Here is a 100,842-nt window from a genome sequence, read left to right as displayed (position 1 = left end):
AGTATTTTGCGCTTATTATTAGAATGATTGTTGCTGTGATAACAACTTGCTGGGGGACGAGTTGTTATCATGGTCAAACATCCTTGCCAAAACGGTTTTGATCGTTAGCTCTGCTAATGGTTGCAGAAGCGCCGTCAATGGCGAAAGCTAAAAACCTGGATAAAAATGACGTTATTGGATAATAGAGTCTGGGGATCCAATAACGCCTTAACTGTAATATTAGCCAATATCCTTAATGGCTAACGGTGAAACAATAAAGCGGCAAGGATGCAAGTATTTTGCGCTTATTATTAGAATGATTGTTGCTGTGATAACAACTTGCTGGGGGACGAGTTGTTATCATGGTCAAACATCCTTGCCAAAACGGTTTTGATCGTTAGCTCTGCTAATGGTTGCACAAGCGCCGTCAATGGCGAAAGCTAAAAACCTGGATAAAAATGACGTTATTGGATAATAGAGTCTGGGGACCCAATAACGCCTTAACTGTAATGTTAGCCAATGTCCTTAACGGCTAACGGTGAAACAATAAAGCGGCAAGGATGCAAGTATTTTGCGCTTATTATTAGAATGATTGTTGCTGTGTTAACAACTTGCTGGGGGACGAGTTGTTAGCATGGTCAAACATCCTTGCCAAAACGGTTAACTGAATTTCAATTATTGTTTAATATCGTTCCAACACTTTCTTAAACATGGATCCTTAGCTTGCTATAGCATGTAGTTGCTGATTTAACTGGGCAATCTTTTGTTGCAAATAGGCTATTTCTGATACGATTGCGCCCTTACTTTCTGTCTGGCGAACTTGGTTACTTCTGACCCACTGGTATACGGTTTTTGCCGATACACCATATTGTTTTGCTACGTCAGATAATAATCTTTGATTATTTTTGACTTCATTAATCACTTCTTTTTGTAAGTCCACTGGGTACTGTCTCGCATTTGACATATTCATGAAATAATCTCCTGCCAATTTACTTATGTTTACTAGAGCGAGTTTCCACTTCATCCCACTGGCTACAACCGAGATGTGCTAAGAAAAAAATGTTCTGGCGGCATTGTGAAATGATATTATTTACCATGACATTTATTGACTTAATGCTACGACTTCCGGTTATTTTATTCATTGCTATCTCCTACATCTACCAAGGACTACTTGTAAAATCACACTATCACTTAGTGGGTATGTGTTCTTATATGGAAAGCTTGTGCCAACTTTGATAAATATTTTTATCTGTTATTTATCAGTATCTTATTTAAACCCTTTAACCTAGGTACTTTTTACCGACAGATTAGTTTGGTGCAATTGCACTAACTTGGTGAATAAGTTCTGCAGATGAATCGCTATCAAACTTATCGCTAGGTCGCAGTTTAGATGACAAATATGGCAGAAAAAGGTGACCTCAATGACAAAATAAAGATGGCGTTATATTGAATTTAATATTTACATGGATGATTTGAACATGATCAGAAGGGGGGAGGTGAGTGCTGAGTTAACAGACTGACAATCTGTGGCTAGCGTGACCATTTGAGAGTCCGCCGCCCATAAAAGAGTCCTAAAGTAGACTGTTTTATAGACGGCATATTATTTAACCCAACTCGGGTTAAGAGATAAGAGCAATACTCTAGTGCATTAAATACAGCGTCGCTAAGCCTAAAAATGCAAATAGACCAACCACATCAGTGACTGTGGTTAATACCATGCCTCCAGCAAGAGCTGGGTCGATATTGAGCTTTTTGAGCATGATTGGAATAGTGGCACCAGCAAAGCCGGCAACTGTCATGTTAATTAGCATAGCACTGCCAATTAATCCGCCTAACGCAATGTCGTCTTTCCACAGCCACACAGCAAAAAAGACCAACACAGACCACATAATGCCGTTTAATAATCCAATGCCGAGTTCTTTGCCTATTAACCAACGTGAATTACTTTGGCCAATATGACCAAGTGCAATACCGCGGATCACCAGCGCTAAGGTTTGATTACCGGCAACGCCGCCCATGCTCGGCACAATGGTCATTAAAATTGCGATGGTAGCAAATTGCTCTAAGGTGCCTTCAAACATATTACTGACAGATGATGCTAGTAATGCGGCAAATAGATTGATGGTTAGCCATAGAGAGCGTCTTAGAGTACTTTTAAGCACTGGGCCGAAGGTATCTTCATCATCATCCATGCCTGCCATCCCCATCATGGAATGCTCGGCATCTTCACGGATCACATCGATAACGTCATCAATGGTTATTCGTCCAAGTAATTTTGCTTGGCTGTCTACTACAGGGGCAGATATCCAATCGAGTCGTTCAAATTTTTGCGCAACATCTTTATCAGACATCTCAACCGGAATACTTTCTAGTTCGGTGTCCATAATGCTGCGAACTGTGACGCTCGGATCGCATGTGAGTAAGTCGACTAATCTGACGCCACCTAAAACATGGTCATGGCGATCGACAACATATAATGTATCAGTGGTATCTGGTAAATTACCGCGTTGACGTAAATAGCGTAACACTACTTCGATATTAACATCGGGTCTTAGGGTAACCGTATCTGTGTTCATTATGCTGCCGGCAGTATCGTCCGGGTAGCGCAGTGCTTGTTCTACTCTATCTCTGTCCTGGCTTCGCATTGACTTGAGTACTTTCTTATAAACCGCATCGGGCAAGCTGCGAAGAATATAAGCAAGATCATCGGTGTCCATTCCTATTGTGGCCTGGGCGAGTTTCTCTGGTGTCATGCTGCTGATGAGCGAATCTTTCAGTTCTTCACCTAATTCATCCAGGATCTCACCCGCATATTGTTGATCAATTAATTGCCATAAGACTTGTCGATTTTTTGGTGGTGATGATTCGAGAATGAGGGCGACATCGTTGGGTGACATTGCATGTAACATATTGCGAGCATGAACAAACAATCCACTGTCTAACGCTTGAGCGAGTTGATTGAGTCGTTGTTCTGTTATTTCATTATCTAGGTACTCTTTACCCATATATCAACTTCCTATTTGTCATACAAATATGATTCTGTATGTAATGATTTTGGGCAGTTTCAGTTTCTCTGTTTGGCATATTGATGCAAGAATTGTTATCTGCGGGCAAGAAATGAAATGCAGCAATAAAATCGTTGAGTGACTTGCGCCGAACGAAAGTCTGAACTGCTGATGTTGCTTTACACAAAAATTAACGTCCGATTACATCGGTGTTTGGTCAAGCGAGAACCGTGATTGAAATTGGCTACAACGCTAATCTCTCTTAAGAGAATGAATACTTAATCAGCTGGGGATCCGCCGCGCGTTTCAATATAAAGGCTAATATTATCGAGGAACTGATCGTTAACCTTCGAACAGCAATATCGTGGCAGTTTGGTTAGTATGACGACTTCATTTAAAGATGGAAATAAATAAGTGATGATGGCTTAACGATCAGTAATTAGTGAAAGTATCACTAAACAATTTAGCAAGACTCATCAAATTTAGCATTAATCAGATCACATACGGCATTTAATGCCACTTCAGCATCTGGGCCTTGGGCTGTTACAGTGATCATTTTACCTATGCCACTTTCAAGCATTAATAACCCAAGTACACTAGCTGCACTGGCGTTTTTATCACCTTGAGTTAACGTGATACTGGCATCAAAATCACCCGCTAAAACAGCAAGTTTTGTTGCAGCTCGAGCATGTAACCCCAATTTATTTGAAATGGTTACTTGGCGTTCAAGTTTGATCATTGGCGCGATCCTATGCTCAGTTAGCTGTCAGTATCAGTTAAATTTAATTCTCTGTGGCGAGCATTAACTGTATGTTTACTGCCATGTCTAAACCTTTTTGCTAATTGATCAGCTATATATACCGAGCGATGCTGGCCACCGGTGCAACCAATGGCGATAGTCAGATAGCTGCGATTATTACGTTCTAAATGCGGCATCCAGGTTTCAAATAAGTTTTCAATTTGCCAGATAAACTTATTCACTAGAGGTTGCCGACCTAAAAACTCTTGTACCGGTTCGTCTAAACCTGTGAGTGGTCGTAGTGCTATTTCCCAGTGCGGATTAGGTAAAAAGCGCACATCAAACATAAAGTCAGCTTCTGTTGGCATACCGTGTTTAAAGCCAAAAGACTCAAAGTTAATCACTAACTCTTTATCGACACTACCTAACAAGATTTGCCTGACTTGGTCGCTTAATTCGTAAATATTCAGGGCAGAGGTGTCAATATAATGATCAACAATTTTTGCGATAGGCTCAAGTAAACGGCCTTCTAATATGATCGCTTCTTGCAGTGAAATATGATTTTTAGATAACGGGTGTAATCGACGCGTTTCGCTATAGCGTTTGAGTAGCACTTTATCATTAGAATTCAAAAAGAAGCTAATAATTTCAGTGTCATGTTCAAGTAAGGCAAGTTGATCTTGAAGGACTTTACCTTGCTCGGCAATGTTGCGTACATCAACACTAATTGCCACTAGATCATTATTACCTTTGAGCTGAGCCAGTAATATGCCAATCAGTGGTAAAGGCAAATTATCAACACAATAATACCCTAGATCTTCTAATACTCTTAGAGCAACAGATTTTCCTGAGCCTGAACGTCCCGATACTATGACAAGTTTCATGCAGTAATAACCCGATAAAGTTCTGTTGAGTCGTGAGTTTTACGAAGCTGTTTCAATATTTGCTTATCGCTTAATTTTTGAGCCACGCTTGATAGCGTGCTTAAATGCTGTTGGCACTGATCTGCAGGTACTAACAAAGCAAATAAAATATCCACGGGCTGTTTATCGATTGCATCAAAGGCAATGGCTTCTTCACATTTAATAAATATTGCGATCGGATGTTCTATGGTCGTTAATCTACCATGAGGTATCGCAATGCCATTTCCTATACCTGTGCTACCCATTTTCTCTCTCGCTAATAGGCTTTCAAAAACCTCTTGCGAAGATAGGGGTGGGTACTGGGCAGCGACTAAATTGCTGATGAGTTCCAGTACTTTTTTCTTACTGCCCGGTGTGGCACAGGTAGTGCATTCCGGCTGCAGAATGGTACAAAGTTCCATCGTTAGTGTTTTGTATACTTCTCTTTGTGTTTAATTACCTGACGGTCGAGTTTATCGATCAGGGCGTCTATTGCAGCATACATATCAGTGCTTTCTGACATGGCAAAAATCTCTGCACCATTAAGGTTGATTTTAGCTTCTGCTTTTTGTTGTAATTTTTCTACATTGAGCACAACGTGTACATTATTGATCTGATCGAAGTGTCGTTCAAGCTTTGAAAATTTACCTTGAACGTATTCACGTAAAGATTCGGTAATGTCGATATTTCTACCTGTCATATTGATAAGCATAAAAATCCTCCGTTGCCTTGTAGGTTATAAACTCTTACGTTGGTTTGAGGGCGGAATGAGCATCGCTTCGCGGTATTTTGCAATCGTACGACGCGCAACGTTGATCCCCTGATCTGCCAGCAGTTGGGCCATTTTGCTGTCACTTAATGGCTTTTGCTGGTTTTCTGCTGCAACCAGTTTTTTGATAAAAGCACGAATAGCGGTAGATGAGCATTCTCCGCCATCGTCGGTGCTGACATGGCTAGAGAAAAAGTACTTTAATTCAAATAGCCCACGTGGTGTGTGCATATATTTTTGAGTGGTAACCCGTGAAATAGTTGATTCATGCATTTCTACTGCTTCAGCAATATCATTGAGCACCATAGGTTTCATGGCTTCTTCACCATATTCAAAGAAACCTTGCTGAAATTGCACAATACAATTGGCGACTTTCAATAAGGTCTCATTGCGGCTTTCGATACTCTTGATGAACCATTTAGCTTCTTGTAAATGACCGCGAATAAATTGGCTATCGGCAGAGTTTTTACTGCTTCTAGCCATGGCTGCATATTGTTGATTAACGCCAATTTTAGGCATATTGTCTGGGTTTAACTCTACAACCCAACGGCCATTCTTCTTTAGTACGGTTACATCAGGAATAACATATTCGTCATCAATAGCGGTGACTAACAAGCCCGGGCGAGGGTTAAGTGACTGGATTAAGGTGATTGCGTCACGCAACTCGTTTTCTTTGAGCTTGGTTTTGCGCATCAATAATCTAAAATCGCGCCCAGCAATTAAATCTAAATAGTCTTTAATGAGCAGACGGGCATTGTCTATATGTGGGGTTGTGTCGGCATATTGGGCTAATTGAATGAATAAACATTCGCTTAAATCTCGTGCGGCAACACCAACGGGATCAAAGTGTTGAATACGTTTTAATACCGCTTCAACTTCATCTAGTTCAACACTTTCATCACCCATGGCTTCGAGAATATCTTCAGTGCTTTGGGTTAAATAGCCGCGTTCATCAATGGCATCAATAATCGCGGTAGCAATCGCTCGATCAGTGTCAGAAAATGGCGTGAGATTTTTTTGCCACTCTAAATGTTCATATAAGCCTTCAGTCGTTTCACCTTGGAATGGCATATCATCATCGCGCATGCTAGCGCTGCCTGAACCTGACATTGGAGAGGCGGTGTACACTTCATCCCATGTGGTATCCATAGCTAAATCGTCCATGGTTTCTTTGGTCATGGATTCTGCTGTGTCGACTGTTGAGGTGTCTTTTTCTATATTGACCACGCTGTTGTCACTAAAGTCGGTGTCCGATTGGTCGCGACTTTCTTTTACTGAGTCTTTTGCTTGAGAAAACTCATCTTCTATTTCAAGCAATGGGTTTGAGTCCAATGCTTGTTGGATTTCTTGCTGTAGCTCCAATGACGATAATTGCAGTAAGCGGATCGCTTGCTGTAATTGAGGGGTCATGGTTAAGTGTTGACCCATTTTGAGTTGGAGTGACGCTTTCATTTACCGCTTATCCCTAGATGATTTCCATAAAAATGACAATCTCGAAAACTGTAATCGATTGTCACATACATCAATGACATTTAACGCTATTTAGATATCGTTCAATGAAATGAGTTAGATAGACTAAAAGGCCAGTAAAGTAACTATAGCTTGAATTGTTCACCTAAGTACACAGCCCGAACTTGTTGATTACTCAATATCTCATCAGGTGTGCCTTCGGCAATTAAATTGCCCTGGCTGACAATATAAGCGCGCTCACAGACGTCTAAGGTTTCACGTACGTTATGATCGGTAATTAATACCCCTAAGCCGCGGTTTTTAAGCTGTTGAATGATTTTTTTTATGTCGATGACAGAAATAGGGTCAACCCCCGCAAAAGGCTCATCGAGCAAAATAAATTTAGGATTAGCGGCCAGCGCGCGCGCTATCTCTACTCGACGACGTTCCCCACCAGACAACGACATGCCTTGGCTGTCGCGAATATGGGTGATATGGAATTCTTCTAATAAATGCTCTACTTGCTCAATCCGTTGGTCGGTAGTGAGTTCTTTGCGAGTCTGCAATACGGCCATAATATTGTCGTATACGGTCAGTTTGCGAAAAATACTGGCTTCTTGCGGCAAGTAACCAATCCCTTTGCGAGCTCTAAGATGCATTGGGTCGGCGGTTAAGTCGTCATCATCAATTAAGATCCGACCTTTATCGCTTTGCACTAAGCCGACAACCATATAAAACGTGGTTGTTTTACCTGCACCATTGGGGCCTAAAAGACCAACAATTTGGCCTGTTTTAACGGTTAAACTCACATCTTTAACAACCTGACGAGTTTTATAGCTTTTAGCTAAATTTTCAGCCGTTAGGGTTATTTGGGTCATGGTTTGATCTGCTTTTTAACAGGAATTTCAGGGAGCTTTTGCTTTGGTGCAGTCTCGTCTTGGAAATTCTCAGGTTGAATAATAGTAATAACGCGATCTTTCCCTGTACCAGTACTTTCAGCAATCAGCTCTTGAGCGTTAATGTTGTACTTAATACGGTTACCGGTTACTTGGCTACCAGATTGATCCAGTTTGGCATTACCTGTCAATGTCAGTGTAGTGGTAGCAAGATCATAGCTTATTTCGTTGGCACTGGCGGTGCCAATTTGACCGTCGTCTAACTCTTGTGAAAACGTTGCAGGGTTGCCTATAGCGATGAGTTTTTTACTGGTGCTGTTTTCGGGAGTAAACGCCCGTAACTCATCAGCATTAATGTTAATAGTGCCTTGGGTAACGGTAACAGGACCATTAAAAACAATTTGATTATTTTTAATGTCAGCAGACTGGCTTACTGAGGCAATTTTCAACTCTTGTTGAAGATCACCTTGTTTCGCTATGGTAGGTAAACTCAGCAGGCAAAATATGCTGCCAAATAACATAACATTGGCGTGAGTGTTGAGGCGATTAATGTGGCTCATATGTTCCTTCTACCTGGCTGAGTAGCGATAATTTTTGCGAATTCAAGTCGGCATGTAGACCTAAACCTTGAATAATAAACCCTTTACCTTTGATGTACACCATCTCTTGTGAGGTGCCGATCATAGTGGTTAAATCCACCGAAACAGCTTGGGTACTGAGTGACTGCAGGGGTTCTTCTATATTAATGGCATCAATAATAACATTATTTTCTAATATGACTTGGCTGGTATTTTTATTCAATTGGCCTCTATCTGCGCTTAATTGCCATTGCGCTTGGCCGTTTTCAGGGTAAATGAGGTAAACAGGTTTAGTAAAGTGAGTAATGTCACTTGAGGCGTAATGCTCCATGTGTTCGGCACTGACTCGACTAGCAATTAAACCGAGTTTATTAAATTCTGTGGTGCGTAGGTTATCCGCTACAAAGTCGGGACGTTCAATACCACGAACTTTCACAGCATCCATTTCACTGCGTTTTATTTGCGCTTGCCAGTAGAGGAAAAAAGCAAGTCCAAAAAAAGCCACAATACCTAGAGTGATTCTATTCATATACTCATACCATGAGCACTGGCAAATTTATCTTGGCTTAAAAGCAGTAAATCAGTGAGTTCTCGTAACGCGCCATGGCCACCATTAAGAGAGGTGGTCATATGGCAATGTTGCTTAACAAATGGGTGCCCGTCACCGACACACACGGCAAGACCAACTGCTTTCATAACTGGGAGATCTACCATATCATCGCCAATATAAGCGACTTCGTCTGCGCTGACATTATACAGTGATAGGAGTTGTTCAAATGGCTCAAACTTGTTATCAATACCTTGATAAATATGTTTAATACCTAATGCGGTCATGCGAGTTTCGACAATCTTTGATTTGCGGCCAGTAATGACAGCAACGTGCATTCCGCTTGTCAGGATAGATCGAACACCATAACCATCGCGAGTATGAAACGCTTTGAGTTCTTCGCCAGCGTTGCTGAGATAAATTCGACCATCTGAAAATACCCCATCGACATCACAGATTAACAGTTTGATTTTTTGAGCGCGTTGCCAAATATCATTGCTGATAGGGCCGTAAAATCCTTGGTGGCTGGTGGTTGATTCTGACATGATTAAATGACTCCCGCTTTAACCATATCGAGCATGTTTAATGCTCCGATCGGTTGATGTTTTTCATTGACTACAATCAGTCCGTTAATACTTTTCTCATCCATAATTTGCAGTGCTTGTGCCGCTAGAATGCCGCTAGGGCAGGTGACACAGTTCTGGGTCATTACCTGAGCTATCGGAGTGGTGCGAAGGTTGACTTCGGCGTCGATAACTCGGCGCAAATCGCCATCAGTAAAAATACCAACCAGTGTTGTTTCGCTGTCGACAACAGCTGTCATACCAAGGCCTTTTTTGGATATTTCATACAGCGTTTCAGTAATACAAATATCATTATGCACTATGGGTAAATCATCGCCTTTATGCATAACATCATCGACTTTTAATAATAATTTTCGCCCCAGAGATCCACCAGGGTGTGACAAAGCAAAATCATCTCGAGTAAAACCTTTGGCTTGCAATAAGGCAATGGCTAATGCATCACCCATTGCTAAAGTTGCTGTGGTACTCGAGGTTGGTGCCAACCCTAACGGGCATGCTTCTTCTTGTACTTCAATGCACAAATGGATTTTAGATAAACGCGCCATATTAGAGTCTGGTTTACCTGTTACTGCGATAACCGGTACGCCCATTCGCTGTATTACTGGCATTAATGTCAGTATTTCACTCGATTCACCTGAATTAGAAATGGCAAGCACAATATCGTTTTTAGCCAATGCGCCTAAATCACCATGACTTGCTTCACCTGGATGAACAAAAAATGCCGGTGTACCAGTGCTGGCAAAGGTCGCGGATATTTTATTACCAATATGCCCCGATTTCCCCATGCCCATAACAATCACTTTGCCTTTGCACTGCAAGATGAGCTCACATGCTTGACCAAACTCAACTGAGTCTACATATTGATATAAATTATCTAGGGCAGCCTTTTCAATATCAATGACTTTACGGCCCCACTGACGAAATTGAGTTTGATTTACCATACGGTTCTCTCTTTTAGCTGAATACTTTACCTTCATGCCCCAATCTAGTGAGATTGAAATACAATCACTTGGTACGCAATAAAGGTGATTAATAATAGTGTGCCATGCCAACGAGTCAGTTGTTGCTTAGCGCCACTGGATAATACTAAAACGGCTAATGCTGCACTGGTGCCTAATACCATGTAGAAGTCTCTGCCGCTGGCCGATGTATCGATTTCCCCGGGGGAAATTAACCCTGGCAATGCCAACACAGCAAGAATATTAAATAAGTTCGATCCAACGATATTACCAATGACAAGATCGTGTTCTTTTTTTAACACGCCAGCAATGCAGGCTGCTAATTCTGGTAGGCTTGTCCCTACAGCAATAATGGTTAAACCGATGACAAGATCGGACAAACCATAAAACTTTGCAATACCCACGGCACCATCGACCATCCAACCAGCTGATAGCGGGAGTAATATAATACCGACTGTAAGCCAAATGATAGCATGAAAGGTTGGTACATCTTTAGGGATCTCAGAGTCCATTTCAGTATCTAAGCTGTCGGTGGTTTTATCATGAGTTGCTTGCCAAATAAAATATCCCATTAACCCTAAAAGGGTTACAAGCAGCATGATACCTTCTACTCGTGTTAATACATTATCATGCAAGGTAAAGCCTGCAAATACAGTAGCTGCGAGCATAATAGGTATTTCACGTTTTAAGGTTTGTGAGCCTACGCTAATCGCACCCAGTAATGCGGTTAATCCTAAAATTAAGGTAATGTTAGCTATGTTAGAACCTAGGACGTTACCAATCGCGGTGTCACGCATGCCATCCATTGAGGCTGTGGCAGCAACAAACATTTCAGGAGCAGAACTCCCCATCGCAACAATAGTGAGTCCAATTAACATGGGAGGTAAGCCTAAATTACGCGCAAATGCGGCAGCGCCATAAACAAATCTATCCGCACTCCAGACTAAAACTGCAAGGCCGACGACTAACATTAGGATATTAACTAGCATGTGATTCCGATAGTGGTAATTAATTGACGAGCATTTTCGCTGGATTTGTATCAAATTGAAAGCATTGCCCAGTAATTGTACTGACAATCATATGTGCTTATATGGATATAGTTGTCGCTTAATCGACAATTACAGTACAATTTGCGCTTAAACTTAATGCAAGGAAGGCTGTTATCTCCTCAACGCCAATGTCTGATATGAGTAAATCGAATAATAAACCTTTGGTCGAAGTTAACCATTTGGCCTTTAGTCATGGTTCGCGCGTTATCTATGAAGATATTTCTTTGTCGATCCCCAAAGGTAAAGTAACAGCAATCATGGGGCCTAGTGGTATTGGTAAAACGACCCTATTAAAATTAATTGGTGGGCAGCTAATTCCCGATAGCGGGCAAGTATTGTTCGATGGTCATGATATACATCAGCTTAAGCGTAAGGATCTTTTTCAACTGCGAAAGCGCATGAGCATGCTATTTCAAAGTGGTGCATTATTTACCGATCTTAACGTATTCGATAATGTGGCCTTTGCCTTGAGAGAACATTCTGGACTTCCAGAAGATGTTATCCGTTCAATTGTATTGATGAAGCTGCAAGCTGTCGGTCTTCGCGGCGCAGCATATATGATGCCAAACGAGTTATCTGGTGGCATGCAGCGAAGAGCCGCATTAGCTCGGGCGATTGCACTTGAACCTGAAATGGTGATGTATGATGAGCCATTTGCAGGACAAGACCCCATTTCCATGGGTATGTTAGTTAAACTTATTCGTGAGTTGTCGGACTCATTAAAACTCACTTCGGTGGTTGTGTCTCACGATGTTGATGAAGTATTGGGTATAGCAGATTATGTTTATGTGATTGCAGACAAAAAAGTCATTGCTCATGGTACACCAGAGCAATTACGTCAATCTGATAATCCACAACTAGTTCAGTTTATTCAAGGCGCGCCAGATGGCCCAGTGCCATTCCATTATCCTGCAGAGGATTATCAAGAGGAGCTACTTCGTGGGCGCAACTGATTATATTGCCGATATCGGCAAATATGCACTGCAAATAGTGTTGGGCTATGGCCGAGCGGGCATTATGTTATGGCGCGCGATTGTACGTGTGCCTAATTTTAAAAAAGGCATGCCACTTCTGGTTAGACAAGTTTATGTGCTTGGTGTCCGTTCCATGGTGATCATTTTAGTGTCTGGCTTGTTCATTGGCATGGTATTAGCGCTACAGGGATACAATATTCTTGTTGGGTTTGGTACTGAGGAAAGTTTAGGGCCTATGGTGGCACTAAGCTTATTACGTGAACTCGGGCCAGTGGTTGCCGCGTTATTATTTGCTGGCCGAGCAGGTTCTGCTTTAACGGCTGAAATTGGCTTAATGAAATCGACTGAGCAGTTGTCGAGTCTAGAAATGATGGCGATAGATCCGTTAAGACAAATCATTGCACCGCGTTTTTGGGCAGGCGTCATCAGCATGCCATTGCTCGCGTTAATGTTTAGTTTAGTCGGTATTTTTGGTGGCCATTTAGTCGGGGTAGAATGGAAAGGCATTGATAGTGGTGCATTTTGGTCTATTCTTCAAGCATCGGTTGAATGGCGACAAGACATAGTTAATTGTTTGATTAAAAGTACTATTTTTGGTGTGGTGGTGACATGGATTGCCTTGTACAGAGGTTATGAAGTCCAACCTAATCCAGAAGGTATCAGCCGTGCGACAACTTCAACGGTTGTGCAGGCAAGCTTAGCTGTTCTAGCGCTGGACTTTTTGCTTACGGCAATCATGTTTGGAAATTAAGATTTTTTCATTGTTTAGATTAATTTAAGTGGTTTAATAGTATGTTGACACGGAAAATAGAGTTATTGGTAGGCGTGTTTTTATTGTCAGGTTTGTTGGCTTTTTGCATCTTAGTATTCAATGTTGCTAATGTTCAAGTCAAGTCCAATGATCAGACTTATAACTTGGTCGCTGAATTTAATAATATTGGCGGCTTAAAAGTACGTTCGCCAGTAAAAGTGGGTGGTGTGGTGGTTGGTCGTGTAACCAATATTACTCTCGATACCCATAAGTTGGTGCCAATAGTGACATTAACAATGGATAAGCGCTTTGATCAATTTCCGGAAACAAGCAGCTTAGCTATTTTGACTTCAGGACTCCTTGGCGAGCAATTTATTGGTTTAACGCCTGGGTTTATGGACGATGATATTTCGATGCTTGCCGATGGCGATAAAGTACATGACACACGTGGTGCATTGATTTTAGAAGATTTAATTGGTCAGCTTTTATATAGCATGTCATCTAAAGATAAATAGGATCCCAATTATGAAAACATTTTTTAATCATGTTATGGCGCTATGCCTAATAGGCAGTGCGGTTATCAGCCAAGGTGCAATGGCTGCTAATGATGAGGTCAATACCCGTGATCCTTATGAGATGATCAAACAAGTCGCCAATATGACTTTTGATCGCTTTAAAGCAGATAAAGCTTTAATTAATGATGATTTAAGTCATTTAAAAGTTATTGTTCGTGAAGAGCTTATGCCTTACGTCGATTATAAATATGCTGCTTATAAAGTGATGGGGCAGTATTTAAGTGATACGACCGTCGATCAACGTAATCGTTTTGTGGATGCCTTTGAAGGTTATTTAGTGGCAACCTATGCACAAGCATTAACCGAATATACTGATCAAAAAGTGGCTTTTGACCCGCCGAGTGATTTCAGCAATGAAAAAATAGTAGAAGTGAATGTTCAAATCCTTGAGCAAGGTCGTCCACCGATTAAAATTCAATTTAAAGCGCGTCGTTTAAAAGACGATACGTGGAAAGCGTTCGATTTAGTGGCAGAAGGTGTGAGTTTATTGGCTTCTAAACAGTCTGAAATCTCTAATTTAATCCGCCAGCAAGGTATTGAAGCGGTGATTACCATGCTGAATGATAAAACCCAACAGACTATTGATCGCCAACCAGCAAAAGAAGCTGCAGCTGCGTGATTACCTTTAATCAACAAGATCAACGTTGCATCGTCAGCGGTCGCTTAACCCAAGATGAAGTAAAACAATTGTGGCCAAAACGCCATGAATTGTTTACTGCATCAACTCAAGTGGTAGACTTATCAGCATTAGAATACGTCGACAGTGCGGGTGTTGCACTGTTATTAGCGTTAATCAAACTACATGCGACAAGTAGCCAAGAAACAAGTGTGATACATCAGTTGGTTAATCCAAGTGAACAGCTCAAAAAAATGATTGAGCTTTATGATTTAGATGCTTTTTTCAGCCAAAAATAGAAACGAATAGTAAAGGTAATTGATTCCATGGAATGCAATGTTATAGAACAAATTTTAACCGAGGCGTTATCGCTCACTGAAGCGCACGTTACCTCTGATGGCAGTCACTACAAAGTCGTCGCAGTAGGTGAGTGTTTTGATGGTATGAGCCGGGTAAAACAACAACAAGCAATTTACAGTCCTTTAGCTGAGCAGATTGCCAGTGGTGAATTGCATGCGTTAACAATTAAAACTTTTACGCCGACTCAGTGGAAGCGTGAAAAACTTTTCAATATGTAACAACAGAGATTCACAGTGGATAAATTAACTATTAAAGCCAGCAAGCCTTTAGCTGGTGAAGTCGTGATCTCTGGTGCAAAAAATGCGGCACTCCCCATTTTAATGGCTGGCGTATTAGCCGAAACAGATTTTATTGTCTCAAATGTTCCCAACTTACGCGACGTGATCACCAGTTGTGAATTATTACGTTGTTTAGGTGCCGAAGTTGAAGACCTCGGCGGTAGCCGCATTCGTATTTCTACCTCTAACTTAAATGAATATTGCGCGCCTTATGATTTAGTCAAAACAATGCGTGCATCGATTCTTATTTTAGGCCCACTGCTTGCCCGTTATGGTACTGCAGATGTTTCTTTACCTGGCGGTTGTGCCATTGGTGCTCGTCCGGTGAACCTGCATTTACATGGCTTAGAGTTAATGGGTGCCAAAATTGAAGTCAAGGAAGGCTACATTAAAGCGCGTGTTGATGGCCGTTTAAAAGGCGCTCATATCTTTATGGATATGGTCAGTGTCGGTGCAACAGAAAATTTACTGATGGCTGCAGCATTAGCTGATGGCACGACAGTCATTGAAAATGCGGCCCGTGAACCTGAAGTGACTGACTTAGCTCATTGCTTAATTGCCATGGGAGCAAAAATCACTGGTGTTGGTTCTGCCACGTTAACGATTGAAGGTGTGGAACGTCTATCGGGTTGTGAATACCGCGTCATGCCAGATCGTATCGAAACCGGTTCATTCTTGGTTGCCGCAGCCGTCACTCGCGGTAAGATTCGTTGTGTATCAGCCGATCCTAAAACCTTAGAAGCGGTATTATCTAAGCTTGAAGATGCAGGTGCTGAGATCACAACTGGCGAAGATTGGATTGAGCTTGACATGAACGGCCAACGTCCAAAGTCTGTTAATATTAAAACCGCACCTTATCCTGCGTTTCCAACCGATATGCAAGCGCAATTTTGTGTGTTGAATGCACTTGCTCAAGGCACAGGTCGTGTTACTGAGACTATCTTTGAGAATCGCTTCATGCACGTTCCTGAATTAAGCCGCATGGGCGCAGACATAGAGCAAGAAGGTAATACTTGTATCATCCATGGTACTGAGCGTTTAAACGGTGCCCAAGTGATGGCGACAGATTTACGCGCCTCTGCTAGCTTAGTGATTGCAGGCTTAATGGCTGATGGCTTAACTACAGTCGATCGTATATATCACCTTGACCGTGGTTACGAGCATATTGAAGCCAAGTTTCAAGGTTTAGGTGCTGAAGTTGTTCGCGTGAAGAACTCTTAGGTTTAACCGCTCTCAGCAGAAAATACCTCATAAAAAAGCCATTCAAATGAATGGCTTTTTTATAACGTTGATTTAATTAGTAATAGGTATTACTCAGGCGCTGTGGCTTTTTCTGCAATAATGACTGGCAGTATTTGACGCTTACCCTCACGTATAATGGTCATGTTGACTTTAGTTCCTGGAGGGGTCTCTGCAATTCTGTCCATCAACATTTCAACTCCCGGGACATCTTCATCATTATATTGGGTAATGACATCTCTTGGTGTTAAGCGCGCACGAGCTGCTGGTCCGTCAGGATCGATACCCGTCACTAACACACCTTTTAAATCGGGTAGGTTGAGTATCTGTGCCATTACCGGATTAAGTGGTTCACCTGAAATACCTAAAGCACCACGGATAACTCGGCCATGTTTAATCAATTTATCCATAATGCTGTGGGCTAACTTAATGGGGATAGCAAAACTAATCCCATTGCCGCCACTATCATTACCCACTTGGAATGCCGCGGTATTGATACCGATTAATTCGCCGCCGGTATCGATTAATGCTCCGCCTGAGTTACCAGCATTAATGGCTGCGTCTGTTTGCAAAAAGTCGAGGTAACCAGAACTTAAGCCATTACGTCCTGTTGCACTAATAATACCCTGAGTAATTGTTTGGCCAATATTGTATGGATTACCAATGGCTAGCACCACATCGCCTACTTGGGCTAGTTTATCGAGATTAATCGGTACTATAGGTAAATTATCGCCTTCAATTTTAAGTACTGCTAAATCTGTCTCTTGATCAGAACCAACTACTTCAGCAGTAAATTTACGCCCATCTTGTAGCGCAATAACAATCTCATCGGCTTTTTTTATCACATGATAATTTGTGAGCACATAGCCTTCTTTACTCATTATCACGCCAGAGCCAAGGCCTTGAAGTGAGCTTGAATTGAGCGGATTACGTTGATCAATGCTAAGACTATAAATATTGGCTACTGCAGGTGCGGCTCGACGAACGGCTTTAGCGAAAGATAATTCTGAGCCACTATTGCTGACATTTGTGAGGCTATTGTTGAATGAGGAATTTTGCATTAACGCTGTTATGGCTAAAAAAACAGCAGCCATAATTAGACCAAATACCACAGCTTTAGTTATATAGATGCAAGTGTCTTTTAGGTTCATGGCTTGAATAATTGTTAAAAAAAATGGCTGTTATATTAACATAGCTCAAATAAATAAGCACCGACCAAAAGTTGGCCGATGCTTCATTCTTGAACGGGTATCACAGACTATAACCTGATGATTCTTATAGCTGTGATGAGGTAAATTAAGTGCCAACTATGTTAGCGTCAACTGTATTAGCGTAAAACAAGATAGAGTAAGTTATTGTCACGTAATATCTTCAGTGCCACAGAGTTTTTATTGTCTTTTAGCATTTCTTTTAATGCTTTAAGGCTGGTCACTTTACTGCGATTAAGCCCCACAATTAAGTCACCTTTGACTAAGCCACTCATTGCTGCAGGTGAACCTTGAGCAATATCAGTGATCTCAATACCTTTTTTACTGTCCTCAAGTGTCGCGCCTTGTAACATAGGATGTACGCTACCGGCTTCAGCCTCAACTTTGTCTGCTTCACCTAGTGTTGCTTTAATCTTCTTCGTATCGCCATCACGAATAATTCCGAATTCAACCTCGGCACCAGCACCCATAGTGGCTACTTTTGCGCGTAATTCCTGGAAGGTTTTAATACTCCGCCCATTGAGGCTGACAATAATATCACCCGCTTTTAATCCTGCTTTATCAGCAGCACTTTTTGGCATCACTTCATTAACGAAACCGCCGTGCTGGGTATCTAAACCAAACGCTTTGGCAAGTTCATTATCAAGATCGCGACCTGATACCCCTAATACGCCGCGTCGTACTTCACCATGCTCAATAATCTGTTCAACAAGGTTGTTAACCATATTGGCTGGGATAGCGAAACCAATACCAACGTTACCGCCATTTGGGGCGACAATCGCAGTATTAATACCGATGAGTTCACCTTTTAAGTTAACTAATGCACCGCCAGAGTTACCACTATTTATCGCGGCATCAGTTTGGATAAAGTTTTCTAGCATTTCAATGCCTAAACCACTGCGGCCGAGTGCGCTGACTATTCCTGACGTTACAGTTTGTCCAAGCCCAAATGGGTTACCGATGGCAACTGCAAAATCACCAACGCGGATGTCGTCAGAATCAGTTTGCTTAATCGCGACTAAGTTTTTCGCTTCAATTTGCAGCAGGGCAATATCAGACTCTTTATCTGCGCCAATGAGTTTAGCAGTGACTTCGCGACCATCATGTAAACCGACTTTAATATCGTCTGCACCGTTAATAACGTGGTTATTAGTAATGATATAGCCTTTATCAGCATCGATAATGACCCCTGAACCTAACCCTCTAAAAGGACGTTCTTGAACTTGTTCTTGTGGAGCGTTAGGACCAAAGAAGTAGCGAAATACATCAGGGACGCGTTGTTTTGATACTTGAGTACCAGATACTGCTACTGATACCACCGCAGGTGTAGTGCGTTCTAGCATTGGCGCTAAACTAGGAATAGCTTGGCCGTCAACCGCTTGTGGAATGGCAGCGAGCGATAGTGTTGGTGCTATGGCTAACGATGCCGTTAATAACGCAGCAGAAAGTAAACTTAATTTGGTTTTCATCTATGGATAGCTCCTGTATGCATTCAAGCTTTATGACATTAAAATATGTGGTTTGATGACATAAAATATGTGGCTTGAGGGCATTATTTTAAAGTTAAATATCGTTAATCATTTATATTAGTGCTGTTGCGAGCCCGTTTTGAAATGGTGAGCTAATCAGTTCGTTTGCAATAACAAGTAAGTAAAAAATAAGTCAGTTGACGATAATCAATCAGAGTAGTGCTCATCTGGTTAGTTGCATTTTTATTAACAAAGGTTAATTTGATCCTTTGAAGCCATTACTCGTATTTGTTGTTTAATGTTATTATTCGCAGCAATTATTTGATGTAAGAGAGTCGTAATCGTGTCGCAGTTAACCCCTTGGCAGCATTATCAGCAAGACCTTACCCGAGAAGATTTTTCACATGATGCCGCACAAGAAAAAGCGGTAAAATCATTACAACGCGTTTACGATGAATTAATGGTCGCGGCTAAGCCGATATCTGGTATTAATAAATTGTTTGCTGCCGTTGGGGTTAAATCAACACCAGCAGCGGTAAAAGGCTTGTATTTATGGGGCGGCGTTGGTCGCGGTAAAACCTATTTAATGGATACTTTTTTTGACTCATTGCCTATTGAGCAAAAACTACGAGCTCATTTTCATCGGTTTATGCATCAAATCCATCATGACTTAGGCGAGTTAAAAGGTGTACAAGATCCGCTATTGTCTATAGCCAAGAAGATGGCGTCGCAATATAAAATTATTTGTTTTGATGAGTTTTTTGTCTCAGATATTACCGATGCCATGTTGTTGGGGACTCTATTTCAAGCATTGTTCAAAGAAGGGGTCGCACTCGTTGCTACCTCAAACATCATTCCTGATGAATTATATAAAAACGGTTTACAGCGAGCGCGTTTTTTACCTGCGATTGCGTTGATTAATCAACAATGTGAAATTCTCAATGTCGATTCAGGTATCGATTACCGTCTTCGCACCTTAGAGCAGGCTGAGATTTATCATCATCCACTCGATGAACAAGCAGACATCAATTTGTTGCATTACTTTGATCAACTCGCGACCGAATCAGAAAGACTTACTGCACCGATAGAAATTGATGGCCGTGCCATTCGCATTCGTCAACAGTCACAAGGTGTACTGTTAATTAATTTTCGTGATCTCTGCGATGGCCCTCGTTCACAGCGAGATTACATGGAAATGGCATGCCTTTATCATACTGTGTTATTGAGTGGATTAGAGCAAATGGGTTCACAGCAAACTGGTGATGATATTGCCAGACGCTTTTTAGCCATGGTTGATGAGTTTTACGAGCGAAATGTGAAATTGATTATTTCTGCGCAAGTGGAATTAGAGCAGATTTATACCGATGGCCAGTTAACGTTTGAGTTCAGACGTTGTCGCTCAAGACTGATTGAAATGCAATCGAGAGAGTATCTGGCGCTGGAACATTTACCATAGGCTAGCAGTGAGATTTTTAAAAAAAGCAGGCGGTTAATTATTCAGCCGAAATAGAGCAGTTTATTTAAAATATTATCAGAAATCAGGTGATCTTTGCTGTGGCTTTGCGTATAATCTGCGACCTGCCCGCGTTAATCCGCCAATTTGGGCGGAAGTTGTAAGCCAATATTCATGTTCGAAGGGGCAAGAATCGGTAATTTTGTGTTGATTGCAACCTGCAGTCGGCATGTGAGACAGAAAATTAACTTTGGGTTTTTGTAATAATGAAGACTTTTACTGCTACACCAGAAACTGTAACTCGTGACTGGTTTGTTGTTGACGCTGAAGGCAAAACTTTAGGCCGTATCGCAACTGAAATCGCAACTCGCTTACGTGGCAAGCATAAGCCAGAATACACTCCACACGTTGACACCGGTGATTACATCATCGTTATCAATGCTGAAAAAGTGACTGTAACTGGTAATAAAGCAGCCGGTAAGATCTACTACTCTCATTCAGGCTTCATTGGTGGCATTAAGCAAATCAGCTTTGAGAAGCTTCAAGCTCATAAGCCTGAAATGATCATCGAGAAAGCAGTTAAGGGTATGTTACCAAAAGGTCCTTTGGGCCGTGCCATGTTCCGTAAACTTAAAGTTTATGCTGGCACAGAACATAACCACGCTGCACAACAACCACAAGTTCTTGATATCTAAACGGGAGGAGTAAGCAAATGTCTGCAACTCAGTACTACGGCACTGGCCGTCGCAAAACATCTACAGCTCGCGTTTTCGCTAAAGCAGGTAGTGGCAATATCGTTGTAAACCAACGTCCTTTGGATGTTTATTTTGGTCGTGAAACTGCTCGTATGGTTGTTCGTCAACCATTAGAATTAGTTGAAATGACTGATAAATTAGACATCTATGTAACAGTTAAGGGCGGTGGTACTACTGGCCAAGCTGGTGCAATTCGTCACGGTATTACCCGTGCACTATTGCAACTAGACGAAGCTTTACGTCCTACTCTACGTACCGCTGGTTTTGTTACCCGTGATGCTCGTAAAGTTGAACGTAAGAAAGTTGGTCTACGTAAAGCACGTCGTAAGCCACAATTCTCTAAGCGTTAATTCGTTTTTTGGATTCAAAAAACCCAGCTTATGCTGGGTTTTTTATTGCCTAAATTTTATCACTTTACACTGCAGCAATTTTATTCATCAGCAGCTATCAAGCGCTCTTTTGTCCTGCGAGTTCAGCTCTTAATACACTGGATATTAACCTAGCCTGGAATAAGTCACTTCTCCTTACCCGTAAAACAAGTCGCAAGTTTGATATGACATAGGCCGAAAGTGGTTATTTTACCTTACTTAGTTTCATCTCTTATACCAGCGCTTATTTCCCGTTCAGGTTAACTTTTTTGGCATTAGGTATTAGGCATGAGGTTTACAAGCTTGTGACTTATAAGGTCGAAATGCATTGAATAAAGATGTACTACTAATAGTGCTCACTAGATTGAACGTTTTGATTTAAGACAGCAGGGGACTTGGCGTATTAAGGTAATGTATTTATAAGGCAGATTAAACGCAGTTGCCAATCATGCTTAACGTCTTCTTAGGCTAATCAAGCAGATATTGAATATAATAAGGCTCAATAAAAGAGAGGCTAAAACATGAATATACCGTTATTAATGAGTGCATTTGGGTTAGTTTTAATCCTTGAAGGGCTAGGTCCATTACTTTTTCCTAACAAGTGGCAAAAATATTTATTAGAGCTTTCGACACAAAAGCAAAATGTTCTCAGACGCTTAGGTGGCTGCTTAGTAACAACAGGAGCCGTTTTATTGATCATTTTTCAATAAAATACTTGCCTATAACCCCCTAAAACCTGTTAAAATTCTATTTTATACCACAAGACGTTGCAGCTAATAATGGGCAAAAATGTAGTCGTACTCGGCACTCAATGGGGTGACGAAGGCAAAGGTAAGATTGTCGACCTTTTAACAGAACAGGCAAAATACGTAGTTCGTTACCAAGGCGGCCATAATGCTGGTCACACTTTGGTAATTGATGGTGAAAAAACCGTTCTTCATCTTATTCCGTCTGGGATTTTACGTGATAACGTAAAATGCATTATCGGTAATGGTGTGGTTGTTGCTCCTGATGCGTTGATGAAAGAAATCAACATGCTCAAAGGACGTGGCGTACCTGTAGAAGAGCGTTTATTAATTTCTGAAGCATGTCCGCTTATCCTTCCGTTCCATTGTGCATTGGATATTGCTCGCGAGAAAGCGCGCGGTAATCAAGCCATTGGTACAACTGGACGTGGTATTGGTCCTGCATATGAAGACAAAGTTTCTCGTCGCGGTTTACGCATCGGTGATTTGTTTAATGCAGAACTTTTCGCAACTAAGTTAAAAGAAGTGATGAAATATCATAACTTCATGCTAACTGAGTATTACAAAGTTGAAGCTGTTGATTATCAGCAAACACTTGATGATGCATTAGCGATTGCTGATTATCTGAAAAGTATGTGTACTGATGTCAGTGAAATGCTTGATGCTGCGCGTAAAGCGGGTGAGCCGATTCTATTTGAAGGCGCTCAAGGCACATTATTGGATATCGACCACGGTACTTATCCATTCGTGACGTCATCAAACACAACAGCTGGCGGTGTAGCGACAGGTTCAGGTTTTGGTCCTCGTCATTTAGACTATGTTTTAGGCATCATGAAAGCTTACACGACTCGCGTCGGTGCTGGTCCATTCCCAACAGAATTAGCCAACGAAATTGGCGATTATATTGGTGAGAAAGGCCAAGAGTTTGGTGCAACGACTGGTCGTAAACGTCGTCCAGGTTGGTTGGATGCAGTGGCCATGCGCCGTGCGGTTCAAATCAATAGCGTTAGTGGTTTTTGTTTAACTAAATTAGACGTTTTAGACGGTCTAAAAGAAGTTAAAATCTGTGTTGGCTATCAATATCCTGATGGAACAGTTTCTAAGGTAACTCCTTTGGCTGCAGAAGGTTATGATTTAGTTACGCCAATATACGAAACTATGCCTGGTTGGAGTGAAAACACTTTTGGTGCTACATCAATCGAGCAGTTGCCTACCGCGGCAATGAACTATATCAAACGTCTTGAAGAGTTATTAGAGACGCCTATTGATATTATCTCTACTGGGCCGGACAGAAATGAAACCATGATTTTGGTTAGTCCGTTCAAGTAAACTAAAGAGGCCGCGATAAGCGGCCTTTTTAATGAGCCTAATTAATGCTTGTAACAGTTTCTACTCAAGAAATACGCTATACTGCCGATGGATAAACCATGAAAGTGTCAGCGAGAATCCTTATGTTGCGTATCTGTTTATTGTTATTGAGTGTCGTTTCCATCAATGTATTTGCGGTGACAGAAGCCGTCGATATCTATAGCGATCAACAATTGATTTCGCTCATCCGCTCAAATCAATATTTACAACGCGTCAAAGCAGACGACTGTCAGTTGGTTCAAGATATTGAAGCCCGTGCTGAAGTATTACAGCAACCCATGTATCAGTTTTTATGGGGTGAAATGCTTAATAACGGTGTGTGTGTCAAGGCTCATCCTTCTCGCGGTATGGCATTGCTGCAAACTTCTGCCGAGCAAGGCAGTGCTGAAGCGATGGTAAAATTGGCAGATTATTATTATCGCGGTAAACTAGTGGTTAAAGATCCCAATCGTGCAGTGCAATATGTGTTGCCTGCGGCAGCTAATGGGGATTTAACCGCAAGAATGACATTAGTTCGTTTGTTTGGTGAAGGCTATGGAAGTCCTGCCGATTATGAACTTGGCTATCATTGGTTATATAACAGTATATTTGATGACGATGCTCAACAGAAAAAAGCTTCGTCTTTATTACAGATGCTCGCTGCAAAAATGCCTGCCAGTATAGTGGCCAGGGCACAGCAGCCACAGCTGTACACACGTTAAAGGCTCCACAATATGGAGCGAATTATTTGGAAATTGAATGATCAACGATCCTCATTTTGAGAGAGAACAAGACAAGTACGACAATCCTATTCCTAGCCGTGAGTATATTTTAGAATACTTGCGTGCCCAAAAGTCTCCTGTTACCCGCGATAAAATAGCTGAAGCATTATCCATTACCGATGAAGTGCCATTAGAAGCACTTCGTCGTCGTTTACGTGCGATGGAACGTGATGGCCAGTTAGTCTTTACTCGCGGGCAAAGCTATGGCTTACCTGAGCGTATGGATTTATTGTCTGGTACCGTTTTAGGCCACCGCGATGGATTTGGCTTCTTTAAGCCTGATGAAGGCGGTGATGATTTATTTATCAGTAATCGCGATATGCTGATGTATTTCCATGGCGATAAAGTGCTAGCACAAAAAGCGGGTACTGATCGTCGTGGTCGTCGTGAAGCTCGAATTGTGCGCTTAGTTCATGAGCGAACCGCTGCCTTAGTTGGCCGTTACCACGTCGACGCCGGTATGGGCTTTGTGATTGCAGATGACAGACGCATCACCCAAGAAATATTAATCGCCAGCGAAGATACCCTAGGCGCCCGCGCCGGTGATGTGGTGGTGGTTGAGTTAACCCGTCGCCCTGGTCGTTTTGTTAAAGCGGCAGCGAAAGTGACCGAAGTCTTGGGTAAGACCATGGCACCGGGTATGGAAATTGAAATTGCCTTACGTAATTATGATTTACCCCACACTTGGTCAGCGATTATTGAGAAAAAACTCAAACGTATTCCTGACGAAGTCACCGAAGAAGATAAATTAGGTCGCGTCGATTTACGCCATTTACCCTTGGTCACTATTGATGGCGAAGATGCCCGTGATTTTGATGATGCGGTATATGCTGAAGCAAAACCAAGTGGCGGCTGGCGTTTATGGGTGGCGATAGCTGATGTGAGCCATTATGTACGTACTGATTCAGCATTAGATACTGAAGCGCGCGCACGTGGTAATTCGGTGTATTTCCCGTCGCAAGTTATTCCTATGCTGCCTGAAAAAATATCTAATGGCTTGTGTTCATTAAAGCCAAAAGTCGACCGTTTATGTATGGTTGCTGAGATGACAATTTCTGCAGCGGGTAAGTTATCGGGCACCAAGTTTTATCCAGCAGTAATGCATTCTCATGCTCGTTTTACCTATACCCAAGTTGCTGACATGCTAGAAGGTGGCCCAATAGCTTCTGAGCATGAAGCGCTATTCCCACATTTATTATGTTTGCAGTCGTTATATCTCATCTTAGATGAGCGTCGTGCTGAACGTGGTGCTATTGCATTTGAAACCTTAGAAACGCAGTTCATCTTTAATGAGCAGCGTAAAATTGACAAGATCGTCCCACGAGGCCGTAACCAAGCGCATAAAATCATTGAAGAATGTATGATTTTAGCTAACGTGGCTTCGGCAAAGTTTGTCAAAAAACACAAAGGTGAGGTGCTGTATCGTGTGCATGAAGCGCCGTCAGAACAAAAACTGGCTAACTTTAAAGAGTTTCTTGCTGAGCGCGGCTTAAGCATGGACGGTGGCTTAGAGCCAACCCCGACTGACTATCAAAATCTGATGTTAAAAATTGCTGACCGTCCTGACTTTGAGTTAATTCAGGTGATGTTATTGCGCTCAATGCGCCAAGCAGTTTACAGCCCAGATAACGAAGGTCATTTTGGTTTAGCATTAGAAGCGTATTCGCATTTCACTTCGCCAATTCGTCGTTACCCTGATTTGATTTTACATCGAGTGATTAAGTATTTACTCGCAAAAGAGCAGGGCGATGTCACCGACAAGTGGACTCAAGATGGCGGTTATCTTTATCAGCTTGAAGAGTTAGATCTATTAGGTGAAGAATGTTCAACCACCGAGCGCCGCGCAGATGAAGCCACTCGCGATGTCAGTGATTGGTTAAAATGTGAATACATGCAAGATCACGTCGGTGATACCTTTGATGCCGTCATTGCTTCAGTCACTAGCTTTGGTCTGTTTGTTAGATTAAACGAATTATTTATTGATGGCTTAGTACACATATCAAGCCTTGCCAGCGACTACTACCAATTCGATCCAATGCGTCAACGACTGGTTGGTGAAAACACTCGCCAAGTGTATCAAGTGGGTGATGCTGTTACTGTTAAGGTTGCTGCGGTTAATCTTGATGATCGTCAAATTGACTTGTTGATGGTGGGTGACAATAGTAAAGGCGCAGGCAAATCGGCACGTAAAGGCAGCAAGCCTTCAACGGCTCGTGAACGAGTGAATGTTGAAGGGGCTAAAGCCGCACGTAAAGGTAAGTCGACAGATAAACCTAAGTCAGACAAATCTAAGTCTGATAAGCCTAAGGCCAGTAAACGTCGCTCAAGCAATAAAGCGTCATCGCCTGCGAGCAAGCCACTGGCGGCAAAGAAGTCCACCGCGGCAGAGCAAAAAGCTGATACCACAAAACCGAATTCTAGCGTTAAGAAAACCCCTGCCAAGCGCAGCAAGAGAAAGTAATTAAATGAAAAAACAAGATACCATTTTTGGCATTCATGCCGTTGAAGCATTATTAAATCATAGCCCTGAACGTGTGATTGAACTTTGGCTGTTACAAGGCCGTGATGACGAACGCTTAACGCCATTGATTAATATCGCATCAACTTTTGGTACTACATTGCAACGTGCTGCACGTAAAGTGTTAGACGACAAAGCGGGTAGCTCACAACACCAAGGTATTGTCGCGCGTGTAAAAGCGGTAAAACCTTTGACAGAAACTGATTTAGACGCATTACTTGATAAAACAGAAGTGCCTTTTTTACTCATTTTAGACGGTGTAACCGACCCACATAATCTTGGTGCTTGCTTACGTAATGCTGATGCCGCTGGGGTACATGCGGTTATTGTACCTAAAGATAATTCAGTTGGATTAACCTCAACCGTCAGCAAAGTGGCTTGTGGCGCAGCAGAAACGGTACCGTTATTCCAAGTGACCAATCTTGCTCGTACCATGCGCCATCTTCAAGACAAAGGTGTTTGGATTGTCGGCACAGCAGGCGAAGCAGATGGTAATGTATATCAAGCGGACCTTAAAGGGCCTCTAGCGATTGCTATGGGTGCTGAAGATAAAGGTTTGCGTCGTTTGTCACGCGAAGGCTGCGATTCGTTGGTTTCAATCCCAATGGCTGGCAGTGTGTCGAGCCTTAACGTGTCCGTTGCCACTGGGGTATGCTTATTTGAAGCCGTCAGGCAGCGTTTAGGTTAATTATTGCCTGCAGTAGAACGACATAAAAAAAACGGCGATATTTATCGCCGTTTTTTATTATCTCGAGTTCAGCTTGTGTTAGGTTATTGATGGGTGTCAGTCTTTAGCTTTTACAATCAAAGCCAGAATAAACATTAGCGTCTGCCAATTTCGTTATCGACATCCTCGTCATCTAACTCCTCTGGTATCAAGGTTTCTTCGCTCACACTGGCATAAGAGGTATTATATTCAGCTTGCTCATCAGCATCATCAAACTCATCATTGGTTGATTCCGGTTGGACATCGAATGCATCTTCAGCGGGATTGATCATTTGTTCGTTGACCATTTCAATGTCAACACGTGGATCAAATGATGCTGCTAATGGCGAGCTGACTAAGTCGCCCCCGGCCATCATGTAATCTCCAGTACTTGTTTGCTCAGCTTTTTGACGCACATTAATCCACAGTAGCCTTGCCAGTAAGGTGAATGAGCACATCGCCATAAATCCATATAGCATTTGATCACCTAATGCTTGCATTAAGCCAGAAGCGACTAAAGGACCAATACTTGCGCCAATACCAAAGGTGACTAAGATTGTGGCAGATAGCCCTACCCGCTCATGTTGTTCAACGCGCGAATTGGCTAATGCAGTTGCTAATGGATACAAGGTAAACGCTAAAATACCAAATAAGCTGGTTAATATTAACGAAGACACTGCGTGGAATGGGATTATCGTAATGATCAACACTATGACGCCTAATAAAGCGCAGTTAATTCGAATTAATAAGCTACGAGAGATGACATCGGATAATTTACCCATTGGCCATTGGGCTAGCAATCCTGCAAAAATGGTACACGACATATAGAGCGCAACGTGCTCAGGATCAATACCTTTAGCCGTGGCATAAGAGGGAGCCAAACCATAAAAACAGCCGACTATCATGCTTCCTAAGGCTATGGTTGTCAGAGCTTGGGGTGCTCTTTTCCAATAGAGTCCCATTTGTAATGGGGCTGGTGTTAACGGTTCGGGGTGAATTCTGCGCGTGATCGAAATCGGTACGATACATAAGGCAAAACAGATGGCAATCAACAGCAGTGGCTCTAAGCCTAAATCGGGATATAAACTAATGGCTCCTTGCCCAGCCATTAGCGCTAGATAAGATACGATCATGTAGCTCGCAAAAACAGTACCACGTTGGTTGTTTTCTGCCTGCTCGTTGAGCCAGCTTTCTAACACCATATATTGGCACATCATTCCCATACCCACTGCGAGGCGCAATACTAGCCAAATGGCTAAATTATCGATGAGGGCATGACCCAATGCAGAGGCAGTCACTATGCCCGCACAGGCAACAAAAGCACGAATATGACCGACTTGCGCAATCAGTTTATGGCCAACTTTAGAGCCGCAGACTAGGCCAATATAGTAAGCTGACATCATGCCACCAATCCATATTTGTGGCACCTGCATTGTGGTAAGGCTTAGGCCTAAGTATGTGGTCAGTAGACCTGCAGCAAGCACCATCAAAAAGGTGGTGCTATATAATGAGGCAAAACTGCGTAGCGGGCTGTCCATAACTTGGCCTTTATTTTTTCAGTAAGGCCTCGTTTGCCTCATTGATTAATGGTCTTGTTTCGCTTCATTTAAGGTCAATAATTATTGAAACGTATACAACAAGTTGAATGTGGTGATGGTGTCAGTATTTTTACTGTCATCAGGAACCACTTCAGTGTACTTGATGTTCATACCTATTTTAAATGCCCAATCTTGAATAAAGGTGTTTTTATAACTCATATCAAGGGTTAAGGTATTATTAGTCTGACCTGTTTCAGCTGTCACATCAGCATTAAAGCTAGTGTACTCTTGCAGTTTAACTGTGTATTTGGCCGCCGAACGTAAAATAATATCGCGGTTTGCATCAGGATCGGGTTCTGCAACACTGCCTTGTGGTTGGTCGTAACGATAACCCGGACCAGCTTCAAGGCTCAGTTTTGTTCTATTGTTCTTAATTAAATCAAAACCATAACCTGTTGAAATAGTAGATATTCGAGTGTACGAACCAAATTGATCCCAAGTAAATTCACCACGGCCAAATATATAACCGCGCTCTAGCTTGTAGTTAGACTGTAAGTATAATTCGTAACGCTCAGCAGTAGACTCATTACCATCAGCCGCATAATAGGCCTTTAATGTTGCTTCTTGCTTAGTGTTCTTCGAATCATAAGTTAAATAAGTTCGACCGTTGAAGTTTTTAGTTTCGTTGTTACCGCTATTTAATTGCAAGCCTGCTTCTACCTCAGCATTAAAACTGCTGGGTGGTTCCTGATAATCAGGTGGAACTAAGGCCCATGCCGGAGCAGACAATAAAAAGAGGCAGCATGTTGTTACTATGTTTTTCATGGTCATCATTAAAGTGTTTTATTCTTGATGGCGTAAACGCGGTATTTCGGACTGCGGCCATCATACCTGTAATCAAGATTGCTGAAAAGAGTGAGTTAGTGCTTGAGTTTATCGTACACTTTATGTATCATCGCGCGCTCAAATCAGTCACTTTAATTCGTTCCTTGCCTCCACATTGGTCTGACTGAGCCAGAAAAGAGGCTACTTAACCGTAAGGAGCAATAAATGCGTCATTATGAAATCGTATTTATGGTTCACCCAGATCAAAGTGAACAAGTCCCAGGTATGATTGAGCGTTACACCGGTGTTATCACCGCTGCTAATGGTACAATCCACCGTTTAGAAGATTGGGGCCGTCGTCAATTGGCTTACCCGATCCAAGACCTACATAAAGCTCACTATGTTCTTTTGAACGTAGAAGCATCTGCAGAGTCTATCGAAGAACTAGAAACAGCTTTCCGTTTCAACGACGCTGTTCTGCGTAACATGGTAATGCGCACTAAAGTGGCCGTTACTGAAGCTTCTCCTATGGCAAAAGCAAGAGACGAACGTGATTCACGTCGTTCACCTTCTGATGACCGTAATGCAGAAGAAAGCGCTGAAGAAAACGCTGAATAATTTTTTTGAATAATCACTTAGTGTTGTCTGGCACGATAACTCGTACAAGACGATTAGATAGCCCAAGCGGGATTGCCCATGTGGTGATAACGGTAGAGCATAAATCACAGCGGCAAGAAGTAGAAATGTTGAGAAACGTCTACTGTTTGATCCAAGTGATATTAAGTGGTCCGCGCTTTAATAGCGTAGCAAATAAATTACAAGCAGGTGTGCAAGTTGATGTTGAAGGGTTTCTTTCACTACAACAAGGGCGAAATGGACAAAACCGTTTAGTCTTGCATGCTGAAAATGTCGAATTGAAAACTTAGGAGACTGTCAAAATGGCACGTTATTTCCGTCGTCGCAAGTTCTGCCGCTTCACCGCTGAAGGTGTTGTGGAGATTGATTATAAAGATATCGTTACTTTAAAGAACTACATCACTGAAAGCGGCAAGATTGTTCCTAGCCGTATCACTGGTACCAGTGCTAGATATCAACGCCAACTAGCTCGCGCTATCAAGCGTGCTCGTTATCTTTCTCTACTGCCATATACTGATTTACATCAGTAATATTGCAGTATTAATTCCTAATAGAATATAGAGGATTTGATAATGAATGTTATTTTGCTAGATAAAGTTGCAAACTTAGGTAGCCTAGGCGACCAAGTTTCTGTTAAAGCTGGTTATGCTCGTAACTTCCTTTTACCTTATGGTAAAGCAGTTGTAGCAAACGCAGCAAACACTGAAGTATTTGAAACTCGTCGTGCTGAATTAGAAGCTAAAGTAGCTGCTGAATTAGCTGCTGCGACAGTTCGTGCTGAAAAATTAACTGCATTAGAAGTTGTTGTTATTGCTTCTAAAGCAGGTGATGAAGGTAAATTATTCGGCTCAATTGGCAACCGTGATATCGCTGATGCAGTTACTGCAGCTGGCGTAGCACTTGCTAAATCTGAAGTTCGTTTACCTTTAGGTGCTTTACGCACTACTGGTAGCTTCGAAGTTGAAGTTCAAGTACACACTGAAGTTAAAGCTGTTGTTAAGATTTCTATCGTTGCAGAAGCTTAATTACGTTTTAGCGCCATAAAAAACACCGCCTCCGGGCGGTGTTTTTTTATGTGTATCATTTAATACTCATCCACTTCCAACAACACTTCCATGCACTATCTGGTTATATCGCGGTCGTTTAAATGTGTTATCTAATGAATGTTAACCAAGTAAACATTGCTATAAGGTTCACTTGGTTATGGTTTATTTAAGCTCAATCAACCACAGTCGGTTTCTTTTCTGGTATGTCAGTGACAGCTTTAGTTACTGATCCAGTTGCGAGATCAGCTTCTGCTTGTGTTTCATTAGTTGCTTCGTTGATGACTTCAGCTTCTACTTCACTTGCTGCTGGAGGTTTATTGGCGGCTTTATTTGCGACCCCTGCAGCGGCTTCAGTTGTCGCTTGGTTAGGTAACTCAGCTTTATCTTCAATATCTACAGTAGGGACCAATTTAGGTGCTGATTCACTCGAGAGTTCAGATTCTGCTTGTGCTTCATTAGTTGCTTCGTTGATGACTTCAGCTTCTACTTCACTTGCTGCTTGAGGTTTATTGGCGGCTTTATTTGCGACCCCAGCAGCGGCTTCAGTTGTCGCTTGGTTAGGTAACTCAGCTTTATCTTCAATATCTACTGTAGGGACCAATTTAGGTACTGATTCACCCGAGAGTTCAGATTCAATCGCGAGTTCTGTTGCAGCCTCTGCTTCATCAGTTGCTTCATTGAAGGCTTCAGTTGCTGCTTGAGGTTCATTGGCGGCTTCATTTACAACCTCTGCAACGACTTCAGTTGGCGCTTGGTTAGATAACTCAAGTTGATCTTCAGTATCTTCTGTAGAGACTAATTTAGGTGCAGATTCACTCGCGAGTTCAGATTCAATCGCGACTTCAGTTGTCGCTTGGTTGGATAATTCAACTCTATCTTCAGTATCTACATCTTCAGTAACAGCATCTCCAATATCTTCTGTAGGGACTAATTCAGGTGCTGATTCATCACTGAGATCAGTTGTTGCTTGTGCTTCTGTCGCGGCTTCAATTGCTTGGTCAGAGAACTCAGCTTTATCTTCAGTATCTGCTGTGGTGGTTAATTCAGGTACTGACTCAGTGATTGTTTCATTATCTAAATTGGTATTCGCTTCGATAGTGGCCTCAGTTGCTGTATCTGCTGGTATCTCGGTTTCTCCTGCAGTATTAGTCACTAAGGTTAATTCTTTTATCAAGTTATCAGCGTGATCGACTTTATCCATCATCCACAAAATATAACGAATATCGACATGCACGGCGCGAGTGATCGTGGGGTTAAAGAACCAGTCTTTAGTGATCGCTTCATAAGTTGAGTCGAAGTTAAGCCCAACTAATTCACCTTTACCATTAAATACCGGTGAGCCAGAGTTGCCGCCAGTGGTGTCGGCGCTGGATAAAAAATTAACCGGTACAGAGTTAAAATCAGCAGGCTTATCTAAACAAGACATAAACTGACAACTGCTTTGCTGTCTATAGACTGAAGTGACACGATGTTTGCCTAAGTCGTCAGCTTTAATTGCATCTAACAGCTTAGTCGGGGCATTGTAGGGAGCTTCACCGGTGTTTTTAGCCAGAATGCCTGCTAAACGAGTAAATGGCTGCTTGTATAACGCATCTTTAGATTGGTAACCATCAACCATGCCATAAGTTATGCGTAAGGTACGGTTAGCATCAGGATATACAGGCCAGTTATTTGATTTGTAATAGTCAATAATCGCTTTCATGTATTCCGGACGAACAGATGAAAGCTTACCGTAAAGTAATTTTTCGCTCTTTTCCATGGCCATATTGGTATCGTAAATAGCCACAGCTAATCGAATAAATGGGTCTCCGCTAACTTCAAACTCCTCTGCTGTTTTACTCATCCATGCAAGGCGTTTAGCCTGATCAGTGAGCTCAGTGAGTGCATATAAGCCTTCAACCTTTGACTCTAGCTCTTCAAAATCATCTGAAATGCTTAAGGCATTATCAAACACTTCGTTTTTAAGTGGTTGGCTGATATAGGCTTGTAAGTCTTGTAACCACAAGATTTTATCAACCACCGGATCAAAGCTACTATCGATACGTTTAAGTGCCGCTTTAAACATTTTCATATCACGAAGCTGAAACCCAGATTCACGTTGATCATTGGGTTTCTTTCTTTCTTGAGCTAAACGGTAAAGCTTGCTCGCGGCTTGTAGCATTTCGCTAGATTGGGCATTTTTAAAGAAATAAGTGGTTTGCATTTGTTGATGTTGTTCGGCGAGTAACGCTTCAAGGTTATTGATTAACTCTTGATTAGCGCCAGGATCTTTTTTAAGCCAAGCGAGAAAGTCATTTTCACGTTGCTGCTTAATGCCGACAATATCAGTTGCGCTGAAACCATCTAATAAGCCATTGAGTTTCTTCATCCGGTTAGCCATAGAGGCGATTGTACCGGCATATTTAAGCGCGATATCGTTATCGACATCACCCATTAAAGTGATGGTGTCAATTTGTAATTGGTAGCGTTTTGCGTAAGTTGGGTATATCCAATCACTGGCAAATTGTAGTTCACTGGTTAAATTGTAACGGCTGGTAGAACCTGGAAAACCGGCAACAAAGATACCATCGCCAGCTTTTACTCCATCGGCATTAATTTTTAAATAGCTTTTAGGCCGGTATGGCACGTTATTTTTATTAAACGTTGCTGGCTTGCCGTCTTTACCCACATAGGCGCGTAAAAAAGTAAAATCGCCAGAATGACGAGGGTATTCATAGTTGTCGATGTCGCCGCCAAATCCGCCAACACTCTTGGGTGGTGCATACACCAAACGCACGTCTCGAATAATTAACTGTTTTGTCAGATAATATTCTAATCCATGATGAAAGCTGTTAACCGAACATCGATAGTTGTCATCTGCTTCACAGAGTTTAATTAAGGCTTTACTGTTAGTTTCTATGCCTTCAAAGCGAGCCATAGGTTCGGTGCTTAAGTTAGCCATTACTTCATCGGTCACATTGGTGACCGCTTGGGTAATGTATAAACGTTCATTTGGCCCTGCGGAAGGTTCCTCTGCTTGGGTGTTTGCTAAAAAGCCATTTGCGAGGTAATTATGTTCTTTTTTACTGTTATATTGTATGCCGCGATAAGCACAATGATGGTTTGTGACAACTAGGCCTTGGGGGGATACAAAACTGGCGGTACAATAGCCCAAACTGACGACTGCATTCATTGGGTACTGCCCTAAGTCGGCCAGTTGTGATGCGGGAATATCAATACCACGTTGCTGAAGTTTGTCTGCAATGGATGGCATTTGATATGGCTGCCATTGGCCTTCATCGGCCAAAGCTAGGCCAGATGTCAGCACCAGTGCTGCAACGAGTATGATACGCATGTTATTTTTCCTTAAATGATTATTTGCGTTTGACGAAGTTGTTATTTGAATTCGTAATGACAGCGAAATAAGCTACACCACGGTGTTATACCATATTTTATAAAGTCGTTGTAAATTGGGAGTGTTAATGTCACAGCAAGGTGCTTTTAAAGCAAGAAACAGGCAGAGAGATGTAGAAGTTAATGCCTTAAAATTGCCTCCTCACTCTATTGAAGCTGAACAATCCGTCTTAGGTGGGTTGATGCTAGATGCTGAAGCGTGGGATCGTGTTTCTGAAGCGGTTGTGCCAGAAGATTTTTATTCTCGTTCTCATCGAATGATTTTTACGGCAATGCAACGTTTAATGGAATCTGGCCAACCGCTGGATTTGATTACCGTATCTGAACAACTCGAAATTGAAGATCAATTAGATGATGCCGGCGGCTTTGCTTACTTAGGCGAAATTGCCAAAAATACTCCCAGTGCCGGTAATATTTTATCTTATGCGGATATTGTGCGCGAACGTGCCGTGGTGCGTGACATGATTGCTGTAGCCCATGAAATTGCTGATGCAGGTTACAATCCTGAAGGGCGTGATTCTGGTGCATTATTAGATTTAGCCGAAACTAAAGTCTTTAAAATTGCTGAAATGCGAACCAATGCCAATGAAGGCCCTGAAAACATTAAAAGTATTCTTGAAAAAACCGTCGATAGGATTGAACAGCTTTATAACAATCCTCATAACGGGGTAACCGGCGTTTCAAGTGGTTTTAATGACTTAGATAAAATGACCGCCGGGTTTCAGTCTGGCGACCTAATTATTGTTGCCGCACGTCCTTCGATGGGTAAAACCACCTTCGCGATGAACTTGTGCGAACAAGCCGCCATGAATGAAGATAAGCCAGTGCTTATTTTTAGTCTCGAGATGCCATCAGAACAGATCATGATGCGTATGCTGGCCTCACTCGGCCGGGTTGATCAAACCAAAATTCGTACTGGTCAATTAGATGATGAAGATTGGGCTCGCGTGTCATCAACCATGGGAATTATGCTTGAGCAAGGTAAAATGTACATCGATGATGGCTCAGGGTTAACCCCGACAGAAGTTCGCAGTCGTGCCAGACGGATTGCGCGTGAGCATGGCGGCTTATCAATGATCATGATCGATTACCTGCAGTTAATGCAGGTGCCAGCGTTAAAAGATAATCGTACTTTAGAAATTTCAGAAATCTCTCGTTCATTAAAAGCTTTAGCCAAAGAGTTAGAAGTGCCTGTTATTGCTTTATCACAGCTTAACCGCTCGCTAGAGCAACGTGCCGATAAGCGCCCAATTAACTCTGACTTGCGTGAATCGGGTGCGATTGAGCAAGATGCCGATTTGATCATGTTTATCTATCGTGACGAAGTGTATAACGACAGCTCAGAAGATAAAGGCACCGCTGAAATCATTATTGGTAAACAGCGTAACGGGCCGATTGGGCGAATTCGACTGGTATTCCAAGGTCAGTTCTCTCGTTTTGATAATTATGCTGGGCCGCAATTCGAAGAAGATTAATCATTGATTAGATTATATTTGTGTTTTTAGTATCGTTATTTATGATACGAGTTTATCTCTGTTAGTGAGGGGTTCTTTATGGCACTAAACCTCCTAACAGGCAGCAAGCCGCGCCATGTTATTTATTGTTAATTAAGGCAATCTATTGAAACCTTTTCCCCGTGCAGAAATCAGTCGTTACGCATTACAAAGTAACCTAGCACAACTGCGTCTTATTGCACCAGATAGCAAAATTATGGCTGTGGTTAAAGCCAATGGTTACGGTCATGGTCTGCTAAACGTTGCAGAAAGTGTTGGCATATTAAATTTTATAGAAAGTGCAGGTAAATATTACGGCGGCGCCGATGGCTTTGGTTTAGCAAGGCTGGAAGAAGCATTGGAGCTTAGAGACGGTGGCGTAAAAGGTAAGCTTCTATTATTAGAAGGTTTTTTCCGCCAGTCTGACTTGCCGTTGTTGGTCACCCATAATATCGACACTGTCGTGCATCATGAATCACAACTGCAAATGCTTGAAACCATTAAGCTCGATAATCCGGTCACCGTATGGATAAAAATCGATACTGGTATGCATCGTATCGGCTTTAGTTTAGAGCAGTTTTCCGGCATATATCAGCGTTTAATGGCTTGCCCACAAGTGGCTAAACCGATCCATTTGATGACCCATTTTGCCTGTGCAGACGAACCTGATAATCAGCTGACTCAAAAGCAGATGGATGCCTTTGAACAACTGACAAGTCACTTAGATGGCGATCGTACTTTAGCCAATTCAGCCGGAACATTATTTTGGCCATTAAGCCAAGCAGATTGGATAAGACCAGGCATCGCACTTTATGGCATATCTCCAGTTGTTGGCGACAAAGGGATTAACCATCAACTGATTCCGGCTATGGAACTGGTGTCTAATTTAATTGCTGTTCGTGAGCATAAAGCCGGTGATAGCGTGGGCTACGGTGCCGTGTGGACCGCGAAACAAGATACCCGCTTAGGTGTAGTGGCTATGGGTTACGGTGATGGATATCCGCGTAATGCGCCAGAAGGTACACCGGTGTGGATTAATGGCCGCAGGGTGCCAATTGTTGGCCGAGTATCGATGGATATGCTAACGGTAGATCTGGGCGCAGATGCGCAAGATAAAGTCGGTGACAGCGTGCAGCTTTGGGGTAAAACCCTCGCGGTAGAAGAAGTTGCTGAGCATATTGGCACTATTGCTTATGAGTTAGTGACTAAATTAACCCCACGGGTAGTGGTTGAGTTACTTGACTAGCAACGTAACCATGCTGCGCTTTGCCCAATACGCTGTTGCGTCTTGGGCATTTTAGTTTATGCGGCACCATTTTAGCTGAAATATCATTCGTCTTTACAAGCTTATACATCTTCAAAACAAATTTCGATAAACACATTGCCGTGCTTATGACTAAAGGGCATCATAATTTTTTTGCCGCGGGCTTTGTGGGAAATAGTATGATTTTTGCCAGAGACGACGGCCGGAGTGGCCATATCAAAATCATATCCTTTTTCACTTAATAAATTTTTAGCTCCACCCGTCACCATATTGGTTATTTCACCGACTAAATCGGTTATGTCCTCATTAATGGATTCTGGTTTTTCCCCTAGCATATTGTTCATTATTTCAAGAATTAATGATTGTTCGAAGGTAATCGACAGTGAGCCGCGGGTTTTAGGACTTATCATGCCCATTAAGCCTGATACGTCACCTTTTGCAATATCATGATTTTTCAACTGTGGCTTACCAGGCGTTAACTCAATAGTTGCCATTGTTGAGATAACATTGATTAAAGAAACAAGGAATGGGTTAATGAATTCAACGTTCATAGGCTAAGCGATCCTTCTAGATTCAAAAATTGGCGATAGGTCATAGGCAGAGAATAGACAGAACATCACGTTACACGACCCTATCATGATAAACCATCATAGTTACTGATTTTTATAAATGCTTACTATATCAGCAAAATGGAATGCAGCTTCAAGCTTAGAACACAAAAATGAAATTGAAAGAGACGTCAGTTGCAAAAACAAATATTAAGTTGAAATTGAGAGGTTTACACATTGATAATGTATTTACATTACTGATTTCTTAATCCTATCTTGCTGATAATTTAATCGTTTTGTATCAGTAATATGGTCAATCTAGGATGAGGTAAATCAATAGCTTAAGCGGGTTAACTTATCGCTCGAGCCGTTCAATTAGCTTAATAAGGAGAAATAGAGATTGATGAAAGTTGACGCTTTTTTGGTTAATTCCTTTACTGCCAATGGAAGCGGAGGAAACCCAGCAGGCGTAGTATTGCAGGCAGATAATTTGTCTAACGAACAAAAGTTAGCAATAGCACAGGTTGTTGGTTATTCAGAAACTGCTTTTGTATCTCAAGATGATGAAGTCGACTTTGGCTTGTCTTTTTTTACCATATCGGGTGAAGTTGACTTCTGTGGGCACGCTACCTTAGCTGCATTCTCAATAATGTATAAAAAAGGAGTCATCACCGCAGGGCGATATGTCCAAAGGACTAAAGTCGGTTTACTTGCTGTGACTATAGCGTCTAATGGTCAAATAGTGATGGAGCAAAAGCTACCTGAATATCTTGGGGTGTATGGATACGAGGCTATATCAGAGTTAATTGGCATTGACGTGAAAACGTTAGCGTCAACACAATTACCAATCGAGGTTATTTCAACAGGCCTGCCTGATATTATGGTTCCAGTGCCATTTGGGTATCTAGATAAAATCCAAGTCAATGAACATTTACTCAGTGAATTCTGTAAAAAACATGATTTAGTTGGCCTACATGCTTTTGAATTGTGCGAGGAAAAAAGCGGCCTGACAGCGAGTTGTCGTAACTTTGCGCCTTTGTTTGGCATACCAGAGGAATCAGCTACAGGGAGTGCTAGCGGAGCATTAGCATGCTACCTAAGTAAATACCTTAGTAGTGAACATATGACTGACTTTACTTTCGAGCAAGGTAGGGCAATGAACTGTGTTTCAATCATTACAGCTTCAGTTGAGTCAAATGAATTAGCGACTCTCAAGGTGTTGGTCGGTGGTTTTGCTCAAGAGATTGGACAGCAGCAAATCTTCGTTTAACAAATAAGGATAGGCCGCGCGAAGTGGCGTTCTTATCTCAAGTGTGAAACCCGCCCAAACACTTGAGAGGTACTCTTTATTAAATTAATCACAGATAAAGAGTTTGATCTGTTTGGTGTGGTGTTAAACGGCCAGAGGTTATCAGAACGTCCGTTACATAAGCCGTTAGCACTCAAGGCGATGCAAAATATTTATACTACTCTGGACTATTTCAGCACTTTTCCCTGTCATATATGCAGTCGTGATGGCGCCTTCTTTAAGTAAACAGATAGCATTTATGAGATCCGGTGAAGCATTGTTTAGTTTGTTTTGAATAAGTTGGCGTACTTGTTCTTTGTGGTAACAGCAATAGCGAGAAATATCGCTTTCTGGGTTACTAAATTCTGCTGACGTATTGATGAAAAAGCATCCTCTAAAACCACCTAGTTCAGCTTCATTTCCACTAAACCAACTGTGTAACGATTGGAATAGAACATCGATTAACTCATGGTCGCTTGTTGTTTGTCTTAGCTTACGCTCTAGCCAGTTCATGAAGATTTGATGCCTTTGGTTTAACGCAGCCATGATCAAATCGTCTTTGCCGTTAAAGTGATTGTATAGAGTTTTTTTAGCTACTCCTGATACCTTAATGACTTCGTTAATTCCAATAGAGTTAATACCTTGTCGGTAAAAAAGATCTAGCGCTGTGTTTAACAGTAGCTCACGTTTCTTGCTCATCATGATTTCCATAAAACTAGTTGTCCTTATATTGACAAAAGTAGAACGACTTGTCTACAATTGCCGGTAGACAAGTCGTTCTACTTTTTGGGTGTTTATATGAATCGTTATTTGTTAGCTGTAATTGCTGGGATCGGGGCGTCATTTACCATTGGTTTATTGTCATTAATTGAAGCTAACATGGATAATGCTGTATTAATTATGGCTCCATTTGGAGCTACTGCAGTGCTTGTGTTTGGTGTGCCAAGTAGTCCATTGGCTCAGCCAAAAAATGTTATTTTTGGACATTTGGTTACGGCATTTATCGGAGTGTTTTTCTACCAATACATAGGCGTAACTCCGGTTACAGTCGCAATAGCGACGGGGTTAGGTGTTACCAGTATGTTGGTTTGCAAAACAACCCACCCACCTGCTGGAGCAAATCCAATTCTAATTATGCTTTCAGGGCAAGGATGGTTGTTTTTGGTTACCCCTGTATTAGTCGGTTCTGTTGTCATAGTTTTAATGGGTAAAGGGCTTCAAAAGCTTCAGGATTACCACTTTAAACCAGAATGCTAATTGATCTTTCCCTAAATCCGTAGACACTTGTTTCTCGATGACGGGTTAATGATATAATTAGCCATTATTTAGGGCTGCCTAGTTGTATTTGCTTAATTTATAACTTTCTTACTGGCTCCTTGTGCATAACCGATTAACTAAATGCAGCTAAAAACGTGCATCAATACCGCAAATTATGAGTGTAAAAAATTCAGTGAATACAACGCCAAAGCTAGTCATACCAAAAGATACGCTTGATCGCACCTTTTCCATAGCGCCGATGCTGGATTGGACTGATCGCCACTATCGCTACTTTGCCCGCTTAATGTCGAGCAAGGCGTTGCTGTATACCGAGATGATCACCACGGGTGCCATATTACAAGGTAAGGGCGATTATTTAGCTTATAACGAGCAAGAGCATCCAGTGGCATTACAGTTGGGTGGCTCTAACGCGGTGGATTTGGCAGCGTGTGCTAAGTTAGCTGCTGAGCGCGGTTATGATGAAGTAAACCTCAATGTAGGCTGTCCATCTGATAGAGTGCAAAATGGTCGCTTTGGTGCGTGTTTAATGGCCGAGCCTGAGTTAGTTGCGCAATGTGTTGATGCCATGAAGCAAGTCACCGATATTCCGATCACGGTAAAAACCCGTATTGGAATTGACGAGCAAGACAGTTATCAGTTTTTAACTGATTTTATTGAAATTGTCAGCGCACGAGGCTGTAGTGCATTTACGATTCATGCGCGTAAAGCCTGGTTACAAGGGTTAAGCCCGAAAGAAAACCGTGAAATTCCGCCGTTAGATTATGAACGGGTTTATCAGTTAAAGCGTGATTATCCACACTTGAACATTAGCATTAACGGTGGCATTAAAACCCTTGAAGAATCTAAGCTGCATTTAGCCCAGCTAGATGGAGTGATGGTGGGGCGTGAAGCTTATCAAAATCCTTATATATTGGCGCAAGTGGATCAGCAGTTGTGTGGACTCGATACACCAGTGATTACTCGTCAGCAAGTGATTGAGCAAATGTTGCCGTATATTGAGGCTCATTTAGCCCAGGGCGGTCGTTTAAACCATATTACCCGTCACATGATTGGTTTATTCCAAGGGTTACCGGGTTCCCGTGGCTGGCGTCGTCATTTAAGTGAGAATGCCCATAAACCTAATGCTGATATTGGGGTTGTGTTAACCGCTGCTGAGTTTGTTGATGCAGAAGCCCTTAGCAGTGACCAAGCTATTTGATATCGCTTTGGTTATTTCACTAGAATATGTGGTGAAATAAACGCCCAAACGTACATGTTGAAAACTGCTATTATCAGAGAAAAAGCGCCTATTGTTAGGCGCTTTTTCGTTTGTTCCTTTAAGTTACATCGTGGCAATAAACCCTTCACTTAAGGTGATGGTTATTAGTGCTATTTTGAGGATGACTCTCAACAATTCTCTCACCCTTAAGCGGCCATTACTTATTAATTAATGGATTGTTGCCACAGTAACCCTCGCAGATATCTGAACATTTATTGCCACACGTTATGGCGTGTATCACGGCGAATAAATATCGGTGGTCATTTTTACTAACTATCTGGTGAATTTTACTATCTGTTGGTTTTTTGCTCACGGATTTAGTTCAGTTGATTAAATAATAATTAATTTATTTGTTTTTAAAATTATATGCTTATGACAATTTTTAAAAGTTGGCACGGCGTTTGTAATACCTATTGTGTAATCAACTAAGCGGGTGTTTAGTTGCAACAAACCAACACAAGAAAGGATGCCATTATGTTTACTTTAACCAACGTGATTCGCCGTAGTGTTCAATTATCAATTGCTGCAGCATTACTTGTCACTGCCAGTGCTTCGGCACAAGCTGATGAAATTTCAATTTCTAACACGGTTGCAGTGCTAGAGCAAAATATGACTCAAGTGAGCCAGGAGATGATTTCAAATGTGAAGCAAGAGTTAATGCTGTCGTTACAAACCCAAATTGCTGAACAAGTTTATGAAATTAATTCGGCATTAGAGTTTGCTAGTTTTGAACAGCCAAAAGTTAGTGCCACTGTTGCTGCTGAGAATAAGTAATGGATTGGCTGATAAATATAGGCTTGGTGCTGCCATTAATGTCGTTATTGTTATTGCCAGTTATCAGTTTTGCACTGTGTGCGACGTTAGTCAGCTGGCTGTTGTGGCCAAGCATTAATGACCAAGCTTAACCGATAAGTCATGACTTACAACAATAAACTTTGTTCAATACGTGAGGATAATATGAACCGTTTAATCAATAGATTACGAGATGAAACCCGAATTGTGTGTGGGGTCTCGTCTAAGTTAGCGAAACAATATGGCTGGTCATTACTTTGGACCCGAGTCGTAACGATAGGATTAGTATTAACAAACCCAAGTATTAGTTTGTTAGCGTACTTTGTGATTGCAGTGGTAATGAGTCAAAAAACATCTCGATTTTAAGGCTTACCCAGTGTTGGGTAAGCGGGGATAGTAGCTTCCCCGCAGAGAGATTATAGTGTCAATGGATTTATTTTTTTAAGAAAGCTTGGAAGCGCTGTTTTGCTTCATCGCTTTGTAGACGCTCTGCAAACTCAACTAATTCTAATTTCATCTGGGCTTTCACTTCAGCCTGGTTATGACGTAAAAGCCGTTTTGATGCTTGCATAGATAAGGGTGGCAGTGCAGCCAATTTTTTTGCCTGGGCTAAACTGAAGCTAATCAGCTCGTCTTGGGCCACCACGCGGTTAATAATATTTAAATCCGCCGCAGTTTGTGCATCGAAGGCTTCGCCAAGTAAAATGAGTTCGGCTGCTTTTTGTTGGCCAACAATTAATGGTAATAATATGCTCGAAGCGGCTTCTGGTACCAAGGCTAAATTAACAAAAGGCATTTGAAATTTAGCATTATTATCGGCGTACACTAAGTCACAATGCAGCAGCAAAGTTGTACCAATTCCCACCGCCGCCCCCGTTACCGCAGCGACCACAGGTTTTTTAAGATCTAATAAACAAAACAAGAATTTAACGGTTGGATGATTATCATCTAAGGCGCCACTTTGGAGGAAATCTACGATATCATTACCAGAGGTAAAACAGTTTTCTGTACCATGAAACATAAAGGCACGAATATCATTGTCTGCTTCACCTTGGATCAGGTATTCTGTAAATTGCTGATACATTTCTAGATTAAAGGCATTGCGCTTTTCTGGACGATTAAAACTGATGATACGTACGCCTTGATCATCTCTTACCTGAATATGATTCATTCGTAGTTTCCTTTAATGAACGCGAGTGGAATTGCATGGAGTTTAAGACATTGAAAGCAATATTCAAACATCTGTTTAACTTTTTAGTGTTATCATCAATATCATTCGCAGCCACAGCTAACGTAATGTTAGTTGATGGGTATGTTAGAGCCATGCCTGCGAGTGTGCCTAACACCGCTGCTTATTTTACCTTAGAAAATCACAACAATAGCGATGTTAAGCTTGTTGGCGTGAAGACAAGTGCGGCAAAAGTGGCACAGTTACACACAATTCTAAAAGAAGATGGCATGATTAAAATGCGCCAAGTTGAAGGGTTTACCATACCGTCTCACGGGGCGTTAACCTTGCAACCTACTGGTGACCATGTGATGTTGTTGTCGTTAATTGCGCCTTTGGCCGTAAATGATAATGTGGCTTTAGAATTAATTTTTGAAGATGGTCAGCAACTTATGATTGAGCTTCCCGTGCTTAAACAAGCCGCGACTCAACATGATGAGACTGTTGAACATCATCACCATCATTAAGGAGTTATATTGATGCAAGTAACAAGGAATAAGATTTTAGCCGTTGTTGGTGTGATTGGTTTAGTACTTTATTTTGTCAGTGTATGGTGGAGTATTGAACCGGATCCGATTAAACCGGCATCGCAGCAAACAGATAGTGGCAAGTTAATTGTGGGCTATGCTACAACAACGTCATTAATTGCCACCATGGAAACCTTGCTGGATAAACCAGGTGGTTGGCTGTCTAATGATATTATGCCTCCGTCGGTAATGATGGATAATATGCCTGCATTTGAATTTGGTGCATTAGAGCAAGTGCGCGATTTAGCGCTTATAATGCGTAAAGAGTTTAGTCGCTCACAGTCGCAGTCTTCTGCAGATAGTGATTTATTAGCGGCACACTCGAAATTAAACATCGATAACACCAGTTGGTTAGTGCCTAGTGCCGAAGGTGAATATCGTGATGCAATCAAATTGCTGAAACTTTATCGTGCTAAAATCAGCGATGCAGATAACAATAATGCCCAGTTTTATGCCCGTGCAGACAACTTGAATGAATGGCTTAAAGAAGTTCAGAAACGCTTAGGCAGCATGTCACAAAATTTATCTGCCAGTGTGGGTCAAGAGCGATTGAATACTGATTTAGCAGGTGATATCTCTGCTCGTCAATCGACTCCTGGTTTAACAAGTAATGAAGTTAAAACCAGTTGGTGGAAAATTGATGACGTATTTTATGAAAGTCGTGGTTCAGCTTGGGCATTATTGAACTTTATGCGCGCCATTGAAGTGGATTTTGCCGACGTGTTAGAAAAGAAAAATGCTGAGGTCAGTTTACGTCAAATTATTCGTGAACTTGAAGCAACTCAGCAAACAGTTTGGAGCCCTTTGGTTCTTAATGGAAATGGTTTTGGTTTAGTGGCTAATCACTCGTTGGTGATGGCTAATTATATTTCGCGTGCAAATGCCGCGGTAATTGATTTAACTAACTTACTCTCACAAGGATAATGATGAAAAAGACTCTTCTTGCCACAGCAGTAGTGGGCCTATTAAGTGTGTCATCGGCGCATGCGGCAACTGTATTGGGTTTTAAAGTAGGCGCTGATTACTGGCAGGCTGACACCACAAACACATTTAATGATGATAGTGGTGTTGCTCACAGCTTTAATGATGATTCATCACAAGGTAGCGTGTGGATTGCCGTTGAGCATCCATTACCGTTTGTGCCTAATGTTAAAATTCGTGAAAATCGTCTTGAGTCGAGCGCTGGTATTGCCAATGCCGATTTTAACTTTAACGGTCACAATTTTACTGGTGCAACATCGGTGACTAATGACTTAAGTAATACTGACTTTGTGTTGTATTACGAAATTCTTGATAACGATTTAGTATCTGTTGACTTAGGCGCTGCCTATAAATTAATGAATGGTTCATTACGCATTAGTGATGCTGGCCACCCTGAAGAAGTCAATATCGACAGTGGTATTGTAATGGGATACGCCAGTGCACAAGTCGGTATGATTGGCTTAGGCTTATTTGGCTTTGCTGATGTGATGTTAGGTTTAGATGAATCTAATGTGTATGACTACGGCGCTGGTTTAGGATGGCAGTTTGACGGTTTAGCTGTTGATACTTCTGTTCGTGTTGGTTACCGCGAGTTTAATTTTGATGTGAATAACTTCTCTGGTGTGTCACAAAATACCCAGTTTAGTGGCGCATTTGCTGGTGTAGAATTAGTTTTTTAATTCGGCATAGCGTTAAACCGTGCTAAGGAATTAGCATAAAATTGATTAACAATATTATGCCAATAAAAAAACCGCCAATAGGCGGTTTTTTTATGTGCGGTTAATGGCTACTGAGCAATCAGTCCGCTGTTAATCGAGATAACATCATCTTCGTTTAACGTACCAGCAGCCTGTTTAAGGGCTAGTATTGAGTTAATGTAGCCATAACGTGCTTGAGATAGTTGGCGCTTTGAATCATATAAGTCACGTGTACGGTTCAGTACATCAACAATTGTACGTGTACCCACTTCAAAACCCGCTTGAGTCGCTTTCAGTGCACTTTCAGACGAAATCACAGATTGCTCATACGCTTTAATTGAACTGATAGACGCGGTAACGTTGTTAAAGTTATTACGCACGTTTTTAGTCACGCTGCGATGAGTTTGTTCTAGTTTCTCGCTAGCTTCAACATATCTGAATTGAGCTTGTTTCACTTGCGAAGTCACTTTAAAGCCTTCGAAAAGTGGAATGCTCAAGGTCACACCAATATTAGCATTGTCGTAATCTGGGCCTGGCGTTTGATCAACACCTTTGTTGTAGCCAGCATTTAAGTTCAATGACGGCATATGACCCGCTTTGTACAATTTAATGGTTTCGTTGGCGATATCTTTAGCAATACGCTGAGTCATTAAATCGATGCTATTTGTTTCAGCCATTTTTAACCAACCAGCAGATGCTGCTGGGGCAGGAGAACCTGCTGAAAAACGGCTAGTATCAAGAATATTAATTGATTTGTGATCTATACCAGTAATTTCACGTAATGCTTCATAGCTGTTGTCTAAGGTGTTTTGCGCTTGAATTTCCAATGCTGAAGCTAAGTCATATTGTGCTTGTGCTTCATGAACATCAGTAATGGCGGTTAGACCGACGGCAAAGCGTTGTTTAGTTTGCTCAAGTTGACGTTCAATTGCCGCTTTCTCAGCACCTTGGAATTCATAGTTGTCTTTAGCGGTTAAAACATCAAAATACGCTTTCGTGACACGGGTAATGAGTGATTGTAATGTTGATGCATAAGCAGAATCTGCTTGAGATGCTGCCATTTCAGCAAGGTCTAAACCAACCCATGCACTGTGATCGTAGATAACTTGAGTTAAGCTAACACCACCGGTTAAACCGTCGGTGTCTTCTAAAGGGTCATTCCACGCTTTAGCATAGCCAACGTTTGCACTGATTTTTGGTAATAACGGTGCACGATTCTCTTGAATGGTTTCGTATAACGCATCACGCTGTGCTTTGGCTTGTAAAACGATAGGGTCGCTAGTAAGTGCTTGCTGATATATTTGAAGTAAATCATCAGCTTGTGCTGCTGGTGCTGCGATAGCAAATGCTAATGCTGCGTATAATGAACCAATTTTGAATTTCATTTGCTGCCCTTTTTAGACAATGCCTCGGTATGCTGAGGTGTTAAGTAACTTATAAATTTGGTCATGCCCTTCATTAAGTGAATGAGTTAACATCATTCATCCTTAACGCGGCAATCTGCGTTAACTGACTTGCTTTATGGTTATGTACAATAATTTGCTAAAGATATCGTGGTTCAATATCGAGATTTATTGCTCATTATTAATGTTCACAATATGTTGTTCGCGATATGCTGATTATCGACATATTGTGCACTAGTTAATAATTGTGCACTACTATGCTCACGACTAATTGTGTACTACTTAATAGTAGTGATTTTTTCATTTTCAAGTCAAATTTGAAGTGTAACAGATTTTATTTTAATTCGGCCTATTTTTGCTTAGGCAAGCTTAAATGCTTAGTTATTAATTATGTTAATTTAAACTGTCAAAATGATAAGACTGTTTACGTTTTGATAGGCAAGGATAAATATGTTCGAGCAACCCGTGGTCCCAAGCTTTGACGCAGAGTCAGGTTTTAGTCTTATATCTAAAAAAGTATTGTATAAAGGTTTTTTTCAGTTAGACGAATACACCTTCAAACATAAGTTGTTTAAAGGTGGTTGGAGCGGTGAAGTTACCCGTGAAGTGTTTGAACGAGGTCATGCGGTGGTGGTACTGCCATATGATCCTGTTCGTGATGAAATTGTACTGATTGAACAAATTAGGGTTCCTGCATTAGCAACCACTAAATCAATCTGGCTTCTTGAGTTAGTGGCAGGTATGATTGAGCCTGGCGAATTACCAGAACAAGTCGCTGAACGTGAATTAGCCGAAGAAGCCGGATTAAGTTTATTAGGGTTAACACCTATAAACAGTTATTTAGTCAGTCCTGGTGGCACTTCTGAGCGTTTTCATTTGTTCTGGGGGCATGTTGATACAACCAAAGCTAGCGGTATACACGGTCTTGAGTGTGAAAATGAAGATATTCGAGTCCATGTTGTCAGTCGCGAACAAGCTTATGAGTGGGTTAATAATGGTCGTATTGACAATGCTTCGACGGTATTAGGTATCCAATGGTTGATGCTCAACTACCAAAGAATTCGTCAGGCACTTTAGTTATTGAACGTGATAATGATCAAGATAGGAACGATCGAGTGGCAGAGTTTAACCTCAAAAAAAAGCAAAAATATCAACCCAACATCAGTGCTTTTTTAGCAGTCTGTGGTCGAAATTATGCGCATATTTTAAAGTGGTTACCTGAACAAATTAACGTCAATGTGCCGTGGCAGGTTGACGGTGAGTTTGGCACTTTATCGATTAATCTTATTGAAAATACTAAGTATACTCAGTTAATCGAAATTTCGCGCCCGATACCAAATGGACATTTTTTTAAATCTCCAAAAGCCATTGTTCGTATCTATCATGATGCGCAATTAGCAGAAGTGTTAACTAGCCAACAGATTTATCGTTTAAAGCCAGTGTATGATTATCCTAATCTACATATGCATCATAGCGATGAAAAATTTCAAGTGAATGCATTCCTTGAGGAGCTGTTGAAGATTGGGTCTAGGAGAGTGAGTTTCCAATCATAGCTTTTTTATTCTTTTTACCATGTTAGGAATCTTTTGTGCTTAAAGACGCAGTGCATTATTCTGTTGCTGAAAATGAGCCTGTGCGATTAGTACAAGTTACTGATCCGCATCTTTTTGCTGATCCTGAAGGTCAATTATTGGGCGTTAACACGGCGCAAAGCCTTCAAGCCGTGTTAAATACCTTTATCGCCACTCAATATCCAGCCCATCTTCTATTGGCTACGGGTGATATTAGCCAAGATTATTCACCTGAATCTTATCAGCATTTTGTGCATAAGATTGAGATGTTAGATCTGCCTTGCCATTATTTACCTGGTAATCATGATGACCCTCGCTTAATGAGCTTGCGCATGCAAGGTGAAAAAGTGTTTGGTCAGCAAAGAATTATCATTGGCAACTGGCTGATACTTATGCTCGACTCCACTGTTTCTGGTAAGCCTGGTGGTTATATGGGCGAGCAGCAGTTTGCCTTAATCGACGCAGCTATCAAGGCTGAACCGAATAAGCATGTACTGTTAGTGATGCATCATAATCCTATTTTAATGCAGTGCGCCTGGTTAGATCAGCATTGCATGATGAATGGAGCAGACTTTTTGCAACGTACAAGCCGTTACCCGCAGGTAAAAGGTATTCTGTGGGGACATGTTCATCAGCAAGTCGATAGAACTCATCTTGGACCTCATGGCCATATTCCATTGATGGCGACACCATCAACGTGTATACAATTTAAGCCATTGTCATCCTATTTCGCCTTAGATCATCTTCAACCTGGTTATCGTTTGCTGGAGTTGGCAGGCGATGGTAGCATTCGTACTAACGTATATCGCGTGCCTGGTAATCGTTTTGCGCCAGACAATGAGGCCAGCGGATACTAGTTTACTGCGTCATCTTATGTAAAATAGGAGGCGCTTAGTACTCATTAACCGTCTCGCGAGGGAATATGCTGCTTTATATACATGGTTTTAATAGTTCCCCGCGGTCAGACAAGGCCATGCAAACCGCACTGTATATTCAGCAACATTATCCACAAGTCGATTTTCAGCAACCACAATTACCGTCATCACCCACAGCCGCAATGATGTTACTGTGCAATATCACTGAGCAAGCTAAACAGCAAGGTCAGGTGTTGCGCTTTATTGGCTCGTCGTTAGGAGGGTATTTTGCCAGTTATTTGGCCGAAACCTATGGTGGCAGAGCGGTATTGATTAATCCGGCGGTAAAACCGTTCGAATTATTTGAAGAGTTTATCGGGCCTCAATATAATCCCTACACCAATGAGCATTATCAGGTGTTACCGCAGCATAAAGATGATGTTGCCTTGTATAATACTCACGTGATCCGTCACCCCGATCGTTTCCTGGTGCTGTTGCAAACTGGTGACGAAGTGTTAGATTATCGACAAGCACTGCATAAGTACCATAGCTGTGAATTACATTTAGAGCCTGATGGCGACCACAGTTTTGTCGGCTATGAACAACAATTAGATAAAATATGTAAATTTATTCAGTTGTAACGTAATACCGTTACATACAATGATCAATTTGAGCTAACTTTGGCTCTATTTAACTCCAAATGTGTGGACTATGAGCAACCAATATACTTCTGACGCTATTGAGGTCCTTAATGGACTTGACCCGGTAAAACGCCGTCCAGGTATGTATACCGACACCTCTAGACCTAACCACCTCGGGCAAGAAGTCATTGATAACAGTGTTGATGAAGCTCTGGCGGGGCACGCGACTAAAATTGAAGTTGTACTCCATAACGATAACTCCCTTGAAGTGACCGACGATGGACGTGGTATGCCGGTGGATATTCACCCTGAAGAAGGCATGCCTGGGGTTGAACTCATTCTGACCAAGTTGCACGCAGGTGGTAAGTTTTCCAATAAAAACTACCAGTTTTCGGGTGGTTTACATGGGGTGGGTATCTCTGTTGTTAACGCCTTATCCACTCGAGTTGAAATTAGCGTTCGCCGTGATGCACAGATATATGAAATGGCCTTTGAAAATGGCTTTAAGGTTGAAGAGCTTGTTGTAACCGGTACTTGTGGGCGACGCAATACTGGTACTCGAGTCCATTTTTGGCCCGATGTGAGTTATTTTGATTCACCTAATTTTTCGGTCAGCAAGTTAATTTACATACTCAGAGCCAAAGCAGTATTGTGCCCCGGTTTACGTATTAAGTTCACTAATAAACACAATGGTGAAGTGCACGAATGGTTCTACGAAAGTGGCCTAACCGATTACCTCAAAGAAGCGATTAAAGACTCTATTTTACTACCTGAAGAGCCGTTTGTAGGCAGTTTTAAAGGTAAATTAGAGGCTGCTGAGTGGGCCATTACTTGGCTGCCAGAAGGTGGCGACAGTTTAAGTGAAAGTTATGTTAACTTAATTCCTACCCCACTTGGCGGCACCCATGTCAATGGCTTTAGGCAAGGTTTACTTGAGTCAATGCGCGAGTTTTGTGAGTTTCGCAATCTTGTGCCCCGAGGCATTAAGCTGTCGCCCGAAGATATTTGGGATCGTGCCGCATTTATCCTGTCGATAAAAATGCAAGACCCACAATTTGCAGGGCAAACTAAAGAGAAATTATCGAGTCGTCAAAGCTCTGCATTTGTTGCGGGTATCGCTAGAGATGCGTTTTCTTTATGGTTAAATTCCAATACTGAGTTAGCTGAACAACTAGCAGAATTGTGTATTGGTAATGCTCTGCGTCGTTTGAAAGCGGCTAAGAAAGTGGCACGTAAAAAGGTCACGTCTGGTCCAGCACTCCCAGGTAAGTTAACCGATTGCAGTGGTCAAGACCCAATGCGAGGTGAGTTATTTCTTGTAGAAGGTGATTCTGCTGGTGGTAGTGCTAAACAAGCTCGAGACCGAGAGTTTCAAGCTATCATGCCGTTAAGAGGCAAGATATTAAATACTTGGGAAGTCGATTCTGGACAAGTATTAGCGTCGCAAGAGGTTCATAATATTTCGATTGCGATAGGTTGCGATCCCGACAGCGATGATATTTCAGAATTACGTTATGGTAAAATTTGTATTTTAGCGGATGCCGACTCTGATGGGCTGCATATTGCCACCTTATTGTGTGCTTTATTTTTAAAGCATTATCGTGTGTTAGTCGATAATGGTCATGTGTACATTGCAATGCCACCGCTATTTCGTATTGATATTGGTAAAGAAGTTTTTTACGCCCTTGATGAGGAAGAAAAAACAGCAATTTTAGACCGTATCGCTGCCGAGAATAAAAAAGGCAAAGTACAAGTCACTCGCTTTAAAGGTCTGGGTGAAATGAACCCGTTGCAATTGCGTGAAACTACGATGGATCCTAATACTAGACGCTTGGTGCAATTAACCATAGATGATGCGGATGAAACCGTGGCATTAATGGACATGTTACTTGCTAAAAAGCGTGCTCCTGATCGAAAGAGCTGGTTAGAAACTAAAGGTGACTTAGCGTTACTTTAGTCGTGTTTCTTAATGCCAATAATAAATAACATAAGGCGAAAGATAATTAACATGCATTATATTAGATTACGCTCTTACTCCAATTTTAGTGGGCGGTTAGCCTTCATTGGGGTGCTATTTTTCACCCTATTTTCTACTGCTGCCTCTGCGGCACAATCGGTAATGATCACAGTCACTAAGGGCTTTGGTTTAAGTCTATATGCTTCTGATTTAGGTGATATTAAACAATTAACTGTCGGCGATGAAGGTACTCTTTTTGTCGGTTCGCAAAAAAGTGGCACCGTGTATGCGCTAGTTGATAGTGACCAAAATGGCCAAGTTGATAAACGTTATTTGATTGCCAGAGGTTTGGACTATCCGGAAGCGTTAGCCTTTCATGATGGTGCGCTTTATGTCACAGAAGACGATCGCATTATTCGCTTTGAAGAAATTGAATCTCGTTTGCGCCGTCCGAGCCGTGCGCGTGAAGTGTATGCGAATTTGCCAAGCCTAGATAAAAAGTATTCTCGCTCAATGCATTTCGGACCCGATGGACGTTTATATATATCCATTGGTTCGCCATGCAATGTGTGTGAAGCCGCTTCACCCTTTGGCAGTATTTTGGCGATTAATGTCGATACCGGAGCCAGTGAACAAATTGCTTCTGGTCTTCGCAGTGTTATTGGTTTTGATTGGTCACCCGATACCAACAAATTATGGTTTGCCGATTTAGGTCGAGATTGGATGGGTGATAATCTTCCCGCTGATGAGATAAACCGTTTAGACGTTAAAGGCAGCCATTTTGGTTTTCCTTATTTACATGGCTCAGATGTAGTTGAACCCGCCTATGACAAACCGGAAAATTTAAATATCACCTTGCCAGTATTTGAATTACCCGCTCACGTAGCGGCAACCGGATTAAGTTTTTACCGCGGCAAGCAATTCCCTCCGCGCTATCGTAATCAGCTGTTTGTTGCTGAAAATGGTTCGTGGAATCGGTCAAGTAAAGTCGGTTATCAAATTGTGATGCTTGATATTACAGATGGCAAAGTCAGTAAACGTGAAACCGTGGTGAGTTTTTTGGATGGAGAATTTCCGGTGGCACGTCCATTTGATGTAATTAATGCGCCCGATGGTGCCATGTACATTTCAGATGATCTAAAAGGTAATATTTACCGCTTGTTTTATAACGCACCCGAACAATCACAGGAAATGAAATAATGAGTGATGCGATTGAATTAAGCCTTGATGGTGTAGAGCAGATGCCGCTGAGGCGCTTTACTGAAGGGGCTTATTTAAATTATTCCATGTACGTGATTATGGATCGCGCCTTGCCGCATATTGGTGATGGTCTCAAGCCTGTACAGCGTCGTATTATTTATGCGATGAGCGAATTAGGATTATCAGCGCAATCTAAACACAAAAAATCAGCCCGTACTGTGGGTGACGTTTTAGGTAAGTATCATCCCCATGGTGATAGTGCGTGTTACGAAGCAATGGTGTTAATGGCTCAGCCATTTTCGTATCGATATCCATTGGTTGATGGTCAAGGTAACTGGGGCGCGCCAGATGACCCTAAGTCATTTGCTGCAATGCGTTATACCGAAGCCAGATTATCAAAGTTTTCTGAAGTATTACTGTCGGAGTTAGGTCAAGGTACTGTCGAATGGGGGGCTAACTTTGATGGCACCATGAAAGAGCCATTAACCTTACCAGCTCGATTACCGCATATATTATTAAATGGTATTACCGGTATTGCTGTGGGCATGGCAACCGATATTCCGCCGCACAACGTGCGCGAATTAGTCGCAGCTTGTATTGAGCTTATCGATAACCCTAAAACCGAATTAGCACGGTTAATGGAGTTAGTCCCTGGTCCTGATTATCCAACCGAAGCTGAAATTATCACTCCTAGAGCGGATATTGAGCGGATTTATGATACAGGCCGTGGTTCAATTAGAGCGCGTGCGGTTTACAGTGAAGAGCAGGGCGAGATTGTCATTACTTCATTGCCGCATCAAGCCAGTAGTGGCAAGATTTTAGAACAAATAGCTAATCAAATGCAGGCGAAAAAGTTGCCGATGGTGTCTGATTTGCGTGATGAGTCTGATCATGAAAACCCAGTGCGATTAATTATTGTACCGCGTTCAAATCGTGTCGACTGCGATCAGTTAATGACCCATTTATTTGCGACGACGGATCTGGAGAAAAGCTTCCGAGTTAACTTAAATGTGTTGGGGCTCGATGGCCGTCCTAAAGTGAAAGGGTTAAAAACGCTGTTAACGGAATGGTTAGAGTTCCGTATTACCACAGTTACCCGCCGCTTACAGTATCGTCTCGATAAAGTATTAGCGCGCTTGCACATTTTAGAAGCGTTAATGATTGCGTTTTTAAACATTGACGAAGTGATCGAGATTATTCGTTTTAACGATGAGCCTAAAGCTGAGCTGATGTCTCGCTTTAGCTTGTCAGATAAGCAAGCCGAATCAATTTTAGAATTAAAGTTACGCCATTTAGCCAAGCTTGAAGAATTTAAAATCACTGCAGAGCAAAACGAACTGGCAGCAGAACGCGATAAGTTAGAGTTATTGCTAAGCTCAGATCGTCGTTTAAAAACCTTAGTGAAAAAAGAGTTAGTTCAAGATGGTGAGACTTATGGTGACAATCGTCGTTCACCAATTATTGAGCGTATTGATGCCAAAGCACTAACTGAACAGGAGTTAACCCCAACAGAGTCAGTGACTGTTGTCTTGTCTGATAAAGGCTGGGTACGTTGTGCTAAAGGCCATGACGTCGATGTAGAAGGTTTATCGTATAAGTCTGGCGACAGTTACCTGTGTAGTGTGATGGGTAAGAGTAATCAAGCGGCGGTATTTATTGATTCTACCGGTCGCGCATTTGCTACCGACAGTCATACGTTGCCGTCAGCCCGTAGCCAAGGAGAGCCGATTACGACGCGCTTTAATATGGCACCGAGTGCGACAATGCGGCATGTATTGATGGGCGAGGATGAACAATTTTTCTTATTAGCAAGTGATGCCGGTTACGGCTTTATTTGCGCCTATCCAGATTTAGTCAGTCGTAATAAGGCCGGTAAGGCACTGCTAAGCCTGCCATCAAATGCGTGCGTTATGCAGCCAAAGTTAATTAATAAATCTGGCGATCAATCTTTGTTAGCGATTACCTCAGAAGGTCGGATGCTGATGTTTAGCTTGGATGCTTTACCGCAGTTATCAAAAGGTAAAGGCAATAAAATTATTGGTATTCCTAGCGATCGAGCTAAAAATCGTGAAGAGTTACTCTTGCATCTTGATGTAGTACCTCATGATAAGGCTGTGACCTTATGGGCTGGTAAGCGCAAGCTAACCTTGAAGCCAAGTGATTTAGAGCATTATCGTGGTGAGCGTGGCCGTCGCGGGGCTAAATTACCACGAGGATTACAGCGCGTAGACAGTGTTGAAGTCGAGATGGGACCGCTTGACGAGAGTGCTCAAGACGATAATCTGGGCATATAAGCTTAATCGGGGATGAAGCATTAAGCCGCTCCCCGGTTAATAAATTACCCCGTTTAAGCATAAAAAAAATGCTGCTCATATGAGCAGCATTTTTTTATACAAAAGTGGACGGGGGATTAGGCCACTTCATAAAAATTAGGTTCGTACTCTAGTTGAGTCTGAATAATTTGAGTTGCCATGCGGGCACATTTGCCACATTGGTCTGCAACGCCAAGACGTTTCTTTACGTCAGCCAGTGAACTGTCACCTAAGCTAACGGCAGCTTTAATTTGAGTATCTGTTATGGCATGACAAAGACAAACGTACATAGAGAAAGCCTCTTCATTCAAAATGGACTAGGGCTAAGAAAGTAATCTAATTCTAAATGAAAACAGTTATCATTGGCAATAACTTTTTTCACAAAGAATGATTATTTTTAATACAGTTTGATCTGCTTCACTTTTTTATCAAAATGGCACGCTGTGATGAGAGATTGAGATGGTATGAGAGTAATATGCTTTAATATTAATTAAATCAATTACCTAGGGTTTTGGTGATTGTTGTTCAAGGTGTATTAATGTCATTATTAAGTGCGATCAAGTGGCGGGAATTTAAGTTACTTAGTCGAACTGGAATGATGATTTGATCTTTGACTCACAGAGCAAAGATCAAATCATGATAACTCGGCTATTTTTAATAGCCTTGATTAGCGTCGACGATATATTGTAATGGTTTAGATTGCTGCCAAAGACAATAATTTTCGGTGAATATTTGTACCACTTGTTGAGGAAAGCTTGGTGCAGCAATATGCGGTGTAATGGTGACGTTATCGCAATGCCACAGGGGATGATTAGCTGGTAAAGGCTCTTGCTCGAATACATCGACAATCGCGCGTCGCTGAGGGCATAGTGTTAACTCAGTTTGCAACGCTGCCAAATCAATTGCGTTGCCTCGGCCAATATTAAACAGCATGGCATCTGCTTTTAATAAGCACAGATTAGCAGCATTTAATACATGTGTGGTGTGTGGGGTATTGGGCAATACACTCACAATCACATCAGCGGCAGGTAAGTAATCTGCTAATTTATCTATGGTATCGATACGATCAAAGTCATTAACGAGCGCGCCTTGGCGATTGAGGCCGCTGACAATCATACCGAAATGATGAGCGGTTCGAGCAAGGTGTTGAGCGATAGAACCTGTACCAAGTATCAGCAGTTGTAATCCTTGTAAAGTGCGGTATTGACCTGGCTGCCAAAGTTGCAGATGTTGCTGTTGAGTATACTGGGCGTGCTGTCGATAATGGCTTAATAGGTAACCAAAAACATATTCACTCATTAATGGGCCAAATACACCGCGAATATTAGTAATTAAATAATCATGTGGTAACGAAGGCTTCATCAAGGCATCGACACCGGCAAAAGTAGATTGTATCCATTTAAGTTTAGTTGCATGCGGCAGCATAGCAGCCGCTAAATGAGGTTCAGCTAACCAAATATCTGCCTGATGAATGTTATCTGAAATACTGTTGTCTGGGCGATCACCAATGCGATCTGTTATGTCTTCGACAATCTCTAGATCGAATAATGATTGTTGTGCCAGCAATTGCCGATATTGATCATTCTCTCTGGTGAGCAATAATAGTTTATGTGCCACATTCCCCCCGTTAGCATGCATTAAAGAACAGCTTACTTACTCAAACCATCCTGTGTAATCCATTGTTATCGGCATCATGGTTGCTGCAATGGCTTTGTCTGGGTAGTTACTGAAAACACCATCTACTCCCATGGCTTTTAATGCTTGAATATCATTTGGATTATCTACGGTATAAACAAACACTTTGCCACCACGCTGGTGGGCATCATCAACAATGGCTTGACTAACAAAACTTAGATCTAGGTTGATCGAATAGGCATTGAGAGTGGTCATTATTTTCGCCAAGTCGAGCGGGATCCCGCCGAGTAATGGCGCGATAATCGCGTGTGGAAAGGCGTGTTTTATCGCCGCTAAATACGGGTGATTAAATGATGAGATTAATAGCTGCTCTGGAGCATACTTCAACTGTTTAAGGAGTTGCGGATATAAGGCAATAAAGGGCTGTACGCAGCCAACACCTTTTAATTCGATGTTAACACTGCACAAGCCATTGCTTTTAACGCTGACTCGTTCGAGAACTTGCCATAGGGTGGGAATAGCTTGCCCGCTAACGGTAAACTGAGCCAGTGCTGCTTTTGTTGTTAAGTGGATCAGCCCAGTTCCGGTTGATTTGCCTTCTAAGCGGCGATCATGGAACACGACTAATTCTCCCTCAACGCAATGCACATCTAATTCAATGGCTTTGGCACCCAAGTCGAGTGCTTTATCCATCGCAACTAAGGTGTTTTCAGGTTCATAACCGCTAGCGCCGCGGTGAGCAAAAACGAGCATAGCACTCCTTAATCAATAGCTAGCTTAGCCTTTGTATAATCCAGTAGATTCTTTAGGGGTATGATTAATATGAACTTCCATTTGTGGGTAGGCAAGTTCAACATTGTTTTCTTTGAGCTTTTTATTAATCAGTTTATGCAGGCTATGGCGTAGCGGCCACCGAGCCGACATGTCTTTAGCATAAGAGCGAATTTCGTAATCTTGAGTGTGCTGACCAAAACCGGCAAACCATACTTCTGGTTCTGGCATGGTTAGCGATAATTCACATTCTCGAACCGCTTGATGCAGTAGCATTTCCACTTTGGTTGGGTCGGCATCACGAGATACCGATACCGTGACGATGACGCGAGTTATCGGGTTGGATAGCGACCAGTTAACCAGTTGTTCAGTAATAAAGGCTTTGTTGGGCACAATAATTTCTTTGTGATCCCAGTCGACAATCGTGGTGGCTCGGATTTGAATTTTACTGACCGTTCCAGATAGGTCGCGGATCGTGACGGTATCACCAATTCGAATGGGTTTTTCAAATAGGATGATCAAACCAGAAATAAAGTTAGCAAAAATTTCTTGCAGGCCAAAACCTAAACCCACTGATAATGCGGCAACTAGCCACTGTAATTTAGACCACTCCATTCCAAGAGTTGAAAAGCCAAACAGTATGCCAAAAAATACCACCAAATAACTGCTCACAGTGGTAATAGCAAAGCCGGTTCCTGGCGATAAATCTAATCTTTGCAATAACGTCAGTTCCATTAATCCTGGGAGGTTTTTAGCAATCACCACCGAGAAGCCCACTAACATGATGCCGAATGAAATTGATTTTAATGTGATTGGCACTTGCTGCTCAATACCATTTACATTGCTGTTGGTGGTCCATAAGGTGATGCCATCTAAAAATGAGAATACTGCGGTATGAGTCTGCGACAAAATACCCAATAAGCTGGCAAAAAAGGCTAAAAATAAAATCGATCGCACTAAGCCGAGCGACTGACTGGAGATGGTTTCTAAATCTACAATTGGTTCTTCATAGGTTTCTATTGGCTCATTGTTTTGCAACTCGCCTCTTTCACGTTGCGCAAGTCGCTCTGCACGTTTGGCTTTAGCGCGATCGAATGCGATTAAACGGCGCTCAATCAGCATCCAGCGTTTAATGAGCTGGTAAGTTAGTAAAAAGCCTAAGCCTAATAATACTGATATTTGCAGTTGTAACAGAAGCTGGAAAGCCGTGAAGTAGTAGCCGACCGCAGCCAAGATGGCGCTAAAAATAGGCGTAACAATCAAGATGGCCCATAGGGCTTTTTGAATGATCGCCATATTCGTCGCGCTAGGCTTATTTTGGCGATATTGGCCAATCAATAACATGACATCTTTGTACAGGAGAAACAGCACAACACAGAAAACGATAAACGCCCCACGGCCAAGACTGTTACGTACTAATGAAGTATCTAATGCTTCAGTGAAGCCCATTAAGCCAATTAAGGGTGCGGAAATGATCACAAATGAAGCCAAGGTTTGCTGCGCTTGTTTGATTATTTTTTTCGGCCGTCTGAAGTGGCTGATTAAAATACCTTTTTCTACCGTTAATAAGAAAAAGAATTGATAAATCAGATAACTGACACCAATAGCTAAAATACCGACTCCCACGGCATGAACCATGTTTTGCTCAGAACGGGAGAAAATAAAACCGGCCACAATAACCGGTAAAGGCTTTATTAAGGCATACACTAAGCTGATGATGAGGGTTTTGATGGTGTATTTAAATTTATCTTGCGTCACGTTACCAACAAATACCGCATAGCGACTAATTGCGGTATTAAACTTAGGGGTAAGCATGTCATGTGCCATCAAGCAGCATAATAATAAAATGCCCCACCAAGCCCAATAATTGCTGTTTTCAGACCATGATTGTTGTAACGCTTGCCACTGGCTAGGTTGCAGTAACCATACACTACTGTGACTTAAATCGATGAGCCACAATGGACCAATGCTGGGGGCATTAGGTACCCAAAATAAATGTTCGTTAAGGGTGTTTTTTAATGTGTTATGCAGTTGGTTTAGCTGCTCATAACCAATACGTAACTTGGCAAACTCAGCTAAATATTGATCATAACTTTGTAATAGTTGATCTATGAGTACTTGCTGTGACTGTAAGAGTTTTATCTGGGTTTCATTAAACATTTCACTGTCATCAAGTTGTTGACTGTTTAATGCTTGATGTTGCTCTAATTGATAGCGCTCCAGCCGTGCATCAGCTAATTCTGTTTGCAGTTTGTCTAGGTTGGGCGGTTTAGGTAATGATTGCAGCATTTGCAAAAAACGGTCGCCAAATGCCGAGTTGGTTTTTACCCAAGTAATTTGTTCTAGTACGTTTGAAAGCTGTGCATTTTGAGACTGATAGCGTTTCTCAACCCGCTGTTGCTTCTCTATTGCTGATTTAATATTACTGGTGAGCGTTTGTAATTGTTCAGCATATTGTTGGTTTGATCTACTCAGCTCTTGAGATAAAGGATCGGCTAGCTCTTGGGCATCAACTAAGTTATTGGCTATAGTATCAGCGGTTTTTTGCTGACGAGATTCAATATTGTGTTTGTTGATAAGCTCAATAAAGCTTTCTTGTTGGCTTAATAACAAGCGGTTGAGCTGCTGTTGAAGCTGGGTAATCTCGAGTTGTTTCGGACTCGCTAATCGTTCCGCCTGTAAGGTCGCAATATGCTGAGTGAGCAGTTCGGTTTGAAGCTGGTTCCGTTGGCCTAAAGGTGTCTCAATCGGTACTTGTTGGGTTTTATTGTGCTGAGTTAAGGCATTTTCTGCTTGAACAATTAAATCAGGTAGTTGTCTTTGACGTTGTGAAATAGTTCGTAATTGCTCATTGAGGCTCGACTCAGTCTCTTTTAATTCTGATAAATGGAAATAAGCCATTGAAGCCTGCTGATCCAGATCGATATCATCATCAAGGCTTAATGGGATTTGTGCTTCACGAAGTTGTCCTGCCAATGAGAGCTTGGTTTCACTGTTAGAGCGTTCGATATTGGTATAAGTTTGCTGTTCTATTTGCAGTTTTTCAATACTGCTTTGCAGTTCGGCAATTTGCGATGGTATATCAAGTGGCTGATTTTCGGCTTGGCTATTTAGCCCCAATCGTTTATCAAGGGTTAGGGGAGTGCTAGCAAATACAGAATCTGACAGTGTATTAACTATAAGGAAACACAGGAATAAACACGCTAAACGTAACATAATACTTTGCCCAGATTGGAGTCAGGACATGGTAGCAAATTTGAATGATTATAATCTATATTTTTGATGACTTTAGATCGTTTCAAGCAAAGTTGATTCCACAATAATTATTTCACCCGCAAGCGGTATGATGTTTATTTATTGATGAGCCGCGCAATGATGATTGCCATGATGAGCTAAGTATAAAAGGGAATACGTCAGTGGCCAATATAAGCAACTATGCTTTGCTATTTGATTAGGCTCAGGCATCTAAAGCAAGTGTGCTGTAATCGTCTTCGAGTCATTATTTAACTAGTGGTTAATGGTGATTATGCGAGGTATTTCTGCAACCCCACAAGGTAAAAAGAAAATGGAGAGAGGTCATAAAATAAAGCCGTACGACTTAAAAGTAGTACGGCTTGATGTAGCGATAACACCAGGATACTGGAGTCAGTATCCTGATAATTATATTGATTATGCTTGAGTCAGTTTAGCAAACGGTTGGCCCATACGCGTGGTTTCACCTGGCTCGACCCCATCGGCAAATGTTTCGATGGCGTCTTGTGCAAATAACATCACCACAGTACTGCCTAATTTAAAGCGACCCATTTCAGCACCCTTTTCTAACGTAACCGCTTCTGGACCTGTAGTGGGATAATCCCAGCTAAACACTTGCTTGCCACCTGGTGGTGTCACAGTACCCGACCATATCGTTTCAATACTAGCAACAATTGTTGCACCGACTAATACCATTGCAAGTGGACCAGCTTCGGTTTCAAAGATGGCAACTACGCGCTCATTGCGAGCAAATAATCCGGGTACATTTTGCGCAGTCAGTGGGTTAACCGAAAATAAGTCGCCTGGCACGTAAGTCATTTTTGATAATGTGCCAGTGATAGGCATGTGGATGCGATGGTAATCTTTGGGCGCCAAATAAATGGTTGCAAAATCGCCACCGTCAAAACGTGCCGCATCAGATTTATCACCACCTAACAGTGCTTCAGAGGTATAAGTGTGCCCTTTGGCTTGAAAAATATTACCAGCTTCAATTGGGCCACATTGACTCACAGCTCCATCAACCGGATGTGCCATAACGCTGTTGTCTTGGTTTATCGGTCTGAGTTCAGGTTTTAATGCTCGGGTAAAAAATGCATTAAAGGTTTTGTAGGCTTCGGGCTCAGGTTGCTGTGCTTCAGACATATCAATTTTATATTGTTTGATAAACCATTTGATCCCTGCCGTGGTAATCATTCCAGCTTCAGCAGCAGCAAATTTACCGACTAAGCGCGACAGAAAGTGTTTTGGCAACATGTATTGCAAGGCAATTTTAATTGAGTCCAATGTGTTTCCCTTTTTTTTCTAAGCAGGTTGAACTAGGAATAGTATTCCTAAAGGTTACTGACTCTAGGAGTCTAATTCATCAATTGCACGAAAGTGTCGTGCATGACGTTGTTCATCTAAACTGGCAATAATACGCTGATAATTGCTAAAGCGGTCTTGAGTTATTTTTCCATCAGCTAGTGCTTGTTGTAAAGCACATCCTGGGTCGTCACCATGTTTACAATCACGGAACTTGCAGGTGCCTAAAAATTCTCTAAATTCAATAAAGCACCAACCGACCCTGATAGCGTCTAAATGCCATAAGGCAAATTCACGTATACCGGGTGAATCGATTAAATCCCCACCGCTAACAAAATGGAGTAACTTTGCGGTCGTGGTGGTGTGTTGGCCTAAACCTGAGTTATCGGATACATCCCCAATTAATAGTTCAGCTTCTGGCATTAATGCATTGATCAAAGATGATTTGCCAACACCAGACTGACCGGCAAAAACACTGACGCTGTCATTGAGTAATGCTTTGAGGTCTTCAACGCCTTCACCAGTGTGACTACTGACACGGAAAACTTGATAACCAATATTTTGGTAACGCGTTAATGCCGTTTCGATTTCATCACGATTGGTGTCATCCAATAAATCAATTTTATTGAGAATGATGATCGGCGTAATATCTGTGTCTTCTGAAGCCACTAGATATCGATCAATAATTTGAGTGGTAAAGCTAGGTAAAACTGAAGACACAATTAAGATTTGATCGATGTTAGCGGCAATAATTTTGACGCCATCGTATAAATCAGGTCGAGTTAAAGAGGATTTTCGCGGGTGAACTGCGACGACAATACCACCAATACTGGAGCCCGATTGAACTTCAGTCGCGAGTCTTACCACGACCTTATCACCGGTGACTAAACTGGTCACTGCTCGGCGAATATTACAGCGCGAGACCATGCCATCTGTAGTTTCAATATCGGCATGCTGACCGAAACGAGAAATCACCACACCGGCTTGTTCAGGACCTAACAAATTATCCTGTAACTCGGCATGTTGACTATTATCGTCATTACGCTTTAATCGTTTAGTCTGATTGGCGCGCATTCGGCGTAATTGGCCCTGACTTAGGGGTTTCTTTTTACTCACAGGCTTATCTTCATTAAATAGGTGTTTTTTTGTGTATCAAAAAAACAGTATGATACACACTCTTTTATAAAAATGCCTGAATTTAGGCTACAGATAATATAAGGCGGCATAAATGGCTGTTGATGCGAATAATCTAATTTGGGTTGATTTGGAAATGACAGGCTTAGAACCCGCTGTTGATCGAGTCATTGAAATTGCAACTTTAGTGACTGACCAAGACCTCAATATCATTGCTCAAGGCCCTGTTCTAGCCATTTATCAGACAGATGATGTGTTAGCTGGGATGGACGATTGGAACCAAAAACATCATGGAGAGTCAGGATTAATTGAGCGTGTTCGTGCCAGTAAATGTTCTGAACAAGATGCGATAACACAAACGATTGATTTTTTATCTCAGTACGTGCCTAAAGGCGCATCACCAATGTGTGGCAATAGCATTGGTCAAGATCGCCGCTTTTTGAATAAATATATGTTAGAGCTTGAAGAGTATTTTCATTATCGCAACATTGATGTGAGCACCATCAAAGAGTTGGTTCGTCGTTGGAGCCCTGAAACAATGAATGGCTTTAGCAAGAAAAATACTCACCAAGCATTAGAAGATATCAAAGAGTCTATTGCCGAAATGCAGTTTTATCGCAGTGAAGTATTTAAAATTTAAGCAATTGAACAATTTTTTTCAAAAAGGGGGTTGCAGCATAGTAAAATTTACCTATAATGCGGCCTCAACTTTCTACAGAACGCCAAACTCTGAGGCATAGGAAGTTGTCATGAAATTTGAAAGTATGCGACATTATTTCGGTTGGTATAGGTTGAAAGACGATACCTTGATAACTTAGTAATAAAGCAAACAGTACGCGACATTAGCTCAGTTGGCATAGGTTGAAAGACGATACCTTGCTAACTTTATAATGAAGCAAATAGTACGCGACATTAGCTCAGTTGGTAGAGCGATACCTTGCCAAGGTATAGGTCATCGGTTCGAACCCGATATGTCGCTCCAAATTTCTAGATACAATTTTTGAAATGCGACATTAGCTCAGTTGAGTTAATAGCAAGAGTCGATACCCATCTTGTTCCAAGGTATAGGTCATCGGTTCGAACCTATCTTTATTTATAAAGAAAGGCCGCTCCAAATTTCAGCATGATTTTGTTGTGCGACATTAGCTCAGTTGGTAGAGCGATACCTTGCCAAGGTATAGGTCATCGGTTCGAACCCGATATGTCGCTCCAAATTTCTAGATGAAATTTTTGAAATGCGACATTAGCTCAGTTGAGTTAATCTCAAGAGTCGATACCCATCTTGTTCCAAGGTATAGGTCATCGGTTCGAACCTCTCTTTATTTATAAATAAAGGTCGCTCCAAATTTCTACATGATTTGAAATGCGACATTAAGTAGTTGGCATAGGTTGAAAGACGATACCTTGCTAACTTTATAATGAAGCAAACAGTACGCGACATTAGCTCAGTTGGTAGAGCGATACCTTGCCAAGGTATAGGTCATCGGTTCGAACCCGATATGTCGCTCCAAATCACTTCGTCTGTTAAAATCCTTACTTTTAGAACATGCGATATCTTGCCAAGGTATAGGTCATCGGTTCGAACCCCTCTTTGTTTATAAAGAAAAGTCACTCAAAATCACTTCCTCTGTTAAAAATCCAATTAATTACTATTACGACACTAGACTCAGTTGCGTTTTCAGAAAATGCGATACATTGTTAAGGTATAGGTCATCGGTTCGAACCTCTCTTTGTTTATAAAGAAAAGTCACTCCAAATCTTGTTTATTCCAAAACTGGTGAAGTGTTTACTTTTGCATAAGGCTTACCAAAGCTAAATTCACATTTTCTTATGCTCACCACTGCAATCTAACTCATCCCGAATGTTGTCATTTAATAAATTTGCATCATCTACGTTTGAGCAAATTGTTTTTGCAATCAACAAACAAGTGATCTAGTACTCACTTCTTCATGGATCTCTAAAGTAAGAGCATATTGGTGAAGTAAAACATGATCTGGTTCAAATCATTTACTGGTGTTATCTCTGATAATCAACTCAAGATAGATTTTCCTAAGAAGTTAGGGCTTTAAACGAGGTGAGTGTTATGCGGATCCAACAACTGAGTGAGCTACTTGATTATGTTGCTAATTGCCATCTCGATATGGAGAAATTATATAAGCGTTTAGATCGTAACGCAGACTCCTCTAGAGTAAAAATGATGCTAACTTATTTTCAACAGCATGAGAGACATATATACGAAACACTTGAAAGTTACATAGAAGATGCGCCCTCAAGAATCTTAAATACTTGGTATAAAGACATTACTTTCGAAGATTTTAGCAAACGTTGTCTTGAAACCTCATTAGCCGCCAATATGCAAGAAGACCAAGTGCTTGAGCTGCATCTTGATTTAGAAAATCGCTTAATCGCGCTGCTAGAAAAAACAGCGATGAGTAGCCCTACTGATGAAATTAAGAGTGCATTAATGGATTTGGTCAGAGTGGCGCAAACTCAACAAAAACGTTTAGTTCACAGCACAATTCGTATGGATGATATCTAAACGACATATTAAATTTTGACATAACTTCCTGAAGTGTTAGTTTGCCAGCTATTCCCAGTAGCTGGCTTTTTTTATTAACAAAAAATAACCACCATAACTGTGGGAGTTCCCCTATAACTTCTGTTATATTTAGCATTCTTGTAACTCTTTTTTATGGAAGCTGACTTTACCCATGACATCGCTGCTTAAAACCCTTGAAAATGAACAAGCTACTGTCGCTCTTGGGCAACAAATTGCGCAGTGGATTGTGCCACCATTAACGATTTATCTTACTGGTGACTTAGGCGCGGGTAAAACAACGTTTAGTCGAGGTATTATCCAAAGTTTGGGTCATCAAGGCGCGGTGAAAAGTCCGACTTATACCTTGGTTGAGCCTTATGAATTTAACGATATGGATGTGTATCATTTTGATCTATATCGATTAGCTGATCCAGAGGAGCTCGAGTATATGGGGATCCGTGATTACTTCACTGACAGAAGTGTGTGTCTAGTTGAATGGCCTGATAATGGTCATGGATTACTTCCTAAGGCTGACATCCATTTGCATTTACGTTATAAAGAATCTCAAAGACAGGTTGAATTACAAGCCATATCCCCTGCAGGGCAGGCAATTTTAAATAAAATTAATATAAATAATAATGACTTTTAAAAAAACTTTTTTTATTCCTATTATCATCACGCTGTTGTTTTTGCCTAATTTAGTTTGGGCAGCCAATCAACTTGATAGCGTGCGTATTTGGGCTGCTCCAGAATCGACTCGAGTGGTGTTTGATTTAACTCAAGCTCCTAAATACGACAGTTTTACCTTAACGGGGCCAGATCGTTTGGTGGTTGATATTCAGGATACTGGCGCTAAAGTTAATTTAGATAAAATAGCGAATAACAGCAAAATTATCAAAAAGATACGTTTTAGCTCGCCGCCTAAAAAAGGCATATTGCGTTTGGTTATGGATTTAACTAAACCGGTAAAGTCCAGTTTGTTTACTTTGCCTCCGACAGCTCCTTATGGCAACCGTCTGGTAGTCGACTTAGAAAATGTTGACGGTGGATCCTCTACAAGTCAAACCGTTAGCCGCTCTGCTAATCAGTCATCGCGAGACATTGTGGTTGCCATTGATGCGGGCCACGGCGGCGAAGATCCAGGGTCTATTGGACCTTCTGGCATGCATGAAAAACGGGTAGTGCTTGAAATTGCTAAGCGTTTGGCGCGTAAAGTGGATGCAACTCCGGGCATGCGAGCGGTGATGACGCGTACTGGCGATTATTTTGTTAACTTGAATAAACGCTCTGAACTGGCACGAAACAGTAAAGCTGATTTATTGATATCGATTCATGCTGATGCCTTCACTTCACCGCAGCCTAGTGGCGCGTCTGTTTGGGTGCTATCAATGCGCAGAGCTAATAGTGAAATTGGTCGCTGGTTAGAGCAAAAAGAGAAACACTCCGAGTTATTAGGCGGTGCAGGCGAGATCATTCAAAATACCGATAGTGAACAATATTTAGCCATGACATTACTCGATATGTCGATGAACAGTTCGATGGCGATAAGTCATTCTATAGCTGGTGATATTCTTCGTGACTTAGATACGATTACTCATCTTCACAAAAGAAATCCAGAATCGGCCAGTTTTGCTGTACTTAAATCACCAGATATCCCCTCTATTTTAGTTGAAACGGGCTTTATCTCTAACCCAGGTGAAGAACGGTTGTTGTCTAACGGTAATCATCAAGAAAAGCTGGCTAATGCCATTTATAAAGGTGTGCTGCGTTATTTTGAAGGTAATCCGCCCGCTGACTCTTTGATGGCCAAGACGTCAAACGTTAAACACAGTGTAAAGCGTGGCGAGTCGTTATCAATTATTGCGCAGCGTTACAGTGTTTCTGTAAGCAGTATCAAGCAAGCCAATAATTTAAAGAGTGATGTAGTACGTATTGGTCAAAAACTCGTAATACCAAGGGCTTAATATGGCTATTCAACTGTTACCGCCACAACTTGCAAACCAAATCGCAGCAGGCGAGGTGGTTGAGCGACCTGCATCGGTGGTGAAAGAACTGGTTGAAAACAGTCTTGATGCCGGCGCGACTAGAGTTGATATTGATATCGATAAAGGCGGAAGTAAGCTGATTCGCATCCGCGATAACGGTGCGGGTATTCCTAGGGATGAGTTGGCATTAGCACTGTCGCGTCATGCAACGTCAAAAGTTCATACGCTCGATGACCTCGAAGCTATTTTAAGCTTCGGTTTTCGCGGTGAGGCGCTAGCCAGTATTAGCTCAGTGTCACGGCTAACATTAACCTCAAAAACAGTTGAACAGTCTGAAGCTTGGCAGGCCTACGCTGAAGGCTCGCAAATGGATGTCAAAGTGACCCCTGCTGCACATCCACAAGGCTCGACCATTGAAGTGGTCGACTTGTTTTTTAATACCCCCGCTAGAAGACGCTTCTTAAAAAGTGATAAAACCGAATTCACTCATATTGATGAGTGGTTAAAGCGGATTGCCATGGTGCGCCGCGATATTCATTTTACCCTGACCCACAATGGTAAATTAGTGCGTCAGTATCGTCCTGCAAATACCGACATTCAAACGCAGCAACGTTTAGCACAAATTTGTGGCCGAGCATTTGCGGAGCAAGCTTTAAGCATTGCTTGTGAACATGAAGGCTTATCTCTAAATGGTTATTTACAGTCACCACAAGATACAGTCATCACAGAGACGAATTTCTTTTATGTCAATGGACGATTAATTAGAGACCGACTGGTTAATCATGCTGTTAAACAAGCTTTTGCTGAGAACGGTATTGAGCATCAACCTGGATATGTGTTGATGTTATCACTTGATCCACACCAAGTTGATGTGAACGTGCACCCAGCCAAGCATGAAGTGCGTTTTCATCAATCTCGCTATGTGCATGATTTTATATTACAAGCGGTGCAATCGGCATTAGTGCAAATGCCTGCGTTAGCCTTATCTGAGCATGAACCTGAATCTAATTCACTAGATAAACATGATAATTCTGCAATGGTGCCCCAAGATCCAACTGTGATGGATGATGCCAATAGCGTCGCTAGCATTGAAGACGTATTCTCACTTAACCGTGACTCCACTAAAGCGATTAATAGTGTTAGCGCGTTCGGCTCAATGCATGTTCCGGGAAAGAATAATAGTTTATCTGGGGGGTATTCAGCTGCAATTAAGCCTAGTTATGATAAAAAGCCTGCTAGCCCATTAACTGCTGCCCAGACCAAATCTGCCATTGCTAGCTATGGACAGTTATTGCATACCCCGATGAATAGCGCGATATCATATGTTAATGAAGTCGCGACTGAGTTGGCCATCCCCCCATTGTTAGCGGGTGAGTATTGGGTGATATGCAAAGATGATAAGTTGTCATTGTTGCCTATAAAAAAGGTGCAATTGGCAGTGAGAAAGCAGCAAATTGAAATCAAACTCGCTAATGGCTTAGTGTCACAACCGTTATTAATGCCAGTATCAGTAGCTGCAGATTTAGATTGGCCAGAAACCTTAGCCAAGCGTGATCAATTACTGCGTAAGATGGGTATTGAATTAACAATTCGCTTTCAGCAGTTGATTATTAAAAAAGTGCCCCCATATTTGAGGGAAAGCCAACTTGCTGTTGTGATACCTGAATTATTGCAATGGATACAAATAGAGCAACCTTCAGATAATGCTATTGTCGGTTGGCTTGCACAGCAAAGTTTATCGCAATTTGAGCCAGTACAAGTCTTATGGCAGCAATTTTGTGCACTTGACGATGAAACGAAACAAACTTGTTATGACCAAGAGCACGTATTGCCTTGGCAAAATTGGATGAAAAATAATTAACGTGAACAGTGTCGATAAGCCGAAAATCATTTTTTTAATGGGGCCTACTGCCTCAGGCAAGACGGCATTAGCCATTGAAATGGCGACAAAGCATAATTGCGAGATTATTTCAGTCGATTCAGCGCTTATCTATCGTGGCATGGATATCGGTTCAGCTAAACCGACGGCGAAAGAGTTGCAAATGGCTCCGCACAAGTTAATTGATATACTTGATCCTAGCGAAAGTTATTCAGCGGCAGATTTTCGCCGTGATGCACTATTGGCTATCGAAGACATTATTCGTCGCGGTAAGACCCCTTTACTCGTGGGTGGCACCATGATGTACTTTAAAGCACTGTTAGAAGGTCTATCTCCTTTACCCTGTGCAGATGAAGGTATTCGGCAGCAAATATTGGCGCAAGCGCAAACAGACGGTTGGGACGTATTACACCAACAATTATGTCAAATAGATCCGGTTGCTGGAGCAAGAATTCATCCTAACGATCCACAACGATTATCGCGTGCATTAGAGGTTTATCGGATCAGTGGCAAAACAATGACTGAATTGACTCAAACTAAATCAGTCGCTTTGCCGTATGATGTAGTGCAATTTGCTATTGCACCTAACGATCGAAGTGTATTACATGAATTAATTGCTAAGCGATTTAATATCATGCTTGAGCAAGGCTTTATCGATGAGGTGTCACGCTTAAAAGCGCGTGGTGACTTAGATTTAGACATGCCATCAATGCGTTGTGTAGGTTACAGGCAGTGCTGGCAATACCTTGATAAAGAATTTGATCATGCGACTATGGTCGAAAAAGCTACCGCAGCCACTAGGCAATTGGCCAAACGTCAATTAACATGGTTGAGGAGTTGGCCGGAATTACAGTGGCTTGAAAGTGGTGTCGAAGGGAATTTAGTTACGCTTATGCGACAAAGCCGCTAGCTTATTAGCCGTTGCTGTATAATACTAAAACTAAACAATAAAACTTAATTCAACATATTTTAAAATAAAAAAGGAAATTCAAATGGCTAAGGGGCAATCTTTACAAGACCCATTTTTGAACGCATTGCGTCGTGAGCGTGTACCAGTCTCTATCTATTTAGTGAATGGTATTAAATTACAAGGCCAAGTTGAGTCATTCGATCAATTTGTTATCTTGTTGAAAAATACTGTAAGCCAAATGGTTTACAAACACGCTATTTCAACAGTCGTACCAGCACGCCCATTTAACGTTACTGCTCACCAAGGGACTGCCCATGGTGAAGAAAGCGATGCTGAATAATTTGAAAAGGAATACAATTTTTGTTTGATCGTTATGAAGCGGGTGAAACAGCGGTATTAGTACACATAGATTTTTCCGACGACGAACGTCGAGAGGATCTCACTGAGTTACAGCTATTAGTTGAATCTGCTGGTGCTCGCTCTGTTGGAGTGATTACTGGCAGTAGACGCTCGCCAGATCGTAAATTTTTTATCGGTACCGGTAAAGCTGAAGAACTAGCCGCAATGGTAGCTGCTACAGAGGCCAATGTAGTGATTTTTAATCATGCATTGAGTCCTGCTCAAGAGCGTAATCTTGAATTAGTATGCCAGTGCCGAGTCTTAGACAGAACTACGCTGATTCTTGATATTTTTGCTCAGAGAGCAAGGACTCATGAAGGTAAATTGCAAGTGGAGCTAGCGCAATTGCGCCACATGTCGACGCGCCTTATCCGTGGTTGGACTCATTTAGAGCGACAAAAAGGCGGTATTGGTATGCGAGGGCCGGGTGAGACCCAGCTTGAAACAGACCGACGTTTATTAAGAGGGCGGATTAAGAACATTAATCGTCGACTTGATAAAGTGGATAAACAACGTGAGCAAAGCCGCCGAGCTCGTAAGCGAAGTGATTTAGCAACAGTGTCTTTGGTGGGTTATACCAACGCGGGTAAATCGACATTATTTAATGCGCTAACTTCGTCGGACGTTTATGCTGCAGATCAATTATTTGCAACATTAGATCCAACACTGCGTAAATTATCCTTACCCGACGGTGCGGTAATTTTAGCAGACACAGTTGGTTTCATTCGTCATTTACCTCACGACCTTGTTGCAGCATTTAAAGCCACACTACAAGAAACTCGACAAGCAGAGATCCTTTTACATATCGTTGATTGTGCCGATGACAATATGGCTGAAAATTTTGAACAAGTACAAAGCGTACTTAAAGAAATCGATGCCGATGAAATCCCGCAATTAGTCGTGTGTAATAAGATTGATTTGCTTGAAGATTTCGCGCCTCGTATCGATTACGGTGAAGACGGTAAACCTGAAAGGGTTTGGGTCTCTGCGCAAAAACGCATTGGATTTGATTTGCTGCTTAAAGCGATAACCGAATTAATCGGTCAAGTTATTTGCGAGCTTACATTGAAAATACCTGCATCAGCAGGACATTATCTTGGCCAGTTTTATCGACTGGATGCAATACAGCAGAAAGAGTATGACGATCTGGGGAACTGTATTTTATCTGTTCGTTTATCGGATGCCGATTGGCGCCGATTAGCTAAACAGAGTCAAGGGGAATTAGAGACATTTATTTTTGACGACTCAGAAGTAGACATCTCTTGTTAATCTCATTTATTTCATCCAATTATGGAGTGCTAAATGGCTTGGAATGAGCCCGGTAACAAGGGGAACAAAGACCCTTGGGGAAATAAAGGTGGTAACGATAAAGGGCCACCAGATCTTGACGAAGTATTTCGTAACCTATCAAAACGTTTTGGTGGCAAGGGGGGCAATGGCGCTTCTGGTCAGCCATTTAATTCATCTTTATTGATTGTTTTTGCCGTTATTGCCGTCATTATCTGGGCATTGTCTGGTTTATATACAGTTAAGGAAGCTGAGCGTGGTGTGTTACTCCGTTTTGGTCAACACATTGGTGAAGTGAGTTCCGGTTTACATTGGAAAGCGACTTTTATTGATGAGGTGACAATGGTTGACGTGGAAACGTTCCGTTCGATCCCTGCGTCAGGCAGAATGCTGACATCTGACGAAAACATTGTGAATGTTGAGCTTGTGGTTCAATACAGCGTATCAGATGCTTATTCATATCTGTACAGTGCTGTTGATGCCAACTCGAGTTTACGTGAAGCGACTGACAGTGCATTGCGTTATGTCATTGGTCACAATCGTATGGATGACATTTTAACCACCGGGCGTGATGCTATTCGTCGTGATACTTGGACAGAGTTAGAGCGTATTATTGAGCCATATAAACTAGGCTTAGAAATTCGTGACGTTAACTTTTTACCCGCTCGTCCTCCAGAAGAAGTAAAAGATGCATTTGATGATGCAATTTCAGCTCAGGAAGATGAACAGCGCTTTATTCGTGAAGCTGAAGCTTATGCTCGCGAAATCGAACCTAAAGCGCGTGGACAAGTTGAACGTATGGCACAACAAGCTAGTGCTTATAAAGAGCGTGAAGTTCTTGAAGCTAGAGGTAAAGTCGCTCGATTTGAGAAGTTATTACCTGAGTATAAAGCTGCGCCAGATGTAACTCGAAATCGTTTATACATAGATGCAATGCAATCTGTGTTGGCGGATACTAATAAAGTACTTGTCGACACCAAAAGTAGCGGTAATCTGATGTACTTACCTTTGGATAAGCTGATGGATTCTTCTAAGAGTCAGCGTAATCAAGTAGAACCTGAGGTAGAACGTCACATCAACTCTGTCTCTAGTAGTGGTGTTGATACGCCGATTACTAGTATGCCGACTGATGGTCGTCTCAGCCGCGAAGATCGTCTTCGCCAAGGGAGGAACTAACAATGGGTAGATTAGCAGTGATCATTCTTGTCATCATTTTAGGGGTGAGTTTTTCCTCTTTAATGGTGGTAAGCGAAGGTGAACGTGCCATCGTTGCACGTTTCGGTAAGGTACTCAAAGAAGATGACGTAACAACCGTCTTTGCACCAGGCCTTCACTTTAAATTTCCTTTGGTAGATAAAGTTCGATATCTGGATTCTCGTATTCAGACATTGGATGGTGCCGCGGATCGTTTTGTGACTTCTGAAAAGAAAGACTTAATGGTCGACTCTTATGTTAAGTGGCGTATTCGTGATTTTGAAAAGTACTATCTTTCTACCAATGGCGGTATTAAAGCCAATGCAGAAAGCTTATTACAAGCCAAAATCAGCAACGACTTACGTACTGAATTTGGTCGTCGCACTATCAAAGAGATTGTTTCTGGTAAGCGTGATGAGTTGCAAACCGACGCATTACAAAACGCTTCTGAAAGTGCTGAGAATCTTGGTATTGAAGTGGTTGATGTGCGCGTAAAGCAAATTAACTTACCTGCTAATGTCAGTACTAGTATTTACCAACGTATGCGTGCTGAACGTCAAGCTGTGGCAAAAGAGCACCGTGCACAAGGTAAAGAACAAGCTGAAATTATCCGTGCGACTATTGATGCCAATGTGACAGTAAAGGTTGCTGAAGCTGAACGTAAAGCGCTTACCATTCGTGGTGAAGGTGATGCATTGTCGGCAAAAATTTATGCTGATGCCTACAGTAAAGACGCTGAGTTTTATAGCTTTTTACGTAGTCTAGAAGCTTACAAAGCAAGTTTTGCCGGTAAGAATGACATTATGGTGTTAGAGCCTGAAGGTGATTTCTTCAAATACATGAAATCGTCTAGCGGTAAGTAACATTTATATCATTTAGTTCAAAAAGCTCGGTCTTTACCGAGCTTTTTTGTGGCTGAAAGTTAATCTAATTAGTATGAATTCAGTTTTTCTAAAAACGGTCATAAATCATAACGAAGACTTTTTATTGTGTTTTTGATTATTTTTTATTAATAATTGCTTGTTTTAAATGTCTTTATTACCTCCTCAAGCACTAATTAAGGGACGACTAATTGTTATAATCTGGCTGATTTATAAGCGTTTTTGAAAAAAATGTTAATATCCTCACTCTAGATGTATGTTTTCTCTATGATCTAGTTCTAATTTTTCGCTATAATGAGCACCGCCTCAAAGTATGATTTTAGCGCTTCACCCTTTGTGATCGCTAAAGTATTGAAATATAAAAATTCCAACACCCTCTGGGAGATAAGTGGATGAGCAATGCGCCAGTCGATACCGGACGTCGCAGATTCCTGACAGCTGCAACCGCCGTAGTAGGTGGTGCTGGTGCCGTCGCTGTAGCGGTTCCTTTCATCAAGTCATGGAATCCGAGCGCCAAAGCGAAAGCTGCAGGTGCGCCGGTTGAAGTAAATATTAGTAAAGTTGAACCAGGTCAGTTAATTCGTGTCGAATGGCGCGGAAAACCGGTTTGGGTCGTTCGTCGTACAGAAACTGTGCTAAATAATCTTAAAACATTAGACAGTCAATTACGTGATCCTGCTTCCGAAGAAATGCAGCAACCAGAATATGCAACTAACCCTGCACGTTCTATCAAGCCTGAATTTTTCATAGCAGTCGGTATCTGTACCCACTTAGGTTGTTCACCAACTTATCTACCTGATTCATTCGGTGAGCAGGTTGAGGGTGTAACATCTGGGTTCTTCTGTCCTTGTCACGGTTCTAAATTTGACATGGCTGGTCGTGTATTCCAGGGTGTTCCTGCACCATTAAACCTAGTGGTTCCACCGCACAAATATATCGATGACGCTAACGTTATCATCGGTGTAGATACAGGAGCGGCGTAATGGTTAAGAATATTATTGATTGGATTGATGCTCGCATCCCAATGACGGCAACGTATAACCGTCATGTGGGTCAGTATGCCACACCAAAGAATTTCAACTTTTGGTATTTCTTTGGCTCATTAGCATTATTAGTTTTAGTTAACCAGTTACTGACTGGTATTTGGTTAACCATGAATTACGTACCAACAGCAGAAGGTGCATTCGCTTCTGTTGAATACATAATGCGTGATGTTGAATACGGCTGGTTATTACGTTATATGCACTCTACAGGTGCGTCAGCGTTCTTCTTTGTCATTTATATGCACATGTTCCGTGGATTAATTTACGGTTCTTATCAAAAACCAAGAGAGCTTTTATGGCTGTTTGGTATGTTGATATTTTTAGTGTTGATGGCTGAAGCATTTATGGGTTACTTACTGCCTTGGGGACAAATGTCCTATTGGGGCGCACAGGTAATTATCTCTTTGTTTGGTGCTATTCCTGTTATTGGTGATGACCTAACATTGTGGATCCGTGGTGACTACGTTATTTCCGGTGCAACACTAAACCGTTTCTTCGCATTACATGTTATTGCGCTGCCACTTGTATTGGTTGTGTTGGTGTTCTTACATCTAATCGCATTACATGAAGTGGGATCGAACAACCCTGATGGTGTTGAAATTAAAAAGAACAAAGATGAGAACGGATGGCCTATTGATGGTATTCCATTCCACCCTTATTACACTGTAAAAGATATTATGGGTGTAGCAGGCTTCTTAATCGTGTTCTGTTATGTGCTGTTCTTTATGCCTGAGGGTGGTGGATACTTCCTTGAGAAGCCAAACTTTGAAGCGGCTAACCCAATGAAGACTCCTGCGCATATTGCACCGGTTTGGTATTTCACACCATTCTATGCGATTTTACGTGCAATTCCCGACAAGTTAATCGGTGTTGTTGCTATGGGTCTGTCGATTGCAGTGCTATTTGTTCTGCCTTGGCTTGACCGTTGTAAAGTCAAATCTATCCGTTACCGTAGTTTGATTCACAAAATCAACATCGCACAATTTACTGTGTCGTTCATTATTCTTGGCTATTTAGGTGTGGTTCCTGCAACGCCTGAGCTAACTATTGCGGCACGTGTATTCACTTTCACTTACTTTGGTTTCTTCGTAGCCCTATGGGTTTACAGTAAGAATGAGAAAACAAAAGAAGTTCCTACGAGGGTGACACACTAATGAAAAAGTTATTAATTGCATTAGTTACACTACTGCCATCTCTCGCTATGGCTGCAGGTGGAAACGAGGTTCATTTAGAAAGCGCTAACGTTAACTTGCATGATAAAGCGTCATTAGAGCGTGGTCTGGATTTATTCCAGCAATATTGTTCAGGTTGTCACAGCACTAAATACCAACGTTATGAGCGTGTAGCAACTGACTTAGACATCAGTGGCGATGATATGCGTAATAAGTACATGTTCACTGATGCTAAAATCGGTGATTTAATGGAAAACGCTATTCCTCCTGTTGATGCGGCTAAATGGTTTGGTGCTCCGCCTCCAGACTTAACTTTGGTTGCTCGTGTACGTGGAGCTGATTGGGTATTTTCATACCTAAAAGGTTTCTATGCTGATGAAACGCGTCCATTTGGTGTGAACAACACCGTGTTTCCATTAGTGGCTATGCCGCACGTTTTACAAGACTTACAAGGTGTTGCAACTCCTCAATATGAAAAGACTGTCATTGATGGTGTTGAAACTATGACGTTGGTCGGCATGAATCCTCCTACTGGTGGCAAAATGAGTGCAGAAGAGTACGACCAAGCAGTTCGTGATATCACGGGTTTCTTAGTCTATTCAGCTGAACCTGTCCAGTTAGAGCGTGAAGCTTTAGGTTGGTGGGTACTTGGATTCTTGTTTATTTTCTTCATCATTGCCTATTTGTTGAAGAAAGAATACTGGAAAGATGTGCACTAGCCATCAATAACGGTTAATATACATTATCCGCATATTGTAAACGGGGGGCTTAGCCCCTCGTTTGTTTTGTTTTTTCTACATTCTGGAGGGTATCAATGGCTGTTGCTGCCAACAAACGCTCTATCATGACACTTTTTTCTGGTGCCGATGATTTATATAGTCACCAAGTACGTATCGTATTGGCTGAAAAAGGGGTTACCGTTGATGTTTTACAGGTAGACCCAAGTGAGATGCCTGAAGATTTACTTGAAGTAAATCCATACAACTCGGTACCAACTTTAGTTGATCGTGAACTCGTGTTGTACGAATCTCGCATTATTATGGAATATTTGGATGAACGTTTTCCTCACCCTCCACTAATGCCTGTATACCCAGTATCTCGCGGCCAAAGCCGTTTAATGATGCACAGAATCGACACCGATTGGTATGCGCTTGTTGAGCGTATCCGTAAAGGTGAAAAAGCTGATGCTGCGCGTAAAGAGTTAATGGAAAGTCTAATCGCTTTAGCGCCAGTATTTGCTGAAATGCCATACTTCATGAGCGAAGAGTTTGGTTTATCTGATTGCTACCTAGGCCCATTATTATGGCGCTTACCGGTATTAGGTATTCACTTAGACCCGCGTACATCGAAAGATATCAGTGCTTATATGACACGTATTTTTGAACGTGAATCATTTAAAGCATCGTTAACTGAGGCTGAGCGCGAAATGCGCATGGGCATGTGATGAAACCAATAACCGCTAATCGTCCATATTTGTTGCGTGCTTACTATGAATGGTTGATGGATAACCATTTGACGCCACACGTAGTCGTGGATGCATTTGTTAACGGTACACAAGTTCCACAGCAATTTGTTAAAGACGGTCAAATTGTCTTGAATATTGCAACTGGAGCTGTGGCAAATCTTCACATGTCGAATGATTCCGTCGAGTTTAATGCCCGTTTTGGTGGTGTTCCACAAAATGTGTATTTACCAATGGCCTCAATTGTGGCCATTTATGCTCGTGAAAACGGTGCCGGCACTGTATTTGATATGGAAGATGCGTATATGATCGAAGGTGAGCAGGATGAGTTGTCATCTGTGCCACCATCAATGAAATCTGTTGATGATACTTCGACATTACCGCCATCGCCTAAATCGACTACTGGTGACAAAGCTAAGCGTAAAAACCATTTAACTGTGGTGAAGTAACGATTCGTTACCATGACATAAAACCAGTCGCAAGGCTGGTTTTTTTTAAGCTAAAATTGCAGTATCACCATTTTTTATCGCTCAAATGGAACCCCAAATGTTGTTGATGATTGATAATTATGATTCTTTTACGTTCAACTTAGTGCAATATTTCCAAACGCTTGGACAAGAGATCCTCGTTAAGCGTAATGATGAAATCACCATTGAACAAATTGAAGCATTAGCGCCCACTCATTTAATCATTTCTCCTGGTCCATGCACTCCAAACGAAGCAGGGATCTCGCTTGCCGCCATTGAATATTTTGCTGGGAGATTGCCAATTTTAGGTGTCTGTCTCGGCCATCAAGCCATCGCCCAAGTGTTTGGTGTTGATGTTGTACGTGCAAAGCGTGTTATGCACGGTAAAACCAGCTTAATTGAGCACAATCAACAGGGATTATTTTCTCAGTTAGCATTACCTTTGCAAGTGACGCGTTACCATTCATTGTTGATTAATGATGTTCCCAAGAATTTTACGCTGGACGCATGGTTTGATGACCCTGTTCATGGGCGTGAAATTATGGCGATGAGCTATGCTGATTTACGTATATACAGTGTGCAGTTTCATCCTGAGTCTATTTTGACCCAGCAAGGACATGAATTGCTGAATAACTTTTTACAGTTATAAAGTGTAATCAAGGCTACCTATTTAAGTTCATTATCACTTATTCTGTTACAACTTCTGCAACCAATCTGGCTAAATTCTCGCGTATATTTATGCTATAAAGAGCGCTTAAAAATAATAAAAGGGATAACCATGACAAGCTTTATGCGAAACTTTGCGGTGAGCGCAATTTCTTTGGCGATGATCAGTGGCTGTGCTGCGACAGCAAAAAATGACGATACGATGGTTATCGCAAAGCCTACCGCTACATCATTGATGGTGCCATTAGCCCAACCTCCAAAAGCCGATCAGTTATTAACGCTTAATCAAATCATGGCTAATCCGGATTGGATGGGAATATTTGCCCAAGGAGCCTATTGGAGTGATGACAGCCAATCGGTGTATTTTAGTCGCCAAGCACACCAGTCGCCTATTCGTGATTTTTATCAACAAGCCATCGGCCAGTCTGAAGCGAATAAACTAGCATTGGATCAGTTACACCTTGCTGATCAGCGTAATGGTGTGTTGAATCAAGCTAAAACTAAAAAAGCTTACATTTATCAAGGTAACGTATTTGTAAAAGATTTATCAAACGGCGATATTACTCAAATGACTCGCCAAAATGATCCGATTAGCGACGTTCGCTTTTTGAGCGGCGGCGATCTTGCATTTTGGCAAGGTAATAATATTTTTCGTTTATACCAATCTAGTGGACTTGTGGAGCAAATGGCTGCAATCCTAATGGAAAATGAGCCTAAAAATACGCCAGCCCCCAGTACTTTTATGGCCAAACAGCAGCAAAGATTAATCCAATATGTTGCCATGCAACACGATAACAGTCTGACGCGTGATGAATATAGCGAATCATTGGCTAAAGCTGATCCGACTTTTTCAGCAAAACCTTGGTATTTAGGTGATGCGGAAGTTGTGTCAGAAATGAGTTTATCACCAGATGGACGTTACGTTCTATTGGCGTTAACGGATAAAAATTATAGTTGGCGTGCAGAACACGACATTATGCCCAATTATTTAGGGCAAGAAGGTTATGTTGATCCCGTGCCTGCTCGTGCTCGTGTGGCAGAAGATGTTTTCCCAGGTCAGCGTTTAGTATTACTCGACCTTACTGAACACAGTAAAAAAGATATTACCATTGAAGGCCTAGCCGGTTTTGATGAGGATGTACTTGCTAGCGTTAAAGCTGAAAATGCAAAAGCCCAAGGTAAAACCTACGAAAGCCACAAAGCGCCGCGTTTAGTGCAGTTAATGCAAGATTGGGAGTGGAGTCAAAGCGCTATTCAGTGGAATGATTCTGGCGATAAATTATTAGTGATGCTTGAAGCGGTTGATAATAAAGATCGCTGGATCGCGAGCGTCGATCTTCAAAAAGGCAAACTCTCTACTGAGCATCGCTTACATGATGATGCTTGGGTTAACTATAATTTTAATCAATTCGGTTGGATAACCGGTACAGATACCATGTACTACTTATCTGAAGAGTCTGGATTCTCTCAGTTATATACCAAAACAGCCGCAGGTAAGGTATCGGCATTAACTAAGGGTAAATTTGTGGTTGATAATGTGACCTTATCTCCAGATGCAAAATACTTTTATTACCGTGCTAATAAGGACCATCCGGGCAGTTATAATGTTTACCGTGTAGAAATTGCCAGCGGCAAATCAGAACAACTGACTCAGTGGTTAGGGACATTGGATTACAGCTTAAGCCCTGATGGCCAATCACTGTTATTAACAGCTTCATCTGCTATTCACCCCGATGAACTCTATATTCAGCCTATTGGTGGCGAGATTAGCCAATTAACCGACTATACCAGTACTGCATTTAAACAATATCCATGGCAAGTACCGCAAGTTGTTGCGTTACCTTCAACCCATGGTGCAGAGCCCATTTATGCGCGGGTTTATTTGCCGCAAGGTTATGATCCTAAACAGGCTGATAAATATCCGGCAGTGATGTTTAATCATGGCGCGGGTTATTTACAGAATGCTCATTATGGATTTTCGGGTTACTTCCGTGAATTTATGTTCAATAACTTGTTAACCCAACAAGGTTACGTGGTAATGGATATGGATTATCGCGGTTCAAAAGGTTATGGACGTGATTGGCGTACGTCGGTTTATCGTAATATGGGCCATCCAGAAGTGGAAGATCTAAAAGATGGTGTGGCTTGGATGGCAAGCAATGCTAATGTGGATCCTCAACGTGTAGGCACCTATGGTGGTTCATACGGCGGCTTCCTTACTTTTATGGCGTTATTTAATGAACCTGATTTATTCCAAGCAGGGGCCGCATTACGTCCTGTAGCCGATTGGGCTCATTATAATGCGCCATATACCTCTAATATTTTAAATACGCCTGACGTTGACCCTATCGCTTATGAGCGTAGTTCGCCGATAGAACATGCTCAAGGTTTACAAAAACCATTACTGATCATGAGTGGTGTCTTGGATGATAACGTATTTTTCCAAGACAGTGTGCGCATGGTGCAACGTCTAATTGAATTAGAAAAACCGATGTTTGAAACGGCAATTTATCCTGTTGAGCCACATGGATTTAAGCAACCTTCTAGTTGGTTAGATCAGTATCGTCGTATTTATAAGTTGTTTGAACAAGAGCTGAAATAGTCAGCGCTAAGTTCAAAAAGACAAATAAATATTTATTAAGGCTTCCTTTGAGAAGCCTTAATTTTTATTATTAAGCGACTAACACAATAAAAGGCAATGTGAGTGGCAATATCAATAGCAGGTGGGGTTAGGCCCGGAAAAGTCATCGAAATTGAGCGCCGACTCTATAAGCAGCTTATTGTGGGTAAGCATAAAGTTAATGCTATGCCAGATGAGATCAGCGAAGACTTAGAAGAAAACGCCAATAAGCTTGATATTGAGCGTCAAGCATTAAAGCTGCGCATTGATAAGCAAGCAAAAGAGAAACAAGTATATCTTGAGGTGTCTGCACTGCTAACCCATACGGTTAATAATGCAATAGAGCATCAGTTAGCTAATCCACAAATGATATTAGAAGCATCAGCAATTGGTGAAGGCCAAATTTTATTGCTTGATTTATTATTAGATCCAGATCTTAATATCAATCGACTACGACCAATTATTGAAAGTATTAGTTGGTTATCGCGTGATTTAATTAATTTAATTAACAGCCCTGCATCTGGCCACCGCCGCCCCAAAAACTCCGATGTCCAAGTGACCGATATCAAGCTGGTACTCAATTACATTGGTATTGAAAATTTACGTTTGTTGATCCCTTATTTTTGTTTACGCCATTGGCTACCTACAGGTAATGCCAATTTATTGTGGATAACCCGCAAGCTTTGGCGATATAGCATGGTGAGTGCCATTGCCGCGCAAACCTTAGCTGAGTTACATAATAAAGAGCCCAGCTTGGCTTATTGTTGTGCCTTAATGTATCAATTTGCTACTTCGATCATTCTCAGTCAAAGCGGGCATATATTTGATAAAACTTGGGGGACATGGCTACGAGAAGCCAGCCTTAGTCGAGAGAAACAAGTTTATGATGCTATTATGGCAACAGATTTTCCTGCTGAGGCCGTTTTAGAACAAGTGTTGCAGCATAGTCATAGCTTAAATTGGCAACTACTCAGTTTACTGCAATTTGATGACTCAGCGATGACTCAAGTGCTAAAAGAACTCGATCACGATTACCACTTTACCGAGTTATCCGTCGACGCTGCAATTGTGGCTAAAGCGAGTTGTTACGCCAAAGTGCTTTTGCTAGAAGAGCAGCAACAAATCGACCCACAAGAAAAAAGAATTATGTTCGATTACTATCAATTTTCAGCCCAAGAATTAATTCGTCTTAAAGGGAAAAATTTCCGTAAACTCAATTTACTTTAACGCTGTTTTTTGTGTTTCGAGCAAATGTTAAATCTGTGTAATTATTCACTTTTGATGAATAGCTACACAAAATGGAGCCAAATAACTTTTTTTATGACTAGTTATGCTTCATAACCTCCAATAAACGCTTTGTTTATTCATATTTTTAATTCTTTATGCATAATGCTGATCTGGCCTGCAGAAGTTAATTGTACTGAACTGGTATTTTGATCACATTTTCGCTAATAATGTCGCATAAATAATACAAACTTCCGCTAATGCACTTACAGAATATAAAGCAAACAGCGGAAACAGCGGCTTTAAAACCGTTTACAACCTGAAGGATAAAATGCAATGAGTGTAGAAATGAACCTAACCCGTGCCCAATTCGATGAAGTTATGGTGCCTAATTATGCGCCTGCGGCCGTTATACCTGTTCGTGGAGCCGGTAGCCGAGTGTGGGATCAAGAAGGTAAGGAATTCATCGATTTCGCTGGTGGTATTGCAGTAAATTGTTTAGGTCATTGTCACCCAGCATTAGTGTCAGCATTAAAAGAGCAGAGCGAAAAAATATGGCACTTATCTAACGTGATGACTAACGAGCCTGCACTTGAATTAGCCACAAAGTTAGTCAATGCCACATTTGCTGAGCGTATTTATTTTGCCAACTCTGGTGCAGAAGCGAACGAAGCCGCACTTAAATTAGCGCGCCGTTATGCTCTAGACAACCATGGTGCAGACAAAGATCAAATCATCGCCTTTGATAAAGCATTCCACGGCCGGACATTTTTTACTGTTACGGTTGGTGGTCAAGCAGCATATTCAGATGGTTTCGGCCCTAAGCCTCAAAGTATTACCCATGTACCTTTTAATGATATCGCTGCACTTGAAGCGGTTATTTCAGACAAAACCTGTGCCATCATGCTTGAACCTCTTCAAGGTGAAGGCGGTATTATCAATGGTGACCCTGAGTTCTTAAAAGCAGTACGTCGCTTAGCTGATAAGCATGACGCATTGGTTATTTTTGATGAAGTACAAACAGGCGTAGGCCGTACTGGTGAGTTATTTGCTTACATGGGTACTGACATAGTGCCTGATATTTTAACTAGCGCTAAAGCGTTAGGCGGTGGCTTCCCGATAGCTGCAATGCTAACCACTGCAAAAATTGCTGCTCACTTAAAAATTGGTACTCATGGTTCTACTTATGGTGGTAACCCACTTGCTTGTGCCGTTGGTAATGCGGTAATGGACGTGGTTAATACCAAAGAAGTACTTGATGGCGTTAAACATCGTGAACAGCTATTCCGTGATGGTTTAGCGGCAATTAATGCCAAATACAACGTATTCAGTGAAATCCGTGGCAAGGGATTATTACTTGGTGCGGTATTAAATGAGCAATATGAAGGCCGTAGTCGTGACTTTTTAGTGGCATCTGTTGCTGAAGGCCTAATGAGCTTGATGGCGGGTGCAAACGTAGTGCGCTTTGCTCCTTCATTGGTTATCCCTGAAGCTGATATCGCTGAAGGTCTATTGCGTTTTGATCGCGCGGTAGCAAAAGTGGTTGCAGGTTAATGAACAAAAAGTGTGAGCCTAGCTTGCACTTTTTTGTTTGGGTACGCCAACAAAGTAAAATTGCGCCGAAAAGTATTTCAGCGCAATTTATTTGTGGCGCAATGAGGAGATTAAGATGTTAATCATACGTCCTATCCGTGCAAGTGATTACGATGCACTTTATGGTATTGCAGTCGAGTCAGGCCACGGTTTTACATCTTTACCAGTTAACGAAGAGTTACTGCGTTCAAAGATTGCTAGGGCAGAAGCATCTTTTACCAAGCATGTTGATAAACCTTTTGACGAAGGTTATTTAATGGTGCTTGAAGACATGAAAACCGGTGAAGTTGTCGGCACTTGTGGTATTGAAGCTGCTGTCGGCATGGAAGATGCTTTTTATCATTACCGTTTAGGTACTGAGGTATATCACTCTCAACAAATCTCAGTTCGTAATGAAGTTGAAACCCTGACTCTATGCCATGACTATACGGGAGCGGCTGAGCTGTGCACCTTGTTTTTAAAAGACGGTTATCGCAAAGGTAATAACGGGCGCATGTTGTCGCGTTCGCGTTTTTTATTTTTAGCGCAGCATCAACATCGTTTTGGTGAAACTGTTATCGCAGAAATGCGAGGGGTCAGTGACGATCATGGTGAATCACCATTTTACGAATGGCTGCAGCATCATTTTTTAGGTATCGACTTTGTTGAGGCTGATTATTTATCAGGCTTAGGTAAAAAAGCGTTTATGGCTGAAATGATGCCACGTAACCCTGTTTACGTTTGTATGCTGCCTAAAAAAGCCCAAAAAGTGATTGGTGAAGTGCATAAAAACACTAAGCCAGCACTGCGGTTACTGCAAGCGGAAGGATTTAAATTCCGAAATTATGTCGATATTTTTGATGGTGGTCCAACGGTTGAATGTTCAATCGGAGATATTCGCTCGGTAAAAAAGAGCCGTTTACTTACTGTGAGCATTGGTAAAATGCCACATGCCGATCACCATTTTATTATTTCCAACACCTTGCTAGCTGATTATCGCGCATCGGCGGCAAAACTGTTGGTCTCTGATGAACACGATAATGTGGTGCTTAGTACTGAAATTGCTGCCGGTCTTATGGTCAGCGAAGGCGAGCAAATTCGTGTTTTAGCAATGTAGGAGCAAGAAATGACACAATATATTCAAGGTCAGTGGTTAGCTGGCGAAGGTCATGAAATTAACTCAAAAAACCCAGCCAACGGTGACGTCATTTGGCAAGGTAACACTGCAACCGCTACTCAAGTGAACGCTGCTGTAGATGCCGCTCGTGCGGCGCAATTTGATTGGTTTATGCTGGGTTATGACGCCCGTTTAGCCATTGTTGAAGCTTATCGCGCACAACTAGAAAATAATAAAGCCGAGATAGCTGAAACCATCGCTCAAGAAACCGGTAAGCCACAATGGGAAACCGCCACTGAAGTCGGTGCCATGATTGGCAAAATCGCTTTGTCAGCAAAAGCTCACGACAAACGGACTGGTACTGAAACCAATGACCTGCCAGCAGGTCGTGCGGTATTACGTCACAAGCCTCATGGTGTTGTGGCTGTATTTGGTCCATATAACTTTCCGGGACATTTACCTAACGGTCATATAGTGCCTGCATTATTAGCCGGTAACACAGTGGTGTTTAAGCCTTCAGAACTAACGCCTAAAGTGGCTGAGTTAATGCTAAAGTGCTGGGACAAAGCCGGCTTGCCACAAGGTGTGATTAACCTAGTGCAAGGCGAAGTTGACACAGGTAAAGCGTTAGCATCACACCCGCAAATTGATGGATTATTCTTTACCGGTAGTTCTCGCACTGGGCATATTTTACATGAACAATATGCCGGCCTTCCGGGTAAAATTTTAGCCCTTGAAATGGGTGGTAATAACCCGCTTATCGTTAAAGGCGTTACTGATACTAAAGCGGCAGTCCATGACATTATTCAGTCTGCATATATTTCCTCTGGACAGCGTTGTACTTGTGCCCGTCGTTTATACATTGAAGAGGGCGAGCAAGGCGATGCGTTAATTGCCGAACTAGTCAAGGCTGTTAAGCAAATCAAAGTCGGTGCTTGGAACGCTCAACCGCAACCTTTTATGGGCTCAATGATTTCTGAAACTGCAGCGCTTGGTATGGTTGCTGCGCAAGCAACACTCAAGTCATTAGGTGGCGTTCCGTTAGTTGAGTTAGTGCAAGTTGAAGCTGGAACGGGTTTAGTGACTCCAGGTTTAATTGACGTTACTCAAGTGGCAGCGTTACCAGATGAAGAATATTTTGGTCCATTATTACAGTTAGTTCGTTACCGTGATTTTGACCAAGCTATCCATTTAGCGAATGCGACTCGTTATGGTTTATCTGCCGGTTTACTCGCTGACAGCCGTGAAGATTACGATTACTTCCTCGCGCGCATTCGTGCTGGTATTGTTAATTGGAATAAGCAAATCACAGGTGCATCAGGTGCGGCACCATTTGGTGGCGTTGGCGCATCGGGTAACCATCGTGCAAGTGCATTTTATGCTGCTGATTATTGCGCTTACCCTGTCGCTTCAATGGAAGCTGATTCAGTAAGCTTACCTGCAACTTTAAGCCCTGGTTTATCAATTTAACTGATAAATTCATCGCATGATCCGTGCTGGTGACGTGTTCGCCAGCCTTATTTTAGAAGGATTTAACCATGCATACTGACGTTAATGCTTTATTTGCTGCCCTATGGCAAGACTACATTAAGATGACGCCTTCAGCGGCGAAAATTCATCAACTATTAGGTCATGGTGCTCCTATCATCAATGACCATATCGCGTTGCGTACGTTTAATATCGCCAAAGTGAATTTAAGCGTATTGGCTGAGCATTTCACCTCCATCGGTTATGTCGACTGTGGCGATTATCAGTTTGTACAGAAAAAACTGATAGCCAAGCATTTTGAACATCCTGATCCAACACAGCCAAAGGTGTTTATCTCTGAGCTGTTAGTCGAGGAGTTTAGCCCTGAACTGCAAAAAACTATCCACGGTTTAATCGACCAAGTGGATGTTACAGCAACGACTGCCGATAATTTCATTTATTCAGGTCGTCATTGGGATCTAGATAAAGCCACTTACCAAGCCTTACTTGCTGAAAGTGAATATGCCGCTTGGGTCGCTGCGTTAGGTTACCGCGCTAATCACTTCACAGTATCAATTAATGACCTGCCAGAGTTTGAGCGTATTGAGGATGTAAACCAAGCCTTAAAACAGGCCGGTTTTGTATTAAATAGTTCAGGTGGTGAGATTAAAGGTTCGCCAGAAGTACTGCTAGAACAGTCTTCTACCATGGCCGATAAAGTCGTGGTTAACTTCACTGATGGCGATGTAGAAATTCCAAGTTGTTTCTATGAATTCGCCCGTCGTTACCCAATGGATAATGGTCAGCTTTATACTGGTTTTGTTGCAGCATCTGCAGACAAGATTTTTGAAAGTACCAATTCAATGATGTAATGTTGTGTACAACTAAAAAAGACCTAATTGAGTTATCAATTAGGTCTTTTTGTTGGCCGTAGCAAAGGCTTGGTTCAGTAAAAGGACAGCATGGAAGCTTATGGATTGATCAAAATGCTGACATTAAGCCCTTGTAATGTCTCACTACGATTAAATTTTAATATAAACCCATATTGCTCACAGATCTCTTTCACAATCGACAAGCCCAGTCCGTGACCCGTAGTTGCTTCATCGAGGCGGGTTCCACGAGCGGTTAACAATGCAATTTGCTCTTGCATGACACCACAGCCATCGTCTTCTATTTGGATTAATATCTCTCCTGATGGCAAATCAACTATGCTGATGTTCACCTGTGAATTTGCCCATTTAAAGGCGTTATCGAGCAGGTTGCCAAACAACTCCATGCCATCTTCACGATGAATGGGGATGCGACTAATATGTTGTGCGTTAACCACTCGGCATTCAATGACGCGCTGATGATGCACCTTATGTAAGGTTTGAATTAAGCTATCGAAATCTTTTGGAACAGCCAGTTGTGCAGCGGGTAGCATGTCACCCGTTATTCGCGCCGCAGCCAGTTTACGCTCAATCATTTTATGCACTAAATCTAATTGCTGCTGCATTGCTATTGCGGCGTCAGGGTGGGTGAGCCCCAGGGCTTCAACTTGTTGCTGCATCACTGCTAATGGTGTTTTTAAGCCATGGCTTAAATTGCCTAGGTTATTTCGACTGCGTTCAATTTGTTTGGCTGTGTAGTCTAATAGCTCATTATAGGTTTCTGCTAGCGGACGGATCTCCGCCGGTATTTGCGACATGGTTAACGAAGCTATTTCACCTTCGCGCAATTTAGCCAGTGCGCCTTGGATTTGATTCACTGGTTTAAACGATTGGCGTAAAATAATGAAGATACCGGCGATCATCGCCAATAACATGCCAATATTGATTGCCAGTTTAGCGCCAAAGACTTCACTGAAAACGCGGCGACCAATACTAAGATCTTGGGCTACTGTCAATGTTGCCGTGTTGGGACTGTTAGGCGCACCAATACCAATAGAGAGCAGCTGCATATCATTATTTTTTGGCCCTTTAGCTTGCCATACGCGTTTTTGCTGCGCTTGTAAGGGTTCGATCTGCAGCTCTGCATCCCATAAGGATCGAGAACGAATAGTACGGTCAGGTAAATTTAATTGGAAATAGCGGCCTGAATAAGCCGGGCGATAAAAACTGGATAATTGGCTTTGGTCGATAACCAGTTCGCCATCATCGAGCCGAGTGGCAATGATAATATGTTCTAAATCTTCTTCTAAACGGTTAATGATGGAGTCATGAAACGCATCTCGCAGCATAGATTCAAACAAAAATAAGCCGATGAGAGTGGCAATGATGATCAATCCACTCAGCCATAAGCTTAGTTTAAAGCGAATTGACATCATTCAATTATGCCATGAAAGATATAGCCTTGACCGCGACGGGTTTCGATAGCCGTTTTACCCAGCTTTTTACGTAAATGAGTCACGTATACTTCAACGACGTTACTTTCTTTCTCATCATCAAACTGGTAAAGCTTGTCTGTAAGCTGCTGTTTTGATAGTAGTTTTCTTGGCGACATCAAGAAAATTTTCAGTAACCTAAATTCCATTGATGTCAGCTCATACTCTTGTCCGCCCACCGTTACTTTCTGCTCATTTTCGTCGAGATTAACCCCAGCGTAGCAGAGTTGTTTTGATGATGAATTCACCCGTCCATGAGCTCGATGGATAAGTGCCTGAATTCTTGCGAGTAGCTCTTGAGTGTGAAAAGGTTTACCTAAGTAATCATCAGCTCCAGCATTAAAACCTTCCACTTTTTCGTGCCACTGACTGCGGGCCGTTAGCATAATGACTGGGGTACTGATGCCACGTTCACGCCATTGAGTCACCAATGACAAGCCATTGCCATCGGGTAAGCCAATATCGAGAATGACACAGTCATAATCTGTTTCTTTCATCAAATAATCGGCTTCAATGGCCTTATCTGTGACGTCCGTAATATAACCTGCTTGCTTGAGTTGTTTTTCAAGTTCAGCAACCAGTAATGGGTTATCTTCAACGAGTAACAGTTTCATGTTTAGTACATTCGCTCGGTAATTGAGTCAATGGATCTTGCATGCCATTGGCTGCATCTAATTGCAGATTAACAACATGCCCTTGTTTTAGCCTAAATTGCAGGTCATAGCGCCACTTATCCTGATATTGGTATAGTTGCGCATCGATTAAGTGGCCATCACAATACTGTGATATCCAAGCTAAGTAATCATCTAATGACCTTATATTACCAGAAGATACTAATTTTTGGACGTTATCATGATCCAGAGCGAGTTCTTTTGTGGGAATATCTTGCTGGTTAATCGTGATGGCCATTAAGCTGCTTATTGCTATGGAGAACAAGCTATTCATGGTCGCTCCAAAATAAAAAAAGTGGCGTTCAGAGTATGAACACCACTTTAAGTATATTGGCTTAAATCAAGCTGAAGCTTATATGATTAAGGCTTAAACATTACGTTTTAGCCCTATAAAACCTTAGTTGTTTAGCGTGTGCCGTAAACGACGATAGTTTTACCGTGTGCTTGAATCAAACTTTGTTCTTCAAGCATTTTTAAAATACGGCCTACCGTTTCACGTGAACAACCTACAATTTGACCAATCTCTTGACGGGTAATTTTAATTTGCATGCCATCAGGATGTGTCATTGCATCAGGCTGCTTAGCAAGGTGTAATAGTGTTTGTGCAATACGGCCGGCGACGTCAAGGAATGCTAAGTCGCCCACTTTTTGGCTAGTACTTTGTAAACGATAGGCCATTTGCGCCGAAAGTTTCATAAGGATTTCAGGATTAACCTGGATAAGTTGCTTAAATTTCTTATAAGAAATTTCTGCAATTTCACATGCTTGCTTAGCACGAACCCATGCTGTACGTTCAGATTGCTCTTCAAACAATCCAAGTTCACCGATAAAGTCGCCTTGATTAAGATAAGACAGGATCATTTCTTTACCTTCTTCATCTTTGATCAATACTGCGACAGAACCTTTGACTATGTAATATAAAGTATCAGATTCTTCACCAGCATGGATTAAGGTGCTCTTTGCTGGATACTTATGAATGTGACAATGTGAAAGAAACCATTCTAATGTTGGGTCAGGTTTTGGCTTACCAATCAGAGCCATACGATATTCCTCGATTGATTAAAAATGAAAGTAAGTAATGTCTAATTAAGCATTCTACGCTATTGGTGCGGCGAAAACTTTGATAGAGATCGTATTTAGAAGTGTGTGTAGTGTATATTAACTTGTTAAATTTTAGATTAAATTTATTTTGTTTGTGATGGCGGTCGACTTTTTTGGCCAATTTGTCTTAATCATCACTACTATTGAATTATTGCAAAATACATGTGTCTATTGTATTGGATCCATGAGTTAGCTAGTGTTATCTAATCAGCATCATAAATAGTTGTCGAGGTATGCGTGAAAAAACTGAGTCAAATCGGGGTTATTGTCAGTGTTATGTTATTGAGTGGGCTAAGTTTGCCCCTGAACGCATTTGTTATCCCGCCTTCTATTCAGTCTCAGGCCGCCACTAAATTAGTCAATATTCAAATTAAAGCTAAGCAGGGCAATGCAGATGCGCAATTTTTATTGGGTTTAATGTATCTCTCGGGGCGATTTGTTATTCAAGACACAGAGCAAGGTTTGTACTGGATTAACCTTGCGGCACAGCAGCAACACATCAAGGCGCAGCAAACCTTAGCTGATTTAGCTTTTGAGGGGCATAAATTATTTCCGCGTGATTTAGCGCTTGCAGAAAAATGGTACCTAAAAATGATTGAGCAAGGTGATAAGTGGGCTCATTTTCGTTTAGGGTTTATTTATTCTGCTGGTGGTGATGGCGTGGCACGAAATTGTGGCAAAGCCATGGAGCAGTTTTTGGCAGCAGGTGATGCGGTTTCAATGGGGAATGTTGCGTGGATATTAGCCACGTGTCCGGAAGCCGAATATCGAGATGGTTCACGTGCGGTATCAATGTCGCTAAAGTTACTTGAGAATAATAAAAACGATCCCACAGTATTAGATAACCTTGCGGCCGGCTATGCAGAACTGGGCGATTTTACTGCAGCGATAGATACGCAGAAAAAAGCGATTGATGCACTAAAAGATAACCCTGAGATTGTGCGCAGCGATGAGTTTATTTTACGTTTGGAGCAGTATAAAAATAAGCAGGCTTATCGAGAAGTTATCCCACTGATGTAACGCACCAGCCAAACCCAGTGGTTATCTTGTTGTCGCGGGATAGGTAAGGGCTTATCTCGCGTTTGATTATCGGCTTTATTGGGTTTCGTTGATGTGCTTAATGCACTAACAGATCAAAAAGGGGGAATTAGCTCTTCAAGCACATCAACTGCCGTTCTTTCGCTTGAAATCACGATGCGCCTATCTTAGTGGTTCTGACTTAAATCAAACTTAATCGAGTTTGATATCATTAAGATTTTGCAGCTCTAAGCGTTTATCCATTAAGTCTTTCACTAATGGCGTCAAAATTAATTCCATTGCCAATGACATTTTTCCACCGGGAACAACCAGTGTGTTGACGCGTGACATAAATGAGCCTTGGATCATGTTGAGATAATAAGGAAAATCAACATTATTAATACCGCGAAAGCGGATGACTAAAAAGCTTTCATCTAGGCTGGGTATGTCTTTTGCGCTAAAGGGGTTTGAGGTGTCCACGGTCGGCACGCGTTGAAAATTAATATGAGTCCGTGAAAATTGTGGCGTCATGTGCTTAATATAATCATCCATACTGCGCACAATCGATCCCATGACTTTTTCACGGCTATGGCCTCTATCGTTTGTATCGCGAATGATCTTCTGGATCCACTCTAAATTAACAATCGGTACCATGCCAATCAGCAGATCGACATGTTTAGCCACATCAGCATCTTCAGTTACCACACCACCGTGAAGACCTTCGTAATAGAGCATATCGGTATTGGCAGGTAAATCACGCCATTGAGTAAATGTGCCCGGCATTTGATTAAATGGCACGGCTTCGTCAAACGTATGCAAGTAACTGCGAGTTTGACCATTACCTGTGTTGCCGTAGCTGGTAAAACACTCTTCGAGTTTTTTGAAATTATTCGCTTCGGGTCCAAAATAACTCAGATTACGATTTTCAGCCTGTGATTTTCTAATTAACACTTCCATTTCAGCGCGAGTGAAATTGTGGAAACTATCACCTTCAACAAATGCGGCATTAATACCCAGCTGTCTAAAAATATGAATGAAGGCAGTTGTAGTTGTGGTTGTGCCAGCACCGGAAGAGCCGGTTACAGCAATAATAGGATGTTTTGCTGACATGTTATTTGCCTAGGTAATGTGTGGACGCGAAAAAACCAGTCACTAGTTATACGGTAATCTTTACCCGTGGGTCAATTATTCAAGGGTAACAATGTGATCATTTTGTCGCAAAATCAGTGTTTTTGTATTGTATCTAGTCGAAAGACGGACGTGAAATGTGTTCCCGTTGCCGAATGGCAATAGACTCATCATCTTCACTGAATTCAACCACTAACTCGCCTTTTTTGAGCGCAAGCTTACATTGCTCTATTGCTCTGGTTAATTGTTGCTCGTTGGCGTCACTAAAACTGCCATCTTCAAGTTGTGATAATAGATACTCTTTTATCATACGTTGAAGTACTTCTTGAGGTAATGAGAGTAACGCTTCATAAGGCACAAGCATGGTATATTCCTATTAATGACTTAGTGAAGAAGATGATCCGTCTGGCTCGGTTAGCGTATGTTCTTCAGAGAAAATAAACGCGATGATACGTTGCTCAAGATAAAAATGTGGCTTCCAAGGCCAGCCGCCGGCAATAAATCCCACATGACCACCAAACTCATGTAACTCGTATTCAACCATTGGCGATAATTGATCTTGGGTCGGGATCACTTCAACGGTCATAAAAGGGTCGTCTTGAGCGTGGATGACCAGCGTGGGCTTAGTTATATACTGTAAATAACCTAGGCCGCTAGCTTGCTGATAGTAGTCATTAACGTCAGTAAAACCGTGTAATGGTGCTGTCACTTTATCGTCAAATAAATAAAAGGTGTTGAGCATTTTGAGCTGCTCTTTTGTGATCGGCATTTGTTCGGTTAAATCTGTAGTATTAATTTTATCGAGCATTTTTTGCTGCAAACGTTTAATCAAAAAACGTTGATAGAGAGTTGAAAAGCCACTCTCCAAGCGTTTGGCACAAGCTCCTAACGTTAACGGTGCTGATACCACTACAGCACGTTCGAGTAAGCTATGTTGCTGAGTACTACCTTGATATTTTGCCAATACATTACCGCCCAAGCTGTAACCTACAGCATAAAGCGGTGAGTCCGGATAATAGTGTTTGAGTTGCCCTAGGGTATAGGCTAAGTCGTTAACATCGCCGCTATGATAACTGCGAGCTAAGCGATTAGGCTCACCTGAACAGCCGCGATGATGATGGACAACAGCTGCCAGCTTGGCTTTTTTGGCTTCAATCAGCATTCTGCGTACATAGTGAGATTCTGTGTTACCTTCAAGACCATGAATAATGACTAAGATAGGCTGGCCATTCTGGGCTTGTCCTAACCAATCTAAGTCGACAAAATCGCCGTCAGGTAGCTCTTGCCTTTGCCGAAATGTTATTGGTTTGGCCACTTTAAATAGGAATGGTAGAATCGTTTGCACATGTGGGCTAGCAGCCCACCAGGGCGGAGTGAACAAGGTTTTCATAGACGGAATATTTCTGTAATTGTTTGTGAAAATTTAAACGTATGTTTAAATGTTACTCATGCCACTCTACCACATAAAAAATATAGACAACAATAAACTCAAGGGGAAGTAAATGAAGCGGCGTACCTTTCTCACTGGTGCTTTTGCTGGAACGGCTGCATTAGCATTAGGCGTTAATTTATATTTGCCAAACATCACAACTTCTTCGGAGGATATTCATCACCGCGTATTATTTGGTGTGTTGATCCCGGTATTCCTAGATGGCGCATTACCTGAGGTTCCTAGTCAGAGAGAGCTTGCTATTAATCGCACTCTGGATGCTATCTCACAATCAATTACTCACCTGCCTGTTGAACAGCACCAAGAGTTAATGGAGTTATTAAATTTACTCGAAGGTCGTTTCGGATTGTTGCTACTCAGTGGCAGTATGACGCCGCTGTTAATGCGAGAACCTCAGCAATTGATCGACATGCTAGAGTTTTGGCGTCATAACTATTTAGACATGTTAACCACCGCTTATGGCGGATTACGAGAATTGATTATGGCAAGCTATTACGCCTGTCCAGAGCATTGGGGAAATTTACGTTATGTAAAACCCACTTTCTTGGTGCCTAACGCGCATTAATCCTACTGTATAGGGAGTATTACCTTGGCCATTATTGATCCTATTATTACTGGTTTAAGCGCGGGTTGGCATCATATCGATGCGAGCACCTTAGAGATTGATCGTCACTTTGACGCGGATGTGGTTATTGTGGGTACCGGTGCGGGTGGCGGTACTGCAGCAGAAATACTCACAGAAGCTGGCTTAAAAGTGATTATGATTGAAGGCGGTGCGCTCAAATCATCGACAGACTTTGATATGGAAGAGCGCCACGCTTATCCTAATCTATACCAGCAGGCTGCTGCGATGAAAACGGCAGATAAAGGCATAGGTATATTCCAAGGTCGTGCAGTAGGTGGTTCAACCACAGTCAATTGGACTACAGCGATTAGAACGCCGGAACAAACATTGGCTTTTTGGGAACAAGAAAAGTCGGTCAAAGGGTTATCTTCGCAAGTGTTACTGCCGTGGTTTGAGTTAATGGAAAAACGTCTCAATATTGAACAATGGCAATATGAACCTAACCGTAATAACGGTGCATTACGCGAAGGTTGCGAAAAATTAGGTTGGGATTACACCGTCATCAAACGTAATGTTAAAGGCTGTTGGAATACTGGTTATTGCGGTATGGGTTGTCCTGTTAATGCTAAGCAATCAATGTTGGTTACCACCATACCCGCAGCGCTTGATAAAGGCGCTACGCTAATTTCACGCGCCAGAGTGATTAAGCTTGAGCATAAAGGTGATAAAGTTGTCGGCTTAACCGCGCAGGCTTTAACGCAAGGCTTAAAGCCCACGTCGGTGAACATCACTTTCAGTGCCAGGCATTATATTTTAAGTGCCGGTGCGATTCATACCCCGACTATTTTAATGCGTTCTAATACCCCCGATCCGCACAAACAATTAGGCAAAACCTTCTTACACCCTTCATTGTTGTCAGGCGGGATATTTGATGAGCAGATCAATGGCCACAGTGGAGCGCCGCAATCTATCTATTCCGATGAATTTGTCTGGCATGATGGCGCTGCTGGAGAGCTAGGTTATAAACTTGAAGTTGCCCCTGTTCATCCAGTATTAATCGCGTCAAAAACCATTGGTTATGGCGTTAGTCATGCCCAGTTAATGGCTAACTTTAACCAAATGCAGGTGACCATTGCGCTTATACGTGATGGTTTCAATCAGCAATGTCCTGGTGGTCAGGTTCGGTTAACTGATAACAGCTTTGCATTAGATTATCCTTTAGGCCAAGGTTTCTGGGATGGTGCTCGTCGAGCATTTTTGTCGATGGCTGAATTACAATTTGCTGCAGGAGCTAAAAAAGTATTACCAATGCACGATGGCTTGTCATTTTTAAACTCATGGAGTGAAGCAAAGCAGGCTATCAATGATGTCGATTTAGGCTTACTAAAAACCATCGTTGCGTCGGCTCATGTTATGGGCGGCTGTGCTATGGGGGAAGATAAAACGCTGTCAATGGTTGATACATTTGGTAATTCACATTACCTGGAAAACTTATCTGTGATGGATGGTTCGGTATTCCCAACCAGTTTGGGGGCTAATCCTCAATTGTCTATTTATGGCCTTGTCGCCCGAAATGCGACAGCATTAGCCCAAAAGCTGACTCAAACGAGTTAACTGAACTGGCTCCTATACCGCTGATAGGAGTCTTTTACATTGATTGCTTGCGGTTGCATAAGAGTCAGCTTGAACATTTGACTTGATAAAGTTTATCAATCGATGTCATATCGAGTGCTTAAAAGATGCCAATAAAAAATCCGAATTACTCGTCGATAGGATAGTAGGCTCAGAGCCTTTGCCTTACTAAATTGATGGTTTTTACTGTCATCGACACTATTAGTTAAAAATTTTTAGTGGGTTTGCCTTTCTGTTGGCTTAATGATGTCGGTAATATAGTGTTATTTTCAAGCTAATCGCATTCACTTCGACAAGATTACGATGGAAATTAATCTAGGGTTTAACGTCGCTTAAAAATCAGCTTCAGCTTATTTTATTCCACAATGAAAGTGCTAACGTTTTCAAGGGGGGCGTTTCCCTTGAATGCTTATTGGTCGTTGATGTTATTTTCAACGGCCTTAAGCTCTAAGTTGAGTTTATACATTTTAACGTTAAGAACCCTAACTTGTGTTTGCTGCAAAGCTTGTTCGTTTCGATTAAGAGTTGAGCATTCTCAAGGCTTTTCTTAGTATCTATTTGACTCAATCAAAATGTGTTATCGTCTAGCCAATTTAATGCTCAAGGGATTGTTATTAAGTATGTTATTTGAAATGGTTTTTCTCTTCTTAGCAGGTGTTTTTGGCGGTGTTCTTAATTCAATTGCAGGCGGAGGAAGCTTTATTACCTTTCCTGCGCTTATGTTTGTTGGTATACCTCCCATTATAGCCAATGCAACAAATACTTTTGCATCATGTGCTGGTTATATGAGTGGTACTTATGCCTTTCGAAAAGAGATCTCTGCTCATAAAGATGAACTGCTCCTAATCGTAACAATCAGCTTAATGGGCGGGATTACAGGTGCATGGTTATTGCTAAAAATACCTGAAGCAGTGTTTCGAGAGGCCATTCCCTGGTTACTTCTATTTGCTACCGTACTGTTTATTTTTGGTGGGGCAATTAATTTTTGGTTAAAAAAAATGGTATCCCATCACCGGCATGCATCATCCATAGGCGGAGTTTTATTAGCCATAATACTCTTAGGTGTATCGATCTATGGCGGTTTCTTCAACGCTGGGCTAGGCATCATTTCACTGAGCTACTTAGCATTAGCTGGTCACACTAACATCAATGCTATGAATGGGTTAAAGCTATTAATCTCATCTACAATCTCACTCATCGCTATCGTACTGTTCATTTTTAATGATGTCATAGCCTGGTATGAAGGCTCTATTGTGTTATGTGGCACTATCGTCGGTGGCTATGTTGCGGCAAATGTGTCACGCAAACTCCCGCAAAAGCATGTCAGACAGTTTGTTATTGTGGCGAGTATTGCCACTACAGCCTATTTCTTTTTTGATATTTATGCCGGTTTAGACAGTGTTTAAGTATCCAGAACATAACCATTTTGCTAAACGGCTGCTGCGTGGCCTGGTTGAATAAATAGAGGAACCTTTCTGAGTTGGCGAAGAGCTGATCATCCAATTGATGCCCAAAGGGCCTTTCGATGCCAAAAAGTTCGCCGAGTGAAAGAGCGAAATCAAGCCAATACAAAGTAAGACGTTGGCGTGTAAGCCATTGGAGGAGGTTACTTTTAGGCCAAAATATGCGCTATGATCTATTTGACACTTAGTAGTATAGCTTGGGAGTCTGAAGAAGGAATTAAGTTACATCTATTACCAGTGAGTAAGCACCTACGAGGTTAACTCAGCCATAACGCTTTTATCTAAGCCAAATAAACTAAGATAGTGTTGTGTGTTTGTCGGTTCAGGGTTATCACAATCATCAGCATCGATGATTTTACCATCCAGTAAATTCAATTTATGCAATAACATGTATTGAGATTTACGTTCCATAATTAACTCTACTTCGAGCATTTTCTGATATTCGTCGCTGTTTAAATGGGCTTTGGCGATCCGGCGTAAGCCTCGGTAAGGCTGTAGTACACTTGCTTCCCATTGCTCTATGACTTTAGTCAATGTTTCCCAATGTTGCTGCGTTAACATATAACACTGTTCATCGAGGTATTGCGCCAATAATAAAATGTTAATATTGACGTGATAACTGTCTTGTAGATTTATGTAAAATATAGGGTTAATAGAATAACTTTGCTCGCAATTATGCCAAATAGTGTGACTAAAATTTTGGCGATTTAAAGGCTGCGACATACTGTATTCCTTGTGGCATTTGTGGTGTGGATCAACAGCACAAATGCCAATAAAATAATCAAGACTAACCGCTTATTGGAAGTCTTGCTCGATAAGCTCAATTTGTTCTTGAATATCTAACCAATGCATTTCACTTTCATCCATGGCTTGAGTCAGTGTGGTTCGCTCGTTGAGAACGTTAGTCATTTTAGCTTTGTTCTCGGCTTCGTATAAGCTGCCATCGGCTAATTCAATTTCTAATTCAGCTAATCTGGTACTCATTTTCTGTTGCTGGGTTTCTAACTTTACTTGTTGTTTTTTCAGTGGTGATACTTTTTGGCGCAGCTCAGCTTCCATTCTCTTTTGCTGCTTTTTATCAACCGCATCGCCGCTGGTGGGCGTTTCTGATTTGTTGTTGGCTTGGGCTAATTTAGCGGCATC

99 protein-coding genes, 3 tRNA genes and 1 pseudogene (1 of these 103 running past the window's edge) are annotated in these 100,842 nt (G+C 41.8%); 66 read left to right on the top strand and 37 right to left on the bottom strand.

The genetic code is table 11. The annotated features are described in order from the left end of the window. Nucleotides 1–697 precede the first annotated feature (697 nt). The 13 genes from H5164_RS07015 to H5164_RS06955 form a co-directional block, all read right to left on the bottom strand. Nucleotides 698–949 carry a transposase gene (locus tag H5164_RS07015; RefSeq protein WP_182755353.1) on the bottom strand — a complete coding sequence of 84 codons (252 nt, stop codon included), beginning with the start codon at nt 947–949 and terminating at the stop codon, nt 698–700. A 670-nt stretch (nt 950–1,619) separates the two neighbouring features. After that, nucleotides 1,620–2,984, bottom strand: coding sequence for a magnesium transporter (gene mgtE, locus H5164_RS07010; RefSeq protein WP_182696724.1), 1,365 nt, complete (start codon nt 2,982–2,984; stop codon nt 1,620–1,622). A gap of 463 nt (nt 2,985–3,447) precedes the next feature. Next, nucleotides 3,448–3,723 (bottom strand): HPr family phosphocarrier protein, encoded by a 276-nt coding sequence (locus tag H5164_RS07005; protein WP_124015081.1) that lies wholly within the window; start codon nt 3,721–3,723, stop codon nt 3,448–3,450. Between the two features lie 20 nt (nt 3,724–3,743). Then, nucleotides 3,744–4,607: an RNase adapter RapZ gene (gene rapZ / locus H5164_RS07000; RefSeq protein ID WP_182696723.1), complete on the bottom strand. Its 864-nt coding sequence runs from the start codon at nt 4,605–4,607 to the stop codon at nt 3,744–3,746. Next, the gene (gene ptsN, locus H5164_RS06995; protein WP_124015079.1) at nt 4,604–5,047 is read right to left on the bottom strand and encodes a PTS IIA-like nitrogen regulatory protein PtsN; all 444 of its coding nucleotides are present in this window, start codon (nt 5,045–5,047) and stop codon (nt 4,604–4,606) included. The genes rapZ and ptsN overlap by 4 nt, the downstream gene beginning before the upstream one ends. A gap of 2 nt (nt 5,048–5,049) precedes the next feature. Beyond that, the gene (hpf, locus tag H5164_RS06990; RefSeq protein WP_124015078.1) at nt 5,050–5,337 is read right to left on the bottom strand and encodes a ribosome hibernation promoting factor; all 288 of its coding nucleotides are present in this window, start codon (nt 5,335–5,337) and stop codon (nt 5,050–5,052) included. Between the two features lie 24 nt (nt 5,338–5,361). Continuing rightward, nucleotides 5,362–6,846: an RNA polymerase factor sigma-54 gene (locus H5164_RS06985; RefSeq protein ID WP_124015077.1), complete on the bottom strand. Its 1,485-nt coding sequence runs from the start codon at nt 6,844–6,846 to the stop codon at nt 5,362–5,364. Nucleotides 6,847–6,989: 143 nt separating this feature from the next. Continuing rightward, the gene (gene lptB, locus H5164_RS06980; protein ID WP_124015076.1) at nt 6,990–7,721 is read right to left on the bottom strand and encodes an LPS export ABC transporter ATP-binding protein; all 732 of its coding nucleotides are present in this window, start codon (nt 7,719–7,721) and stop codon (nt 6,990–6,992) included. Beyond that, nucleotides 7,718–8,299 (bottom strand): lipopolysaccharide transport periplasmic protein LptA, encoded by a 582-nt coding sequence (gene lptA / locus H5164_RS06975; RefSeq protein WP_124015075.1) that lies wholly within the window; start codon nt 8,297–8,299, stop codon nt 7,718–7,720. Before lptA ends, lptB begins: the two co-directional genes overlap by 4 nt. Further along, nucleotides 8,286–8,846, bottom strand: a complete 561-nt coding sequence (lptC, locus tag H5164_RS06970; protein WP_124015074.1) for an LPS export ABC transporter periplasmic protein LptC — start codon at nt 8,844–8,846, stop codon at nt 8,286–8,288. Before lptC ends, lptA begins: the two co-directional genes overlap by 14 nt. Beyond that, nucleotides 8,843–9,409 carry a 3-deoxy-manno-octulosonate-8-phosphatase KdsC gene (gene kdsC / locus H5164_RS06965; RefSeq protein ID WP_124015073.1) on the bottom strand — a complete coding sequence of 189 codons (567 nt, stop codon included), beginning with the start codon at nt 9,407–9,409 and terminating at the stop codon, nt 8,843–8,845. Before kdsC ends, lptC begins: the two co-directional genes overlap by 4 nt. Before the next feature lie 2 nt (nt 9,410–9,411). Further along, the gene (locus H5164_RS06960; RefSeq protein WP_124015072.1) at nt 9,412–10,389 is read right to left on the bottom strand and encodes a KpsF/GutQ family sugar-phosphate isomerase; all 978 of its coding nucleotides are present in this window, start codon (nt 10,387–10,389) and stop codon (nt 9,412–9,414) included. Between the two features lie 44 nt (nt 10,390–10,433). Next, the gene (locus H5164_RS06955) at nt 10,434–11,396 is read right to left on the bottom strand and encodes a calcium/sodium antiporter (protein ID WP_124015071.1); all 963 of its coding nucleotides are present in this window, start codon (nt 11,394–11,396) and stop codon (nt 10,434–10,436) included. A gap of 188 nt (nt 11,397–11,584) precedes the next feature. On the opposite strand from H5164_RS06955, the gene H5164_RS06950 reads away from it, so the two are divergent. Genes H5164_RS06950 through murA form a run of 7 tightly spaced genes read left to right on the top strand, consistent with a single transcriptional unit; the run spans nt 11,585 to nt 16,231 of the window. Then, complete coding sequence (locus tag H5164_RS06950) at nt 11,585–12,409, top strand: ATP-binding cassette domain-containing protein (protein ID WP_124015070.1); 825 nt, start codon at nt 11,585–11,587, stop codon at nt 12,407–12,409. Then, nucleotides 12,396–13,181 carry a lipid asymmetry maintenance ABC transporter permease subunit MlaE gene (mlaE, locus tag H5164_RS06945; RefSeq protein ID WP_124015069.1) on the top strand — a complete coding sequence of 262 codons (786 nt, stop codon included), beginning with the start codon at nt 12,396–12,398 and terminating at the stop codon, nt 13,179–13,181. The genes H5164_RS06950 and mlaE overlap by 14 nt, the downstream gene beginning before the upstream one ends. 41 nt (nt 13,182–13,222) lie before the next feature. Beyond that, nucleotides 13,223–13,696 (top strand): outer membrane lipid asymmetry maintenance protein MlaD, encoded by a 474-nt coding sequence (gene mlaD / locus H5164_RS06940; protein ID WP_124015068.1) that lies wholly within the window; start codon nt 13,223–13,225, stop codon nt 13,694–13,696. Between the two features lie 34 nt (nt 13,697–13,730). Beyond that, nucleotides 13,731–14,375, top strand: coding sequence for a phospholipid-binding protein MlaC (locus tag H5164_RS06935; RefSeq protein ID WP_124015360.1), 645 nt, complete (start codon nt 13,731–13,733; stop codon nt 14,373–14,375). After that, entirely contained in the window at nt 14,372–14,671 is a 300-nt protein-coding gene (locus H5164_RS06930) for a lipid asymmetry maintenance protein MlaB (protein ID WP_124015067.1), read from the top strand. The genes H5164_RS06935 and H5164_RS06930 overlap by 4 nt, the downstream gene beginning before the upstream one ends. A gap of 27 nt (nt 14,672–14,698) precedes the next feature. After that, on the top strand, nt 14,699–14,950 hold the full coding sequence (locus H5164_RS06925) for a BolA family protein (protein WP_124015066.1): 252 nt from the start codon (nt 14,699–14,701) through the stop codon (nt 14,948–14,950). 15 nt (nt 14,951–14,965) lie between these two features. Beyond that, entirely contained in the window at nt 14,966–16,231 is a 1,266-nt protein-coding gene (murA, locus tag H5164_RS06920; protein WP_182755352.1) for a UDP-N-acetylglucosamine 1-carboxyvinyltransferase, read from the top strand. Between the two features lie 89 nt (nt 16,232–16,320). On the opposite strand, the gene degS is transcribed toward murA, so the two are convergent. Both degS and degQ read right to left on the bottom strand, forming a co-directional pair. Next, a complete protein-coding gene (degS, locus tag H5164_RS06915; protein ID WP_124015064.1) occupies nt 16,321–17,400 on the bottom strand; it encodes an outer membrane-stress sensor serine endopeptidase DegS in 1,080 nt (359 codons plus the stop codon). A gap of 176 nt (nt 17,401–17,576) precedes the next feature. Continuing rightward, on the bottom strand, nt 17,577–18,926 hold the full coding sequence (degQ, locus tag H5164_RS06910; protein ID WP_124015063.1) for a Do family serine endopeptidase DegQ: 1,350 nt from the start codon (nt 18,924–18,926) through the stop codon (nt 17,577–17,579). A 343-nt stretch (nt 18,927–19,269) separates the two neighbouring features. Here degQ and zapE point away from each other — a divergent pair, with 343 nt between their 5' ends. The 8 genes from zapE to rlmB all read left to right on the top strand — a co-directional run bounded on the left by zapE (nt 19,270) and on the right by rlmB (nt 27,583). Then, nucleotides 19,270–20,382, top strand: a complete 1,113-nt coding sequence (gene zapE, locus H5164_RS06905) for a cell division protein ZapE (RefSeq protein ID WP_182696720.1) — start codon at nt 19,270–19,272, stop codon at nt 20,380–20,382. A 263-nt stretch (nt 20,383–20,645) separates the two neighbouring features. Continuing rightward, nucleotides 20,646–21,074, top strand: a complete 429-nt coding sequence (gene rplM / locus H5164_RS06900; protein WP_011638797.1) for a 50S ribosomal protein L13 — start codon at nt 20,646–20,648, stop codon at nt 21,072–21,074. Between the two features lie 17 nt (nt 21,075–21,091). Next, nucleotides 21,092–21,484, top strand: a complete 393-nt coding sequence (gene rpsI / locus H5164_RS06895) for a 30S ribosomal protein S9 (protein WP_124015061.1) — start codon at nt 21,092–21,094, stop codon at nt 21,482–21,484. Between the two features lie 539 nt (nt 21,485–22,023). Continuing rightward, entirely contained in the window at nt 22,024–22,212 is a 189-nt protein-coding gene (locus H5164_RS06890) for a DUF2065 domain-containing protein (RefSeq protein WP_124015060.1), read from the top strand. A 69-nt stretch (nt 22,213–22,281) separates the two neighbouring features. After that, nucleotides 22,282–23,577: an adenylosuccinate synthase gene (locus tag H5164_RS06885; RefSeq protein ID WP_124015059.1), complete on the top strand. Its 1,296-nt coding sequence runs from the start codon at nt 22,282–22,284 to the stop codon at nt 23,575–23,577. Nucleotides 23,578–23,699: 122 nt separating this feature from the next. Beyond that, entirely contained in the window at nt 23,700–24,317 is a 618-nt protein-coding gene (locus tag H5164_RS06880; RefSeq protein WP_165870045.1) for an SEL1-like repeat protein, read from the top strand. A gap of 37 nt (nt 24,318–24,354) precedes the next feature. Continuing rightward, nucleotides 24,355–26,838, top strand: a complete 2,484-nt coding sequence (rnr, locus tag H5164_RS06875; RefSeq protein ID WP_182755351.1) for a ribonuclease R — start codon at nt 24,355–24,357, stop codon at nt 26,836–26,838. A 4-nt stretch (nt 26,839–26,842) separates the two neighbouring features. Beyond that, nucleotides 26,843–27,583: a 23S rRNA (guanosine(2251)-2'-O)-methyltransferase RlmB gene (rlmB, locus tag H5164_RS06870; RefSeq protein ID WP_124015056.1), complete on the top strand. Its 741-nt coding sequence runs from the start codon at nt 26,843–26,845 to the stop codon at nt 27,581–27,583. A gap of 134 nt (nt 27,584–27,717) precedes the next feature. Here rlmB and H5164_RS06865 read toward each other — a convergent pair whose 3' ends face one another. After that, entirely contained in the window at nt 27,718–29,139 is a 1,422-nt protein-coding gene (locus H5164_RS06865; RefSeq protein WP_182722360.1) for an MFS transporter, read from the bottom strand. Between the two features lie 81 nt (nt 29,140–29,220). Further along, nucleotides 29,221–29,973, bottom strand: coding sequence for a YdiY family protein (locus H5164_RS06860; RefSeq protein ID WP_124015054.1), 753 nt, complete (start codon nt 29,971–29,973; stop codon nt 29,221–29,223). A 216-nt stretch (nt 29,974–30,189) separates the two neighbouring features. Between H5164_RS06860 and rpsF the strand changes: the two genes are divergently transcribed. From rpsF to rplI, 4 genes are read left to right on the top strand one after another with little or no spacing between them, the layout of a single operon-like run. Beyond that, a complete protein-coding gene (gene rpsF / locus H5164_RS06855; RefSeq protein WP_124015053.1) occupies nt 30,190–30,582 on the top strand; it encodes a 30S ribosomal protein S6 in 393 nt (130 codons plus the stop codon). 5 nt (nt 30,583–30,587) lie between these two features. Further along, nucleotides 30,588–30,890: a primosomal replication protein N gene (gene priB, locus H5164_RS06850; RefSeq protein WP_124732151.1), complete on the top strand. Its 303-nt coding sequence runs from the start codon at nt 30,588–30,590 to the stop codon at nt 30,888–30,890. Between the two features lie 12 nt (nt 30,891–30,902). After that, nucleotides 30,903–31,130: a 30S ribosomal protein S18 gene (gene rpsR / locus H5164_RS06845; RefSeq protein ID WP_101085203.1), complete on the top strand. Its 228-nt coding sequence runs from the start codon at nt 30,903–30,905 to the stop codon at nt 31,128–31,130. A gap of 42 nt (nt 31,131–31,172) precedes the next feature. Next, entirely contained in the window at nt 31,173–31,625 is a 453-nt protein-coding gene (gene rplI / locus H5164_RS06840; RefSeq protein WP_124015051.1) for a 50S ribosomal protein L9, read from the top strand. A gap of 1,165 nt (nt 31,626–32,790) precedes the next feature. Here rplI and H5164_RS06835 read toward each other — a convergent pair. Next, nucleotides 32,791–34,980: pseudogene (locus H5164_RS06835) on the bottom strand (S46 family peptidase); the annotation flags it as partial. A gap of 127 nt (nt 34,981–35,107) precedes the next feature. On the opposite strand from H5164_RS06835, the gene dnaB reads away from it, so the two are divergent. Together dnaB and alr are read left to right on the top strand one after the other, a co-directional pair. Beyond that, nucleotides 35,108–36,514: a replicative DNA helicase gene (dnaB, locus tag H5164_RS06830; protein WP_124015049.1), complete on the top strand. Its 1,407-nt coding sequence runs from the start codon at nt 35,108–35,110 to the stop codon at nt 36,512–36,514. Nucleotides 36,515–36,659: 145 nt separating this feature from the next. After that, entirely contained in the window at nt 36,660–37,778 is a 1,119-nt protein-coding gene (gene alr, locus H5164_RS06825; RefSeq protein ID WP_124015048.1) for an alanine racemase, read from the top strand. A gap of 101 nt (nt 37,779–37,879) precedes the next feature. On the opposite strand, the gene H5164_RS06820 is transcribed toward alr, so the two are convergent. Continuing rightward, a complete protein-coding gene (locus H5164_RS06820; protein ID WP_124015047.1) occupies nt 37,880–38,347 on the bottom strand; it encodes a chemotaxis protein CheX in 468 nt (155 codons plus the stop codon). A gap of 400 nt (nt 38,348–38,747) precedes the next feature. On the opposite strand from H5164_RS06820, the gene H5164_RS06815 reads away from it, so the two are divergent. Beyond that, nucleotides 38,748–39,614, top strand: a complete 867-nt coding sequence (locus H5164_RS06815; RefSeq protein ID WP_182755350.1) for a PhzF family phenazine biosynthesis protein — start codon at nt 38,748–38,750, stop codon at nt 39,612–39,614. 165 nt (nt 39,615–39,779) lie between these two features. On the opposite strand, the gene H5164_RS06810 is transcribed toward H5164_RS06815, so the two are convergent. Beyond that, nucleotides 39,780–40,343 carry a TetR/AcrR family transcriptional regulator gene (locus tag H5164_RS06810; RefSeq protein ID WP_259396756.1) on the bottom strand — a complete coding sequence of 188 codons (564 nt, stop codon included), beginning with the start codon at nt 40,341–40,343 and terminating at the stop codon, nt 39,780–39,782. A gap of 87 nt (nt 40,344–40,430) precedes the next feature. Between H5164_RS06810 and H5164_RS06805 the strand changes: the two genes are divergently transcribed. The 5 genes from H5164_RS06805 to H5164_RS06790 all read left to right on the top strand — a co-directional run bounded on the left by H5164_RS06805 (nt 40,431) and on the right by H5164_RS06790 (nt 43,326). Continuing rightward, nucleotides 40,431–40,889, top strand: a complete 459-nt coding sequence (locus H5164_RS06805; protein ID WP_182755348.1) for an HPP family protein — start codon at nt 40,431–40,433, stop codon at nt 40,887–40,889. A gap of 175 nt (nt 40,890–41,064) precedes the next feature. Next, entirely contained in the window at nt 41,065–42,108 is a 1,044-nt protein-coding gene (gene dusA, locus H5164_RS06800) for a tRNA dihydrouridine(20/20a) synthase DusA (RefSeq protein WP_182755346.1), read from the top strand. Between the two features lie 534 nt (nt 42,109–42,642). After that, a complete protein-coding gene (locus tag H5164_RS06795) occupies nt 42,643–42,942 on the top strand; it encodes a hypothetical protein (protein ID WP_124018286.1) in 300 nt (99 codons plus the stop codon). Continuing rightward, entirely contained in the window at nt 42,942–43,073 is a 132-nt protein-coding gene (locus H5164_RS20020) for a hypothetical protein (protein WP_259395234.1), read from the top strand. Before H5164_RS06795 ends, H5164_RS20020 begins: the two co-directional genes overlap by 1 nt. 52 nt (nt 43,074–43,125) lie before the next feature. After that, nucleotides 43,126–43,326, top strand: coding sequence for a PspC domain-containing protein (locus H5164_RS06790; RefSeq protein ID WP_182755344.1), 201 nt, complete (start codon nt 43,126–43,128; stop codon nt 43,324–43,326). Nucleotides 43,327–43,393: 67 nt separating this feature from the next. Here H5164_RS06790 and H5164_RS06785 read toward each other — a convergent pair whose 3' ends face one another. Then, nucleotides 43,394–44,131 (bottom strand): enoyl-CoA hydratase-related protein, encoded by a 738-nt coding sequence (locus tag H5164_RS06785; RefSeq protein ID WP_182755342.1) that lies wholly within the window; start codon nt 44,129–44,131, stop codon nt 43,394–43,396. A gap of 35 nt (nt 44,132–44,166) precedes the next feature. On the opposite strand from H5164_RS06785, the gene H5164_RS06780 reads away from it, so the two are divergent. Genes H5164_RS06780 through H5164_RS06770 form a run of 3 tightly spaced genes read left to right on the top strand, consistent with a single transcriptional unit; the run spans nt 44,167 to nt 46,376 of the window. Then, nucleotides 44,167–44,655 carry a copper chaperone PCu(A)C gene (locus tag H5164_RS06780; protein ID WP_182696708.1) on the top strand — a complete coding sequence of 163 codons (489 nt, stop codon included), beginning with the start codon at nt 44,167–44,169 and terminating at the stop codon, nt 44,653–44,655. 12 nt (nt 44,656–44,667) lie between these two features. Continuing rightward, nucleotides 44,668–45,639 carry a DUF2333 family protein gene (locus H5164_RS06775; RefSeq protein ID WP_124018290.1) on the top strand — a complete coding sequence of 324 codons (972 nt, stop codon included), beginning with the start codon at nt 44,668–44,670 and terminating at the stop codon, nt 45,637–45,639. A 2-nt stretch (nt 45,640–45,641) separates the two neighbouring features. Next, the gene (locus H5164_RS06770; protein WP_124018291.1) at nt 45,642–46,376 is read left to right on the top strand and encodes a TIGR04219 family outer membrane beta-barrel protein; all 735 of its coding nucleotides are present in this window, start codon (nt 45,642–45,644) and stop codon (nt 46,374–46,376) included. Between the two features lie 107 nt (nt 46,377–46,483). On the opposite strand, the gene tolC is transcribed toward H5164_RS06770, so the two are convergent. Next, nucleotides 46,484–47,779, bottom strand: coding sequence for an outer membrane channel protein TolC (gene tolC / locus H5164_RS06765; protein WP_124018292.1), 1,296 nt, complete (start codon nt 47,777–47,779; stop codon nt 46,484–46,486). 468 nt (nt 47,780–48,247) lie between these two features. On the opposite strand from tolC, the gene nudF reads away from it, so the two are divergent. From nudF to parC, 7 genes are all read left to right on the top strand, one after another. Continuing rightward, on the top strand, nt 48,248–48,874 hold the full coding sequence (nudF, locus tag H5164_RS06760; RefSeq protein WP_124018293.1) for an ADP-ribose diphosphatase: 627 nt from the start codon (nt 48,248–48,250) through the stop codon (nt 48,872–48,874). A 38-nt stretch (nt 48,875–48,912) separates the two neighbouring features. Continuing rightward, nucleotides 48,913–49,350 carry a DUF1249 domain-containing protein gene (locus H5164_RS06755; protein ID WP_124018294.1) on the top strand — a complete coding sequence of 146 codons (438 nt, stop codon included), beginning with the start codon at nt 48,913–48,915 and terminating at the stop codon, nt 49,348–49,350. Nucleotides 49,351–49,385: 35 nt separating this feature from the next. After that, the gene (cpdA, locus tag H5164_RS06750; protein ID WP_124018295.1) at nt 49,386–50,225 is read left to right on the top strand and encodes a 3',5'-cyclic-AMP phosphodiesterase; all 840 of its coding nucleotides are present in this window, start codon (nt 49,386–49,388) and stop codon (nt 50,223–50,225) included. Between the two features lie 65 nt (nt 50,226–50,290). Beyond that, on the top strand, nt 50,291–50,863 hold the full coding sequence (locus H5164_RS06745) for a YqiA/YcfP family alpha/beta fold hydrolase (RefSeq protein ID WP_182755339.1): 573 nt from the start codon (nt 50,291–50,293) through the stop codon (nt 50,861–50,863). A 70-nt stretch (nt 50,864–50,933) separates the two neighbouring features. Then, nucleotides 50,934–52,820, top strand: a complete 1,887-nt coding sequence (gene parE, locus H5164_RS06740; RefSeq protein WP_124018297.1) for a DNA topoisomerase IV subunit B — start codon at nt 50,934–50,936, stop codon at nt 52,818–52,820. 162 nt (nt 52,821–52,982) lie between these two features. Beyond that, complete coding sequence (locus H5164_RS06735; RefSeq protein ID WP_235781984.1) at nt 52,983–54,020, top strand: sorbosone dehydrogenase family protein; 1,038 nt, start codon at nt 52,983–52,985, stop codon at nt 54,018–54,020. Continuing rightward, nucleotides 54,020–56,314: a DNA topoisomerase IV subunit A gene (gene parC / locus H5164_RS06730; protein WP_124018298.1), complete on the top strand. Its 2,295-nt coding sequence runs from the start codon at nt 54,020–54,022 to the stop codon at nt 56,312–56,314. Before H5164_RS06735 ends, parC begins: the two co-directional genes overlap by 1 nt. A gap of 116 nt (nt 56,315–56,430) precedes the next feature. Here the strand turns inward: parC and H5164_RS06725 are convergent, their stop codons facing one another. The 6 genes from H5164_RS06725 to rsgA all read right to left on the bottom strand — a co-directional run bounded on the left by H5164_RS06725 (nt 56,431) and on the right by rsgA (nt 64,408). Beyond that, the gene (locus H5164_RS06725) at nt 56,431–56,622 is read right to left on the bottom strand and encodes a bacterioferritin-associated ferredoxin (protein WP_124018299.1); all 192 of its coding nucleotides are present in this window, start codon (nt 56,620–56,622) and stop codon (nt 56,431–56,433) included. Nucleotides 56,623–56,986: 364 nt separating this feature from the next. After that, nucleotides 56,987–57,949 (bottom strand): D-2-hydroxyacid dehydrogenase, encoded by a 963-nt coding sequence (locus H5164_RS06720; RefSeq protein ID WP_182755337.1) that lies wholly within the window; start codon nt 57,947–57,949, stop codon nt 56,987–56,989. Nucleotides 57,950–57,985: 36 nt separating this feature from the next. Then, nucleotides 57,986–58,720, bottom strand: a complete 735-nt coding sequence (locus tag H5164_RS06715) for a glycerophosphodiester phosphodiesterase (protein ID WP_124018301.1) — start codon at nt 58,718–58,720, stop codon at nt 57,986–57,988. Nucleotides 58,721–58,744: 24 nt separating this feature from the next. Continuing rightward, on the bottom strand, nt 58,745–61,954 hold the full coding sequence (locus H5164_RS06710) for a mechanosensitive ion channel domain-containing protein (protein WP_182755334.1): 3,210 nt from the start codon (nt 61,952–61,954) through the stop codon (nt 58,745–58,747). Between the two features lie 453 nt (nt 61,955–62,407). Further along, entirely contained in the window at nt 62,408–63,274 is an 867-nt protein-coding gene (asd, locus tag H5164_RS06705) for an archaetidylserine decarboxylase (RefSeq protein WP_124018303.1), read from the bottom strand. 63 nt (nt 63,275–63,337) lie between these two features. Then, the gene (gene rsgA, locus H5164_RS06700) at nt 63,338–64,408 is read right to left on the bottom strand and encodes a small ribosomal subunit biogenesis GTPase RsgA (RefSeq protein WP_124018304.1); all 1,071 of its coding nucleotides are present in this window, start codon (nt 64,406–64,408) and stop codon (nt 63,338–63,340) included. 112 nt (nt 64,409–64,520) lie between these two features. Here rsgA and orn point away from each other — a divergent pair, with 112 nt between their 5' ends. The 25 genes from orn to H5164_RS06575 all read left to right on the top strand — a co-directional run bounded on the left by orn (nt 64,521) and on the right by H5164_RS06575 (nt 89,182). Then, nucleotides 64,521–65,066: an oligoribonuclease gene (orn, locus tag H5164_RS06695; RefSeq protein WP_124018305.1), complete on the top strand. Its 546-nt coding sequence runs from the start codon at nt 64,521–64,523 to the stop codon at nt 65,064–65,066. Between the two features lie 266 nt (nt 65,067–65,332). Next, nucleotides 65,333–65,408 (top strand) — tRNA-Gly (locus tag H5164_RS06690). Nucleotides 65,409–65,562: 154 nt separating this feature from the next. Beyond that, a tRNA-Gly gene (locus tag H5164_RS06685) sits at nt 65,563–65,638 on the top strand. 222 nt (nt 65,639–65,860) lie between these two features. Next, a tRNA-Gly gene (locus H5164_RS06680) sits at nt 65,861–65,936 on the top strand. Nucleotides 65,937–66,509: 573 nt separating this feature from the next. Beyond that, nucleotides 66,510–66,965: a hypothetical protein gene (locus H5164_RS06675; protein ID WP_124018306.1), complete on the top strand. Its 456-nt coding sequence runs from the start codon at nt 66,510–66,512 to the stop codon at nt 66,963–66,965. Nucleotides 66,966–67,137: 172 nt separating this feature from the next. After that, entirely contained in the window at nt 67,138–67,614 is a 477-nt protein-coding gene (gene tsaE / locus H5164_RS06670) for a tRNA (adenosine(37)-N6)-threonylcarbamoyltransferase complex ATPase subunit type 1 TsaE (protein WP_124018307.1), read from the top strand. Further along, entirely contained in the window at nt 67,604–68,929 is a 1,326-nt protein-coding gene (locus H5164_RS06665) for an N-acetylmuramoyl-L-alanine amidase (RefSeq protein ID WP_182755332.1), read from the top strand. Before tsaE ends, H5164_RS06665 begins: the two co-directional genes overlap by 11 nt. Nucleotide 68,930: 1 nt before the next feature. Continuing rightward, nucleotides 68,931–70,811 carry a DNA mismatch repair endonuclease MutL gene (gene mutL, locus H5164_RS06660; protein WP_182755330.1) on the top strand — a complete coding sequence of 627 codons (1,881 nt, stop codon included), beginning with the start codon at nt 68,931–68,933 and terminating at the stop codon, nt 70,809–70,811. A gap of 1 nt (nt 70,812) precedes the next feature. Beyond that, complete coding sequence (gene miaA / locus H5164_RS06655; RefSeq protein ID WP_182741052.1) at nt 70,813–71,739, top strand: tRNA (adenosine(37)-N6)-dimethylallyltransferase MiaA; 927 nt, start codon at nt 70,813–70,815, stop codon at nt 71,737–71,739. Between the two features lie 82 nt (nt 71,740–71,821). Beyond that, the gene (gene hfq / locus H5164_RS06650) at nt 71,822–72,079 is read left to right on the top strand and encodes an RNA chaperone Hfq (protein ID WP_124018311.1); all 258 of its coding nucleotides are present in this window, start codon (nt 71,822–71,824) and stop codon (nt 72,077–72,079) included. A 20-nt stretch (nt 72,080–72,099) separates the two neighbouring features. After that, nucleotides 72,100–73,407 (top strand): ribosome rescue GTPase HflX, encoded by a 1,308-nt coding sequence (gene hflX, locus H5164_RS06645; protein WP_124018312.1) that lies wholly within the window; start codon nt 72,100–72,102, stop codon nt 73,405–73,407. Nucleotides 73,408–73,440: 33 nt separating this feature from the next. Further along, the gene (hflK, locus tag H5164_RS06640) at nt 73,441–74,601 is read left to right on the top strand and encodes an FtsH protease activity modulator HflK (protein ID WP_124018313.1); all 1,161 of its coding nucleotides are present in this window, start codon (nt 73,441–73,443) and stop codon (nt 74,599–74,601) included. Nucleotides 74,602–74,603: 2 nt separating this feature from the next. After that, complete coding sequence (hflC, locus tag H5164_RS06635) at nt 74,604–75,482, top strand: protease modulator HflC (protein WP_124018314.1); 879 nt, start codon at nt 74,604–74,606, stop codon at nt 75,480–75,482. A gap of 410 nt (nt 75,483–75,892) precedes the next feature. Next, nucleotides 75,893–76,483, top strand: a complete 591-nt coding sequence (petA, locus tag H5164_RS06630) for a ubiquinol-cytochrome c reductase iron-sulfur subunit (RefSeq protein WP_124018315.1) — start codon at nt 75,893–75,895, stop codon at nt 76,481–76,483. After that, on the top strand, nt 76,483–77,697 hold the full coding sequence (locus tag H5164_RS06625) for a cytochrome bc complex cytochrome b subunit (protein WP_124018316.1): 1,215 nt from the start codon (nt 76,483–76,485) through the stop codon (nt 77,695–77,697). The genes petA and H5164_RS06625 overlap by 1 nt, the downstream gene beginning before the upstream one ends. After that, nucleotides 77,697–78,434 (top strand): cytochrome c1, encoded by a 738-nt coding sequence (locus H5164_RS06620; protein WP_124018317.1) that lies wholly within the window; start codon nt 77,697–77,699, stop codon nt 78,432–78,434. The genes H5164_RS06625 and H5164_RS06620 overlap by 1 nt, the downstream gene beginning before the upstream one ends. A 95-nt stretch (nt 78,435–78,529) precedes the next feature. Further along, complete coding sequence (gene sspA / locus H5164_RS06615; protein ID WP_011638743.1) at nt 78,530–79,159, top strand: stringent starvation protein SspA; 630 nt, start codon at nt 78,530–78,532, stop codon at nt 79,157–79,159. Further along, nucleotides 79,159–79,626: a ClpXP protease specificity-enhancing factor gene (locus tag H5164_RS06610; protein ID WP_124018318.1), complete on the top strand. Its 468-nt coding sequence runs from the start codon at nt 79,159–79,161 to the stop codon at nt 79,624–79,626. The genes sspA and H5164_RS06610 overlap by 1 nt, the downstream gene beginning before the upstream one ends. Nucleotides 79,627–79,723: 97 nt before the next feature. Then, nucleotides 79,724–80,293, top strand: coding sequence for an aminodeoxychorismate/anthranilate synthase component II (locus H5164_RS06605; protein WP_182696702.1), 570 nt, complete (start codon nt 79,724–79,726; stop codon nt 80,291–80,293). A gap of 129 nt (nt 80,294–80,422) precedes the next feature. Next, the gene (locus H5164_RS06600) at nt 80,423–82,912 is read left to right on the top strand and encodes a prolyl oligopeptidase family serine peptidase (RefSeq protein WP_182755328.1); all 2,490 of its coding nucleotides are present in this window, start codon (nt 80,423–80,425) and stop codon (nt 82,910–82,912) included. A gap of 102 nt (nt 82,913–83,014) precedes the next feature. Next, the gene (locus H5164_RS06595) at nt 83,015–84,157 is read left to right on the top strand and encodes an HDOD domain-containing protein (protein ID WP_182696700.1); all 1,143 of its coding nucleotides are present in this window, start codon (nt 83,015–83,017) and stop codon (nt 84,155–84,157) included. Nucleotides 84,158–84,490: 333 nt separating this feature from the next. Then, nucleotides 84,491–85,708: an aspartate aminotransferase family protein gene (locus H5164_RS06590; protein ID WP_124018322.1), complete on the top strand. Its 1,218-nt coding sequence runs from the start codon at nt 84,491–84,493 to the stop codon at nt 85,706–85,708. 115 nt (nt 85,709–85,823) lie between these two features. Continuing rightward, nucleotides 85,824–86,843, top strand: coding sequence for an arginine N-succinyltransferase (gene astA, locus H5164_RS06585; RefSeq protein ID WP_182696699.1), 1,020 nt, complete (start codon nt 85,824–85,826; stop codon nt 86,841–86,843). 9 nt (nt 86,844–86,852) lie between these two features. Then, nucleotides 86,853–88,313 carry a succinylglutamate-semialdehyde dehydrogenase gene (astD, locus tag H5164_RS06580; protein WP_124018324.1) on the top strand — a complete coding sequence of 487 codons (1,461 nt, stop codon included), beginning with the start codon at nt 86,853–86,855 and terminating at the stop codon, nt 88,311–88,313. Between the two features lie 68 nt (nt 88,314–88,381). Beyond that, on the top strand, nt 88,382–89,182 hold the full coding sequence (locus H5164_RS06575; protein WP_182696698.1) for a DUF1338 domain-containing protein: 801 nt from the start codon (nt 88,382–88,384) through the stop codon (nt 89,180–89,182). Nucleotides 89,183–89,280: 98 nt separating this feature from the next. Here the strand turns inward: H5164_RS06575 and H5164_RS06570 are convergent, their stop codons facing one another. The 4 genes from H5164_RS06570 to crp form a co-directional block, all read right to left on the bottom strand. Continuing rightward, entirely contained in the window at nt 89,281–90,615 is a 1,335-nt protein-coding gene (locus H5164_RS06570; RefSeq protein ID WP_124018326.1) for a sensor histidine kinase, read from the bottom strand. Continuing rightward, nucleotides 90,612–91,286, bottom strand: a complete 675-nt coding sequence (locus H5164_RS06565; protein WP_124018327.1) for a response regulator transcription factor — start codon at nt 91,284–91,286, stop codon at nt 90,612–90,614. Before H5164_RS06565 ends, H5164_RS06570 begins: the two co-directional genes overlap by 4 nt. Next, complete coding sequence (locus H5164_RS06560) at nt 91,267–91,617, bottom strand: PepSY domain-containing protein (protein WP_124018328.1); 351 nt, start codon at nt 91,615–91,617, stop codon at nt 91,267–91,269. The genes H5164_RS06565 and H5164_RS06560 overlap by 20 nt, the downstream gene beginning before the upstream one ends. A gap of 131 nt (nt 91,618–91,748) precedes the next feature. Continuing rightward, entirely contained in the window at nt 91,749–92,384 is a 636-nt protein-coding gene (crp, locus tag H5164_RS06555; protein WP_124018329.1) for a cAMP-activated global transcriptional regulator CRP, read from the bottom strand. Nucleotides 92,385–92,720: 336 nt separating this feature from the next. Here crp and H5164_RS06550 point away from each other — a divergent pair, with 336 nt between their 5' ends. Further along, complete coding sequence (locus H5164_RS06550; protein WP_182755624.1) at nt 92,721–93,464, top strand: tetratricopeptide repeat protein; 744 nt, start codon at nt 92,721–92,723, stop codon at nt 93,462–93,464. 210 nt (nt 93,465–93,674) lie between these two features. Here H5164_RS06550 and H5164_RS06545 read toward each other — a convergent pair whose 3' ends face one another. The 3 genes from H5164_RS06545 to H5164_RS06535 all read right to left on the bottom strand — a co-directional run bounded on the left by H5164_RS06545 (nt 93,675) and on the right by H5164_RS06535 (nt 95,979). Beyond that, entirely contained in the window at nt 93,675–94,571 is an 897-nt protein-coding gene (locus tag H5164_RS06545) for a phosphoribulokinase (protein ID WP_124018330.1), read from the bottom strand. Nucleotides 94,572–94,704: 133 nt separating this feature from the next. Next, complete coding sequence (locus H5164_RS06540; RefSeq protein ID WP_124018331.1) at nt 94,705–94,953, bottom strand: YheU family protein; 249 nt, start codon at nt 94,951–94,953, stop codon at nt 94,705–94,707. Nucleotides 94,954–94,965: 12 nt separating this feature from the next. Then, complete coding sequence (locus H5164_RS06535) at nt 94,966–95,979, bottom strand: hydrolase (RefSeq protein ID WP_182755326.1); 1,014 nt, start codon at nt 95,977–95,979, stop codon at nt 94,966–94,968. Nucleotides 95,980–96,091: 112 nt separating this feature from the next. On the opposite strand from H5164_RS06535, the gene H5164_RS06530 reads away from it, so the two are divergent. From H5164_RS06530 to H5164_RS06520, 3 genes are all read left to right on the top strand, one after another. Beyond that, entirely contained in the window at nt 96,092–96,604 is a 513-nt protein-coding gene (locus H5164_RS06530) for a TAT leader-containing periplasmic protein (RefSeq protein ID WP_182755325.1), read from the top strand. 24 nt (nt 96,605–96,628) lie between these two features. Continuing rightward, nucleotides 96,629–98,218, top strand: a complete 1,590-nt coding sequence (locus H5164_RS06525; RefSeq protein WP_124018334.1) for a GMC family oxidoreductase — start codon at nt 96,629–96,631, stop codon at nt 98,216–98,218. A 638-nt stretch (nt 98,219–98,856) separates the two neighbouring features. Further along, the gene (locus H5164_RS06520; RefSeq protein ID WP_182696694.1) at nt 98,857–99,642 is read left to right on the top strand and encodes a sulfite exporter TauE/SafE family protein; all 786 of its coding nucleotides are present in this window, start codon (nt 98,857–98,859) and stop codon (nt 99,640–99,642) included. A gap of 306 nt (nt 99,643–99,948) precedes the next feature. On the opposite strand, the gene H5164_RS06515 is transcribed toward H5164_RS06520, so the two are convergent. Continuing rightward, nucleotides 99,949–100,422 carry a TIGR02444 family protein gene (locus tag H5164_RS06515; RefSeq protein ID WP_182722337.1) on the bottom strand — a complete coding sequence of 158 codons (474 nt, stop codon included), beginning with the start codon at nt 100,420–100,422 and terminating at the stop codon, nt 99,949–99,951. A 72-nt stretch (nt 100,423–100,494) separates the two neighbouring features. Continuing rightward, a protein-coding gene (locus H5164_RS06510; RefSeq protein WP_182755323.1) for an ABC transporter ATP-binding protein crosses the window boundary here: on the bottom strand, nt 100,495–100,842 show its final stretch. 1,563 nt of this gene lie beyond the right edge of the window; 348 of the gene's 1,911 nt are visible here — the last part of the coding sequence; its start codon lies off the right edge, out of view; the stop codon is at nt 100,495–100,497.

Origin of the sequence: Shewanella sp. SG41-3 (assembly GCF_014164545.1) — a bacterium.
GTDB lineage: Bacteria > Pseudomonadota > Gammaproteobacteria > Enterobacterales > Shewanellaceae > Shewanella > Shewanella vesiculosa.
Note: the sequence above shows the minus strand (reverse complement) of the source record. Positions and strands in the feature narration are given on the sequence as shown.

Bases quoted from the DNA above. Each gene is read 5' to 3' on its own strand.
- H5164_RS07015 (WP_182755353.1), bottom strand. From the start codon at position 949: ATGAATATGTCAAATGCGAGACAGTACCCAGTGGACTTACAAAAAGAA.
- mgtE (WP_182696724.1), bottom strand. From the start codon at position 2,984: ATGGGTAAAGAGTACCTAGATAATGAAATAACAGAACAACGACTCAAT.
- H5164_RS07005 (WP_124015081.1), bottom strand. From the start codon at position 3,723: ATGATCAAACTTGAACGCCAAGTAACCATTTCAAATAAATTGGGGTTA.
- rapZ (WP_182696723.1), bottom strand. From the start codon at position 4,607: ATGAAACTTGTCATAGTATCGGGACGTTCAGGCTCAGGAAAATCTGTT.
- ptsN (WP_124015079.1), bottom strand. From the start codon at position 5,047: ATGGAACTTTGTACCATTCTGCAGCCGGAATGCACTACCTGTGCCACA.
- hpf (WP_124015078.1), bottom strand. From the start codon at position 5,337: ATGCTTATCAATATGACAGGTAGAAATATCGACATTACCGAATCTTTA.
- H5164_RS06985 (WP_124015077.1), bottom strand. From the start codon at position 6,846: ATGAAAGCGTCACTCCAACTCAAAATGGGTCAACACTTAACCATGACC.
- lptB (WP_124015076.1), bottom strand. From the start codon at position 7,721: ATGACCCAAATAACCCTAACGGCTGAAAATTTAGCTAAAAGCTATAAA.
- lptA (WP_124015075.1), bottom strand. From the start codon at position 8,299: ATGAGCCACATTAATCGCCTCAACACTCACGCCAATGTTATGTTATTT.
- lptC (WP_124015074.1), bottom strand. From the start codon at position 8,846: ATGAATAGAATCACTCTAGGTATTGTGGCTTTTTTTGGACTTGCTTTT.
- kdsC (WP_124015073.1), bottom strand. From the start codon at position 9,409: ATGTCAGAATCAACCACCAGCCACCAAGGATTTTACGGCCCTATCAGC.
- H5164_RS06960 (WP_124015072.1), bottom strand. From the start codon at position 10,389: ATGGTAAATCAAACTCAATTTCGTCAGTGGGGCCGTAAAGTCATTGAT.
- H5164_RS06955 (WP_124015071.1), bottom strand. From the start codon at position 11,396: ATGCTAGTTAATATCCTAATGTTAGTCGTCGGCCTTGCAGTTTTAGTC.
- H5164_RS06950 (WP_124015070.1), top strand. From the start codon at position 11,585: ATGTCTGATATGAGTAAATCGAATAATAAACCTTTGGTCGAAGTTAAC.
- mlaD (WP_124015068.1), top strand. From the start codon at position 13,223: ATGTTGACACGGAAAATAGAGTTATTGGTAGGCGTGTTTTTATTGTCA.
- H5164_RS06935 (WP_124015360.1), top strand. From the start codon at position 13,731: ATGGCGCTATGCCTAATAGGCAGTGCGGTTATCAGCCAAGGTGCAATG.
- H5164_RS06925 (WP_124015066.1), top strand. From the start codon at position 14,699: ATGGAATGCAATGTTATAGAACAAATTTTAACCGAGGCGTTATCGCTC.
- degS (WP_124015064.1), bottom strand. From the start codon at position 17,400: ATGAACCTAAAAGACACTTGCATCTATATAACTAAAGCTGTGGTATTT.
- degQ (WP_124015063.1), bottom strand. From the start codon at position 18,926: ATGAAAACCAAATTAAGTTTACTTTCTGCTGCGTTATTAACGGCATCG.
- rplM (WP_011638797.1), top strand. From the start codon at position 20,646: ATGAAGACTTTTACTGCTACACCAGAAACTGTAACTCGTGACTGGTTT.
- rpsI (WP_124015061.1), top strand. From the start codon at position 21,092: ATGTCTGCAACTCAGTACTACGGCACTGGCCGTCGCAAAACATCTACA.
- H5164_RS06890 (WP_124015060.1), top strand. From the start codon at position 22,024: ATGAATATACCGTTATTAATGAGTGCATTTGGGTTAGTTTTAATCCTT.
- H5164_RS06885 (WP_124015059.1), top strand. From the start codon at position 22,282: ATGGGCAAAAATGTAGTCGTACTCGGCACTCAATGGGGTGACGAAGGC.
- H5164_RS06880 (WP_165870045.1), top strand. From the start codon at position 23,700: ATGTTGCGTATCTGTTTATTGTTATTGAGTGTCGTTTCCATCAATGTA.
- rnr (WP_182755351.1), top strand. From the start codon at position 24,355: ATGATCAACGATCCTCATTTTGAGAGAGAACAAGACAAGTACGACAAT.
- rlmB (WP_124015056.1), top strand. From the start codon at position 26,843: ATGAAAAAACAAGATACCATTTTTGGCATTCATGCCGTTGAAGCATTA.
- H5164_RS06865 (WP_182722360.1), bottom strand. From the start codon at position 29,139: ATGGACAGCCCGCTACGCAGTTTTGCCTCATTATATAGCACCACCTTT.
- H5164_RS06860 (WP_124015054.1), bottom strand. From the start codon at position 29,973: ATGATGACCATGAAAAACATAGTAACAACATGCTGCCTCTTTTTATTG.
- rpsF (WP_124015053.1), top strand. From the start codon at position 30,190: ATGCGTCATTATGAAATCGTATTTATGGTTCACCCAGATCAAAGTGAA.
- rpsR (WP_101085203.1), top strand. From the start codon at position 30,903: ATGGCACGTTATTTCCGTCGTCGCAAGTTCTGCCGCTTCACCGCTGAA.
- rplI (WP_124015051.1), top strand. From the start codon at position 31,173: ATGAATGTTATTTTGCTAGATAAAGTTGCAAACTTAGGTAGCCTAGGC.
- dnaB (WP_124015049.1), top strand. From the start codon at position 35,108: ATGTCACAGCAAGGTGCTTTTAAAGCAAGAAACAGGCAGAGAGATGTA.
- H5164_RS06820 (WP_124015047.1), bottom strand. From the start codon at position 38,347: ATGAACGTTGAATTCATTAACCCATTCCTTGTTTCTTTAATCAATGTT.
- H5164_RS06815 (WP_182755350.1), top strand. From the start codon at position 38,748: ATGAAAGTTGACGCTTTTTTGGTTAATTCCTTTACTGCCAATGGAAGC.
- H5164_RS06810 (WP_259396756.1), bottom strand. From the start codon at position 40,343: ATGGAAATCATGATGAGCAAGAAACGTGAGCTACTGTTAAACACAGCG.
- H5164_RS06805 (WP_182755348.1), top strand. From the start codon at position 40,431: ATGAATCGTTATTTGTTAGCTGTAATTGCTGGGATCGGGGCGTCATTT.
- dusA (WP_182755346.1), top strand. From the start codon at position 41,065: ATGAGTGTAAAAAATTCAGTGAATACAACGCCAAAGCTAGTCATACCA.
- H5164_RS06795 (WP_124018286.1), top strand. From the start codon at position 42,643: ATGTTTACTTTAACCAACGTGATTCGCCGTAGTGTTCAATTATCAATT.
- H5164_RS20020 (WP_259395234.1), top strand. From the start codon at position 42,942: ATGGATTGGCTGATAAATATAGGCTTGGTGCTGCCATTAATGTCGTTA.
- H5164_RS06790 (WP_182755344.1), top strand. From the start codon at position 43,126: ATGAACCGTTTAATCAATAGATTACGAGATGAAACCCGAATTGTGTGT.
- H5164_RS06785 (WP_182755342.1), bottom strand. From the start codon at position 44,131: ATGAATCATATTCAGGTAAGAGATGATCAAGGCGTACGTATCATCAGT.
- H5164_RS06780 (WP_182696708.1), top strand. From the start codon at position 44,167: ATGGAGTTTAAGACATTGAAAGCAATATTCAAACATCTGTTTAACTTT.
- H5164_RS06775 (WP_124018290.1), top strand. From the start codon at position 44,668: ATGCAAGTAACAAGGAATAAGATTTTAGCCGTTGTTGGTGTGATTGGT.
- H5164_RS06770 (WP_124018291.1), top strand. From the start codon at position 45,642: ATGAAAAAGACTCTTCTTGCCACAGCAGTAGTGGGCCTATTAAGTGTG.
- tolC (WP_124018292.1), bottom strand. From the start codon at position 47,779: ATGAAATTCAAAATTGGTTCATTATACGCAGCATTAGCATTTGCTATC.
- nudF (WP_124018293.1), top strand. From the start codon at position 48,248: ATGTTCGAGCAACCCGTGGTCCCAAGCTTTGACGCAGAGTCAGGTTTT.
- H5164_RS06745 (WP_182755339.1), top strand. From the start codon at position 50,291: ATGCTGCTTTATATACATGGTTTTAATAGTTCCCCGCGGTCAGACAAG.
- parE (WP_124018297.1), top strand. From the start codon at position 50,934: ATGAGCAACCAATATACTTCTGACGCTATTGAGGTCCTTAATGGACTT.
- H5164_RS06735 (WP_235781984.1), top strand. From the start codon at position 52,983: ATGATCACAGTCACTAAGGGCTTTGGTTTAAGTCTATATGCTTCTGAT.
- parC (WP_124018298.1), top strand. From the start codon at position 54,020: ATGAGTGATGCGATTGAATTAAGCCTTGATGGTGTAGAGCAGATGCCG.
- H5164_RS06725 (WP_124018299.1), bottom strand. From the start codon at position 56,622: ATGTACGTTTGTCTTTGTCATGCCATAACAGATACTCAAATTAAAGCT.
- H5164_RS06715 (WP_124018301.1), bottom strand. From the start codon at position 58,720: ATGCTCGTTTTTGCTCACCGCGGCGCTAGCGGTTATGAACCTGAAAAC.
- H5164_RS06710 (WP_182755334.1), bottom strand. From the start codon at position 61,954: ATGTTACGTTTAGCGTGTTTATTCCTGTGTTTCCTTATAGTTAATACA.
- orn (WP_124018305.1), top strand. From the start codon at position 64,521: ATGGCTGTTGATGCGAATAATCTAATTTGGGTTGATTTGGAAATGACA.
- H5164_RS06675 (WP_124018306.1), top strand. From the start codon at position 66,510: ATGCGGATCCAACAACTGAGTGAGCTACTTGATTATGTTGCTAATTGC.
- tsaE (WP_124018307.1), top strand. From the start codon at position 67,138: ATGACATCGCTGCTTAAAACCCTTGAAAATGAACAAGCTACTGTCGCT.
- H5164_RS06665 (WP_182755332.1), top strand. From the start codon at position 67,604: ATGACTTTTAAAAAAACTTTTTTTATTCCTATTATCATCACGCTGTTG.
- mutL (WP_182755330.1), top strand. From the start codon at position 68,931: ATGGCTATTCAACTGTTACCGCCACAACTTGCAAACCAAATCGCAGCA.
- hfq (WP_124018311.1), top strand. From the start codon at position 71,822: ATGGCTAAGGGGCAATCTTTACAAGACCCATTTTTGAACGCATTGCGT.
- hflK (WP_124018313.1), top strand. From the start codon at position 73,441: ATGGCTTGGAATGAGCCCGGTAACAAGGGGAACAAAGACCCTTGGGGA.
- hflC (WP_124018314.1), top strand. From the start codon at position 74,604: ATGGGTAGATTAGCAGTGATCATTCTTGTCATCATTTTAGGGGTGAGT.
- petA (WP_124018315.1), top strand. From the start codon at position 75,893: ATGAGCAATGCGCCAGTCGATACCGGACGTCGCAGATTCCTGACAGCT.
- H5164_RS06625 (WP_124018316.1), top strand. From the start codon at position 76,483: ATGGTTAAGAATATTATTGATTGGATTGATGCTCGCATCCCAATGACG.
- H5164_RS06620 (WP_124018317.1), top strand. From the start codon at position 77,697: ATGAAAAAGTTATTAATTGCATTAGTTACACTACTGCCATCTCTCGCT.
- sspA (WP_011638743.1), top strand. From the start codon at position 78,530: ATGGCTGTTGCTGCCAACAAACGCTCTATCATGACACTTTTTTCTGGT.
- H5164_RS06610 (WP_124018318.1), top strand. From the start codon at position 79,159: ATGAAACCAATAACCGCTAATCGTCCATATTTGTTGCGTGCTTACTAT.
- H5164_RS06605 (WP_182696702.1), top strand. From the start codon at position 79,724: ATGTTGTTGATGATTGATAATTATGATTCTTTTACGTTCAACTTAGTG.
- H5164_RS06600 (WP_182755328.1), top strand. From the start codon at position 80,423: ATGACAAGCTTTATGCGAAACTTTGCGGTGAGCGCAATTTCTTTGGCG.
- H5164_RS06590 (WP_124018322.1), top strand. From the start codon at position 84,491: ATGAGTGTAGAAATGAACCTAACCCGTGCCCAATTCGATGAAGTTATG.
- astA (WP_182696699.1), top strand. From the start codon at position 85,824: ATGTTAATCATACGTCCTATCCGTGCAAGTGATTACGATGCACTTTAT.
- astD (WP_124018324.1), top strand. From the start codon at position 86,853: ATGACACAATATATTCAAGGTCAGTGGTTAGCTGGCGAAGGTCATGAA.
- H5164_RS06575 (WP_182696698.1), top strand. From the start codon at position 88,382: ATGCATACTGACGTTAATGCTTTATTTGCTGCCCTATGGCAAGACTAC.
- H5164_RS06570 (WP_124018326.1), bottom strand. From the start codon at position 90,615: ATGATGTCAATTCGCTTTAAACTAAGCTTATGGCTGAGTGGATTGATC.
- H5164_RS06565 (WP_124018327.1), bottom strand. From the start codon at position 91,286: ATGAAACTGTTACTCGTTGAAGATAACCCATTACTGGTTGCTGAACTT.
- H5164_RS06560 (WP_124018328.1), bottom strand. From the start codon at position 91,617: ATGAATAGCTTGTTCTCCATAGCAATAAGCAGCTTAATGGCCATCACG.
- crp (WP_124018329.1), bottom strand. From the start codon at position 92,384: ATGGCTCTGATTGGTAAGCCAAAACCTGACCCAACATTAGAATGGTTT.
- H5164_RS06550 (WP_182755624.1), top strand. From the start codon at position 92,721: ATGTTATTGAGTGGGCTAAGTTTGCCCCTGAACGCATTTGTTATCCCG.
- H5164_RS06545 (WP_124018330.1), bottom strand. From the start codon at position 94,571: ATGTCAGCAAAACATCCTATTATTGCTGTAACCGGCTCTTCCGGTGCT.
- H5164_RS06540 (WP_124018331.1), bottom strand. From the start codon at position 94,953: ATGCTTGTGCCTTATGAAGCGTTACTCTCATTACCTCAAGAAGTACTT.
- H5164_RS06535 (WP_182755326.1), bottom strand. From the start codon at position 95,979: ATGAAAACCTTGTTCACTCCGCCCTGGTGGGCTGCTAGCCCACATGTG.
- H5164_RS06530 (WP_182755325.1), top strand. From the start codon at position 96,092: ATGAAGCGGCGTACCTTTCTCACTGGTGCTTTTGCTGGAACGGCTGCA.
- H5164_RS06520 (WP_182696694.1), top strand. From the start codon at position 98,857: ATGTTATTTGAAATGGTTTTTCTCTTCTTAGCAGGTGTTTTTGGCGGT.
- H5164_RS06515 (WP_182722337.1), bottom strand. From the start codon at position 100,422: ATGTCGCAGCCTTTAAATCGCCAAAATTTTAGTCACACTATTTGGCAT.